The following is a 115,343-nucleotide window of genomic DNA, read 5'->3' on the forward strand; positions in this document are numbered from 1 at the left end:
CCATAAGAAACAACCCGCGAACCCGACACCACCGCAACACCACCGACACCGGCCACACCCACAGCACCAGCCAACAACTCCGGCAACACCACACCCACCACAGACCGCGGACCACGAACCGGAGCCAGGCGAGCGCGTTCGGCGGCGGACAGAAGGTCCACGTCACCGATCAGCAGGTCCGGCTCACTCGTCAGAGCGTCGAGGATCCGCAGCACGCGGCGACCGAGTTGAGCCACGCTCGTAGCGTCGAACAGTTCTGTGGCGTAATCGAAAACGACAGTGGGAGAATTGGACTCGTCGACGGTGACGACGAGGTCCATTGCCGATCCGTCCTGCGGCAAGGCGGATGGACCGAATCGGAGCGCAACCTGCGCAAGGGGGTTGTACGACCCGGTGCTGGGCAGGCCGAGGGCACGAACGACGTCATCGAACGACGCTTCGCTGTGCGCCATCGCGGCATCGAAGTCCGTACTCGACGACTCGACGAAGTCGGAGAACGAGTGCCGACCGTCGGGTCGAGTCCGCAGAACGACGGCGTCGCCGGCAGCAGTGGGCACGGCAATCGACACGTCGTCGGTGTTCGCCAAACGAGACAGCAGCACAGCCAGCACGGACTCGAAGACCACGAACGGGGTCGTGGACCGGTCGGCGGCCAATCGTTCCACAGCGCCCCAGGTAGCGGATCCGACAGCCACCTCATGAGACGCACGAACATGGCCGATACGCGAGGGCCGCGGTCGATCGCAGGGCAGATCGAGCAGATCGGGCGCATCGGCCAGGCGATCGGCCCAGTACGCGGTCTGGGCCGCGACACGGCGACGTCGTTGGCCTTCGCTGGCGCTGTCGGGGTGCACCTCGACAGCGGGAGTATCGGGGCCCGCCGCGATGAAGGCTTCCACCATGTCGACGAAGCTCGAATGGTGTGCGGTGAGGTCGTCGTCGTCGTACCGGTTCGGGTTGGCCCTGAAGTCGACGTATGTCCTTGCCGGAGAACCACTCTGATAGACATTGACCAGAAGATCCTCGACCGGACCCGACGTCACGATGTTGAATTCGCCGACGATCGACCCGAGCTCGATCTGCTGGTGGAACAGCATCATGTTGACCATCGGGCCGGCGAGCTGCTTGTCACTGCCGGATGCCGCGAGTTCCCGCCGGATGTCCTCGATGCTGAAGCGCTGGTGCCGCAGCGCACCCATGAGCTCCAACTGCACCTGTTGCACGAGGTCGCCCACGGTGGCGTCCTGGGACACGTGCATCGGAATCGGTGCGACGTTGACGAGCATTCCGCCGGATCGACGCAGCAAGGCAGTGGTGCGCGCCGACACCGGGATGTTGACCAACACGTCTTCTCGCCCGGTCATTCGGGAGAGGTAGCAGCCGAACGCAGCGATGAACACCGCAGCGGCGGTTCCGCCCTTGCTGGTGTCCGATCCTTCGAGTGCGTTGACGACGTCCTCGGGCAGGGCGATGCTGCGCAACTTGCTCGCTGCGATGGTGCGCCCAGGCCGGTTGGACAGAGATGCTCCGTCGTGGATGTCCGCAGCGCGCGAAGTCCAGTATTCCTTGTCGGACTCGAACCGTGACGACGTCCGGTACTCCTGATCGAGCTCGTACAGTCGGCGAAGCTCCGCGGCTTTGTTGGGCGCAGGTTCGACCTGCTCGACTGCTGCGGTGTAGAGGGCGGCGGTGCGATTGACGAGCGTCATGGCACCGTAGCCGTCCAGGGCGACGTGGTGGATCTTGCTGTACCAGAGGTTGCGCTCGTCCTCGACCTGGATGATCCAGCTCTCGACGAGTGGGTCGTTCTCCATGTCGACCGGCTGTACGTAGTTCTCGTCGATCCAGCGCAGGGCCGAGGTCATGGGATCGTCTTCGTCGCGCAGGTCCAGATAGTGCACGGACTGGTCGATGGAGTGATCGACCATCTGCACCGGTTCGCCGTCGACCTGCGTCAGGCGGAGGTAGGCGGACTGGAATTCGTGTCCGGCCTGCGCCGACGCTTCCTGCAGCACTGCTATGTCGAGGCTGCCTCGCAGATCTACGTACTGGGCGATGCAGACCGGTACATCAGGTGCGAGTTGTTGCGCGAACCACATGCCTCGCTGTGCAGAGGACAGCGGGAAGCCGCTCTCGAATCCGGAGCCGGACGGAGGTGTCTGTGACCCACCGGTCGTCGTAGCGCGCATTCACTTGCCCTTGGGCGACACGGTAGCGGCGGCGATTGCCGACGTCGGGTCGATCGACCCGGAGCTTTCGGTTCGGCTCGGACTGTCGAGCCGCGTCGGCCTCTGCGCGCGATTGGGCAATTCTGGCTTCCGTTCTGGTCTGCATCGGTGTCGGTTCGACACACGTTCGGTGGTGAAAGAGTTCTGTATCGATTCGTCGCGCTCGGCCGAGCGGATTGAAACGGGGAGTCAGCCGGGTTTCACCGCAGAGAACAAACTGTGAGATCGGAGAACCGGCGGCTACCGACAGTCGATTGCATCGTCGTGTGCAACACGAACTCCCCCTCCCGCCAGGCGTATGGCACGCTCGAAATGCTCACGTCGACAGTGCGCTACTGCATCGACGCCGATACCGTCGGCCATCCGCTGAAGTCACACCCGAATTCGGCATCGAACACCTCCAGCGGCCTTCAAAGATACAACATCGGTGAGATTCCTTTGTGCGGTAGTCATAAAAATCATCGACCATCATCTCCAGCCTGTTACAGAAGTGACCACCAGTGCCACTCGAACGTGCCCTATTCGGTCGAACGAATGACGTTGCGCGGCGTTCGCCACAACACCGCGGGATCTGCATCGGACTCCGGGATACGTAAAAGCCGGAATTTGCAGACTCACCGACGGTTTTCGGCAGAAGAGCGCCGTCCGGCCAGAACCGTCGCGCCGAGCGCGACGACTGCGGCCAGACACAACACCAGTTCCGATCCGCTGCCGAGCCTGGTGGCGACGGTGAGCGATTGGCGTAGGACCACACTGGAAACCAGTACATCAGCGGTGAAGAGCGGCGTCTGCTGTAGGACACCGCCGTCCGGTGCCACGATCGCGCTGACGCCACTGGTGGCGGCCACCACGACCGTTCTCCCGTGCTCGACGGCGCGCACTCTGGACATCGCAAGTTGTTGGTAGGTCATTTCGGTGTCGCCGAAGGTGGCGTTGTTGGTGGGGATGGCAATGAACTCGGCACCCGAGCGGACCGATTCCTCGAGCGCACGATCGAATGCGACCTCATAGCACGTCGCTATTCCCGCGGCTATTCCTGCGGCGTTCACCACTCCGTTTCCCGACCCCGGGACGAAATAACCCGCTCGGTCGGCATATTCCGAAAACAAACGAAAAAAGCTTCGGAATGGCAAGTATTCGCCGAACGGTTGAATTATCTTCTTGTCGTGCCGCTCACCCGGCCCATCCGTACCGTTCCACGCAATAACCGAATTCGTGTTCGTGCCATCGGCATTGACCAGAACCGTACCGACGAGGATCGGGGCTCCGACAGCCACGGACGCCTGTGTGATGAGAGTCGCAGCGTCGGCGTTTCTCAACGGATCGATATCGGACGCGTTCTCGGGCCACACCACGAGATCCGGCGCGGGCTGCCGACCTGCATCGACGTCGGCGGCCAGCGCCATCGTCTCGCTGACGTGATTGTCCAGTACAGCGCGACGCTGGGCATTGAAATCGAGACCGAGCCGCGGAACGCTGCCCTGTACGGCTGCGATCGTCACCGTCCGTTCGTCACCCTCCGGAGCGTCGTTGCTGTGCAGAGTCGGCAGCACGGCCAGCGCCACGATCGATGCGACTGTCGTTGCAGCGACCGGTCCGACGACGGAACGCATTCCGTTCCGTCGGGAGCCCAGCAGCAGTAGTGCAGCCATGCCGGTTCCGGTCAGTGCCACACCGAAACCGAGCAACGGTGCACCACCGATGCTCGCCAGGGGCAACAACCAGCCCTCGGGCTGACCGAAAGCCAATCTGCCCCACGGAAAGCCACCGAAGGGAACACTGGATCGCAGCCATTCGGTCAGACTCCAGGCCAATGCCATCGACAACGGCCACCAGGCAGTTCGTGCTGCCAGCACACCGAGAGTGCCGAACAAGCCGACGAAGACGGACTCGGCGGCAGCGAGCGCCAGCCACGGCATCGGACCGACGTAGACACCGATCCACGGCAGCAGCGGAACGAAGAACCCGAGACCGGCGGCGAAGCCGTACCCGAACCCGGCTTTGAGCGACACCGATCGTCGCCCACCGAAGCCGGTCAGGACTGCGGCCAGCATCGCGATGCCCACTGGTGCCAGGAACCACAGGGTTCGCGGAGGAAAGCTGGCGAAGATCAGGCCACCGCCGGCGACGGACAGCGCGGTGGACACCGCTGCCCGGCGCAACCTCTCCCCCGACGAGCGCTCCGTCACAGCGGTCGGAACCGACTCACTTCTCATGGATGACCTGTCCACGATGCACCGTCATCGAGCACTGGGGGCTCGCGGACGTCACGTCGAGACTCGGCAACGGCGACACACCCGCTCGCGGATCCGTCGACCAGCGTTGCACGCTGTCCTTGGGAGCTCGTACAACGAGTTCGTCGACCTCCCACACCGCGAAGGACGCGGGCGCTCCCGGCACCAACGTGCCGGCCAACCCGTCTCGGACTCCGCCCGCGCGCCACGCTCCGCGGGTCGCGGCCGAGAAGGCAGCCCGAGGCGAGATGGCACTGCCAGGCGTGTGATGGTTGACCGCGGCTCTGACCGTCGCCCACGGATCGAGACGGGTGACCGGCGCATCCGATCCCAGTGCGAGCGACACCCCCGCCGATGCCAGGCGGGCGAACGGATGGAGCGCCGAAGCACGCTCGGTGCCGAGCCTCGCTGCATACAGTCCGTCCGAACCGCCCCACAATGCGTCGAACCTCGGTTGCATGCTGGCTATGACACCCCACGAGGCCAACCGGTCGGCCTGTTCGGGTGCCACCATGGCCAGGTGTTCGAGCCGATGGCCGCAGGCGGCTACGGCAGGAGTTCCCAGCCGAGCCACCACCTGCTCGAAGGCGGCGACAGCGGCCGAGACAGCCGCGTCACCGATGACGTGAAAACCCGCCTGCACTCCGGCCGTGGTGCAGGCCGAGATGTGTGCTGCGATCGCATCGACGTCCTCGTACGGTTCGCCCGATCCGGTGCCGTCCGCGTACGGCGACGACAACCATGCGGTCCGTGATCCGAGCGAGCCGTCGACGAAGATGTCTCCGGCCAGCCCGTGGGCACCGGTGTCGTCCAGCAGTTGCCGTGCCTGCTCGGCCGTCTCTACCAGTTCGCCCCAGTAGCCGCGAACCTCCACTCCGTGTTCGGTGGCCAACAGTTCACGGAAGTCGTCGAGACCCGACACGATCGGACCAGCGCATTCGTGGACTGCGACGATTCCCTGCGCCGCAGCAACGTCGAGCGCAGCAGTTCGAGCCCGGTCCCGAGTGTCGGCTGTCATCATCGACCGTGCCGTCAGACGTGCGAGGTGATGTGCGGCGGCGGTAAGTGGAGACTGCTCCGAAAAACCTGCGGTGGATTCGATACCGGACGCGGCGATGCGCAAGGGCGTCGAGACGGCGGCCGAATGCGAATCGATGCGAGTGAGGTACACCGGGCGCCCGGGCGCTGCCGCATCGAGGTCGGCAGTCGACGGTGCGCGTTGTTCGGGCCACCCGGATTCGTCCCAACCGTGTCCCCAGACCAGGGCGTCCGAGGACGACGAAGCATGCTCGGCGAGCGCCCGCACGCAGTGTTCGAGCGACGTGCAGCCGGACAGATCGAGACCGATCAGAGCAAGACCCAGATCGGTGACGTGCACGTGAGTATCGACGAACGCCGGTGCCACGAAGGACCCGGCCAGGTCGGTGATGCGGACTCCTGGGTGGAGCGCTCGACCGGTTCGATCCTCACCGATCCAACTGACGATTCCATCGGTCACGGCCATGGCGGTGGCGTCGGAAGCTGTCGGACTGTAGATCCGTCCGCCGCAGAACAATTCGGTGGTCACGAACGACCAGTCTGCCCCTACCGGTGTGGCTTCCGGAAATCCCCGGCAGCGGAATCGAACCCGTCGGCCTCGATCACCTGTCCTTCGAGGATCGGCGCAGAACCGGAGGCATTCGGTGCTCGAGTGCTGTCGTCGACGCGATCGTCGAGGATCTCACCGTCGATGACGGTAGGTCGCATGCGCCGCGTCGCGGTCGCAACCTGCGGCAACCAACGTGCGGCGGCCCACATCACCGCTGGGCGTAGTAGCCACCTGGTCGGCGGAATCAGCAACAGCAATCCGACAACCGTGGTCACCAGACCCGGAACGAACATCGCGACCGACCCTGCGGCGAACAGAGCGCCGTCGGCAACAGCGCCGCCGGCCGACCGCTCGCCTCGCGATGCTCGCTGCAACCCGTCCAGCACCCGTCTGCCCTGCGACCGCACCAGCAGTGACCCGATCAGGGATCCGCCGATCAACAGCACGACGGTCCAGAGCACACCGATCGCGCTTCCCACGGCGACCAGCGCTGCGACCTCGACCACGACATAGAGTACGAACAGAGCGAGCATGACGGTCCTTTCTTCGCTTCACCGGTACAACGCGCGGGAAGTCCGAAACGCTCCCGAGGTGCCCGGTTTGCTGGAAATTCTCTAGGAACCCGGTCGCACGAGACCCGTCTCGTAGGCCAGAACCACGGCCTGGACTCTGTCGCGGACACCCAGCTTCGTCAGGATTCGGCCGATATGGGTCTTGATCGTCGCCTCGGACAGATGCAGGACTGCGGCGATCTCGGCATTGGACAGCCCCGTTGCCAAGTGCACCAGGACCTCGCGTTCACGCCCGGTGAGGGCATCGAGTACCGACGCATCGGCGATCGATTCGGACTGGGCGACGAACCGCGAGAGCAAACGTTTGGTGACCTTGGGCGAGACGACGGCATCGCCTGCGGCCACGCTGCGGATCGCGGAGATCAAATCCTCCGGGGGCGTGTCCTTGAGCAGGAATCCGCTGGCACCCGCCCGAAGCGCACCGAGGACGTTGTCGTCGAGGTCGAACGTCGTCATCACCAGCACGCGTGCTTCGGAGCCGGATTCGGTGATGGTGCGGGTGGCGGCGACCCCATCGATGCCGGGCATACGAATGTCCATCAACACCACCGTCGGGGCCAGCCTGGTCACGGCCTCGACAGCAGCTGCGCCGTCGGATGCCTCCCCCACCACCGCGATGTCGTCCTGTGCCTCGAGCACCATGTTCAAACCCATACGCATGAGTTCCTGGTCGTCGACGACGACAACGGTGATGGGCACGGACTCAACCTAGTACTCAGTCGATCGGCAGCGTTGCCCGCACGAGCCAATTGCCGTGTGGGGTGCGGCCTGCGGACAGGGTGCCGTTCAATACGGCGACCCGCTCACGCATACCGAGCAATCCGTGTCCGCCGCCTGCCGTCGACGACGGTTCGCTACCGGTTCCGTTGTCGGATATCTCGACGGTGACCGCCTCGTCCTCGCGAACGACCTTCACGATGGCGCGTGGGGCGTGGCCGGCGTGGCGCAGAACGTTGGTCAACGATTCCTGTACCAGACGGTGCACGCCCAGGCTGATCGCCGGACTGATGTCGTCGAGGTTCCCGGTCTGTTCGATCTCGACGTTCAATCCGGCTCGCCCCATCATCTCGACGACCCGAGCGAGGCCCGCGGTGCCGTACTGGGGCATGTCGTCCGAGTCGGGTGACGTCCGCAGCAACGCGACGGTCCTTCGCAACTCGGACAGCGCGAGTCGACCGGTCGCCGAGATGTTGGCGACCGCCTGCTCCGCGCGTTCGGGGTTTCGCCTGATCGCGTACGAGGCGCCGTCGGCCTGGACGACCATGACGCTCACGCCGTGAGCGATGACGTCGTGCAGTTCTCGCGCGATGCGCGTGCGCTCCATGATCACCGCCTCTTCGGCGCGGCGGTCTCTGTCGTACTCGGCCACGACGAGTCGAGCCTGAGTCGCTTCGTCGTAGGCCCGGCGGGCCCCGAGAAATTCCGCCGCAACCCACGACAATGCGTACATCAGCGCGCTGAACAGCAGTGTCGTGAACAACGGTTGGTCGAACAGAAACAGATTCGCGGCGGTGTACGCAGCCAGGGTGACGGCATAGACGCCGCCCTGTGCTCGACCGACGTACGCGACCAGCGTGTAGAGCATGATCGGCAGGGCCAGCGCGGCCGGATGACCGTTGTACGCGTCGCCTGCCATACTGCCTGCGATGTCGGAGGCAGTGGTCGTGACGAGAGTCACGGCCGCGATCGAGCGGGGCAGACGCCGACGCCACGCGACGGGAAGCGTCAGCACCACCGAGAACACCAGAAACAACGGTCCGTTCAGACCGTCGGACGAGCTGACGAACACCAGTATGTCGACGAGAAACAGCCCGACTGCCAGGAGAGCATCGGCCACGAAGGGCTGCCCACGTAGCCACAGACTGAATCGACGCATGTGATTGAGTTTGCCGTATGACTGCTGCCGACTGGGGACTGCTGTTGGTCGCTGCCACCGCAGCCGGTTGGGTCGATGCAGTGGTGGGCGGAGGCGGCCTGATCCTGTTGCCGGCAATCCTCCTCGTCGCACCGCAACTGACTCAGCAGGCAGCGCTGGCGACCAACAAGGCAACCGCGGTGTTCGGTACCGTCGCCGCCGTCGTCACTTTTGCGCGGAAGGTGACGCTGAATTGGACGGTGCTGGTGCCGGCCGGTGTGCTCGCGGCCGTGACCTCCGCGCTCGGCGCTGCCGCGGTGTCGTTGATCGACCGCGAGCTGTTCATCCCTATCATCATGGTCGTTCTCGTCGGCGTGGCAATACTGGTGACGTGCCGCCCGACCATCGGTCGAACCGCGGCACCGTCGCCGCCGACCCATCGCAGAGTGCTGATCGTCATCGGTCTGGCCGCCGCCGGAATCGGCTTCTACGACGGTATCCTCGGGCCCGGCACCGGAACGTTCCTCATCATCGTCTTCGCCACGATGCTCGGCACCGAGTTCGTGCGCAGTGCCGCGATGGCCAAGGTGATCAACGTGGGATCCAACGTCGGTGCTCTCGCCTTCTTCGCGGTCACCGGCAGCGTCTACTGGCAACTGGGCGCGGCCATGGCGGTGTGCAACGTCTTCGGTGCCGTCCTCGGGTCGCGGACTGCGGTCGCTCGCGGTGCCGGATTCGTGAGAATCGTCCTGCTCGTCGTGGTCGTGGGGATGGTCGTTCGGCTCGGGTGGCAGCAATTCGGCTAGCGTCAGCAGTCGTGACGAGACAATCGAATCGGTCGGTCGACGCAGACTTCCTGGCTCTACCCTTGCGTGCCCTCGCGGATGCCGCGCTGAGCACGGCACGGTCGGCAGGTGCGACACATGCCGACGTTCGGGTGCAGCGCTCGACGACTCAGTCGATCTCGCTGCGCGACGGCTCCGTTCAATCCGTCATCGATGCCGGTGAGATCGGCCTCGCCGTGCGGGTGGTGGTCGACGGCACCTGGGGTTTCGCCTCGCACGCAGAACTCGGCACCGAGGCCGCCGCAGCCACGGCCCGGAGTGCAATCGAGGTGGCGACGGCCCTCAGATCGCTCAACCGCGAGCACGTAGAACTCGCTGCCGAGCCGGTGTACTCGGATGCAACGTGGGTGTCCGAGTACGAGATCGACCCGTTCGCGGTACCCACCACCGAGAAGGTGGCGCTGCTGGCGGAGTATTCGTCTCGGCTGGCCGCGTCGGACGGGGTCGACCACGTCACCGCCTCGGTGCTGCAGGTCAAGGAACAGTCGTTCTACGCAGATCTGGCCGGCAGCAGCATCGTGCAGCAGCGAGTGCGACTCCATCCGCAGTTCGAGGCCACCACGGTGGATCGATCCGCCGGTGCGTTCGAGACCATGCGCACGCTCGCGCCACCCGTCGGACGGGGCTGGGAATATCTGGGTGAGCACAGCACGTGGGACTGGGCCGAGGAGCTGGCCCGGATTCCCGAATGGTTGGCCGAGAAGGTGAAGGCACCGACCGTCGTGGCGGGACCCACCGATCTGGTCATCGATCCCAGCAATCTGTGGCTCACCATTCACGAGTCGATCGGGCACGCAACGGAATACGATCGGGCCATCGGGTACGAGGCCGCCTACGCCGGTACCTCGTTCGCGACCCCTGATCAGTTGGGAACATTGCGCTACGGATCGCCCATCATGCACGTCACCGCCGATCGGACCGAGATCAACGGCCTGGCCAGTATCGGCTGGGACGACGACGGAGTGGCGTCGCAGAGATGGGACCTGGTGCGCGACGGGACACTCGTCGGTTACCAACTCGATCGAGTGTTCGCACCGAAACTCGGGCTCGAGCGATCCAACGGGTGTTCGTACGCAGATTCTCCGCATCACGTTCCGATCCAGCGGATGGCGAACGTGTCGCTGCAGGCCGACCCCGACACCGATCGGTCCACCGCCGACGTCATCGGCGAGGTGGAGGACGGCATCTACGTCGTCGGAGACAAAAGCTGGTCCATCGACATGCAGCGCTACAACTTCCAGTTCACCGGGCAACGCTTCTACCGCATCCGCAACGGCGTGCTCGACGGCCAGGTGCGCGACGTTGCGTACCAGGCGACCACCACCGAATTCTGGGGCTCTCTGGCACTGCTCGGCGGAGCGTCCACCTGGCGACTGGGCGGTGCATTCAATTGCGGTAAGGCCCAACCCGGACAGGTGGCCGCGGTCAGCCACGGCTGTCCGGTCGCGCTCTTTCGTGGAGTCAACGTCCTGAACACCCGATCGGAGGCAGGTCGATGATCGCCGCGCAGCTCGTGATCGAACGTGCACTCGCCTGCGCGAGTGTCGACGACACCATCGTGATCGTCACCGACTCCAGCGACGCAACTTTGCGGTGGGCCGGAAACTCGATGACCACCAACGGAATCGCGACCTCCCGGCGATGGGAGGTGGTCTCCATCGTGCGAGACTCGACCGTTCGAGTCGGTACCGTGTCGTCGACGAGTGTCGATCCGGACGACATTGCGGCCGTGGTTCGGGCGAGCGAAGCGGCAGCGCGGTCGGCAGAGCCTGCCGAGGACGCGATGCCGCTGCTGACCCCGGATTCGGTCGTTGCTGCCTCCGGCTCGGAGGACTGGGACCGCAGTGCGACGCACACGTCGATCGACGTGTTCGGCTCGCTGGCAACGGAATTGAACGTCGGCTTCGATGGCGATGACGCGCTGTACGGGTTCGCTCAGCACACCGTCGACAACGTCTGGCTCGGAACCTCGACCGGTGTTCGTCGTACGTTCACTCAACCCACAGGTTCGGTCGAGATCAACGGCAAGCGGTCCGGGGCGAGCGCGTGGGTGGGCACCGGAACCACCGACTTCCAGGACGTCTCTGCCGCAACCATGTTGGCCGAGCTGTCCACTCGACTCGGCTGGGCCCGGAACACCATCGAACTGCCCGCCGGTCGCTACGAGACACTGCTGCCACCGTCGGCCGTGGCCGACCTCATGATCTACCTGATGTGGACCATGGAAGGCCGCGGGGCGCAAGAGGGACGCACCGCACTCTCGCGGGCAGGGGGAACACGCGTCGGCGAGAAGCTCACCGAACTGCCGCTGACGCTGTACTCCGATCCTCGCGAATCCGGACTCGAGCACGTGCCGTTCGTGGTGGCCGGGTCGTCGAGTGATTCGGTATCGGTGTTCGACAACGGCATGGACATCGAGCGCGTCGACTGGGTGCGCGACGGTTCGGTGGCGGCCCTGTCCTACCCGCGATCAGCAGCGCAGAAATTCGGCGCACCCGTTGCGGTCCCGGGAGACAACCTCGTCATGACCGGCGGCACCGACACCCGGCTGGACGACATGGTCGCGGCAACCGAGCGCGGTCTGCTGCTGACCACACTCTGGTACATCCGAGAGGTCGATCCGACCTCGCTGCTGCTCACCGGCCTGACCAGAGACGGTGTCTACGCCATCGAGGACGGTCGAATCATCGGCGCAGTCAACAACTTCCGGTTCAACGAAAGCCCCCTGGACCTGCTGCGACGCGTTACCGAGGCGGGAAACACCGAGGCGACACTGCCGCGCGAGTGGAAGGACTGGTTCACCCGCACAGCAATGCCGCCGCTACGCATCCCGGACTTTCACATGTCGTCGGTCAGCGCTGCTCAGTAGCGCTCTACTTGTCGGGGCCGGAGAGCTCGAGTGCGATGTTGTCGGGGTCGCGGAACTCCAGGATGGACAGTCCGGGTCCTGCGTCCTTGATGCCCTCGTGCGCGATGCCCAACTCGTCGAGTGTCTTCACTGCGTCCTCGAGCGCGGCGCGGGTGTCCACCGTGAAGCTCAGGTGATCGAGCCCGCAGCGGTCCTCGGCGAACGTGTCGTCGCTCTTTGCGACCGGCCGCAGACCCAGCAGGCCGCCGCCGAACTTGTAGATGACGCCGCCGAAGAGGAACCAGAGGGCCTCCTTGGTCTCTTCGTCCGCGTCGGGATCCCAGGCGTACGCGACGTCGAAGCCGAACACCGAATCGTAGAACGACCGGGACCGGTCGATGTCGCTGACGGTGAGGCGAACATGGTTGTAATCGGTCACTGCAATAGGCACGTGATGCTCCATTCCGGCAGCAGGGGAAGCTACCTCATGAAGCATTCGGAACTGCGCATACGAGTGATGGTGCCGACTTCGCCTCAGGCGGCGGTGATCGCCAGCCCGACGGAGCCGCTCTTGCCCCGGCGCAGCACACTCCCCTTGACGGTGAGCCAGCCGAGAATGCCGTACTTCGACGCGATCGCTGCACGGGCCTTCTCCGTCTCGGCCGCGTCGAGTATCTCGGCCCGCGCCTCGACCGCGTCTCCCTTGGGGTTACCGCGCATGTCGCACGGCGCCAGGGTGACTGCGGAATTGCGCCGAATTCGTTTGACCTTCCATGAATCGGCCACCGTCCACACCAGCAGCCGATTCCCGTCGAGTGCACCCCACAGCGGGGTCGGCACCCCGGTGCCGTCCTTCTTGAACGTCGTCAGCAGTACGTACTTGCCCTTGGCAATGTCTTCGAAGGTGGCAGCCATACCGCTCAGAGTACGTCGCTACTCCCCTTCGAGCTCGCCCTCGGTTTCCAGATACACCTGACGCAAGCCGTCGAGAACCTGCTGGTCCGGCTCGGCCCACATCTTTCGCTCCGCCGCTTCGAGTAGCCGCTCCGCGATACCGTGCAGCGCCCACGGATTGGACTGCTGCATGAACTTCTTGTTCTGCTCGTCGAGCACGTACGTCTCGGCCAGCTTTTCGTACATCCAGTCCTGCACCACGTCGGTCGTCGCGTCGTAGCCGAACAGGTAGTCCACGGTCGCCGCCATCTCGAACGCGCCCTTGTAACCGTGCCTGCGCATCGCTTCGAGCCACCGCGGGTTGACGACCCTGGCGCGGAAGACCCTGGCCGTCTCTTCCGAGAGCGTGCGTGTGCGAACCGATTCCGGCCGCGTGCTGTCACCGATGTACGCCTCGGGCGACTTTCCGGTCAACGCACGCACGGTTGCGACCATGCCGCCGTGGTACTGGAAGTAGTCGTCGGAGTCGGCGATGTCGTGCTCACGCGTATCGGTGTTCTTGGCGGCGACGGCAATGCGCTTGTAGGCGGTGCGCATGTCGTCCGAGGCCGGAACGCCGTCGAGACCGCGGCCGTACGCGAAGCCGCCCCAGGTGGTGTAGACCTGCGCCAGGTCGTCGTCGCTGCGCCAGGTCTTGCTGTCGATCAGCTGGAGCAACCCGGCGCCGTACGTGCCCGGCTTCGAGCCGAAAATGCGTGTGGTGGAACGCCGTTCGTCACCGTGCTCGGCGAGATCGGCCTGCGCATGCGCTCGCACGTAGTTCCGATCGGCCGGCTCGTCCAATGCGGCGACCATACGGACCGCATCGTCGAGCAACGCGAGCACGTGGGGGAACGCGTCGCGGAAGAATCCACTGATGCGGACCGTCACGTCGATGCGGGGTCGATCGAGCTCCGCGAGGTCGATCACCTGGAGCCGCGTCACCCGGCGCGACGCCTCGTCCCACACCGGCGAGACTCCCAGCAGGGCGAACACCTCTGCGATGTCGTCGCCGGAGGTCCGCATGGCCGACGTGCCCCACACCGACAGCCCGACGGATTTCGGCCATTCGCCGTGATCCTGGCGGTAGCGAGCGAGCAAGGACTCCGCCATCGCCTGCCCGGTCTCCCACGCCAACTTCGACGGCACGGCCTTCGGATCGACGGAATAGAAGTTGCGACCCGTGGGCAACACGTTGATGAGTCCGCGCAACGGTGAACCACTCGGCCCTGCCTCGATGAAACCTCCGTCGAGCGCGTGCAGTACCTGAGCGATCTCGCGCGAAGTCCCGCGCAGACGCGGGACGACCTCGGCTGCGGCGAACTCGAGAATCTGCGCAACCACTGCGCCGTGCTCGCCCGCCACTCGTGTGGCCGCGGCGGGATCCCACTGCGTTGCCTGCATCGCCGCGACCAATCCGTGGGCGACGGCCTCGATGCTGTCGACGCGGGTGCGATCCTCGTCGCCGTCCTCGCTGAGCCCCAGTGCTTCTCGCAGTCCGGGAACCGTCTGCTCCCCGCCCCACATCTGCCGGGCCCGCAGCATTGCGAGAACCAGTTCGACCTCGGCGTCTCCGACCGGTTCCTGCCCCAGGATGTGCAGTCCGTCGCGGATCTGCACGTCCTTGATCTCGCACAGCCACCCGTCGACGTTGAGCAACATGTCGTCGAACACTTCCTCGTCGGGGCGCTCCTCCAGTCCGAGGTCCTTGTGCATCTGCGCAGCCGTCATGAGGGTCCAGATCTGCTGCCGGATCGCGGGCAGCTTGGCCGGATCGAGCGTCGAGATGTTCGCGTGCTCGTCGAGCAATTGCTCGAGCCGCGAGATGTCGCCGTAGCTCTCGGCGCGCGCCATCGGCGGAATCAGGTGATCGACGAGAGTGGCGTGCGCCCGCCGCTTGGCCTGCGTGCCTTCGCCCGGATCGTTGACGAGGAAGGGATAGATGAGCGGCAGATCGCCCAAGGCCGCATCGGTTCCGCAGGAAGCGGACATCCCGAGCGTCTTGCCGGGCAGCCATTCGAGATTGCCGTGCTTGCCCAGGTGCACCATTGCGTCTGCACCGAACCCGCCGTCGGCCTGCGTGGCCGAGATCCACCGATACGCCGCCAGATAGTGATGGCTCGGTGGCAGGTCCGGGTCGTGATAGATCGCAACCGGCTTTTCGCCGAACCCGCGCGGCGGTTGGACCATGATCACCACATTGCCGAATTGCATGGCAGCGATGACGATTTCACCGGCCGGATCGGCAGATCGATCGACATAGAGATCGCCGGGTGCCGGGCCCCAATGCTCGATCACGCCGTCACGCAGATCCGCGGGAAGCTGCTCGAACCACCGGCCGTACTGCGCCGCCGAGATGCGAATGGGGTTGCCCTCGAGCTGGGCGTCGGTGAGCCAGTTCGGATCCTGGCCGCCGCGGGCGATCAGCGCGTGGATGAGCGCGTCGCCGTCGCGCGCAGCCAGACCGGGCACCGAATCCGGGCCCTCGATCGGTCCGAGGTCGTAGCCGGCGGTGCGCATGTCCGACATCAGCGCGATCGCGCTGGCCGGGGTGTCGAGGCCGACGGCGTTGCCTATTCGCGCATGCTTGGTGGGGTACGCCGAGAACATCAGGGCGATGCGGCGATCGGCTGCCGGAATGTGCCGCAGCCGCGCGTGCCGGACGGCGATGCCTGCGACCCGGGCGGCTCGTTCGTGATCGGGGACGTACGTGGTCAAACCGTCGTCGTCGATTTCCTTGAACGAGAACGGGACCGTGATGAGGCGGCCGTCGAACTCCGGCACGGCAACCTGCGTGGCCACGTCCAGTGGGGACAGTCCGTCGTCGTTCTCGGCCCACGTCGCGCGCGAACTCGTCAGGCACAGACCCTGCAGGATCGGTACGTCGAGCGCAGCCAGCTCGGCAACGTTCCAGGCCTCGTCGTCGCCGCCCGCCGACGCCCCGGCCGGTTTGGTTCCTCCCGCCGCGAGAACGGTCACGATCAGGGCGTCCGCCGATTTCAGGGTGTCGAGGAGGTCGGGCTCCGCGGTACGCAGCGAGGCGCAGTAGATCGGAAGCGCGGTGGCCCCGGCGTTCTCCACCGCGGCGGCGAGGGCATCGATGTACGTCGTGTTTCCGGCCAGGTGCTGGGCGCGGTAATACAGGATCGCCACCGTCGGACCGGCGGAGTGCGGAGTGGAGTGGCGCTCGAGGTGGCCCCACGTCGGTAGGTGCCGCGGCGCGTCGAAACCGTTCCCGGTCAGCAACACGGTGTCGGAGAGAAAGTTGTACAGCTGACGGAGGTTGTCGGATCCGCCCTCGGCCAAATAGTTGTGCGCCTGCGCGGCAACGTTGGCAGGCACGGTCGAGATCTCCATCAGGTCCGCGTCGGGTGCCTGTTCGCCGCCCAGTACGACGACCGGCAGTCCGGTGGCGAGGACGGCGTCGATCCCCGACTCCCACGAGCGCCGCGATCCCAGGATGCGCACGATGATCAATTCGGCCGATTCGGCCATCGCCGGAATGTCCTCGGCGAGCAGGCGCGAGGGATTGCCCCAGGCGAAGTCTGCTCCGCTGGCACGGGCGCTGAGCAGATCGGTGTCCGACGTGGACAGCAACAAGAACACGGGTAACGCCCTCCTCGGGGGTTTCGCGCCCCTGATGATCGGTATAACTTCTCTTCGGTTCGTCGGTGAGAGGGTCTGACTTCTGCCCCGTCCCGAAGGACCGAGGGCCATCACAGTGGCGCGACCGTACCGGATTCTCGCCGGTTTCCTCTCGGCCGGAGCCGTGGATATCGAATGCTACCGGGGCGAGCGTGGAATCGGGCCACCCGTTGCGCTTGTAGCCTGGTGACCATGAGTTCGCCAGAGAGGTCGGTGCCCGACGGCTGCCCAGGAGCGTTGACGACCCACCTGGCCGCAGACGGGCCGCTGGCGCGAATCCGGCTGCCCGGCGGCGTCGTGTCACCGGGCCAGATGCAGGTGCTGGCGCAGGCCGCAGCCGAGCTGGGCGACGGCACGTTGGAGCTGACCTCGCGGGGCAATATTCAGGTGCGCGCGGTGTCGGACCCGGACGGCTTCGCGAGCAGGTTGGCCGACGCAGGGTTGCTCCCGTCATCGACTCACGAGCGGGTGCGCAACATCCTCGCCTCTCCCCTGTCGGGCCGGTTGGGAGGTCTCACCGATGTGCGCGCGCTGGTCGGTGCATTGGACGAGGGCCTGTGTGCGCGACCCGATCTGGCGGACCTGCCGGGGAGGACACTGTTCGCACTCGACGACGGCCGAGGCGACCTGTGCGGACTCGAACCGGATTTCGGTGCCTACGCCCAGTCCGACGGGTCGTTCGCGGTGCTGTTGGCGGGCCGGGACAGCGGCGTTCGCGTGGACCGAGACAGTGTCGTGTCCACGCTGTTGAACTGCGCGGGTGCTTTCGTCGAACTGCGGCAGTCCCAGTGGCGGCTGGCCGAATTGGACGACGGGCCGGCCCGGATCGTGGACTGTCTCGGGCTCTCGGCCGGCCCTGTCCTGCCGATGCCCGCACCTGTGGAGGTGCCACCGATCGGATGGCTCGACCAGGACGACGGACTGGTGGCGCTGGCTGCGGGATTGGCCAACGGCGTTCTCGGGGCGCGGCTCGCCGAGTTCCTCGCGGCCATCGACCGCCCGCTGATCATGACCCCGTGGCGCTCGCTGATCGTCTGCGACGTGGACGAGGAACCGGCCGAACAGGTCGTCCGCGTGCTCGCCCCGATGGGACTGATCTTCGACGCGGCGTCGCCGTGGATTCGGGTGAGCGCCTGCACCGGATCTCCGGGATGCGAGAAGTCGTTGGCCGACGTGCGAGCAGACCTCTCCGCGGCAGTCGATGCCCGGATGACTCCGCGCGACGAACGGCAACATTGGTCCGGGTGCGAACGGCGTTGCGGACGACCCAAGGGCGAGGTGACCGACGTCATCGCGACGGGAATCGGCTACCGCGTGTCCTGAGTGGGTGCCTCGGCCCGAGGGACGACCGGCTGTCTGCTGAGGGGTCCCTCTCCCCTATCGTGATCGGCATGCACGACTACGTCCGCGACGGCGCGGAGATCTACCGACAATCGTTCGCGACCATCCGCGCCGAAGCAGATCTGTCTCGGTTCGCGCCGGATGTCGCACAGGTCGTCGTGCGCATGATCCACGCGGTCGGAGAGATCGATCTGACCGAGACGATCGGGTACACCCCCACGGTCGTGACCTCCGCTCGCGCGGCACTGAACTCGGGAGCGCCTATTCTGTGCGACGCAAACATGGTGGCCACCGGCATCACTCGTCGGCGTCTTCCGGCCGACAACGAGGTGCTGTGCACCCTGTCCGATCCTCGGGTACCGGATTTGGCTCGGAGTATGGGAACCACGAGAACCGCTGCCGCGCTGGAGTTGTGGGGCGACAAGCTCGGCGGTGCCGTCGTCGCCATCGGAAACGCGCCGACCGCACTGTTCCACCTGATGGAGATGCTCGCGGCCGGAGCCCCGAAACCCGCAGCCATCGTCGGCGGGCCGGTCGGATTCATCGGCGCAGCGGAGTCGAAGGAGGATCTGATCGCAGCCGACCTCGGCGTCGAGTATCTGGTTGTTCGAGGCAGGCGTGGTGGCAGCCCCATCACCGTCGCCGCGGTCAATGCCATTGCGAGCGAACAAGAATGACCAGCACCGGAAAGCTGTGGGGAGTCGGCGTCGGTCCCGGTGATCCGGAGTTGTTGACCGTCAAGGCCGCTCGTGTGATCGCCGAGGCCGACGTGATCGCCTTCCACAGTGCGCAGCACGGCCGCAGTATCTCCCGCGGTCTGGCGGCCGGATACATGCGCGACGGACAGCTGGAAGAACACCTGGTTTATCCGGTGACCACCGAGACCACCGCGCATCCGGGTGGGTATCAGGGCGCAATCGACGAGTTCTACGAATCCGCCGCCGCACGGCTGGCCGCCCATCTCGACGCAGGACGCTCCGTAGCGCTTCTCGCAGAAGGTGATCCGCTGTTCTACAGCTCCTACATGCACATGCACAAGCGGTTGGCCGATCGTTTCGAGGTCGAGATCGTCCCCGGCGTGACGTCGGTCAGTGCCGCCTCGGCGGCGCTGGCAACTCCGCTCGTGGAGCGAGACGAGGTGTTCACCGTGCTCCCCGGCACGCTGCCCGCAGACGAACTGACGCGCCGACTGCGCGCCACCGACGCGGCCGTCATCATGAAACTGGGCCGGACCTACCCGACTGTGCTCGAGGCCCTCGAGCGTTCCGGCCGGCTGGGTGAGGCGCGCTACGTGGAACGGGCCAGCACGCCCCGGCAGCGAGTACTCGACGCCGTGGACGCCGACAACGTGCCGTACTTCTCGATGATCGTGGTGCCGAGCCCGTCCAACCGAGCCGAAACACCCACCGACACCGGCGAAGTGGTCGTCGTCGGCCTCGGTCCCGGCGACGACGCATGGACGACCGACGAGGTACGCGCCGAACTGGCCGCCGCCACCGATCTGGTCGGTTACGTCACCTACATCGACCGGGTACCGCCGAGGCCCGGGCAGATTCGGCACGCGAGTGACAACAAGGTCGAGTCCGAACGAGCCGCGTTCGCCCTCGACCTCGCCAAGCAGGGTCGCCGAGTGGCCGTGGTGTCCTCGGGCGATCCCGGGGTGTTCGCTATGGCCACCGCCGTCATCGAAGTGGCGGCCGAGCAGCAGTGGAACTCGGTACCGGTACGGGTGGTGCCCGGAATGACGGCCGCCAACGCCGTCGCCAGTCGAGTGGGCGCACCGCTGGGACACGACTACGCCGTCGTTTCCCTCTCCGACCGCCTCAAGCCCTGGGACGTCGTCGCAGCGCGGCTCTCGGCGGTCGCCGGAGCCGACATGGCGATCGCGATCTACAACCCGGCGTCGAAGTCGCGAACCTGGCAGGTTGCGGCCATGAAAGAGATTCTGCTCGAGCATCGTTCGCCCCAGACCCCCGTGGTCATCGGACGCGCAGTGGGCAGCGAGCAGGAATCCGTTCGCACCGTGTCGCTCGGCGAACTCGACCCGGGATCGATCGACATGCGGTGCCTGCTCATCATCGGATCATCGATGACGACGGTGGTCGACACGGGCAGCGGGCCGAAGGTGTTCACCTCCCGCCGGTACCCGTCAGAGACCAGCGCGTAGCCGATTCGTCAACCAGTCCACGGCGGCGGCGACGTCGAACACCATCGGTGCCGAGCCGGTTCGCGCAGGACGGTCGACCACGATCACCGGAATCGATGCCACCCGGGCGGCATCGAGCTTGGCTCGGGTCATGTCGCCGCCACTGTTCTTGGTGATCAACAGGTCGACTCGGTTGTCCGCGAGCATCATCGACTCGTGGTCGACGTCGAACGGCCCACGGCTCAGGTGCAACGTCATGTGCGGCGGCTCGGGACCGGTCGGAGGGTCGATCGCCCTGACCAGAAACCACGAGTGATCGACACTCGCGAAATGGTGAACGCCCTGCCTGCCGGTTGTCAGGAACACCCTGCTACCAGTGGGGATCGCCGACGACGCGTCGGGCAACGACGCAACGGAGGTCCATCGATCACCCTCGCCGGGGGTCCACGGTGGCCGCGTCAGCACCAGGAGCGCGACCGACGACGCTCGAGTGGCCTGCTCGGCGTGTGCTCCGATGGTGGAGGCGAACGGGTGTGTCGCGTCGACCACCACGTCGATCGAGTTGTCTCGCAGCCACACTGCCAGGGCATCCGGCCCCCCGAAGCCGCCGATTCGCGTCTGCCCGACGGGCAGTATCGGCTCGGCGACCCGTCCGGCCAGCGAGGTGATCGTCTCGATCCCCTGCACCGTGTCCAAAGTCGCTGCGAGTACCCGCGACTCCGTCGTACCACCGAGAATCAGGACTCTCACCGTTTGACCGCGCTCCATTGCGTGACCGGGAGCTGCGGTCTCCACGTCGTGAACGCACCCAGCGGTTCACCGCGATAGATCTGGAACCTGCGGAGCTCGCCGCCGTACTTCGCCGCTGCGGTCAGCAGCAACGAATCCGATTCGGCGGTCACCGAATTCGCGACCACTCGTCCGCCGGTGCGCACCGCGCCCCAGCATGCCTCGAGCATGTCGGCACCGGTCAACCCACCACCGATGAACACCGCATCCGGTGCAGCGTCCGCGACCGCAGCGAAACTCTCCGGGGCACCGCCGTGCACCACGAGGCCTGGAACTCCCAGGTTCAGTGCATTTCTCTCGATCTGCTCACGGCGCGCCTGCGAATTCTCGAAGGTCACGGCGCGACAGGATCCGTCGGTCCGCAACCATTCGATGGCAATGGTTCCCGACCCGCCGCCGATGTCCCACAACAGCTCTCCGGGTGCCGGTGCCAATGCGCTGAGCGTGAGCGCTCGAACCTCCCGCTTGGTCATCTGACCGTCTCCGGTGTAGGCAGAATCGGCCAGGCCGGGAATGCGGGTGTGGCGGGGCGCGTCGGGATCTCGGACACAGTGCAGCGCAACGACATTGAGTGGATCGACGCCCTCGAACGTCGACTCTCGCGCAATCCCGCCGACGACCCGCTCGGCCGGTCCGCCGAGCTGCTCCAGGACCGTCATCTCGGTCGCTCCGAAACCGTTGGCGGACAGCGTCACCGCGATCTCACCCGGCGTGCTGGCGCCCTGGCTCAACACCAGTATCCGACGACCGTCGGCCAACTCGGGCAACACCGTCTCGGCCGGGCTGTTCACCAGCGACACCGTCGTGGTGTGGTGCAGCGCCCAGCCCAACCGCGCACACGCCAACGACACCGAGGACGGGGCCGGGAGCACCCGCAAGCGGTCGGCGCCGAACTCCCGCGCCAGGCTCACCCCGATGCCGTGGAACATAGGATCCCCGCTGGCCAGCACGCACACGCGAGAACCTGCGCAGGCGTCGATCATCGGCCGCAGATTCGGCAGCAACGGACTGGGCCACGTCCTGGTCTCGGTGCAGTGCTCCCGCACCCCCGCGACCTGACGGGCGGAACCCAACACCACGTCTGCGTGCTCGATGGCCGTGCGGGAAGTGAGGGGCAGTCCGTCCCAGCCGTCCGCACCGATTCCGACGACCACGATCGGACTGGGCACGGGTGCACCCATCAGCGCGGCATCCTGCGCCAGAGCCATTGCGGCAGTAGACGCATGGCGAAGAAGACCGGGCGCAGAGTGCCGGGAATCCAGACGCTGGCCCGACGCGTGCGCAGCGCCGCGACAACACCGTCGGCAACCTGATCCGGCGTACTCGACATGGGCGCGGGTGTCATCCCCTCGGTCATGGAACCGATGACGAATCCGGGACGAACGAGCAGGAGATGCACCCCGCTGCCGTGCAGTGAGTCGCTCAGTCCGCTGGCGAACCCGTCGAGACCGGCCTTCGCGGATCCGTACACGTAGTTGGCGCGTCGCACTCGAACACCCGCGACCGACGAGAACACGACCAGGTCGCCGCTCCCCTGTGCTCGGAGAAGCTTCGAGGCGTGTGTCAGCACAGAAACCTGAGCCAGGAAGTCGGTGGTGATGACGTCGAGAGCGTGCCGCGCGTCGTCCTCGGCACGCGCTTGATCCCCGAGGATCCCGAACGCCAGCACCACGATCCCGATCGGACCGTATCGCTCGGCAACCCGGTTCAGAAGCTCGGCGTGAGTGTCCATCGCGTTCGCGTCGAACTCGACGGTGTGGACGGCGTCCGCGCCTGCCTGCTGCACTCGCCGTTGCTGGTCATCGAGGGCGGTGCTGCGCCGAGCTGCCAGTACGACGGTTCGCCCCGCGGCGAGCCGGGTAGCGACCTCGAGTCCGATCTCGCTGCGCCCGCCCAACAGCAACAGCGTGCCGGCCGCGGGTTCTGCTCGTCTGCTCACGCCGACCAGTCTTGCCGATGAAATCGCATTCACTACAGTCGGGGCATGGCCGCCACCCCCGCAGACGCGACTGCCCTCGCCGACGACGCATTCGAATTCCTTGCCGAGCGACACCTGGCCACTCTGACGACGCTGCGACCCGACGGAACCCCGCACGTCGTCGCCGTCGGCTTCACCTACGATGCCGAAGCCCGGTGTGCTCGGGTCATCACCAACGACGTGTCGCAGAAGGCCATCAACGCCGGCCGCGGTGGCTATGCCGCAGTGACACAGATCGACGGTGCCCGCTGGCTGACGTTGGAGGGTCCGGCGTCGGTCCGAAGTGATCGTGACGCGGTCGTCGATGCGGAGAACCGGTATGCGCAGCGCTACCGCGTACCCAGGGAGAACCCCACCCGGGTCGTCATCGAGATCCAGGTGCAGCGGGTACTGGGTAGCCGTTCGCTGCTCAACCGCTAGCGGGCCACCTACTCCAGCCTCACGGCCAGGGTAGAACGGTGAGGTTCGGCCATTCGGTCGTCCACCGGGCAGCCTTGGCCTCGTACACATGCTGCATCGGCACGCGCGGATTGGGCCGCACGATTCCCGCGAACAGATCCTCGAAACCGTGTGGCGCGTATACGACTTCTCTCCCGCCGTCACCGGTGGTCATGCCGAAACAGCACGTGGTGGAGACGAAGTGGTCGATCGCATCCTCGGTGCTGTGGAACGGTGCGATACGACTCCCGAAGTGCTGCTCGTACCAGAGATGTACGCGGGCTTCGTTACGCACTTCGACGTCGACCCCGAGGTCCCCGAACAGCGAGGCCGCAGTCTTGATCACCTCGTTCTCGGCGTCGTAGGACAGATCGGAGTCGTCGAAGTAGAAGAAGTCGTAGTCCCGGATTCCCGTACGAAGGTCCCGACCGGCCAGGTGGTTCCACACCGTCTGGAAGAGGCCACCCGCAGTCAGATACCAACCGGGGAGCCCGAGCTGCGGTGCGCGTCGAAGTATCTCGTCGACAGCAGGATTGGATCGAACGACCGAGACGAACTCGGTCTCGCCCGGTGGCGTCACACCGGCAGGACGGCCAGACCGTGCGGCCGGAGGTTGACCGACTCGCACCCGTCTGCGGTGACCACGACGATGTCCTCGATGCGTGCACCCCACTGTCCGCGGAAGTAGATCCCCGGCTCGATGCTGAACGCCATCCCTTCGGTGAGCGTGATGTCGTTCCCCGCAACGATGTACGGCTCCTCGTGCACCGACAGGCCGATCCCGTGCCCGGTGCGGTGCAGGAACGCCTCGCCCAGGCCGGCGTCGATCAGGACGTCGCGGGCGGCCGCATCGATGGACTGCGCCGTGACACCGGGCACCACCGCATCGACAGCTGCCTGCTGGGCCCGCTCGAGTACCGCGTACTGCTCGGCGATCTCCGCCTGCGGCTCGCCGAGACTGTAGGTGCGGGTCGAGTCGGAGTTGTATCCCGGTGCGACGGGTCCCCCGATGTCGATCACCACGATGTCGCCCGCCTCGACGACTCGATCGGATACCTCGTGATGCGGATCGGCTCCGTGCGGCCCGGATCCGACGATGATGAATTCCGGCGCTGTGTGACCTTCCTCGACGATCGCGGCGGCGATATCCGCCGCTATCTGCGCTTCCGTGCGGCCGACTCGAAGCCATTCACCCATCCGGGCGTGCACACGGTCGATGGCGTGCCCGGCGCGCCGTAGCGCATCGATCTCGGCCTCGTCCTTGACCATCCGAAGTTCGCGCAGCACGTCCGTGGCCAGCACAGGCATCGTTCCGAAGACACCGGCCAGCGGCACGAAATGCAGGGCGGGCATTGCGTCGGCAACGGCCGTTGCCGTCCCGCTCGGCACCGCCGCGGCCACCAGGGCGTACGGATCCACACCGTCGACCCAGTCGACGAGCGTCAGAGACAGCTCGTGCGCCGCGGAATCGCCCAGTGCCGCGAGTTCGAGCCGCGGAACCACGACCGTGGGGGTACTGCCGTCGGCCGGAACGACCAGGGCGATGAGCCGCTCGAACGAGCTGGCTTTCGAGCCGATCAGATACTGCAGATCCGGGCCCGGGGTGATCAACAGGGCATCCAAGCCTGCATCCGACGTCAGGCGAGCCGCGCGGGCGAGCCGAGACGCGTAGACATCGCTGGAGAAACGTGAGGAACTGACCGAAGAATCGACACTCATCCCACCAGGCTAGTGCCGTTTGGCAAGATGAGCCTCATGACCACTCCCGGAACGTCGCCGTTGCTCCTCCTCGACGGGGCGAGCCTGTGGTTCAGGGCCTACTACGCACTGCCCGAGTCGATTACGGCCCCCGATGGTCGACCGGTCAATGCCGTCCGCGGTTTCCTCGACATGATCTCGGCGTTGATCGCGCGGACCGAACCCGGCCGACTTGCGGTGTGCCTCGATCTCGATTGGCGCCCACAGTTTCGCGTCGACCTCGTGCCCTCCTACAAAGCGCACCGGGTGGCCGAGGCCGCGCCGGAGGTCGCCGAGAGCGAAGAGGTGCCGGAGACGCTGACACCACAGGTGGACATGATCATGGATGTGCTCGCCGCGTTGGGGATCGCGACCGCAGGCGCAGACGGGCTGGAGGCCGACGACGTGCTGGGAACCCTGGCCGCGCGTGAGCGTCGGGACCCCGTTGTCGTGGTCAGCGGAGACAGAGACCTGCTTCAGGTTGCCGCCGACGAACCGAACGAGGTGCGCGTGTTGTACGTGGGACGTGGGCTGGCGAAAGCCGAATTATTCGATCCTGCATTGGTTTCCGAACGCTACGGCGTTCCGCTTCATCGAGCAGGCGAGGCGTATGCGGAACTGGCTCTGCTGCGAGGCGATGCATCCGACGGACTGCCAGGCGTGAAAGGGATCGGGGAGAAGACGGCGTCGACGCTGATGCTGCAGTACGAATCCGTCGCTGCGCTGCGTGCTGCGGCGCTCGACCCGTCGTCGGACATGGCCAAGGGAATTCGGGCGAAGCTGGCCAACGCGAGCGACTACCTGGATGCGGCACTTCCCGTCGTGCGAGTCGTGACCGACGCCGATGTCGTGCTGTCGAAGTCCGACGAGATCCCGGCCGAACCTGTCGATGTCGACGCGTTGAACGCGCTCGCCGAGGGCCTCGGTATCGAGAATGCCGTGGCCCGCCTCGTCGCTGCGATGGCGGCCACGGCGTCGACGAACTGATCGGGTGACCGAATCGGGCCTATTCGGGTAGGGAGACCTCGTAGTTGGCGTCGTCGTCGAGGAAGGTCAACGTCACAGTCTTGAACGCACCGTCGACAGTCAGGGTGCACTCGACGCTGGTGTCGGCCTCGACCTCGATGTTCTGAGGGCAGGACACTCCGGATACGTCGGACGCACCGTACGACTCGGTCACGACCGTGCGGATTCCCTCCTCCGCCGCCGCAGTGTCGAGGGTGGTGGTACGGCCGAAAGCGACGTACGACACCACCGCGATCACCGCGACAACCGCCACGACGGCACCCGCGATGATCAAGGGCTTCTTCGACCGGGGCCCGGTCTGCCCGGGACCCTGCTGATTGGGGTACGGCTGATTCGGATACTGCTGATGGGGATACGGCTGGTTCGAGTACTGCTGATTGGGATTCCACGGCTGCTGTGGTTGCTGGCCGTAGGGACCCGGCCCGTATTGCCCACCACCGAATTGCTGTGGTGCGTAAGGATTCTGATACGCCGCATCGCCCGATGCAGGCGCGCCGGCACCGGGGTAGGGAGCGCCGTACTGCTGACCGGCGGGGTATTGCGCGGTGGGGTTCTGTCCCTGGGGGTAGCTGCCCTGTGCATTCGGGGCCGAGGGGTACTGCCCCTGCGGATAGCCGGCAGGTGGGTACTGACCTTGGGGGTACTGGCCCTGAGGGTACTGCCCCTCCGGATATTGCCCCTGCGGGTACTGCCCCTGTGGGTACTGGCCGCCGGGCTGTTGCGGGCTCTGCCCGTAGCTCTGACCGGGTTCGCCGTACGGCGTGGCCTGCGGCTGTCCGTACTGACCCCACGCCGACGGCGTCGGAGTCTGTGACTCGGCGGAAGGAGCAGGCTGCGTGTCCGGTGTGTCTTTCGCGGCACCGTCCTGCCGGTCGGGATTGCGCGACCAGCTGTTGTCGGGGTCGGTCGGACCGTGTGGGCCGCTCATCTCGCCTCCACCTGAAATTCGGATTCGTCGGGGGAACAGTAACCCGCCCGTACGACTCTCCGCTGTACCGACCCGGCAGTCCGATTCGGTGCTGTCATGCGGCATCGACGGCGACCACGCCGCGACGCAGGGCCGCGACGGCGCGCGCTGCCGTTCGCGACAGCTCCGGCTCGGGGGCCGCCAGCCGAACCTGATCCAACAGGTCGATGACCTGCCGACACCAGCGCACGAAGTCGCCACCCGAGAGTGCCTTGCCGTTGTCCCCTGCCGTGACGAGAGCGTCGACCAACGAATGGTTGGACGCCCACTTGTAGATCGCCTTGACGAAGCCCATGTCGGGCTCTCGCGTCGGCGGCAGCTTGTGGCGCACCTCGTCGGCCCGTAGGTCGTGCCATACCCGAACGGTTTCGGTCAATGCATGTCGAATCGGACCCGTCGGACCGTGCGGGGTGATGTCTCCCTCCGACCTCGACTCGTAGACCACCGCCGAGACCACCGCCGCCAGCTCTGCGGGTGAGAGGCCTTGCCACAGGCCGCCACGCAAGCATTCGGCGACCAACAGATCGGACTCGGAATAGATCCGACTGAGCCTGGCACCGTATTCGGTCACCTTCGGATCCTTGCCTTCGCTCACGTAGCCGCGGTCGGCGAGCAACGCCAGGATGCGGTCGAACGTGCGGGCGAGAGAGTTCGTGGTGGCCGATACCTTCTGACGCATGGTTTCGGTCTCGCGTGCCAGCCGGTTGTACCGCTCACCGGTGCGGCCGAGCTCGTCGCGATCGGGACGAGCGTGCACCGGATGCGATCGGATGGCGCGGCGCAGGGTGGCCAGTTCTTTGTCGTCCGCTGCGGTCGACTTGCGTCGGATTCGGTCCGACGGCTGAGAGATTCCGCGAGTGGACAGTGCGGCCGCCAGATCACGTCGAGTTTTCGCGGTGCGATGGTCCACGAAACGCGGAAGGCGCATTGTCCCCAGAGACGTTGCGGGCGATGGGAAATCCGCTGCCGAAAGACGGCCCGCCCACTTGTCCTCCGTCAGTACGAGTGGGCGCGGATCAGCCCGGTCGTCGTCCGGCTCCAACACCACCGCGAGGCCACTGCGGCGACCTGTCGGCACGGAGATCACGTCGCCGCGGCGCAGGGCACGCAGCGAGTCGACGGCCTTGTCCCGCCGGTCGGACCTGTTCTGGCGTTCGAGGGTCTTCTCGCGATCCTTCAGTCGTTCGCGCAGCCGCGCATACTCGAAGTACTCGCCATCGGGGCCGCCGAGGCGTGCACCGAGTGCCTCCAACGTCTGCATGTTCTTCTCGATGCCGCGGACCATCCCGACGACGGAGCGGTCGGCCTGGAACTGTGCGAAGGACCGTTCCAGCAGCAGACGCGAATCGGCCGCACCGAATTGTTCGATCAGGTTGATCGACATGTTGTACGCAGGGGCGAACGAACTTCGCAGTGGGAACGTGCGGGTCGACGCCAGCCCGGCAACCTCGGTCGGTTCGGTTCCCGGCTGCCAGAGCACGACGGCGTGTCCTTCGACGTCGATGCCGCGGCGGCCGGCCCGGCCGGTCAGCTGGGTGTACTCCCCCGGCGTCAGTTCCGCGTGTGTCTCACCGTTGAACTTGACGAGCTTCTCCAGCACGACGGTTCGGGCCGGCATGTTGATTCCGAGAGCCAGTGTCTCGGTGGCGAACACCGCCCTGACCAGACCTTTGACGAACAGTTCCTCCACGGTGTGCCGGAAGACCGGCAGCATCCCGGCGTGGTGGGCAGCGAACCCGCGCTCGAGTGCATCGCGCCACTCCCAGAAGCCCAGGACTTCCAGGTCCTCGCGCGGCAGCTCGGACGTGTGTTTCTCGACGATGTACCGAATTTCCTCGGCCTGCTCGGGCGTCGTCAACACCAGACGCGAGCGCATGCACTGGGTCAGCGCGCCGTCGCAGCCGGCACGGCTGAAGATGAACGTGATCGCCGGGAGCAGACCCTCTTCGTCGAGCTTGGCGATCACATCGGGTCGGGCCAGTGGTCTGTTGTTCGCGCTGCTGCCCTGGCCGCCACCGCGACCTCCGCCACCCGAACGACCGCCGCGGCCCCTGCTGTGTGGCGCGTGCCAGCGGTCCATCGAGTCGAGGGACTGACGTTGCTTGACGTGTCGGACGAGCTCACGGTCGACGACGATCTTCTGACTGCCGTCGCCCGACTGGGCCCGGGTGTCGAACAGATCGAACAACCGACGGCCCACCATGATGTGCTGCGAGAGGGGTACCGGACGGTTCTCGTCCACCACGACCGAGGTGTCACCGCGAACCGTGCTCATCCAGGCACCGAATTCCTCGGCGTTGCTGACCGTTGCCGACAGGCTGACCAATCGAACGTCGTCGGACAGGTGCAGGATCACTTCCTCCCACACCGCCCCTCGGAAACGGTCGGCGAGGTAGTGCACCTCGTCCATGACGACGTGCGAGAGCCCCCGCAGTGCGTCCGAGGAGGCGTAGAGCATGTTGCGCAGCACTTCGGTCGTCATGATGACGATGGGGGCATCGGGGTTGATCGACGAATCGCCGGTCAGCAGCCCGACGGTGTCTCGCCCGTATCTGGCGGTCAGCTCGGCGAACTTCTGATTGCTCAGCGCTTTGATCGGGGTGGTGTAGAAGCACTTGCGTCCGGCGGCGAGGGCCAGGTGCACGGCGAACTCGCCGATCACCGTCTTGCCTGCGCCGGTGGGAGCACAGACCAGAACACCGTGACCGTTCTCCAGGGCTGTGCACGCGTCCACCTGGAACCGGTCGAGTGGGAAGCCGAGCTCGGCCGAGAAACGTTGCAGCTGGGTGGGTCGGGGGCTCGTCCCCGTATCGACAACCGTCTCGGTCATGCGATCGACCAGACCGTTCGCCGGAGGTCAGATCGTGTCGTCGTACTGCGCTCGCGTTCGGGTCGCGGTACCGAGGCCACTGGACGGTGGTGTCGGAGCGACAGCATCCGGTGACTCGATCGAACCTGCGCCGTCGATGCGCGTTGCTTCGTCATCTGACACATCACCCCATTCGTCTCTTCTCTTGCGCAACTTACGCTTGTCGTGAATCCGCGCAATCTGCACTGCCATCTCGAAGAGCACAGTCAATGCCAACGCCAACGCCAGCATCGAGAACGGGTCCTGCCCCGGAGTTGCGATGGCCGCGAAGACGAACAGCCCGAAGATGAGACCGCGACGCCATGCCTTGAGTCGCTCGTAGGTGAGTACGCCGACGACATTCAGAGCGACGACAAGCAACGGAATCTCGAAGCTGACACCGAAGATGATGAGCAGGTTGATCAGGAATCCGAAGTACTGATCGCCGCTCAACGCCGTGATCTGAACGTTGTCGCCGATCGAGAGCAGGAAGTGCAGTCCCTTGGCCACCACGAAGTACGCCAGGACGGCTCCGGCGACGAACAACGCTGCGGCCCCGGTCACGAACGACACGGCGTATCGGCGTTCGTTGGTGTACAGGCCCGGAGTGATGAAGGCCCAGATCTGATAGAGCCAGATGGGGCAGGCCATGACGACGCCCGCGGTGAACGCGACCTTGAACCGCAACAGGAATTGATCGAACGGGCCGGTGGCCAGCAGTCGACACTGATCGTCGTTGCTCAGGTTCGCGCGCAGGCTCGGATCGAGCGTGCAGTACGGGCCCCGCAGGAGGTCGCCGAGGCTCTCGATGCCCAGGATCGTGTGCGAATACCAGAAGAACCCGAAGGCGGTCGTCACCGCGACCGCGACCAACGACCACAGGAGCCGTGTTCGCAACTCGTACAGATGATCGACCAACGACATCGTGCCGTCGGGATTGACTCGGCGCTTGCTACGCCGCGGATCGAACGGAATGCGCATGGTGTTCTACGGTCAGCCTTCTTCGGTCGGACGGCGGCGGAGAGCCGTCACCGACAGCAGTGAACCTTCGGTGCCACCTGGCACCGAAGGTGTGCTGAGCGGCCGTGCGCTCAGGCAGACTTGGCGTCGTGCTGGGTCTCGGTGTTCGGCTGCACGACAGGCGCAGGCGAGGGCAGCTGCGCGGGAGCAGTCGGCTGCTGTGCCGTCGCAGTGTCGGCGTCCGACTTGCCGTCGTTCTGCATCTCCTTCACCTCGCTCTTGAAGATGCGCAACGACCGGCCGAGTCCGCGAGCAGCCTCGGGCAGCTTCTTGGAACCGAACAGAATGATGACGACCACCGCAACGATGGCCCAGTGCCAGGGACTGGTGAATCCCATGCGAACCTCCTACAGATCAGATGAATCGAGCGTACCCGACCGCGGGTACCGCCTCCGGCAGCGGCGGCCGTGGGTTTGCCCCGCGTTCATCTGGCGACGGTGCCGTCTGCGCCGGTGGCGTCGAGCTCGGCGTACGCATCCAGGGCCGAACGCGCTCGGTCGCGGACGGAGTTCACCAAGGATTCAGGTGCCAGTACCGTGACGCCGCCGCCGAAGCCCAACGTCAACCGAGTCATCCACTGCAGCGTCGCGAACCGCATCGTGACCACGATCGACCCGTCCGCATCCGCAGCAACCTGTGTCATCGGGTAGTAGTCGAGGATCCAGGTGAAGGCAGGCGACACCTTCAGCCGCGCCTGCGACAGCGAGGGATCGTCGTTGAAGATCTCGAAGGCGTCCTCGTCCTGCACCGATTCCGGCGGCGCGGCCGGTTCGTCGAGTTCGGTGGCCGAGTCGATGCGGTCGAATCGGAACAGTCGAACTCCCTCGGCGCTTCGGCACCACGCCTGCACATAGCTGTGGTCGTCGACGACCACCGTCCTGATCGGGTCGACGGTTCGCTCGGTGACGACATCCCGCGACGCGGAGTAGTAGGTCAGTTCCAACGCGTGCCGGTGACGCAGGGCAGATCGGACGGTACTCGACACCGGGCCCTCCTCCGCACCGGCTCCGTCGTGATCGGACGAGAGTGGCACGTTGGCCGCCGCCGAGCCTGCTGCAGTCTCGATCTTCGCGATCGCTCGCTGAGCGGCGGACGGGTCGACCATGCCGGGCATCGACGTCAGCGATCGAAGCGCAACCAACAAAGCCGTCGCCTCGGTCGATGTCAGGCGTAGCGGTCGATCGATCCCGGCCGAGAACGTCACGTCGATGCTCTCCTCGGAGAACGACAGATCGATCAGATCACCCGGGCCGTAGCCGGGCAGACCGCACATCCAGAGCTGATTGAGATCGGCCATCAGCGTCGCCGTCGACACCCCCAGCTCCCGCGCGGCCTCCTCGGCGCTCAACCCGGGATTCGCCATGAAGAACGGCACCATGTTGAGCAACCTGGCCAGCCGAACCGACAGTCGCGCGCTCATCGCTCGTTCTCCACGTCGGCCGCCGTCTGCAGGGTCGAGATCACGTCTGCGCGCAGCTCGGCGGGTTCGAGTACCACCGCATCCGCTCCGTGACCTGCGATCAACCGCGAGATCCAATCCCAGGACCGCACGGGAACCTCGACGACAGTGCCGCTGCGGGTACCGAGGCTCTGCACGCCGACCACCGTTCCCATCCTGCGCAATTCCAGCGCCCTTCCGTCGTGCAGCCATACCTGGGCCGTGCCCGATACCGAGGACGTACCCGCGACTCGACGGACGATGTCCTGCAGATCGACGCCGTCGGGCCTGCGGACGCTCTGCGGGGTGCCGAACGCCTTGACCTCGTCGCCGATTCGGGAGAGGCGAAACGTGCGGGTGTCGTTGCGGTCCACGTCGTGTCCCACCAGATACCAGCGACCGCGAAACGTCACGACACCCCAGGGCTGGACGGTTCTGGTGGTGAACGGCTCGGTCAACGACGGGCGGTGTTGGAACCGCACCGACTTGCCGTCGTCGATCGCGGCCAGCAAAGCACCCAGCGCAGGTTCGGAGCCCCGAGTGCGTGCGGGAACCGCGGTCACCGACGCGGCCGACTCGTTCTGGTCGACCTGAATTCCCGCGGCTCGGAGTTTGAGCAACGCACTCTGTGCCGCGGAGGTGAGCTCGGGCGATTCCCACAGCTTGACGGCGACCGCGACGGCGGCCGATTCCTCGCTGGTGAGGTCGATGTCGGGCAGTTCGTAGGCATCGCGGTTGATGCGATAGCCCTCGACGCCACCGAACCGCGTCGCGGTACCGGTCTCCAACGGGACACCGAGGTCACGCAGTTCGTTCTTGTCCCGCTCGAACATTCTGCTGAACGCGTCGTGGCTGGTGGAGTCGTCGTATCCGGCAACGCTCTCGCGGATCCACTCCGCGGTGAGGAACTGACGTGTCGACAGCAGACAGATGACCAGATTCATCAGGCGTTCGACTTTGGTGGTGGCCACGACAGTCGAGCCTAGTTGCTCGTGGGTGGCCGCAGCGGTAACGACCCGACTGCGTCCGGCACTACATCGACGCGATCAGCCTCTCCACTCGCTCGTCGACCGAGCGGAACGGGTCCTTGCACAGGACGGTTCGCTGAGCCTGGTCGTTGAGCTTGAGGTGCACCCAGTCCACCGTGAAGTCGCGACCTGCTTCCTGGGCGGCCGTGATGAACTCTCCGCGCAGCTTGGCTCGGGTGGTCTGCGGCGGCAGATCCACGGCCTCGTCGATCTGCTCGTCCTCGGTGACACGCTTGGCCAACCCCTTGCGCTGCAACAGGTCGAACACTCCACGGCCGCGCTTGATGTCGTGGTAAGCCAGGTCCAACTGAGCAATCTTGGGGTCGGAGAGCTCCATCGAGTACCGGTCCTGGTAGCGCTGGAACAGCTTGCGCTTGATCACCCAGTCGATCTCGGTGTCCACCTTCGCGAAATCCTGTGTCTCGATGGCGTCTAGAGTTCGTCCCCACAGATCGACGACCTGTTCCACCTGAGTGTTCGGCTCGCGCGTCTTGAGGTGCTCGACGGCTCGTGCGTAGTACTCGCGCTGAATGTCGAGGGCGCTGGCCTGTCGTCCCCCGGCCAGTCGAACGGGACGCCGTCCGGTGAGATCGTGACTGACCTCGCGGATGGCGCGAATCGGATTGTCCAATGCGAAATCTCGGAAGGACACACCCGCCTCGATCATTTCGAGAACGAGGGCTGCCGTTCCTACCTTGAGCATCGTCGACGTCTCGGCCATGTTCGAGTCGCCCACGATGACGTGCAGGCGTCGGTACTTCTCGGCGTCGGCGTGCGGCTCGTCGCGAGTGTTGATGATCGGCCGCGAACGAGTGGTGGCCGAGGAGACGCCCTCCCAGATGTGCTCGGCGCGCTGCGACAGGCAGAACGTCGCAGCCTTCGGCGTCTGGAGTACCTTGCCTGCGCCACAGATCAACTGGCGCGTGACCAGGAACGGCAGCAGAACGTCCGAGATTCGGGAGAACTCACCGGCACGCTGGACGAGGAAGTTCTCGTGGCAGCCGTAGGAGTTTCCCGCCGAGTCGGTGTTGTTCTTGAACAGATAGATATCGCCCCCGATGCCCTCTTCTGCCAGGCGCTGCTCGGCGTCTATGAGCAGGTCTTCCAATACCCGCTCGCCGGCGCGGTCGTGGGTGACCAACTGCAACAGACTGTCGCACTCGGCGGTGGCGTACTCGGGGTGCGAGCCGACGTCGAGGTACAGGCGGGCACCGTTGCGAAGGAACACATTCGAGCTGCGACCCCACGAGACGACTCGGCGAAACAGATAGCGAGCCACTTCGTCCGGACTCAGCCGTCGATGTCCGTGGAAAGTACATGTGACACCGAACTCTGTCTCGATGCCCATAATTCGTCGCTGCACACTTCGACACTACAACGCAACCCTCGAAACGATGTGTCGGAGCGCCCCGATGTCGTCCGTCCGTGAGGATGCCGTCGCACGTGCCTAGGCTGGGCCCCATGACTTCCACGCGCACATCGATCTCGACGACCGTTCACGCGTGGGATCTGTCTCTGGTCGCACGAAGTGCTGCTCTGCGGCAGAGCAGAGCGGATGGCGGCCTGCGCACGTTGAGTAATGCCGCCGACCACGGTCGTCTGTGGCTCGGCGCGGCCGCGCTTCTCGTGGCTGCAGGTGGCCCGGCCCGACGCGGCGGGGTTCGGGGTCTCGTGGCGCTGGCGGGTGCGAGCTCGGTGGCGAACGGCCTGCTCAAACCGCTGTTCCCGCGGACGCGACCAGATTCCGAGTCGGTTCCCGTCCTGCGCCAGGTCCTGGCTCCGCCGGTGTCGTCGTCGTTTCCCTCCGGGCATTCGGCGTCGGCGGCTGCGTTCGTCACGGCGGTGGCGATCGAATCCCCGGTGGCGGGCGCGCTGCTGGCACCCGTCGCGGCCGCGGTGTGTTACTCCCGGGTCCACGTCGGGGTGCATTGGCCGACAGACGTCATCGCCGGTGCCGCTCTCGGCTCGGCCATCGCGTTCTCCACCCGTCGCTGGTGGGCCGTGCGGTCGGAAAAGCCCGCCGATCTGGGCTCCCCGGCCGAGGTCGAGCCACTGCACGGCGGCCGGGGGCTGCTGGTGCTGGTCAATCCGGGTTCGGGCGACGATTCGGAAGCGGTGCCCGATGCGATCCGTCGAGCACTTCCGAACGCCGATCTGTTCGTGCCCGATCCGGATCAGGACTTCAACGAGCAACTGGAGCAGCGGATCCGAAGCACGTCTCCGCGCGCCCTCGGTGTCTGCGGTGGTGACGGCACGGTGGTCAGTGTTGCCGCGTCGGCGGTGCGGAACGGCTTGCCGCTCGCAGCATTTCCGGGCGGCACCCTCAACCACTTCGCTCGCGACACCGGGCTGACCGTCGTGGAAGACACTGCTGCTGCCGTCGAAGCGGGCACCGCCGAACTGGTGGACATCGCCGAGGTGTCCGTCGACGGCCGCAGTGTGTCGTTCGTCAACACCGCCACATTCGGTGGCTACCCCGACTCGGTGCGGCTGCGTCAGAAGCTGCAGCGCCGAATCGGCAAATGGCCGGCCGCCGCGATCGCGATGACGAGGGTCCTGGCTGCTGCCGAACCGCTGAACATCCGGCTCGACGGCACCAGGCACTCGGTCTGGATGCTGTTCGTCGGCAACGGTAACTACGTACCGGAAGACCAAGTCCCCATGTCTCGCAGTAGCATTCACACCGGAACGCTCGATGTTCGGTTTCTGCCGTCGGAGCCGAAGGCATCCAGGACCAGACTGCTGTGGGCAACGTTGACCGGCACCCTCGGCTCGTCGCCCGCCTACGTCCGTCGAGCGGTGAAGAAGCTGACCGTCGAGGTGGATGGCGCTCCCGTTGCGCTCGCGGCCGACGGCGAGGTGGTGGGCGACGGAACAGAATTCGAGTTCAGCAGTGACAAGAACGGCCTCGCGCTCTACCGGAAGCGGTAGAGCGCGAGGCACGTCACGAGCGTCGGGGTCCTGTTACGAGGACGATTCCCCGTCGGTGTCGGTCGCTGCCTCCACCGACGCTTCCGGAGCCGGCAACATTTCTTCCAGCGCGGCTCCGGCGATGCGCCGGAACGCTCGTCGCGGCCGCCCCTGGTCGAGTACGGCGACTTCGAGCGCCGATACTTCGAGAACCTTCTTCTCCGGCTCGCCGCCCGCAGGAGGCGGCGTCACCGGGCCTGCCGTGAGTGCGTCGACCGCAACGCGTACCGCGTCCGCCAGATCGAGGCCGGAACGGTACGTGTCCTTCAGCGCAGCCACGATCGGCTCGGTAGTCCCGCCCATGACGACGAAATCCTGCTCGTCGACGATGGATCCGTCGTAGGTGATGCGGTACAGCTGCGTCGAGATCGGCTCGTCCTGATGCGACACCTCCGCGACACAGATCTCGACCTCGTAGGGCTTGAGCTGCTCGGTGAAGATCGTGCCGAGTGCCTGGGCATACGTCTTGGCGAGCGAACGTCCGGTCACGTCACGCCGATCGTAGGTGTACCCTTTGATGTCGGCGTGCTGAATGCCGGCCTTGCGCAGGTTCTCGAACTCGTTGTACTTGCCCACGGCCGCGAAGCCGATCCGGTCATAGAGTTCGCTGACCTTGTGCAACGCCGTCGAGCGGTTCTCGGCCACGAACAGGACCCCGTCCGCATACGTCAGCACGATGACGCTGCGGCCTCGCCCGATTCCCTTGCGCGCCAATTCCGAACGATCACGCATGATCTGTTCGGCAGATGCGTAGTACGGCATCGTCATGGTGCGCTACCCCCTTCGCTCACTTGCTGGCCGGCCCGGGTGTGGTGCTCGGCACCACCGGTGTGCGCGGCACTCTCGGTTCGTTCGGCGAGAACGGACCGCGCCGCTGCCGAAATCCGGTCGTGCGCAACATCGTCCGCGCCGATGCTGGTGATCGCGACGGCCGTCGGGTAGATCCCTCGGGTGACGTCGGGTCCGCCGGTGGCCGAGTCGTCGTCGGCTGCGTCGTACAGCGACTCCACCGCCGCCCGAATCGCCTCGTCCTCCGACATCCCTGGGCGATAGAGCTTCTTGAGCGCGGATTTGGCGAACAGAGATCCCGACCCCACCGCGTGGTAGCCCGAACGCTCCTCGTAGCGTCCGCCGACCACGTCGTAGGACACGATGCGTCCGGCACGATCGGGGTCCGAGATGTCGATGTCGAATCCGACCAGCAACGGGACGGCGGCAAGTCCTTGCATCGCGGCACCGAGATTGCTCCGCACCATCGACGAGAGCTTGTTGGACTTACCGTTGAAGGTGAGCGGAACCCCTTCGATCTTCTCGTAGTGCTCGAGCTCGACGGCGAAGAGCCGAACGAGTTCGATCGCGATGCCTGCAGTCCCGGCGATGCCCGCGGCGGAGTACTCGTCGGTGACGTAGACCTTCTGCATATCGCGGTTGGCGATCAGATTGCCCTGGGTGGCACGGCGGTCCCCCGCGATCAGAACACCGCCCGCGTAGGTCAGGGCGACGATCGTCGTCCCGTGCGGAGCGATGCCGGACTTGTCGGTGGTGCCGTTGGCGGTGTGCGACGCCAGATCCGCCGCGATCCCGCTCTCGGGCAACAGATGGGGGGCGTGTCGACGAAGGTAGTCGGAGAACGACGAGCTGCTCGACCCGAGTGGGATCGTCATTCCGTCGCCGGCCGACCGTGGGTCCGAACGATCCACCGTCACTGGCCGCCCTTCTGAACGTAGGCGCGGACGAAGTCCTCGGCGTTCTCCTCCAGCACGTCGTCGATCTCGTCGAGAAGGTCGTCGGTCTCCTCGGCCAGCTTCTCGCGCCGTTCCTGACCACCGGCTCCGGTATCGCCTGGAACCTCATCGTCGTCGCCGCCGCCAGAGCGCCGTGTCTGCTCCTGAGCCATAGTCGCCGACCTCCTCCGTGTATCGAGAAAACAGATCTACTGCACTCTCACCGATCGATTCGAGGTGCACCGTCGTGGATGTGCAAGTGCAACCGAACGTTCCGCCGAAAGTGCACGGACCTTTACCCTACCGACAGACCGACTCCGCCGGTTGGCAAGACACCGCGAATAGTCGACCCTTGTCGCCTGGGGCGTCAGTTGGTGAGCTGATCGACGAGTTCTGCGGCGCTGTCGACCGACTCGAGCAGTGCACCGACATGCGATTTGGTACCTCGGAGCGGCTCGAGGGTCGGAATGCGAACGAGGGAGTCACCGCCGAGATCGAAGATGACCGAGTCCCAGCTCGCAGCAGCGATGTCGGCCCCGAACTTGCGTAGACACTCGCCACGGAAGTAGGCCCTCGTATCCTCCGGCGGCGTGCCGACGGCATCGAGTACCTGCTGCTCGGTGACCAATCGATCCATCGACCCTCGGGCAACCAGCCGGTTGTACAGGCCCTTGTCCAGGCGAACATCGGAGTACTGCAGGTCCACCAGATGCAGCCTCGGCGCCGACCAGCCGAGCCCCTCCCGCTGGCGGAAACCCTCGAGCAGCCGCAGTTTCGCGGGCCAGTCCAACAGATGCGCGCATTCCATCGGGTCGCGTTCGAGGAGGTCGAGGACCATCGCCCACTTGTCGAGCACGTCCAGTGCTCGCGCATCGTCACTGCCCTCGGCAGCGACGAACTTCGCAACGCGCTGGTGGTAGATCCGCTGCAGCGCAAGCCCGGTCAGTTCGCGGCCGTCCGCCAGAGCGACGGCCTTGCGCAGCGTCGGATCGTGGCTGATCTGATGAACAGCGGTCACCGGCCTGGCCAGCTGCAGATCCGACAGGTCGACCCCGGCCTCGATGATGTCGAGTACGAGCGCTGTGGTGCCCACCTTCAGATAGGTGGACATCTCGGCGAGATTGGCGTCGCCGATGATGCAATGCAGGCGGCGATACTTGTCGGCGTCCGCGTGCGGTTCGTCGCGCGTGTTGATGATGCCGCGTTTGAGGGTGGTCTCGAGCCCCACCTCCACCTCGATGTAATCCGCCCGCTGCGAGAGCTGGAAGCCGGCCTCGTCGCCCGACTGACCGATTCCGACGCGTCCCGAACCGGTGATGACCTGCCTGGAGGCGAAGAACGGCGACAGACCGGCGATGACCGCCGAGAACGGCGTCTCGCGCGACATCAAGTAGTTCTCGTGCGTGCCGTACGACGCACCCTTGCCGTCGACGTTGTTCTTGTACAGCTGCAGGCGCGGCGCCCCCGGGACGCTCGACGCGTGCCGTGCAGCCGCTTCCATCACGCGCTCGCCTGCTTTGTCCCAGATGACTGCGTCCAGGGGATCACGGACCTCCGGAGCCGAGTACTCGGGGTGAGCGTGGTCGACGTAGAGGCGGGCCCCGTTGGTGAGAATCATGTTGGCCGCACCGATTTCGTCGGCGTCGATGACCGGAGCCGGGCCGCTGAAGCGCCCGAGGTCGAAGCCGCGGGCGTCGCGTAGCGGAGATTCGACCTCGTAGTCCCAGCGCGTGCGCTTGGCCCGCGGCACCCCTGCTGCTGCCGCGTAGGCCAACACTGCCTGGGTCGACGTCAGGATCGGGTTTGCGGTGGGTTCGGTAGGCGACGAAATTCCGTACTCGACCTCGATACCGATGATGCGCTGCATCAGTCGAGCCTAGACGGAGTGCACAGACGAATCGGGGCGCGCCCTGTGCGGACGCGCCCCGAAACCGGTCTGTGCGGGATCTACAGGTACTGGCCGGTGTTGGCCTCGGTGTCGATTGCCCGGCTTGCGCTGGCGTTCTTGCCGGTGACCAGCGTGCGGATGTAGACGATCCGCTCGCCCTTCTTGCCGGAGATTCGAGCCCAGTCGTCCGGGTTCGTGGTGTTCGGCAGATCCTCGTTCTCCGCGAACTCGTCGACGATGGAGTCGAACAGGTGTTGAATGCGCAGACCGGCATTGCCGGTTTCGAGTACCGACTTGATGGCGTACTTCTTGGCGCGGTCGACGATGTTCTGGATCATGGCACCGGAGTTGAAGTCCTTGAAGTACAGAACTTCCTTGTCTCCGTTGGCATATGTCACCTCGAGGAAGCGGTTGTCGTCGCTCTCCGCGTACATGCGCTCGACGACGCGGTCGATCATCCCTCGGATGCAGGCAGCACGGTCGCCGCCGAACTCCGCCACATCGTCGGCATTGACCGGAAGCGAGTCGGTCAGGTACTTGGAGAAGATGTCCTGAGCCGATTCGGCGTCGGGTCGCTCGATCTTGATCTTCACGTCCAGGCGACCGGGCCGCAGGATCGCGGGATCGATCATGTCCTCACGGTTGGAGGCACCGATCACGATGACGTTCTCGAGGCCCTCCACGCCGTCGATCTCGGCGAGCAGCTGCGGCACGACCGTCGTCTCGACGTCGGACGAGACGCCCGAACCACGGGTGCGGAAGATCGAGTCCATCTCGTCGAAGAACACGATGACCGGGGTGCCCTCGGACGCCTTCTCCCGTGCGCGCTGGAAGATCATACGAATGTGACGCTCGGTCTCACCGACGAACTTGTTGAGCAGTTCGGGGCCCTTGATGTTGAGGAAGAACGACTTGGCTTCCTTGGCGTCCTGTCCGCGGGCCTCGGCGATCTTCTTGGCCAACGAATTGGCAACCGCCTTGGCGATCAACGTCTTTCCGCAGCCGGGAGGTCCGTAGAGCAGAACACCCTTCGGTGGCCGCAGGGAGTACTCGCGGAACAGATCCTTGTGCAGGAACGGAAGTTCGACGGCGTCACGGATCTGCTCGATCTGTCGACCGAGACCGCCGATGTCCTCGTATCCGACGTCCGGGACCTCTTCGAGGACGAGATCCTCCACCTCGGCCTTGGGGACTCGCTCGAAGGCGTAGCCGGCCTTGGTATCGACGAGCAGTGAGTCACCGGGTCGCAGTTTGCGCGACGGTTCGTCCGGATCGATGGGGCCCTCGTCGTTGACCATGTCGATCAACGGCTTGGCCAACCAGACGACGCGCTCCTCGTCGGCGTGACCGACGACGAGTGCTCGCGATCCATCGCCCAGAAGCTCGCGCAGAGTGCTGATCTCGCCGACCTGGTCGAAGGTGCAGGCCTCGACGATGGTCAACGCCTCGTTCAGGCGCACCGTCTGTCCCGGTGCCAACGAATCGGCCTCGATGTTGGGCGAGCACGTCAGGCGCATCTTGCGGCCGGAGGTGAACACATCGACGGTGCCGTCGTCGAAGACGCTCAGCAGAACGCCGTAGCCGCTCGGTGGCTGGCCGAGGCGGTCGACTTCCTCGCGGAGTGCGATGAGCTGCTGCCTGGCCTCCTTGAGGGTGTCCATCAACTTCGCATTGCGCAGCGACAGTGAGTCCACGCGACCTTCGAGTTCGCGTACCTGCTCGGGGGACTCCCCCAGTTGACGACGCAGTGAAGCAGCTTCGGCTCGCACGGCGTCCAGTTCGGCTCTGGCCGCGGCCACATCCGGATTGTCTGTTGAGCTCATGAGCGACTCCTCCCAGTGACGATCTTTCAACGCTACCGGCACCGGCCCGAAAGTGCGGACCGACACCACGAACGCTGTCCGCAACCGCCCGATTCGATGGCCCCGAAGACCCCTCCAGTTCATGTTAGCCTCACCTGACAAAGCGATCGACGGACGATGGATTCAGGGGCTGCACCAGTGAAGATGCGCATTTTTTCGGTAGGTCTCGCACTCGCGGCAGCGGCGGTGTCGGTAGGCGGGTGCAGCTCGGGCAACGAGTCCGATCACAATTCGACGTCGACCGCCGAGAGCAGCGACCCGGCAACCGATGCGCCTGCCGTCGCAGTACCGACATCCGGTGAACTCGAAGCATCTCTGCTGCAACTGGTTGCCCCCGACGTCGACGCGGCGACGAAGGCCGGCAGCGTGGAGAACGGGCAGGCGCGCTTGACGAACCTCGAAACGATGACGGGGGCCCTGGCGAACTACGGCGCGATCACCTTCGAGGTCGGCGAACCGACTGTCGAGGGCGAGACGTCCACCGCGGACGTCGCGATCGCCACTCCTCGGGGGACGGCAGCTCCGTCTCCGCAGACCTGGGTACTGATGGACGGCGACTGGAAGCTCTCCGATGCGAGCACCTGCCAGATTCTGGCCATGGGACAGGCTCCCTGCGCCTAGGCCGAGAGGTCAGGAACTTCCGGCGACGCCGCTGATCGTCAGCCCTTGCCGGATCGACGCTGCGGCTTGGGCGTCACGGTGCCCTCGGCGAGGCGTCGAACACTGACGAGGAACGCCGTGTGTCCTTGCATGCGATGCTCGGGCCGAACTGCCAGTCCGACGACGTGCCACCCGCGGACCATCGACTCCCACGAACGGGGTTCGGTCCAGCACTCCTGTGCGCGTAGGGCTTCGACGACCTTGGACAGCTGCGTCACGGTAGCGACGTAGACCAGCAGAACGCCGCCGGGAACGAGAGCCTTCGATACCGCGGGCAATGCATCCCAGGGCGCGAGCATGTCGAGTACGACCCGATCGACCTGCTCACCGGGACGATCGACACCGAACTGATCCACGTCGGCCACCGTCAGGTGCCAGTTGGACGGCCGCTCTCCGAAGAACGTCTCGACGTTCTTGATCGCGTAGTCGGCATGGTCCTGGCGGATCTCGTAGGAGATGACCGTTCCTGCGGTACCGACGGCACGCAGCAGCGAACACGTCAGAGCGCCCGATCCGGCACCGGCCTCCAGTACGCGCGCTCCGGGGAACATGTCGCCCTCGTGCACGATCTGCGCTGCGTCCTTGGGGTAGATGACCTGCGCGCCACGCGGCATCGACAGCACGTAGTCGGTCAGCAGCGGCCGAAGCGCGAGGTAGGGGGTCCCGTTGACGGACGTGACGACGCTGCCCTCGTCGGCACCGAGCAGTTTGTCGTGGGTGATTCCGCCCCGATGTGTGTGGAACTCCTTGCCCGCCTCGAGCACCACTGTGTAGTGACGGCCCTTCCCGTCGGTGAGCTGGACTCGATCACCCACGCGGAACGGTCCGCTCCGGGCGGGGCCGGTCGGTACCGGCTCGATCGGTACGTCGTCGTCGGTCGTCAGAGCGTCGTCGAGTTCGATCTCGTCGACGGACGCGGTGACCACTTCGTCCGCGCTCGGAACCGGGGCGTCGACGATCACGTCGACCTCGGGCCCGTCGGTCGACGCGGACGCGGAATCACCGGAGGACGGATCACCGGAAGACACAGCGGAACCTGCTTTCGTTGCTCTGCTGGGCAGCCGACCTGCTCGGTCCGGACACCCAGTACGACTCGACGTGCCAGACTACGGCCTTGACCGACGATGTCGGACCAACGGCATAGTCTCGCAGTCGTGAGTACTTCCGTCTCGACGCCCATCGACTTGCCGCTACTCGATCTCGGCGACAGTTCGCAGACGCCGCCGTCGATGTCCGGCTCCCGTAGTACACCGGCGTTGTCGCCCTCGCGCGCAGGTGATTTCAAGCAGTGCCCACTGCTCTACCGCTTTCGTGCCGTGGACCGAATTCCCGAGGTTTCCACCGAGGCACAGGTGAAAGGAACTGTGGTGCACGCCGCACTCGAGGCCCTGTACGCGTTGCCTGCCCAGGAACGAGTGCCGGCAACTGCGCGGGGCCTGGTCGATCCTGCGTGGGAGCGGGTGGTCGCAGAGTCACCCGACATCGAATCGTTGGTTCCGGTCGACGAACGACCGGCGTTTCTCGATCGGGCCCGTGCGCTCGTCGCCGGATACTACGAACTCGAGGACCCGACTCATTTCGACCCCGAGTCCTGCGAGCAGCGGGTGGAGATCGATCTGGACGACGGGACACCGCTGCGCGGCTTCATCGACCGGATCGACGTCGCACCCAATGGGATGATCCGCGTCGTCGACTACAAGACCGGCCGGGCACCACGTGAGTTCACCGAATCCAAGGCCCTGTTCCAGATGAAGTTCTATGCCCTGATGGTCATGCGCATGCGCGGAGTTGTTCCTGCGCAACTGAAGTTGATGTATCTGGCGGACAAGCAGGAGCTGACCTACGCCCCCGACGAAGGAGAGTTGCGCAGGTTCGAGCGCATGCTCTCGGCCATCTGGAAAGCGATTCTGGCTGCAGGCGAGACCGGCGATTTCCGCGCCAAGCGGGGTGCGCTGTGCAAGTGGTGCGATCATCAGGCGCTGTGTCCGGAGTTCGGCGGCACTCCCCCGCCGTATCCGGGTTGGCCCCGGGCCGCTGCCGAACAGACGGGAGCCGAGCTGTGACCGTTCCGAACGCCTTCTTCGTACCGGCCGGTGTCGGTAACGAGGGCTACGAAAGAGTCACCGCTACCGAGCACACCGTCAGCCTGTGGGCACCGACGATGCAGCACGGAGCTCCGCCGTCGGCCCTGCTGGTCCGTGCTCTCGAGCGAGTCGACGCCAGGGAGGACACCCGCATCAGCCGCGTGGCGGTCGATATTCTCGGCCCGGTTCCGGTCGGAGACATCGAGATTCGGTCCTGGACCGAGCGCCCCGGTGCCAACATCGAACTGGTCGTCGCAGAGCTCTGGGCGGAAGGAACGTCGGGAACGGCGAGGGCGGTGGCCCGCGGCAGCGCATGGCGTATGCGCACCACGCCGACCGACGACGTCGTACACACCGGCGAACAGACGATGCGACCGGTGAGCGAGGGTATCGACAACACGTTCGGCGAACTCTGGGCATCCGGCTATCTCGATGCGGTCGCCTTCAAGTTTCTCACGGAGTTGGGCGTGCCGGGGCCCGGCCAGGTATGGGCCAGGCCCACACCCGTTCTGGTGCAGGGGGAATCGATGACTCCGCTGGAGCGACTGTTCTCGGTTGCCGATATCGCGAACGGAGTCGGTGCCAAGCTTCCGATCGACGAATGGACGTTCCTGAACACCGACCTGACGGTGCACGTGTTCCGCGTGCCGCAGGGCGACTGGATCGGGGTCTCCGCCGAGACCTCCACCGGGCCGGACGGTATCGCCATGTGTGCGGGCACACTCAGCGACGAACTGGGACCGGTCGGGCGGATCGCTCAGACGGTGTTGGTTCGCCGTCGCTGACGAGCCAGGGTGTCGTCGGAGGTGTCGAATGTCCTACGTCGCCCAGTAGCCGTCTCGGATCTAGAACGCCCGGCAGGACCTGATGTCGGAGGCGAGGATCGCCTTGGCACCCAGCTCGGCGAGCTGATCCATGACGTTGTTGTGCACCTTACGAGAAACCATGGCGCGCACGGCAACCCAATTGTCGTCGACCATCGGGGCGAGGGTCGGCGATTCGATTCCGGGGGTGATCTTCACGGCATCGTCGAGGATCGATTTGGGGCAGTCGTAGTCGAGCATCAGGTACTGCTGCGCGAAAACCACGCCCTGCACGCGGGCGATGAGTTGCTTGCGTGCCGAGTCGGTGCCGGGAGTTCCTGCTCGCTCGATCAACACACCCTCCGAATCGCAGAGCGATTCGCCGAAGGCCACCAGGTTGTTCTGACGCAGCGAGCGTCCCGACTCGACGACGTCCGCGATCGCGTCGGCGACCCCGAGCTGGATGGAAATCTCGACCGCACCGTCGAGGCGAATGACTGTTGCCTCCAGCCCTCTGGCGGCCAGATCCTTACGCACCAGGTTGGGGTAGGACGTCGCGATGCGGAGTCCGTCCAGGTCCTCGGGTGCCCATTCCTTGCCCGCTGGTGCGGCGTAGCGGAAGGTGGACCGGCCGAATCCGAGGGCCAGCCGTTCCTCGACCGCGGCACCCGAATCGAGAGCCAGGTCGCGTCCGGTGATGCCCAGATCCAACTGGCCGGATCCGACGTAGATCGCGATGTCCTTGGGGCGCAGGAAGAAGAACTCGACGCCGTTGGCCGGATCGAGGACCGTCAGGTCCTTCGAGTCGCTTCGGCGTCGATAGCCGGCTTCGCTGAGAATCTCGGCGGCGGACTCGGACAGAGCGCCCTTGTTGGGTACGGCTACGCGCAGCATGGAGTTTTCCTTCATCGGTGAGTTCGTAGGACGGGTGCAGGCCTTGCCTCACAGATGTTTGTAGACGTCCTCGAGCTCGATGCCTCTGCCCACCATCATCACCTGGACCCAGTACAGCAGCTGCGAGATCTCTTCGGCGAGAGCCTCGTCGCTTTCGTGCTCGGCGGCGATCCACACTTCACCGGCTTCTTCGAGGACCTTCTTGCCCTGGAAATGAACTCCCGCGTCCAACGCTGCGACGGTGCCCGAACCCTCTGGTCGGGTCTTCGAGCGGTCGGTGAGCTCGGCGAACAGCGAATCGAAAGTCTTCACGGCTGATTATTCTTTCACGTCGTCGCTCAGGGGTACCAATTCGGTCGAAGTCGGGATGGATCAGCCCGCCCAGGCTCGCCGAACGTCGTCGGCGGTCAGGCCGAGCAGACCGTCGCGAATGGTGTATCCGGGAGCGTCGGCCACCGCGATCTCGGACGGAACCACCAGCACAGGACACCCCGCGGTGTGGGCAGACAACGAGCCGGTGGGCGAATCCTCGACGGCAAGGCAGGACGCAGCACCCAGACCGAGCAGAGCAGCACCGCGCAGGTACGGTGCCGGGTGCGGTTTGCCTGCCTCGACCTCGTCGCCGGTGACCGTGACGTCGAAGTACTCGCGCCCCAGGGTGTCGAGCGCTCGCTCGACCAGGCCCCGCTCGGTGTTGGTGACCAGCCCCGTGGACAGACCCATCTCGCGCACGAGCGCAAGGGCATCCTTGGCGCCGGGTCGCCACGGAATCCCCTCCGCGAACAGATCTCCGACGCGGGCGGTCAGCCATTCGCGACCCCGAGCCAGGTTCTCGTCGGTGGCCTCGATCGAGGCATTGGCCAGCACCTTGCGCAACGCGTCGCGCATCGAGTTGCCGAGAGTGGTCTCGCGGACCTCCGTACTCAACTCGGTACCCAGATCTCGGGAGTACTCACCGATGGCCACGTCCCAGATCTTCTCCGAGTCGAGCAGGGTGCCGTCCATGTCCCACAGGACGCCGTGCAGGTGGGTTCTAGACATTGAAGTACTTGGCCTCCGGGTGATGAAGGACGAACGCATCGGTCGACTGTTCGGGGTGTAGCTGCAGTTCCTCGGAGAGCTTGACGCCGATTCGCTCGGGTTCGAGAAGCGCGGCGAGCTTGATGCGATCCTCGAGATCGGGGCAGGCACCGTAGCCGAACGAGTAACGCGCGCCGCGGTATTCGAGCTTGAAGAAGCCCTCGGCCTCGGTGGGGTCCTCCGAAGCAACGGAATTGCCGTCGGACAGCTTCAGCTCCTCGCGCACCCGGCGATGCCAGTACTCGGCCAAGGCCTCGGTGAGCTGAACGCCGATGCCATGGACCTCGAGGTAGTCGCGGTACGCGTCGGCCGCGAACAGTTCGTTGGCGAAGTCTGCGATGGGCTGGCCCATCGTGACCAGGTTCATCGGCAGTACGTCGACCTGACCGGATTCCCGTGCGGCGGTGCGCGAGCGCACGAAGTCCGCAACACAGAGGAATCGATCACGGTGCTGCCGCGGGAACGTGAATCGGAACCGTTCGGGCGCATCGGGTTCCGGTTCGGTGAGCACCACGACGTCGTCGCCCTCGGACACTGCCGGGAAGTACCCGTACACCAGTGCCGCGTGCGCCAGAATGCCGTCGGTGCTCAGCCGATCCAGCCAATAACGCAGGCGCGGTTTGCCTTCCGACTCCACCAGATCCTCGTACGTGGCACCCTCGCCCTTGCGTGCACCGCGCAGACCCCACTGACCCAGGAACAGAGCCCGCTCGTCGAGCAGCTCCGAGTACTCCGACAGTGACACGCCCTTGACGATGCGCGTGCCCCAGAACGGTGGCACCGGGATGTCGATGTCGGCAGCGACATCGGATCGCTCGGGCACGACCACCGGAGCCTCGGCCGCCTTGCGCTTCTCGGCGATGCGCTTGGACCGCTCGTGCCGTTCCTTGCGCTCGGCCGTCTTCGCCTTCGCGGCGAGCGCCTCGGGGCTGTCCGGAGCCGGACCGCCGCCGCGTTTGGTGGTCATGATGGTGTCCATCAACCGAAGGCCCTCGAAAGCGTCACGCGCATAGTGCACGTCACCCTCGTAGACGTCCTGCAGATCGTTCTCGACATACGACCGCGTCAGCGCCGCTCCGCCCAGCAGCACCGGGAATTGCTCGGCGACGCCCTTGGAGTTGAGCTCGATCAGATTGTCCTTCATGACCACGGTGGACTTCACCAGCAGTCCCGACATGCCGATCACATCGGCGCGCTTGTCGATCGCCGCTTCCAGAATCGTCGAAATCGGTTGCTTGATACCGAGATTGACGACCTCGTAGCCGTTGTTGCTCAGGATGATGTCGACGAGGTTCTTGCCGATGTCGTGGACGTCGCCCTTCACGGTGCCGAGCACGATGCGGCCCTTGCCGTCGTCGTCGGTCGCTTCCATGTGCGGCTCGAGGTACGCCACAGCCGCTTTCATCACCTCGGCGGAGGCGAGCACGAACGGCAGCTGCATCTGACCGGAGCCGAACAGCTCGCCCACGGTCTTCATCCCCGAGAGCAGAGTTTCGTTGATGATCTCCAGCGGTGGCTTCTCGGTCATCGCAGTGTCGAGATCGGCGTCGAGTCCGTTGCGTTCACCGTCGACGATGCGGCGTTCGAGTCGCTCGAACAGTGGCAGGCGGCCGAGTTCCTCGGCGCGGGATTCGCGCGCCGACGCCGCGGAGACTCCCTCGAAGAGCTGCATGAGCTTCTGCAGCGGGTCGTAGCCCTCGCTGCGGCGGTCGTACACCAGATCGAGGGCAGTCTCGCGCTGCTCGTCCGGAATCTTGTTCATCGGCAGGATCTTCGACGCATGCACGATGGCGGTGTCGAGACCGGCCTGTGTGCACTCGTGCAGGAACACCGAGTTCAGTACTTGGCGTGCGGCGGGATTGAGGCCGAACGAGATGTTCGACAGTCCGAGGGTGGTGTGCACCTTCGGGTACTTCTCCTTGAGCTGACGGATCGCCTCGATGGTCTCGATACCGTCGCGGCGCACCTCTTCCTGGCCCGTCGAGATCGGGAACGTGAGGGTGTCGACGATGATGTCTTCGTGGCGCAGGCCCCAGTTCTCGGTGATGTCGGTGATCAACCGATCGGCGACTCGTACCTTCCACTCGGCCGTACGTGCCTGTCCCTCTTCGTCGATGGTCAGAGCGACGACAGCGGCGCCGTGCTCCTTGACCAGTCGCATGATCTTCTGGAACCGAGAATCGGGCCCGTCGCCGTCCTCGTAGTTGACCGAGTTCACCGCGCTGCGCCCACCGAGGTGCTCCAAACCGGCTTCGAGAACAGCAGGTTCGGTGGAGTCGAGCATGATCGGCAGGGTCGACGCCGTCGCCAGGCGGCTGGCCAACGCGGCCATGTCGGCGGCACCGTCGCGGCCTACGTAATCGACGTTGAGGTCGAGCATGTGGGCACCGTCGCGCGTCTGATCCTTGGCGATGTCGAGGCACTTCTCGTAGTCCTCGGCGAGCATCGCGTCGCGGAATGCCTTGGATCCGTTGGAGTTGGTTCGCTCGCCGATCATCAGGATGCTGGCATCCTGCTCGAACGGAACGGCGGTGTAGAGCGAGGAGACACCCGGCTCGGGGGCAGGCCGACGTTCGAGTTTCGTGGCCCCGTGGACCATGTCGGCAACCTGGCGGATGTGGTCGGGTGTGGTGCCGCAGCAGCCGCCGACGAGCGCCAAACCGTACTCGTTGACGAAGCCGCTCAGGGCCTCGGCAAGTTCGGGGGCGGTCAGGGGGTACTCGGCACCCTTGGCACCGAGGGTGGGCAGTCCGGCATTCGGCATCACCGAGACCGGGAGACGCGAATGCTTCGACAGATGGCGCAGGTGCTCGCTCATCTCGGCCGGGCCGGTCGCGCAGTTGAGCCCGATCATGTCGATACCGAGGGGTTCGAGGGCCGTCAGCGCGGCACCGATCTCGCTGCCGACAAGCATCGCGCCCGTCGTCTCGACGGTGACGTGGGTGATGATCGGGATGCGGACACCGAGCTTGTCCATCGCGTGCTGGCTACCGATGATGGCTGCCTTGACCTGGAGCAGATCCTGGCAGGTCTCGACCAGGATGGCGTCGGCACCGCCGTCGATCATGCCGAGGGCGGCCTCGGTGTATGCGTCGCGCAGCCGGGCGAACGGGGCGTGTCCGAGAGTGGGGAGCTTGGTGCCCGGGCCCATCGAGCCCAGCACGTAGCGGCCCATTCCATCGCGGCCGGGGCCCATCTCGTCGGCGGTCTCACGCGCGAGCCGGGTGCCCTTCTCCGCAAGTTCACGGATGCGGTCCTCGATGTCGTAATCGGCGAGGTTGGGCAGATTGCAACCGAAGGTGTTGGTCTCGACGGCGTCGGCACCGGCCGCGAAGTACTCGCGGTGGATCTCCCGCAGGACATCCGGCCTGGTGTCGTTGAGGATTTCGTTGCAACCTTCGAGACCGATGAAGTCGTCGAGTGTCAGCTCTGCGTCCTGGAGCATCGTGCCCATCGCGCCGTCGCCGATGACAACGCGACGTGAAATCGCATCGAGCAGACTGGGCTTGTGTTCAGCGGGCATCACTACAGAGTAGTGGGCACCGAAGTTACGTCGGGTCGTAGGCTGTCGTGGTGAGTCCCCGAAACCTCGATGGCCAGTCCCCGATCGACGACGGTACCGAAAATACGGACATTTCAGGTTCTGGATCGGATGTGCCTCTCGATGCTGCATTGATCGAGGCAGTCCACGACGCTGTGGCCAACGCCACAGACCTCGACGATCTCGACGACGACATTCCCGAGTTGCGGTCCCCCATTCTGGTCGCGGCCTTCGAAGGCTGGAACGACGCAGGCGATGCGGCCAGCGGCGCGGTCGAACATCTCGAGCTGATCTGGGACGCCAGCCCACTGGCCGAATTGGACTCCGAGGACTACTACGACTACCAGGTCAACCGTCCTACTGTCCGTCAGGTGGACGGTGTCACTCGCGAGATCGAGTGGCCGTCGACTCGACTGTCGGTGTGTTCACCTCCCGGCAGCTCGCGCGACGTTGTGCTGCTGCGCGGCATCGAACCGAACATGCGCTGGCGCAGTTTCTGTGACGATCTGCTCGAATTCGTCGAACAGCTCGGCGTCGAGACCGTGGTGATCCTGGGAGCACTGTTGGCCGACACTCCGCACACCAGGCCCGTTCCGGTGACCGGCACCGCCTACAGCACCGAGTCGGCCGAACAGTTCAATCTCGAACAGACCCGCTACGAGGGGCCGACCGGAATCACCGGAGTGCTGCAGGACGAGTGTGTCAAGGCCGGGGTGCCCGCGGTCTCCTTCTGGGCTGCTGTCCCCCACTACGTCTCGCAGCCGCCCAACCCCAAGGCCACCGTGGCTCTGCTGCAGCGGGTCGAGGACGTGCTCGACATCGAGGTACCGCTCGGCGAACTGCCCGCCCAGGCCGAGGAATGGGAAGAGGCGGTGACCGAGATGACGAAGGAAGACGAGGAGATCAGTGAGTACGTCCGCAGCCTCGAGGAGCGCGGCGACGCCGAGGTGGACATGTCCGATGCGATCGCCAAGATCGACGGCGACGCCATCGCGGCCGAGTTCGAGAAGTACCTGAGGCGCCGCGGTCCGGGCAACTTCGGGCTCTGACCGACCGCACACGAGGGACCGGCAGCCGGTGAGGTCTTTCTGATCCCGACGTAACGTCACCGCAGCGGTGGCGTCACCCCGACCCCGCAACCTCGTGGGTATGGCCAGCACACCGCGATTCCTGCACGGCATCTTCTCCTTCACCGGTAACGGTCTGGACAAGCCCGAGCTGATCGATCCCAGCCTGAGCTTCGTCGTCCCCGAGGGTGCGACGGCTCAACCCCTGTACTTTCGCGGCGGAAACTCGAGCGACGAGCTGGTGGTCGTGACCCTGCTGCGCGACGGCAGCCCGATGCGCATGTTCCCGATGGGTGCCAAGAGCGGAGTGAACATCCCGCTGCGGGTGGTCGAGGACGTGGATCCGGACACGGTGCTCGAACTGGTGATCGCCGCCCCTGCCGGTACCAGCGGAGAGGTCGTCGTCGATTTCGGTCTGGTGCTGATCTGATGACCCCGAGCAAGCAGCGACTGCTGGTGGTCGGCAACGGGATGGCCGGTGCCAGGGCAGTCGAGCAGATCCTCGAGCGCGACGGCAGTTCGCTGTTCGAGATCACCATGATCGGCGACGAGCCGTACGGCAACTACAACCGAATCATGCTCTCGCACGTGTTGTCCGGCGAGGCCACCGTCGACGACGAGGATCTGATCCTCAATCCGATGAGCTGGTACAGCGAGAACGCAGTCACGCTGCACGCCGGGGACCGCGCGATCTCACTCGACCGGTTCTCCAAGACCGTCGTCTGCGAGAGCGGTCGGTCCGTCGACTACGACGTACTGATCATCGCCACCGGCAGCAACACGTTCTTCCCGAACATGGACGGTCTGCGCGAGTCCGACGGCAGGCTGGCACGCGGTGTGTTCGGCTTCCGCACCATCGCCGACACCAATGGGATGCTGCAGATGGCGCAATCGCGTGACGACGTCTCGGCCGTCGTCATCGGTGGCGGTCTCCTCGGACTCGAAGCCGCGTACGGCTTGCGCACGCAGGGCCTGGAGGTGAATGTGGTGCACTCCCCCGGTCATCTGATGAATCAGCAGCTCGACGAGCGCGGCGGACGCGTGCTGCGCAAGAAGATCGAGTCACTCGGCGTCGGCGTGCACACCTCCAAGCGGACCACCTCGGTGTTGCGCTCCGAGGACGGCGTCGTCACGGGCGTGGGGTTCAACGACGGCACCTCGCTCGCCGCAGACATGGTCGTGGTGACCGCGGGCATTCGTCCCAGTGTGGACTTCGCCCGCGCGGGCGGGCTGGTGATCGAACGCGGAATCGTCGTCGACGACCAATTGCGTTGCGAGGACGAGGGTTCGATCTATGCCGTCGGTGAATGCTGCCAGCATCGCGGCGAGGTCTACGGCCTGGTCGCGCCGCTGTGGGAGCAGGCCGTCGTGTTGGCCGACGTGCTCACCGGAGCCGATCCCACTGCGGCGTACCACGGTTCGCGCCTGACCACCAAGCTCAAGGTGGCCGGTGTGGACGTCGCCTCGATGGGAATCACCGCCCCCGAACGCGACGACGACGAGTTCGTCCAGTTCTACGAACCACGCAGTGGCACGTACAAGTCGGTGATCGTGCGGGGCAACAAGCTTGTCGGTGCCACCCTGTTGGGCGACATCTCCAAGGCCAATTTCCTGACTCAGGCATTCGACGAGAAAGTGCCGTTGCCCGAGGAGCGCATCAGCATGCTCTTCGACATGGGAACTCCCTCTGCGGCAACGGGAGCCGCCGAGCTGGCCGACGACGTTCAGGTGTGCAACTGCAACGGCGTCACCAAGGGCGCCATCGTGGCCTGCGTGCACGCGGGCGCGAAGAACCTCGGCGACGTGACCGCGAAGACCCGCGCGGGCAAGGGGTGCGGCTCGTGCAAGGGGTTGGTGAAAGACATCATCGCGTGCGCAGCGGGCGGTGCCGTCGAAGCAGACCCCACCGCCGACTGGTACGTCCCCTGCATCCCCATGACCAAGCCGGAATTGATCGACGCCATTCGAGCGCAGGATCTTCGGGCCGTGTCTGCGGTGTTCGCGGCGCTGGCGACCGCCGGAGCCGAGGATGCCGCCGCCAAGATGCCGTTGGCGTCGTTGCTGCGCACGGTGTGGGGCCCGGACTGGGTGGACGAGCGCGGCGCGCTGTTCATCAACGACCGGGTCCACGCCAACATCCAGCGCGACGGCACGTTCTCGGTGGTGCCGCAGATGAAGGGTGGCGTCACCACCCCGGATCAATTGCGCAAGATTGCCGACGTCGCAGACAAGTACCACGTTCCGCTGGTCAAGGTCACCGGCGGGCAGCGTATCGACCTTCTCGGCATCAAGAAAGAGGACCTGCCGAAGGTGTGGGGCGATCTGGACATGCCCTCGGGCTTCGCCTACGGCAAGAGCATGCGCACGGTGAAGACCTGCGTCGGCAGCGACTTCTGTCGCTTCGGCCTCGGCGACTCGACGGCTCTGGGTATCGCCCTCGAAGAGCGGTTCCAGGGCCTGGAGACTCCGGCGAAGTTGAAGCTCGCGGTCGCGGGTTGCCCGCGCAACTGTTCGGAGGCACTGTGCAAGGACTTCGGCGTCGTCTCGGTGGGCGAGAACAAATGGGAGATCTACGTCGGCGGCGCGGCAGGCGCACACATCCGCAAGGGCGATCTACTGGCCACCGTGACCGGGGCCGAGGAGGTTCTGACCGTGGCAGGCAGGTTCATTCAGCACTACCGCGAGAACGCTCAGTGGCTCGAGCGAACGTACGCCTGGGTTCCGCGTGTCGGCCTGGAGGAACTGCAGAGCGTGCTGATCGATGACCGCGACGGCATCGTCGCCGGACTCGACGAGCGAGTGCAGGCATCGGTGGACGGGTACATCGACCCCTGGCAGGACCGCGCGGCGCCCAAGTCGCCCGCCCAGTTCACCCCGTCGCTGCCCCTGCTTCCGCTGCCGCAGGTGCCGGTCCGATGAGCGTGCCGGTGGGGGCCGTGGAGGACCTGACACCCGGCGAGGGACGGGCCTACGTCGTGGACGGCAAGCAGGTTGCGGTGTTCCTGCTCGGCGACGGCTCGGTGCGGGCGATGGACGCCGTGTGCCCGCACAAGGGCGGGCCCCTGGCCGACGGTCAGATCGACGGATCCATCGTCGTGTGTCCGCTGCACCAGTACACCTTCTCGCTCGACGACGGCACCTGCCCCAGCGGCATCGACTCGGTGCGCACCTACCCCGCCGCAGTGGTGGACGGAAAAGTGACCGTGGACCTGTAACCGGCACGGTTGAACGACTGAGGCACCTACCCCCTACCCTGTTCCAGTGAGCGAATCAGGCGAGGACGCGCGACAGGGGGTCGTGAACGCGTTCGTGGAGGAAGATCGTCTCGGTCTGTTCTCGTTCGCCGTTGCCGAGAAGAGATCCGAGTACCTGGCCGTTCTCCGGGCGTTCGACACCGCACGAGCCAATTACGTCGTCCTGCTGCACTCGGGAGACGTGGCCGACCTCATCGCACGCAACCCCGGTCGGCACGACGCACTGACCACCCTCGACATCGCGCCCCTGCTCGACCAGCTTCACGCGTGGGGCCTGCTCGAACGCAGCTACGACGGCACCCGTGCCGCGACGCTCGCCGAGTACCGCAACCGCCACTTCGTCTACCAATTCGGCCAAGCCGGCTACAAGGCCTACCGCGCGGTCGAGGACGTGCTCGGAGCCCGCCTGGACGATGCTTCCCTGTCACGGCTGGTGCTACCCGAACTGCTGGCCGACATGCACGAGCTGGCCGAGGCGAACCGTCAGGCAGACGGCGATCGCATCTACCGCAAGCTCAGCCGACTCGATTCGACGCTGTCGGAGATGGCGACCCGCGCCGCGCACTTCTACCTGGTGCTGGGTGACCTGGTGCGCACCACCGAGATCACGCCGGAGTCGTTCCTGGTACACAAGGACGCCCTGCTCACGCACATGCGCGAGTTCAGCTCGGATCTGACCCGCTACGCCCCGAAGCTGGCCGAGGCGATAGCACTCGTCGAAAGCACCGGCATCGAGGAACTCGTCGACCGGGCCGCGATCAGCGACGAGCGAGTCTTCCTCACCGTGGACGAACGCCGCGCCGACTGGACCGATCGCTGGGCCGGTCTCTCGCACTGGTTCGTCTCGGCCGAGTCCGAACTGAGCGAGTCCGAGCGACTCCGCGAGGGCACGATGAGCGCGATCGCCGCCGTGTTGGCTCTGCTCCGCCGCGTCACCGAAACCCGCAAGGGCGGCGTCAGCCGCGAGAGCCAATTGCGCCATCTGGCCGGATGGTTCGCTGCCGCTCCCACCGAGGACAGCGCACACGCGCTGTTCCACGCCGTGTTCGGCCTCGGCAGACCTCGACACCTGTCGATGGTCCATCCCGACGCCGATATCATCTCGACGTCTCGATCGTGGTGGGAGGCACCGCCGGTCGAGATCTCGCGCACGCTGGCCGAGACCGGACGCACCCCGACCCCAGGCGTTCCGGGGCGGGTGCAACGCAACGACGGGGGAATCCGACGGCTGCGCGAGCAGCAACTCGAGTCGCAGCGATCACGCAGTGCCGCCGCGCAGTCCCTTGCCTCGGCGGGGATCCACGATCGCATTCTGAACGAGCAGGAAACCGAGGTGCTCTTGAGCTTGTTGAATGCCGCATTGACCGCACGAGTGCGCGTGAGCGGGCGCACCTCGGACTCGTCCGGCTCCGACAGTGGCGTGCGCCTGACATTGAGCGACAGCGACCGTTCGACGATCGTGCGGACCACCCGAGGCCGACTGCATCTGGACCGCCTCGCGCTCGACGTCAGTGAGGTCGCACGCCGATGAGGGCCCGCGAAATATCCTCTCTCGCACTCGATTCCTACCAACGGGCCGCCCGAGTGGCGTTGTCGAATCACCTGGTCACCGCGACGTACCCGGATCGGATCGCGCTGCCACTACTGCGCAGGTGGGCCACCGAGTTACGCGAGGACCTGCTCGAACTCTTCGGGTATCGCCTCGAGGTCACCGAGACGACCGCACGACTGTTCCCGGTGCTCGACGGACTCGACGACAGCCAACCCGCCCGAACGTCGACCGACCGAATCTTCGATCGCCGCAGATACGCGTACCTGGCGTTGGCGCTTGCGGCACTCGGCCGGGCCGGCAATCAGATCACGCTGTCCGAACTCGCCGATCACGTTGCGGCCGAGGCGAGTCAGGTGGACGGGGTCGAACTGAAGACCGACCGAGCAAGCGACCGAGACGCGTTCGTCGACGCGATCGGCTGGCTCGCGATCCGCGGCGCCATCGCGTTGGCCGACGGTGACGCGACCGGCTGGGCGAACAACCCGTCCGCAGGCGAAGCGCTCTACGACATCGACCGTCCCGTCGTCGTCGCCATGTTCCGGCCGCCCCGCGCCGTGCAGCACCTGCGGTCGATTCGTGGTCTGCTGGCCGGCTCGGACGCCCCGATCGATCCCGAGGATTCCGATCTCGGACACACCGAGTCCGGGCGTGAGGCAGATCCGAAGGAAACACTGCGTGCGGTACGCCGAGCGTTGGTCGAACAACCGGTCGTCTATCTGGACGATCTCGACCTGGACGGCCGCACCGCCCTGGCGGCGTCGCGCACCGTTGCCGACGTCGAGCTGCTGACCGGCCTCGTTGCCGAGCGTCGCTCCGAGGGGGTGGCCCTCATCGACACCTCGGGACGGCTCTCGGACTTTCGATTCCCCAGCACCGGAACCATTGCCCAGGTCGCATTGCTCATTGCGGGTGAGATCTCGGACCGGGTGATCGATCCCGACGCACCCGCGCTGGCGACCTACCCCCTCCCGGCCGGTGACGCCCTGATCGAGCAGTTGGACAGCGCCATTCCCGACGGCGGGATCTTCGGCGATCTCGCCGAATTCGGGTTCGGTTCCGATGCAACGGCATTCGTGGATACGGAAGAGAAGAAGCTGTATCCGTTGATCGAGGACAGTTGGCTGACAACGGTCGTCGACGATCTCATCGAACGATTCGGTCGTACGTTCGCCGCGCAGTGGCAGACCGACCGAGACGGTCTACGTACGCGAGCGATTGCGCTGCTGCATCGACTTCGACTGATCCACAGCGTGTCCGGCGGCGTGTTGGTGCTGCCGGTGATCGCACGCTACCGCGACGTGATGGTCAGCGTGCGTGATCGAACACCGCAAGATTCGTTGTTCGGCAGCGAACAGACCCCCAGCACCGATCCATCCGAAGTAGAGGCCTGAGTAGATGACCGCACACTCGACACGCTTTCGGCCGACGCGAGCCGGGATCGTCAACCTGTGGGACTACCGCGATCAGGAGTTCTCCTTCGCCGACGGTCGCCTGGTGCTGCGTGGTCCCAACGGATCCGGCAAAACCAAGGCGCTCGAGGTGTTGTTTCCATTTGTCCTCGACGGCCGCATCGAACCGCGCCGGCTCAATCCCTTTGCCGGAGAAGAGCGGACGATGAAGTCCAACCTCCTCTACCGTGGGCAGGAAAGCGCGCACTCCTACGTGTGGATGGAGTTCGGCCGCGGCTCACGCGAAGACCCCGAATCGGTGACGGTCGGCATCGGAATGCGGGCGAGCCGCCACAACGACAAGGTGACCCGCTGGTACTTCGTGGCCGACGGCCGAGTGGGCGTCGACTTCTCGTTGTTGGGTTCCGACGACCGGCCGTTGACGAAGAAGCAGCTCGGCGAACAGCTGGGTACCGACGCGTTGACCGATCGCCCGGTCGACTATCGCGCCGCGATCGACGCCCGTATGTTCGGGCTCGGTGCCCAGCGCTACGACCAGCTGATCAACCTCATTCTGACGTTGCGCCGCCCGCAGTTGGCCAAGAACCTCGACCCCAAGGGGCTCTCGCAGGCGTTGACCGACGGTCTGCGGCCGTTGGACGAGCAGCTCGTTCTCGAGGCAGCGCGCTCCTTCAGCGACATGGAAGAAGTGGGCCGGGCGCTCGAAGGACTGGCGCAGGCCGATCACGCCGCCAAGAACTTCGTCTCGGTGTACTCCAAATATCTTCGGGTGCAAACCCGTTCGGATGTCGAGCAGGTCTCGCGCCGACTCGAGGCGGTGACCCATGCGACCACCGCGCACTTCGCCGCTGCCGCACTGAAGGATCGGCGGCTGCTGGAACGGGCCGCGGCAGAAACCCGTTTCGACGAGGCGGAACGCGCACTGGATCAGGCCGTCGCAGACCGCGAGACCTTGCAGCGCTCGAGCGCCTACGAGGGCAAGCAGCAACTCGACGACCTGGCCGAATCCGCGGCGAAGTTGGAGGTCTCGACGGCCCAGCAGGCCGACCGCGCACGTAAGGCGCAAGCAGAACTGGAACAGCGCACCACCGAGGCGGCTCGGGCCGACTCCGCACTCCGGGACTCCGTTGCCGGGGTGACCCGCGCAGAGGAAGAGCTGCAGACTGCGGCCGAGGACGCGGGCATCGTCTGGACACCGCTGCCGGGCACAGCCCGCAGCGATCAGATCAGCACCGCTCTGCGCGGCCATGCCGAGGAGCGTGACGGCGACGTGCGGGCGGTACGTGAGGCGCTGGGAACCGTCGAGAAGGCGTCGACGGAACGCGCTCGTGCGGAGAAGGCCGCCTCGAAGGCTCGCGAGCTGCTCGAGGCCGCGTCGGCAGCGGTCACCGAGGCCGAGGCGAGCGTGGACGTGGAGAAGGCGCAGTTCGCGTCGGGCCTGCGGGCCTGGTGGTCGACCAATTCGGCGCTGTACTCCTCCGCGGGCATCACCTCCGCCGCGTTCGATGCCCTCGACGCGGCCTTGGCAGGTATCGGCGACGACGACGCCCCGAGCCTGGAATCCGTTCTCGCCGAACAGACCGCAGACGGGGTCGACGCCATTCGCGCCCGGCAGGCTCAGGCGCGGGTCGACGTGACCACCCGCACGGCCGAGCTGAGCACGCTGAACGACGAACTGGCTCTGGTGCGAGCCGAACACGACGACGCTCCGCCGCCGTTCGCCGCGCGGACCGACTCTCGTGCGGACCTGTCGGGAGCGCCGCTGTGGCAACTGGTTCGCTTTGCCGACTCGGTCTCCTCCGCCGACGCTGCCGGGATCGAATCCGCGCTGCAGGCGGCGAATCTTCTCGACGGCTGGCTCCACCCGGTCGCGGACTTCCCCGTCGACGCCAGCTCGGAGCAGTATCTCTCACCGCTACCGAAGGCCGACCGGCCGGCCGGCGCCACCTTGGCATCGGTGCTCGAGCCCGAGCCCGGTACCGCCGTACCCGAATCACGGATCCTCGAACTGCTGAACTCGATTGCACTGCAACCTGATACGAGCACCGCCGCCGACCGTGCGGTCTCGGTAGGCGTCGACGGCCGGTACTGGCAGGGGGTGCAGCAGGGTCGCCACACCAAAACCGACGCGGAGTACATCGGTGCGACGGCGCGGGCGCGTCGGCGAGAGCAACGCATCGCCGAACTCGGCACGGCGATCGACACCGCAACGGCCGCGCTCGAGACCGCGACGGCCGATGAGCGGACTGCGCATGAGTTGGTGCACGCACTGAACGCGGCCGCCAAGCAACTTCCTCGGGTCTCGGCCATCGTCAAGGCGCAACGCGCCGTCACAGCCGCCGCAGGGGCGCTGCGCACCTCGAAGGAGGGGGCCGCAGCGGCGGACCGTGAGTTCGACCTCTCGATCGCAGACCTCTCGGCGAAAGAGAAGCAGCTGCGTACCGTCGCCGTGGCTCATCGCACCCCGCACATCGGCCGTGACATCGATGCCCTCGCCGCGGCGATTCGGCACTTCGAGCATCAGGGTTCGGCGGTGATCCGCAAGCGCAGCGATCACACCCGCGAGGCCGAACGCGCCCGAGAGGCAGCCAACCGGCTCGACGAAGCGAGCGGTCTGGCCGAGGAGCTTGCCGAGGAAGCCGCGATCGCGGACGAAAGCTATCGGCAGCAGGTGCAGCGACTCGAGCTGCTGACCGACAAGCTCGGTGCCACTGCCGAACAGATCGACACCGATCTCGAGAACGCTCGCGAGCGCATCGAGAAGTGTCGCGCGGAGCAACGAGCCGCCCGCAAAGCGGACAAGGAAGCCGGTGAAGCGATCGGGAAGGCCGAGGGAGCGTGCAACACGGCGCTCGAAAGCCTGCGCGGTGCCGTCACCGAAACCCTGAACGATGCCGGGCGGCTCGCGCCGTACGCTCGCAAGGATCTACTGGCCATTCTCGGCGTCCACGAGGCGTATGCGTGGCCGGCCAGCGATTCGGCGTGGCTGAGCGTCGAACAGATCTTGTATCGCGTCCAGCAGGCCGACGGTCCCGACGACGAGGTTCCGGTACTTCCGCCGGTGGTGCGCGCGCTGCATTCGGCGCTCGATGCGGCGACGGCGTCGGTCAAAGTGAGTGACTCGAGCCGAAAGTCGACTCGGACGGCGCTGACGAGCGCGCTGCAGGAGTTCGACTCGCAACTCGCCGCCTCGGGTCAGGACTACCGGCTGCAGTGGGATGCGCCCGACGGTTTGACCGTGGTCCGTGTTCAGGACGAGCAGGGCTATTCGTCGGTCGGTGACTTCGCCGACCGAATCGGTGCGGCGAGGGCCGATCAGGAGTTGCTGCTGACCGAGCAGGAGCGCCGGATTCTCGAAGATGCACTGCTGACCGGTCTGGCGCAGCAGATTCACGAACGCACCGTCGACGCACGCGAGCTGATCGCGCAGATGTCCGCCGAGATGAAGCAGCGCCGCATGTCCTCGGGCAACACGATCGGTGTGCACTGGGTGCTCGCGGACAACCTCGACGACGGGGCCCGTGCGGTGTCCAAGCTGCTCGACCGCGACGCCTCGGCGTTGAACCAGGACGATCTGGCCGCGATGCGCGCCCACTTCGCGTCCGAGATCAGGATCGCTCGCGCGGCCCATCCGGAACGGTCCTATCCCGAGATCCTCTCCACCACACTGGATTACCGCCGCTGGCGCGTGTTCGCCTTCACACTCATCAGCGGCGACGGCAACGAGGATCGCCTCACCGTCGCACGCCACAGTGCGCTCTCGGGCGGTGAGCAGTCGGTCTCGCTGCACCTGCCACTGTTCGCCGCGGCGCACGTGATGCTCTCGTCCGCCGATCCACATTCGCCTCGGTTGCTCGCGCTGGACGAGGCCTTTGCCGGTGTCGACGACAACGGCCGCAGCGAATTGCTCGGTCTGAGTGTGCAATTCGATCTCGATCTGTTCATGACCGGATACGACCTGTGGATCACCTACGGGGACGTCCCCGGCTGCGCCCACTACGACCTTGCACATTCGACAGCCGAGAACACCGTCAGCGCAGCACTTCTGGTGTGGGAGAACGGCGAACTGTTCGCCGAACACGACGGTACCGACCTCGCGGCCGCGCTCGGGTCGCCGTTGACGCGCCGGGTGCCGACCCGAACCGAAGGTGGGCTGGAGTTTGACCGGTAACAGTGAGTGGCGCGACAGCGTCGAATTGGCTGCGCTGCTGGATGCGGCTCGAAAGAAGTTGGAGTCGAACTGGCTTCGCGTCGGCGGCAACATCACCGTCGACTTGAGCGATGCCCCTGAGTTATGGCGTCTGTGCAGCGCGATCTCTCGGTCCAACTCCAGTCTGCATTCTCGGGCGCGCAGCACCAGGCTCGACCTCGAGCGGTTCGACGCGTGGCTGAGCCATCCGCTCAACGGTGGGCTCGGACTGATCGACACCCTCACCCAGCAGGCCCCGCTGCAGGACAAGAAGCGGATCGCAGCCGACAAGGCTCAGGTCCGCGCGGATGCGCTCGACCGGGCCAGGGAGGTTCTCGGCGGCGGTACCGATCGCGAGTGGATCGAGCACTGGATGGCGTCGCTGCTCAATCAGGACGGCACCCTCGGGGGCCGCGTCGCCGTCGAAGCGCTCGCGGTGGCGACACAGGTTCTCGCGCTGCTTCCGGTGGACGGGATGTCTCTCACCGAACTCGCGGAGTTGGCCTGCGGTGACACCAAGGCGCTTTCGGGCGGCGGTGCCCCGAAACTCGTCCTCGACGCGTTGTCGCTGCGCGAGAACGTACCCCGCCCCGTCGATCCGGTCGGCATCAGAGCGCTGTGGGAAACCGCTGGCGTGTCCGTCGATCCGCTGTCCAGCCGAGTGTTGGTGCTCGGCTACCGCGTCGACGAGACCCACACCGTGGCTCGATGGCTGAACGATGCAGCAGACGAGGGCATCCCCTTCCCGGTCACCGTGGACATGCTCACTCGCGGTCCACTCAGCAACACCTCGTCCACGGTGTTCGTCTGCGAGAACGTGGCGGTGCTCGCCGCCGCAGCCCGCACCCTCGGCTCGAACTGCGCGAGCCTGATCTGCACCGACGGCCAGCCCTCCGCAGCGGTGCACCGGCTGCTGGCCTCCCGCGCGCCCGGCACCACGATCGAATGGCGGGCCGACTTCGACTGGGCCGGAGTGCACATGGTGAAACGAGCAGTGGACCGGTACGACGCGTCGCCCTGGCGGATGGACATCGACTCCTACCGGCGCGCACTCGATGCACGGAACTCCGAACCACTGAAGGGGCATCCGACCGACAGTCCGTGGGATCCGGAACTGACTGCTGCCCTTCGCGATTCGGGCCGAGCAGTCATGGAAGAACGACTGATCCCGGATCTGTTGACGGATCTGCGAACCGGAGATTCGACCTAACGCAGCGGCACTCCAAGCAGCGCGTCGACAGCATCGGCGAAGGCACCGGGTGCGCTCGCATCCGATCCGCCGCGCTCGACTGCGAAGCTCGCCCAGGCGTCCAGAGCGTCGAGCGCCTTGGGGGTGTCCAGATCATCGGCAAGATGTTGGCGCAACCGGTTGATCACGTCGTCGGCCGAGGCTGCGCTGTCGAGCGCAGCAGCCCGACGCCACAGCGCGAGTCGGGTGTGCGCGCGTTCGAGGACCTCGTCGGACCACGGCCGATCCTGCCGGTAATGGCCGGCGAGCAGACCGAGTCGTACGGCTGCTGGATCCACATTCTCGGCACGGAGTTTCGAGACGAACACCAGATTGCCGCGGCTCTTGGACATCTTCTCGCCGTCGAGCCCGATCATTCCGGTGTGCACGTAGTGCCGGGCGAAACGCGGATCACCGGTCGCCGCCTCGGCGTGCGCGGCCGAGAATTCGTGGTGCGGGAAGATGAGATCGCTTCCGCCGCCCTGGATGTCGAAGGCGGTACCGATGCGGTTGAGCGCGATGGCAGCGCATTCGATGTGCCACCCGGGCCGACCCGGACCCCACGGCGACGGCCACGACGGCTCGCCCGGCCGCACCGCGCGCCAGAGCAACGCATCGAGTGGATCCCGCTTACCGACCCGATCGGGATCGCCCCCGCGTTCGGCGAAGAACGTATCCATCGTGGCGCGGTCGTAACCGGACTCGTAGCCGAACTGCTCGGTCGCATCGGCGCGGAAGTACACATCCGGGTATTCGTCGTCGTCGACGACGTACGCGGCACCGGACGCGACCAGCTTCTCCACCAGTTCGACGACCTCGTCGACGGACTCGACGGCACCGATGTAGTCGCGCGGAGGGAGCACCCGCAAGGCTTCCATGTCGGCGCGGAAGAGTTCGATCTCACGAGCTCCGAGATCGCGCCAGTCCTCGCCGTCGCGGTCGGCGCGCTCGAACAGTGGATCGTCGACATCGGTGACGTTCTGCACGTAGTGCACGTCCGTTCCCGCGTCCAGCCACAACCGGTAGATCAGGTCGAACGTCAGGTACGTCGCCGCGTGCCCGAGGTGGGTGGCGTCGTACGGGGTGATTCCGCAGACGTACATCCGAGCCGTCGAACCTGGGGTCACGGGGCGCACCTGGCGGTCTGCGGTGTCGAACAATCGAAGCGCTGGACCCTGTCCTGGAATTGTCGGAATCTCCGGGCTCGACCAAGAATGCATGCAGCCGAGCCTATCCGAGCCCGATCAGAAGGCGGGCCAGGGTATGGGTCTGCTCGAGCGAGGCTCCGGCATGACGGGGCGGGCGATGAGCTCCTGCGCCCGATCGAGCACCGCGACCGTTTCGGTCAGGGTGATCTTGTCGACCAAACGTGGTGCGGTGACTGCATCGAACGTCTCGACGAACCTGACCACGTCCGTCATCAGTGCGTCGTCCACAGCCTGGCCTGCCCAACCCCACAGCACCGTGCGCAACTTGTTCTCGGCGTGCAGGCAGATTCCGTGGTCGACTCCGTACACGTAGCCGTCGAGGCCTTCGAGTGCGTGCCCACCCTTGCGATCGGCATTGTTGAGGATCACGTCGAGGACCGCCATCCGCTGCAGCCGCGGATCGTCGGCGTGGATGAGTGCGATTTCCTCGCCCTCGCCGTCGTACGCCTGAAGTACCGGAATCCATCCCGCCGGCACGAGATCGGGACGGCAGATGTCGACGAGGTCGACGCGTCCCTCGGCGCGCTCCTCCGGCGTGTCGATCCACTTCTGCACCATGCCGGGACCGAACGGCCCGTCGCGCAGCACCGTCGGCGGAATGACACCCCAACCGAGCGCCTCGGAGATCTCGTACGACGCCACTTCGCGGCCCGCGAGAGTGCCGTCCGGGAAATCCCAGAGCGGCACCTCCCCACGAACGGGTTTGTAGACGCACCGCACTGCCGAGTCGCCCTCGCCCGCCTCGCACACCAATGTGGCGTTGCTGGCGGACACCACACGACCGACGACGGTCAGGTCGCCGGTCTCCATGGTTTCGCGGCCCTCGAACGGCGGCAGTTCGACGGTCAAGATTCGTCGGCCTCGGTCACCGGTCCGAACGTCGCACCGCGGCGGTAGCCGTTGGTTCGGATGCAGACGTGTCCCTCGGGCGCCAGTGGTTGTCCACACAGTGGGCACGGTGCACGGCCCGCCGCGATGACGCGTTCGGACCGCACCGCGAACTCGCGGGCCTGTACCGGAGTGAGGAACACGCGGACGGCATCCGGGCCCTCGTCGGTGTCGTCGAGAACGACGGATTCGTCCACCTCGACCTCGCTGACGGCGAGAAGTTCCACCACGACGGCGTTGGCGTCGGCATCCCAGCCGAGCCCCATCGTCCCGACGCGGAACTCGGTGTCGATCGGAGTCAGCAACGGACTGGTGTCGACCTGGTCGGTCTCCTCGGCCGGAACGTCGGCTCCGAAGCGGCGGTGCACTTCTTCCAGGAGCAGCCCCATCCTGTCGGCGAGTACCTGGACCTGCTGCTTCTCCAAGGCGACCGACACCACTCGGGCGTCGTGCACCGCCTGAAGGAAGAACGTTCGGTCGCCCGGTTCCCCAACGGTCCCGGCAACGAAACGATCAGGGGTGCGAAAAACGTGTATGGCGCGCGGCATTGCACCTCCTAACGACTCGAACAGCTCCGCGAAGCACTTTCCGGAACTTTCATTATCGACCACAGATCGACCATGGTCGGTATTGCTTGCCCTCCAGCCTGCCACCGATCGGGGTGTCGGCGCCGAATCGGCGCTCTAGCTGCCTGCCCCACCACCGACGACCGCGTCGGAAGAGTCCGCGTTACCCGATTCCGGCGTGCTGGGCTCCTCGGCTTTCGGGACGAACGCACTCAGATCGGACCCGGTGTCGTTGGTCCGCAGTACGAAAGGCCGCGTCGAGGTGTAGCGCACGACACTGATCGATGCTGGGTCGGCGACGATGCGCTGGAAGGAATCGAGGTGGGCACCCATCGCATCCGAGAGCACCGACTTGATGACGTCACCGTGCGAGCACGCCACCCACAACACGTCGCGGCCGTGGTGCGCGGCCAACCGGGCGTCGTGCTCGCGCACGGCCTGTACCGCGCGTTGCTGAACCGTCGCCAAGCCCTCGCCTTCCGGAAAAACCGCAGCCGACGGATGCTGCTGAACGACCTTCCACAGCGGCTCGGCCAGCAGCTCCTTGATCGTCCGGCCGGTCCACTGCCCGTAGTCGACCTCCACCAACCGATCCTCGACCACCGGCGAGAGCCCCAGCTTGGCAGCCAACGGCTCGACCGTCTGCTCGCACCGCAGCAACGGCGAGCGCACGATCTCGGACACGGGAAGCTCGCCGAGGCGATCCGCCACCGCCTGCGCCTGCTCACGCCCACGATCATCGAGCTCGACTCCCGCGCTCCGCCCCGCGAGCGTGCCCGCGGTGTTCGACGTCGAGCGGCCGTGCCGAAGCAAGATGACTGTCATTGCAACGAGCCTAATGAGGACGAACCTACGTTGCAGATACGACCCCACCGGCCAGCAGACCGAGCACCACGACGCCCAGCACGATGCGGTATCCGACGAACCAGTACAGCGAGTGGTTCGCGACGAACTTCAGCAGCCAGGCGATCGAGGCGTAGCCGAGCCCGAAGGCGATGATCGTGGCCACCAACAGCTGCGGACCCGATGCGGCCAGGCCCGAGCCGACCGGCTCGAAGGCGTCGGGCAGCGAGAAGAGGCCGGAGGCGGTGACCGCCGGGATAGCGAGCAGGAACGAGAAGCGAACCGCTGCCTCGCGTTCGAGCCCGAGGAACAGGCCTGCGCTGGTCGTCGCCCCGGAACGGGACACTCCGGGGATCAGCGCGAGACACTGCGCCAGACCCATGACGATGCCGTCCCGGGTGGTCAGCTTCTCGATCGGGCGTTCTTTGCGACCCACCTTCTCCGCGATCGCGATGACGACGGCGAACGCGATCAGCATGAAAGCGATGAGGTAGAGGTTTCGCGCACCGGTGCGGATCTGGTCCTTGAACAGCAGGCCTAGGACGCCGATGGGGATGGTGGCAATGATCACGTACCACCCCATGCGGTAATCGAGTCCGCGTTCTTCCTTCTTCTTCAGGCCGACGAACCACGCCTTGACGATTCTGACGATGTCTCGCCAGAAGAACAGCAGCACAGCGGCTTCGGTGCCGAGCTGGGTCACCGCAGTGAACGAGGCACCGGCGTCCTCGTTCCAGAACACACTGGACACGATGCGCAGGTGCCCGGACGAGGAGATCGGTAGGAATTCGGTCAAGCCCTGCACTGCACCGAGGATGATCGCCTGCAGCCACGTCATGTCGATCATGCTGCGTCACCCTTCGAGATCGGTGTCGATGAACTGTTCACTACCGATGCGCGGCCGACGGCCTGCCCCCTGAATTCGCGATTCACGGGCACGACCGTACCCGGCGCGGCACCTGCGCACCGAGCGGCGCGGCGCACTACTGTGCACTGGCGGCAGTGCAGTTCGACAGCGACGATCACACGTAAAGGGACATTCGGCACATATGAAGCAGAGATCGGTCGGTACCAGCGGACTCCGAGTCTCCAGACTCGGCCTCGGCACCCTCGGATGGGGTAGCGGAACCGACGGTGACGACGCGGCAGCACAGTTGTCGGCGTTCGCCGAGGCCGGCGGCACGCTCGTCGACACGTCTCCGGCGTACGGGGACGGACGCGCGCAACGTGTGCTCGCCGAGTTGCTCGACGACGTCGTCCCCCGGCACGAACTGGTGATCAGCAGCGCAGCGGGACTGAGTTCTCGCTACGGCCGCTATCACGTCGACTGCTCCCGCCGCGGCCTGCTCGGCCAACTCGATGCCACTCTGCGCGAGCTCGGGACCGACTACCTCGACCTCTGGCAGGTGGCGGCCTGGGACCCGATGACCCCGGTCGACGAGGTCGCCGCGACGCTCGACTACGCCGTGACCAGCGGACGGGTCCGCTACACCGGTGCCCGTGGATACCTCGGCTGGCAACTCGCGACGGCGGCAGGCGCGGCCGGTACCGGACACATCGTGGCCACTCAGGCCGAGTATTCGCTGCTCGCGCGCGGAATCGAGGACGAGCTGGTTCCGGCCGCGCACCACCACGGCATCGGCATCCTCGCCGCGGTACCCCTGGCAGGCGGCGTCCTGACGGGCAAGTACCGCAACGGCGTACCCGCTGACTCCCGTGGGGCCGACGAACTGCACGCCGAGGCCGTGCACGCGTACCTGACCGATTCCGCTGTGGGCGTCGTCGACGCGGCCGTCACCGCGGCCGACGGGCTCGCCACTTCTCCCCTGGTGGTTGCACTCGCATGGGCGCGGGACCGACCCGGAGTGAGCAGCGCCATCGTGGGAGCGCGGGACCTCGCGCAACTGATGGGCGCATTGATGGCCGAGGAACTCGAGCTGCCGCCCGCGATCGCATCGGCGCTGGACGACGTCAGCGCCTGAAGACCCGCCAACATCGGACAGGCTAACCTTCCGTTGTGACCGTCAACCGTCTCGCCGCCGTGCTCCTCGTCGCCGGACTTCTGGTCGCCTGCTCGGCGAACACCCCCGCCGCAGAATTGCCGGGCTCCATCGGCCCACGGACCGCCGTCGTCGACGACCCGGACCCGGAGCCCGTCACGGCCGATCCAGCGGTGGTACTCCCCGTCACCGTGACCGGGTTCGACGGCGTCGCCGTGACGGTGACGGACAACACCCGCATCGTCGCTGCCGACCAGTACGGCACGCTCGCCGAGACCGTCTTCGCGCTTGGCCTCGGCGACAACCTCGTCGGTCGGGACACCTCTGCCACATTTCCTGCGGCCGAGGACGTGCCCGATGTCACCCCGACCGGCCATTCCCTGAGCGCCGAGGGAATTCTGGCGCTGTCGCCGACCGTCGTGCTGACCGACACCAGCATCGGTCCACGCGCTGTGCAGGATCAGATCCGAGCCGCGGGCATTCCCGTCGTGTACTTCGACCCCACGCGGACTCTGGCCGGCGTCGCAACCCAGATCGAGGCCGTGGCAGCCGCCCTTGGGGTGCCCGACGCCGGTGCCGCCCTCGCCGAACGAACGAACACCGAGATTTCGGCTGCGTCGAACGACACTCCAGGCTCCACCGAACCGCTGAAGATCGCGTTTCTGTACATGCGCGGGCCGGCAATCAAGATGCTCGCCGGGCCAAGCTCGGGAGCTGACGCACTGATCGAGGCTCTCGGTGCCAGGGATGCCGGTGTCGAATCGGGTCTGACCGAGCAATTCGTGCCGGTCACCAGCGAAGCCTTGATCGCCGCAGCACCCGACGTCATTCTGATGATGACCAAGGGCCTCGAATCGATCGGCGGAATCGAGGGTCTCGAGCAGATCCCCGGAATCGCCCAGACCCCCGCAGGCCGAGAACGCCGGGTGGTGGACATGGACGACGGGACCATCCTCAGTTTCGGCCCGAACACGGGAAAGGTGTTGGGCGCGCTGTCGACGGCCGTGTACGACCCGGCGTCATGACGGAACGGACACTCGCCGAACCACGTACGGGCCGAGGAAAGGTTCTTGCCACATTCGGAGCCCTGGGCGCGGCGCTGGTGGGCCTGGCATTGATCTCGGCCGTCGTGGGGCAGGTTCCGACGACTCCGCTGGAAGTACTGGGCAGCCTCACGCATCGGGTGGGACTCGACATCGGACCGATGCCCGCCCATCCCAGCGGTGAGGTGACGCTGTGGCAGGTCCGATTCCCGCGGCTGACGCTGGCTGTCGTCGTCGGCGCGTGCCTGGGCTGCGCGGGTGCGCTGCTCCAGGGGGTGTTCGCCAATCCACTGGCCGAGCCGGGTGTCGTCGGGGTCTCCTCTGGTGCCGCCGTCGGAGCCAGCTCGGTCATCGTGCTCGGTGGCAGCTTCGCCGGAGTCTGGAGTGTGGCGTTCGCTGCATTCGTCGGCGGGCTGGTCACCACGATCGCCGTGTATTTCCTCGCTCGTAACGCAGGTCGCACCGAAGTGGTGACGCTCATCCTCACGGGCGTTGCGGTCAATGCCTTCGCCGGCGGCATCATCGCGTTCTTCACCTTCGTCGCCAGTCCCGCCGCCCGCGATCAGATCGTGTTCTGGCAGCTGGGGTCGCTCGCGGGCGCAACCTGGCAGTCGGTGGCCGTGGTCGGCCCGCTCGCACTGCTCGGAATCGGTGCCTCCATGGCGATCGCCCGCAGACTCGACCTGCTTGCGCTCGGAGAGAACGTGGCACGCCATCTGGGCGTGAACGTGGAACGACTCAGGCAGTTCGCCATCGTCGTCGTCGCCCTGCTCGTCGCGTCCGGGGTCGCCTTCACCGGAATCATCCTGTTCGTGGGTCTGGTGGTTCCGCACGCCATGCGGATGGTGCTCGGTCCCGCCCATCGACTCCTCATTCCGGCCAGCGCCCTCGCCGGGGGCGTCGTGCTGGTCGCTGCCGATCTCGTCACGCGGACCCTCGTTGCGAACGTCGACCTACCGCTCGGCATGGTGACTTCGCTGGCAGGTGCGCCGTTCTTCTTCTGGCTGCTCCGCCGTACCCGTGCTCGCCAGGGCGGCTGGGCGTGACGAGACGCATCGGCGCCGCGCGCCGCGACATCCCGGCCGCCCCCGAACCGGGTTCGAGCACCCTCGTTGCCCGCGGAGTCTCCGCACGGCGCGGGGACGCGACGGTGTTGTCCGATATCCACCTCGACGTGGTGGCCGGCGAGATACTGGCGTTGGTGGGCCCCAACGGCGCGGGCAAATCGACGCTGCTGTCGGTCCTGGCGGGAGATACCGAGCCCAGTGCCGGATCGGTTCTGCTGGGCGACGAGCCGCTGACCCGTATCCGCACGGTGGACCTGGCCAGGCGCCGCGCTGTGCTCCCTCAACAACACAGCGTCGGGTTCGCGTTCACGGCCGGCCAGATCGTCCGGATGGGTCGAGCCCCCTGGGTCGGCACGTCGGAGGCACGCAACGACGACGACCGCGTCGCCGCAGCCATGTCCGCCTGTGATGTATCGGAGTTCTCGCGTCGACCGTTCGCGTCACTCTCGGGAGGTGAGCAGGCCCGGGTCGCGTTGGCGCGCGTCATAGCGCAGGACACCGCAACGATCATGCTGGACGAACCCACCGCCGCACTCGACGTGGGACATCAGGAGTCGGTGATGGCCGTGGTGCGCTCACTCGCCGAACAGGGCCGCGCCGTGGTCGTCGTGCTGCACGATCTCGGACTCGCAGCGGCGTACGCCGACCGCGTCGCGATCCTGGATTCGGGACGATCGATTGCTGCCGGTCCGCCGCGGGAGGTGCTCACCGCCGAGCGGTTGGGCCGGGTCTACCGGCACCCCGTCGATGTGTTCGATCATCCCGAGACGGGCGAACAGCTGGTGGTTCCCCACCGCGTCAGAAACCCTCCAGCACGGAATTGACCCGACCGAAGAAGGCACGCACCGCCGTGGTGTCTCGCTGTGACGCATCGGACAGCTGCTGCGCGTGTGCGACCGCATCACGCACCACGCCGACAATGCTGCGTTCGTCGGTCAGATCGACTTCGGTGACCGAATGCTCGGCGACCGCCTCGACCTCGGACCGGTCCGGTACGGGAGACCGCACATCGGCTCGGTATATCTCCACGTACAGGGTGCTTCTGTGCACGCGAAACGCGAACGCACGGCCGTCATCGGTCCGCCCGAAGCCGTTCGCATGCGTTCCCGCGTTCACTTCCTCGACGACGAAGTGTGTTTCCTCGGATCCCACGTCCACTCCCATGTCGTGCATTCACCTCGGGCGATCACGCTACCGCTTCCTCGGACGCGGCCGGACGACAACAGATCCGGCGCGGTCGATTTCGCCGAGATCGCCGCACGCTGGTACAGATGTGGCAGCGCCTCCACAGGCAGCATCTTCTCGAGGAAGTAGGTTCGGCCTCATGCGAACACCGTCGGCTCGTTCGATTCGCGCGGCAGTCGCGTCCGCGCTCGCCGTCGTCACAGTCCTGTCGGTCGGCGGGTGTTCCAGCGACGACGAGAACGCGGACGACATCTCCGTCGAACCCCGACCGCCTGCCGAGTCCCCCGAGGCGACCGTGACCCCCGCCGGAACCGTCAGCGCGTTCGCCCCGGTGGACGCCCTCACCTTCGACCCCGTCACCCGCACCCTGGTGGCGCTGACCGACGCATCGACAACCGTGACTCTCGTCCGCGACGAAGCCACGGCCGAGGCCCGTGTGGTCGACCTGGGCTCGACGGGAGCGCAACTCGTCGCCGGGCGGGACTCGACAGTGCTCGTTCCGATGGACGGTGCCGTCGCGAGGATCGGCGTGGCGGACGGTCGCCGCACCGATATGACCGTCGACGCCGACGCGCTGTCCGCAGCAGACCTGCCCGACGGCACGACGGCCGTCGGCGACGACAGCGGAACGGTCCGCGTGCTCGATACGAACGGCCAGGTCACCGCCACGGTCTCCGGCGGCAGCCTGACCTCGGCCGACGCACTGGCCAGTACACCGAAAGGCGTCTCGGTCCTCGACCGTCGACAGACATCGGTGACCGATCTGAACCTGGACGACGGCACCCTCGGCGTGGCCCTGCGTGCGGGCGAAGGTGCCGCGGAGATGACCAGCGACGAATTCGGCCGTCTACTGGTCACCGACTCGACCGGAACCGAGCTGCTCGTATTCACCTCGCACGATCTGCTGATGCGGCAACGCTTTCCGGTCGGCGCACAGCCGTGGGCGATCACCTACGATGAGCAGTCCGGTATCGCATGGGTGACGTTGCCGGCCCTCAACGAGGTGGTCGGGTACACACTCGACACCGGAATTCCTGTCGAAGCCGAGCGGTTGGCCACAGTGCAGCAGCCCAATTCGGTGGCCGTCGACGCCGACACCGGCGACCTGTACGTGGGATCGGCAACCGGTGACGGCCTGCAGCGCATCCCCGCTGCGGGTCGTTGAGCTGGGGTTCTGCCACAACGACTCTGGTGACGAAGGAGACACGTGAGCACACACGACAGTTCGACTCCTGGTCGAGCGAAGATGCCCGTCGGATGGGAAGTGTCGCCTTCCGACGACTGGGAATACGTGCCGCTGAGGTTGCCCCCTGACGTGACCAGGGTGACCGCGTCGATGCGGCTGGCGATTCAAGCCGAGTTCGGCGGCTGGGAACTGTCGCGGGTTCGCCTCTACACCGACGGCAGCAGACGCGTGCTGCTCAAGCGCAAGAAGACCGCGCATCACATCCCGGAGCCCGGAATCTGAGCCCGACGGCAGTACTGTTCCACCGCAGGATGTTGGACCGAGCCGGATCGATCGGAAAGAAGAACGTGGGAGACCGTCTGTACCGCGCCTTGCTGCGCTTGATGTTCCTCGTGCCACCGGAGAAGATTCACCACCTCGCATTCGGGGTGCTCCGCGCCGTGGCCGTCGCGCCACCGCTGCGTTTTCTGGCCGAGAAGGCGTTCGTGGTCGATGATCCGCGACTGCGCTCGACGGTGTTCGGCGTCGACTTTCCCGCTCCCCTCGGTCTTGCGGCCGGCTTCGACAAGAATGCAGACGGCATCGACGCCTGGGAGCCCATCGGATTCGGTTTCGCCGAGATCGGCACGGTGACGGCGCAGAGCCAGCCCGGTAACCCCACGCCTCGACTGTTCCGGTTGCCTCTCGACCGCGCCATCGTCAACCGCATGGGCTTCAACAATCACGGTGCCGAACACGCTGCGGACCGATTGCGCGGCCGGCGCACGCGCATCCCGATCGGTGCCAACATCGGCAAGACCAAGATCGTGGAGCCGGCCGACGCTGCGGCGGATTACACGGCCAGCGCGCGGCTTCTGGGCCCGTTGGCGGACTTCGTGGTCGTCAACGTGAGCTCCCCCAACACTCCGGGTCTGCGTGACCTTCAGGCCGTCGAATCGCTGCGGCCGATCCTGGTGGCGGTTCAGTCGGTTGTCACAGTGCCGGTATTGGTCAAGATCGCCCCCGACCTCTCCGACGAGGACATCGACGCGGTGGCCGACCTGGCCGTCGAACTCGGCCTCGACGGCATCGTGGCCACCAATACGACGATCTCGCGCGCGGACCTGCGCAGCGATGCGGAACTGGTTGCCGGAATGGGAGCTGGAGGCCTGTCGGGAGCTCCGCTGGCAGAGCGATCGCTGGAGGTGCTGCGGCGTCTCTACCGCCGAGTGGGCACCCAGCTGACGTTGATTTCCGTCGGGGGAATCGAGACCGAGGCGCAAGCTTGGGAGCGAATCACTGCGGGAGCTTCTCTGGTGCAGGGCTATACGGGGTTCATCTACGGCGGCCCGCTGTGGATCAAGGGCATTCACCGGGGACTGGCTGCTCGGCTCGAGAAACACGGGTTCGCCACGATCGCCGAGGCGGTGGGCTCGGCGAACAGGCCCTGAACCGTCGGGTGTCGAAACGAATCTTCCGACACCCGACGATCGAGCTCAGGCCTCGTAGATGCCGGTGAGGACCGCACGACCGATGGCGTGCGAGAACAGATTGAAGCCGAGGTAGGCCGGGGTGGCCGTCTCGTCGACTTCCAGTCGCTCGACGTCCACCGCGTGAACGGCGATGAAGTACCGGTGCGGTCCGTGACCTGCGGGCGGGGCTGCACCGATGTAGCGGAACAGACCGGCGTCGTTCTTCAGTGTCACCGCGGTGCTGGGAACTCCGGTTCCGCCGTCGTCGCCGGCTCCCGATACCAGCGACGTCGTTCCGACAGGGATGTTGGCCACTGCCCAGTGCCAGAAGCCGGATGCCGTCGGCGCGTCGGGGTCGTAGACGGTGACGGCGAAACTCTTGGTGCCCTCGGGGAATCCGGACCAGGACAGCTGCGGGGAGTTGTCGTGTCCACCGGCTCCCATGATTCCGCTGACCTGCTGGTCCTTCAGGGTCTTGCCGTCCTCGACATCCTCGGACGTCAACTCGAAGGTCGGGAGGTCCGGAAGCGAGTCGTATGGGTTGTACGCCACGATGGTTCCTTTCGTATCAGCTGTGCAGCAAGAAGTGTTCGAGTACCTGTGTACCGAACTCCAACGACTCCACGGGTACTCGTTCGTCGATGCCGTGAAACAACGCGGCGAAATCGAGTTCCGGCGGAAGCTTCAGTGGAGCGAACCCGAAGCAGCGAATGCCGATGCGCGCGAACGCTTTTGCGTCGGTGCCGCCGGACAGCATGTACGGCACGGTACGGCCGTTGGGGTCGTGCGCGAGGACGGCGTCGTTCATCGCATCGACGAGATCCCCGTCGAACGTCGTCTCGTACGGTTCGAGCTTCGTGATCCACTCGCGTTCGACATTCGGGCCGATCAACTCGTCGACCTCCTTCTCGAATGCCGCCTGCCGTCCGGGCAGCACGCGGCAATCCACCACGGCAGTCGCGGTCTGCGGAATCACGTTGGCCTTGTAGCCGGCCGAGAGCATCGTGGGGTTCGCCGTGTCGCGCAGGGTTGCGCCGACGATGCGGGCGATGCTGCCGAGTTTGAGCAGGGTGCCGTCGATGTCCGGTGACGTCGGATCGAAATCGAGACCCGATTCCTCCGAGACCGCCTGCAGAAACTGCGAGACCGATTCGGTGAGCACCAGCGGGAAGGTGTGATTGCCCAGTTTGGCCACTGCCTCGGCCAGGTACGTCACGGCGTTGTCGTCGTGCAGGAACGATCCGTGCCCGGCCCGAGCCTTCGCGGTCAGCCGCATCCACGCCAGGCTCTTCTCGGCGGTTTCCACCATGTACAGCCGCTTCTCGGTGCCGTCCGGGCGAGCGACGGTGAGCGAGAACCCGCCGACCTCGCCGACCGCCTCGGTGACACCCTCGAAGAGATCGGGTCGATTGTCGACCAGCCAGTGCGATCCGTACTTGCCACCCGCTTCCTCGTCGGCCAGGAACGCGAACAGGATGTCGCGAGGTGGCACGGTTCCGGTGGACTTGAACTGCCGGGCCAGCGAGAGGGCCATGCCGACCATGTCCTTCATGTCCACGGCACCGCGGCCCCACACGTACCCGTCCTCGACGGCTCCGGAGAACGGATGCACGCTCCAGTCGGCAGGTTCCGCAGGCACGACGTCCAGGTGTCCGTGGACCAGCAGCGCGCCGCGCGAGGAGTCCGCTCCGCGCAGCCACGCGAACACGTTGCCGCGTCCGGGGGCACCGGACTCGACGTACTCCGTCTCGTACCCCACCTCCTCGAGCTTGCTCGCCACCCACTCGGCACATTCCTTCTCGCCGACCGTGGTGTCGAGCTCACCCGTGTTCGAGGTGTCGAACCGGATGAGGGAACTGACGAGATCCACGACTTCGTCGAGGGCAACGGTGGCGTCGACATCGGTTGTGTTTCCGGGATTGCTCACATCGTTGGGCACACGTCGTTCCTACCACCAGAATCCACTCCGGGCACCATGAGAAACGGCCCCGAGCATGAACTGACGTGGGGATTTGGGTTATCGGGAACCCGTCGGATAATCTTACGCAGCACACAGCGGCCGGCTGTGAAAGCAACAAAAGAATATGCGACAGCGGTCGCACTTGTCCGAGTGGCGGAATGGCAGACGCGCTAGCTTGAGGTGCTAGTGTCCTATTAACGGACGTGGGGGTTCAAGTCCCCCCTCGGACACCGTCTGAAAGATACAGACAGACAAAGATTTTCACAGATCTGAGTTGAGACAGACGAAACGGACCCTGATTCTTCGGAATCGGGGTCTTTTTCGTTCTGCACTCGCTCTTTCGGCTCGACCGGGCCGACGCTAGGAGACTGACGATGGACGCGATCGACCCCACCGATCTCGAGACGTGCCTGCGCGTGCTGCAGCAGGCCGCAGAGCTGGACAAGAACCATCCGGATTCGATCGCCGTGCAGCGCGCGTCCGGTGCCATGTTCAAAGATCTCAAGCGTGCTCGACGCGTCGCGGCGCGCAACGCCGTCAACGCGGCCGACCGTGCCGTCGTCGCCGCCACCGCAACAGGATCCCCGGACCGGATCGACGACGAGACCGCAGGCCTCTCCCTCACCTCCCGCGCCGAGGGAGACATCGCAGGCACGCTGATCAAGGCCCGCCCCTGCTACATCTGCAAGCAGCGGTACACCCACGTCGACTCGTTCTATCACCAGCTGTGCCCCGAGTGTGCGACGCTCAATCGCGGCAAGCGCAACGCTCGCACCGACCTGTCCGGTCGGCGGGCGCTGCTGACCGGTGGGCGCGCGAAGATCGGCATGTACATCGCACTTCGACTGCTCCGCGACGGTGCTCACACCACGATCACCACTCGCTTCCCCAACGATGCCGTACGTCGCTTCGCCGCGATGGACGACAGCGATCAGTGGCTGCACCGTCTGCGCGTCGTCGGTATCGATCTTCGCGATCCGGCTCAGGTTGTGGCCCTTGCCGATTCCGTCGCGGCCGAGGGACCTCTGGACATCCTGATCAACAACGCCGCACAGACCGTCAAGCGCTCCCCCGGTTCCTACAGCGCACTGGCCGATGCGGAAGCCGAACCGCTGCCCGCGGCCTTGACCGAGGGCGCAGGGCCGGAGCGCATCACGTTCGGCAAGACCAGCGATGCGCACCCCGCCTCGCTGGCGAGTTCGTTGCCCGCCACCGCGATCGGCGGCAGACCGGCCGCTGCCCTGAGCGCCGACGACGTGGCCTCGCTGGCGATGGTCGCCGGCTCAGTGACGGCCGAGAGGATCGAGAGCGGTCTCGCCATCGATGCCGGGGGTCTGGTACCAGATCTCGCCGAGACCAACAGCTGGATCCACACCGTCGAGCAGGTCGACCCGGTGGAACTGCTCGAGGTCCAGCTCTGCAATTCCGTCGCACCCTTCATCCTGGTCTCACGGCTACGTACCGCGATGGAGGCCTCGGAGGCACGACGCAAGTACGTCGTGAACGTCTCGGCCATGGAGGGCCAATTCGGCCGCGCCTACAAGGGGCCGGGGCATCCCCACACCAACATGGCCAAGGCCGCGCTGAACATGCTGACGCGCACCAGCGCGAAGGAGATGCTCGAGAGCGGAATCCTGATGACCGCCGTCGACACCGGCTGGATCACCGACGAACGACCGCACCCCACCAAGATGCGGCTCGCCGACGAAGGTTTCCACGCTCCACTCGACCTGGTGGACGGTGCCGCCCGGGTGTACGACCCGATCGTGCAGGGAGAGCTCGGAAACGATCTGTACGGCTCCTTCCTCAAGGACTACCAGCCGTCGCCCTGGTGATTTTCGCGTGCGTCCCCCTCGGTGAACGCGGACTGCGATACTCGTAACTCGAAGTCGTTGCGCGTGAGCGAACGGCCCTTCTTCACGCACCGATAGGCGGTCACCATGGGCGAGGACGTCGAGCGCCGTAAGTTCACCAGGCAGGACCGGCACGAGTTCCGCCAGAAGGTCCAGGACTGTCTCGATGCCCTGGCGGTCATGTTGGCCGACGAGACCTTCCACGTCGGTGAACCCCAGATCGGCATGGAAATCGAGCTCAATCTCGTCGACGACGACATGGAGCCGTCCATGGCCAACGCGGCGGTGCTCGACGCCATCGCCGACCCCGACTATCAAACCGAGCTCGGCCAGTTCAACATCGAGATCAACGTCGACCCTCGGCCACTGCGCGGTGCCTCGATCGCCGAGTTGGAGACGGACCTGCGCAGATCGCTGAATGCAGCGGACGAACGCGCCCGCACCTCGGGTAGTCGTCTCGCCATGATCGGCATGCTCCCGACTCTGGACGAGGAGCACTTCGAGCACCGGTGGCTCTCGGCGAATCCGCGCTACGACCTCCTCAACCAACAGATCTTCGCCGCTCGCGGCGAGGACATCGAACTGAAGATCGGCGGAGTTCGGCTGCCCGGTGCCGCTGCGGCCGAGGACCTCGACATCGTGACCGACACGATCCTGCCCGAGGCGGCCTGCACGTCGGTTCAGCTGCACCTCCAGGTGGCTCCGGACGAGTTCGCGTCGTATTGGAATGCAGCGCAAGCACTTTCGGGCGTACAGGTGGCACTCGCCGCGAACTCGCCGTTCTTCGCCGGTCGCGCGCTGTGGCACGAGACCCGTATTCCGTTGTTCGAGCAGGCCACCGACACCAGGCCGCAGGAGCTCAAGAATCAGGGAGTCAGACCACGGGTGTGGTTCGGCGAACGCTGGATCACCTCGATCTTCGATCTGTTCGAGGAGAATTCGCGCTACTTCCCTGCGTTGCTTCCCGTCTGCAGCGAGGAGGACCCCAAGGCTGCGCTGGCCGAGGGCAAGACACCGTCGCTGTCCGAACTGCGCATGCACAACGGAACCGTCTACCGGTGGAACCGGCCGATCTACGATCGGTCCGGCGACGGCCACCACATCAGGCTCGAGAATCGTGTACTCCCGGCCGGTCCGTCGGTGGTCGACACTCTCGCCGACGCGGCGTTCTACTACGGAACCGTCCGCGCACTGGCCGATGCAGACCGCCCGCTGTGGTCCCAGATGTCGTTCGACGCCGCCGAGGAGAACGTGCACTCTGCGGCCCGCGGCGGGTTCGATTCGATGCTCTATTGGCCCGAGGTGGGCTGGGTGAGTCCGCAGGAACTGGTGTTGCGTCGGCTGCTGCCACTGGCCGACGCCGGGCTGGCCGCCTACGGCGTGGACGCGACGGTCCGCGACCGCTATCTCGGGGTGATCGAAGCGCGGTGCCTGGCCAAGCAGTCCGGCTCGGTGTGGCAGCGCAACGCCGTCGTCGCCCGCGAACGCGCCGGTGAGAAGCGCGATAGAGCGCTTGCGGGAATGCTCGGTGATTACGTCACCCTCATGAATGCCGGAGAACCCGTGCACACCTGGACGAACTGACGGCGCGTCGACTCGCCGGGGTGACCCGCGTTAGTGTCGCTGGTATGAACTCGCCTGCATCCGACTCCCCCGATCGCACTCACGACATCGTCGTCTACGGCGTCACCGGCTTCGTCGGGAAATTGACGGCGAAATACCTCGCCGAGCACGCACCGGCCGACACCCGGATCGCTCTCGCAGGGCGCTCGACGTCCAAGGTGGAAGCCGCCAGGAAGGAACTGGGCTCCAGAGCTCAGCGGTGGCCCGTTCTCGAGGCCGACGCCACAGACGTCGCGTCGCTGCAGGCCATGGCCCGATCGACCCGAGTCGTCATCACCACGGTCGGTCCGTACGCCAAGTACGGCTTGGAACTGGCAACGGCATGCGCAGAGGCCGGGACGGATTACGTCGACCTCACGGGCGAGGTCCTGTTTGCCCGCGAGAGTATCGATACCAACCACGAGATCGCTCAGCGCACCGGGGCCCGCATCGTCCATTCGTGCGGCTTCGACTCCATCCCGTCCGACATCGGCGTACACGCCCTGTACGAGGCCGTCACGGCCGACAACGCGGGCGAGCTCACCGACACGACCCTGGTGGTCACGTCGATGTCCGGTGGGGTCAGCGGCGGCACCATCGACTCGCTTCGTGGGCAGATCGAGGCGATGAAGAAGGACAAGCGGGCCCGACGCATCGCCGCTCGGCCCTACTCGCTCAGTCCCGATCGCGGCCTCGAGCCGCAACTCGGCCGTCAGCTCGACACCGTGCTGATCGACGGCAAGAAGATCGACCCCAGCCTGCGTGGCTGGAAAGCCCCCTTCGTGATGGCCTCGTACAACACCCGAGTCGTGCGGCGTACCAACGCACTTCGCGACTGGGCGTACGGAAAGCAGTTCCGCTACAGCGAGGTGATGAGTGTCGGTTCGTCGTTCGCCAGCCCCGTCCTTGCCGGTGCACTGTCTGCGGGGCTGTTCGTCGGCGTGTCCGCGATGACTGTTCTTCCGGCCAAGGTGCTCGACCGCATTCTGCCCAAGCCGGGCACCGGCCCCAGTGAAAAAGCCCGAGAGAAGGGACATTTCACGGTCGACCTGTACACCCTCACAACCTCCGGCGCGCGCTACCGGGCGCGGGTCAAGGCTTCGGGCGACCCCGGCTACAAGGCCACCGCAGTGATGCTGGCGGAGTCGGCACTCGCGCTCGTGCACGGCGGCGACGCCTTGCCGAAGGCCAGCGGAGTTCTCACGCCCGCCACTGCGATCGGCGACGTCCTCGTGGACCGTCTCAATGCTGCCGGAATGGAGATCTGGGCCAAGCGAAACTGATCGACGGCGGCCGTTACGACCGCGGGGAGGCCGAGGAGACCTCGGAGTAGAGCTCCTTGGCTTCCTCGGTCGAGTCGACCTGTGGCGGTGAGCCTTCCAGAGGCTGAGTGGCCGACTCGCGCAGAAATCCGACGGCGACGAGGCCGACGAGACCGCTCACGACGAGGTAGTACGCAGGGATCATTGGGCTACCTGTTGCGCTGACCAACGCGGAGGTGACCAGAGGCGTGGTCCCTCCGAATATCGATACCGACAGATTGAACCCGATCGAGAGCGCCGCGTAGCGAATCCGGGTGGGAAATAGGGCCGGTAGGGTCGATGCGCTCGGTGCCGCGAAACACGCCAGAACGAGGCCGAGTAGCAGGCACGCGATCAGCGGCCCCATCCACCCGCTGCTGCGCAGCAACAAGAAGCAGGGTACGGCGAGAACGATCTGCCCGACGGCACCGAAGACGAACACCGGTTTGCGTCCGATTCGGTCGGTGAGCCTGCCGACGGCGACGATGACGCTCACCACGACGACCATCGCCGACAGGACGAGCAAGTCCGCACTGAGCTGACTGCGGCCGACGACTTCGGTGAAGTACGTGGGTAGATACGACGTCACCATGTAGTTGGTCACGTTGTACAGCAACACGATTCCCATGCAGATCAACAGCGCCCGCCAATGATCGGTGAAGATTTTTCCGATCGACCTGCGACCGCTCTCCTGCGCCTTGACCTTGTTGTCGTGTTCGTCGAGTTGTTTGCGGAACGCGGGCGTGTCTTCCAGCTTGAGTCGCAGGTACAGCCCGATCAGACCCATCGGACCTGCGACGAAGAACGGTATGCGCCAGCCCCATTCGACCATGGTGGCGTCGCCCAACACCGCGTTGAGGATCGTCACCAGGCCCGAGCCCATGGCGTAGCCGACGAAGGTACCGAAGTCGAGCCAGCTACCGAGAAACCCGCGACGCTTGTCCGGGGAGTACTCGGCGATGAACGTGGTGGCACCGCCGTACTCGCCGCCGGTCGAGAATCCTTGGACCAAGCGTGCGACGAGAAGAAGAATCGGTGCCCAGATACCGATGGTCGCGTAACTGGGGATGAGGCCGACGGCAAGCGTGCCGATCGCCATCATGATCATGGTAGCGGCCAACACCTTCTGCCGCCCGATTCGGTCCCCGAGCGGTCCGAAGAACAGACCTCCGAGCGGACGAACGACGAACGCTGCCGCGAACGTGGCGAACGTCGAGATGAGCTGCACCGCCGGGGTTGCGTCGGGGTAGAACACCTTGCCCAGAGTCGCGGCCAGGTAGCCGTACACACCGAAGTCGAACCACTCCATCGTGTTGCCGAGCGCAGCTGCCGAGACGGCACGCTTGAGCATCGGCTGATCGACCACAGTGATGCTCTCCTCCGAGAGCGCCGGCTTCGTGCGCATTCGTTTCGAGGACGCGTCGCGTCGAAGATGCTGGACGTGGCGGCGTCCCCACGTGGCCTGTTCTCGGCTGGATTCGAGACTGGGCGATGATGTCATTCGTTCAACGTTAGCCAGGCGAATGATCGGTTTTCAAACGACATCGGTGCAGATCGATGCACACACCTCCACGAATGCCCAGGTGAACAGGTGCGACGACGAATGTGCCACACCGCCTTGGCAATCGAGGCATTCCAGTCGATTCGGACAGCTGCTTCCGCGGCGGATTGTCACCGGACGGCTGGGTACTGGCACGATGGACCCGTGCCGAACCACAACTACGGACTCACGCTGAACTGGACGGGCAACCGCGGCGCCGGTACCACCGGTGCCGCAGCCTACGACCGCGATCACATCGTCTCGGCACCAGGGAAACCCGACCTCCACGCGAGCTCCGATCCGAGCTTTCGCGGCAATCCCGAACGCTGGAATCCCGAGGAGATGCTCGTCGCCTCGCTGTCCAGTTGCCACATGCTGTGGTACCTCGGGCTCGCCGCTGCATCGGGAGTGGTCGTCACCGACTACACCGACTCCCCCACCGGAGTGATGACCGAGCAATCCGACGGTTCGGGTCAGTTCGTCGAGGTCACCCTGGCTCCGGTCGTGACCGTCGTGGACCCGTCGATGGTGCCGCGCGCCGAGAAACTGCACGCGTCCGCGTCGTCGAAGTGCTTCATCGCGCGATCGGTCTACTTCCCGGTGCGGCACACCCCGACGACGGAGGTGGCGTCGTGACTGTCCCCTTGATCGTCGACGTGGACACCGGAATCGACGATTCTCTTGCCTTGCTGTATCTGCTGGCCAGCGAGGATGCCGAGATACTCGGCATCGCATCCACCGCGGGCAATGTTCCGGTGAACCAGGTGGCCGCGAACAATCTCGCCTGGCTGGACCTGTGCCGCGCGGGCGATGTCGAGGTCTCGCTCGGTGCGCAGGTGCCGCTCGTGGCACCGCTGATGACCACCGAGGACACCCACGGGCCGCAGGGCATCGGGTACGCGGAGCTTCCGGTGTCGTCGCGGCCGCTCTCCGACCGCGACGCCACCACGATGTGGGTGGAGCTGGTTCGTTCCCGTCCGGGCGAGATCACCGGGCTCGTGACCGGTCCGCTGACCAATCTCGCGCTGGCAATTCGCCGCGACCCCGAGCTACCTCGACTGCTGAAGCGACTGGTGTTGATGGGCGGAGCCTTTCAACACCAGGGCAACACGACACCGACCAGCGAATGGAACATCGCCGTGGACCCCGAGGCAGCCGCAGAAGTGTTCGCGGCCTTCTCCGGACTATCGCCGGAACAGCACCCCATCGTCTGCGCGCTCGACATCACCGAGACCATCGAGATGACCCCCGAACACATCCGTCGTTTGGCCGCGCGAGCGGAAAGCCTTCCATCCGAGGTGATCTCGCCCGACGACGCACCGGGTGTTCGATCGATCGCGTCGAACCCGATCGTGCGGCATTTCTCCGACGCGGTGCGGTTCTACATGGAATTCCATAGCGATCACGATCAGGGATTCCTGGCACACATGCACGATCCCTTCGCGGCAGCTGTCGCGTTGGATACCGATATCGCCACCTACCGTCATGCGACCGTCGACGTCGAACTGCTCGGAACCCTCACGCGGGGAACGACCGTCGCGGACTGGCGCGGCATGTGGGGCAAGGCCCCCAACGCCGCGATCGCCACGCACACCGATCCGGAGGCATTCTTCGACCGGCTGATCGAACGGGTCGGAGCGCTCGCCGCCCGGCTCTACCCCGCGACGCCGGCAGCCCAAGCAGATTCAGGAATCGAACGCGTCGAGTAGTTTCTGAGCGGCGAGCGCGGCGGTCAGCGAACCGTCGCGCACACGAGCTTCGACGTCGCCGCGAATGGCCTTGACGGATGGATTCTGCGCCAGCCTGCGCAGCAGTTGATCGTTGACCATGGTCCACGTCCAATCGACCTGCTGCTTGCGACGCTTCTCTGCGAATTCGCCTGCGTCGCTGAGTACTTGCTGGTGCCGAAGGACGGTGTCCCAGTACTCGTCGAGTCCGGTGCCCTCGATGGCACTCATCGTCAACACCGGGGGCTTCCAGATCGCGTCGTGCGGGTAGATCAGCCGCAGTGCTCCCGCCAACTCCCGCGCTGCGTTCTTCGCGTCGGTCGCGTGCTTGCCGTCGGCCTTGTTGACTGCGACCAGATCTGCGAGCTCGAGAACGCCCTTCTTGATGCCCTGCAACTGATCTCCGGTCCGCGCCAGCGTGAGGAACGTGAAACAGTCCACCATGTTCGCGACCGTCACCTCGGACTGCCCGACGCCCACCGTCTCCACCAGAATGACGTCGAAGCCTGCTGCTTCGAGCAAGACGATGGTCTCTCGCGTCGCACGTGCGACTCCGCCCAGAGTTCCCGACGTCGGAGACGGCCGGATGTACGCGTTCTTCTGCACCGCCAGACGCGACATCCGGGTCTTGTCTCCCAGGATGGAACCACCGGTACGCGTCGACGACGGATCGACCGCAAGCACCGCGACTCGGTGCCCCTTCTCGATCAACCGCATCCCCAGCGCGTCGATGAACGTCGACTTGCCGACGCCCGGCACTCCGGTGATGCCGACCCGATGGGAGCCGCCTGCATCGGGCAACACCCGAAGGAGCAACTGCTGCGCCAGATCGCGATGATCCGAGCGGGTGGACTCGACCAGGGTGATGGCACGCGCCAGCCCGGATCGTTCGTTCGCTCGGACCGACTCGGCCACCGCATCGATGTCGATGACGCGGCCTTTGTTCGGAGAGTTCATATTCAGGCGTTGGCCTCGCGCGGTGCATGCCCGAGCGCAACGGACAGCTTCTCCACCAGGCCGATCGCCGCGTCGGCGATGACGGTGCCCGGAGGGAAGATCGCCGCGGCACCCGCCGCGTAGAGCTCGTCGAAATCGCCGGGCGGGATGACGCCACCGACGACGATCATGATGTCCTCGCGCCCGACGTCGGCCAAGGCCTGCCGCAAGGCGGGCACCAGCGTCAGATGGCCTGCCGCCAGCGACGACACTCCCACGACGTGCACGTCGTTGTCGGCGGCCTGGCGGGCCACCTCCTCAGGGGTCTGGAACAGCGGGCCGACGTCGACGTCGAAGCCGATGTCCGCGAACGCCGTTGCGATGACCTTCTGGCCTCGGTCGTGCCCGTCCTGCCCCATCTTGCACACCAGGACACGAGGCCGACGGCCCTCGTCCTCGGCGAACTGCTCGACCAACGTGGTGGCGCGGGTGATGTTCTCGGATTTGCCTGCCTCGTCGCGGTACACACCACTGATTGTCCGGATTTCGGCCTGATGGCGCCCGTAGACCTTCTCGAGTGCATCGGAGATCTCGCCGACGGTGGCCATCTTGCGCGCCGCGTCGATGGCCAGAGCCAGTAGGTTGTTCTCCATCCCCGGCTGATCCGAGGCTGCAGCTCTGGTCAGGTTGGCAAGCGCGGCCTCGACCTCGGCGGTGTCCCGCTCGGCCCGCAGTCGTTCGAGCTTCTCGATCTGCTCACGCCGAACCTTGGAGTTCTCGACCTTGAGCACCTCGATGGTGTCGGGCTCGTCGGGCACGTACTTGTTGACGCCCACCAGGGGCTGACGGCCGGAGTCGATGCGCGCTTGGGTGCGGGCCGCCGCCTCCTCGATGCGCAGCTTGGGAATGCCCTCGCCGATGGCCTGAGCCATACCCCCTGCTTCTTCGACCTCGGCGATGTGTGCGCGAGCTCGATTCGCGAGCTGATGGGTGAGCCACTCGACGTAGTGCGAGCCGCCCCACGGGTCGATCGGTCGAACGGTGTTCGATTCCTGAGCGATGAGCAGCTGAGTGTTTCGAGCGATGCGCGCCGAGAAGTCCGTCGGCAGAGCAAGTGCCTCGTCCAGGGCGTTGGTGTGCAACGACTGGGTGTGGCCCTGGGTGGCCGCCATCGCCTCCACACAGGTACGCGCGACGTTGTTGAACACGTCCTGTGCCGTCAGGGACCAACCCGACGTCTGCGAATGAGTGCGCAGGGAACGGGATTTGGCGCTCGTGGGCTCGAATTGCTGGACGAGCTCGGCCCACAGCAGGCGTCCGGCCCGCAGCTTGGCGACCTCCATGAAGAAGTTCATTCCGATGGCCCAGAAGAACGACAGACGCGGCGCGAACGTGTCGATGTCCATGCCCGCATCCAGACCGGCCCGGATGTACTCGACACCGTCCGCGAGGGTGTAGGCAAGCTCGAGATCGGCTGTGGCACCGGCCTCTTGGATGTGGTAGCCGGAGATGGAGATCGAGTTGTACTTGGGCATCTTTTCGCTGGTGTACGCGAAGATGTCCGAGATGATGCGCATCGACGGCTTCGGTGGATAGATGTAGGTGTTGCGCACCATGAACTCTTTGAGAATGTCGTTCTGAATGGTGCCGGCGAGTTTCTCCGGCCCGACGCCCTGCTCCTCGGCGGCCGCGACGTACAGCGCCAGGATCGGCAGCACCGCACCGTTCATGGTCATCGAGACCGAGACGCTGCCCAGGTCGATGCCGTCGAACAGTTGCCGCATGTCGTAGATGGAATCGATGGCGACTCCGGCCATTCCGACGTCGCCCTGCACGCGCGGATGATCGGAGTCGTACCCGCGGTGAGTGGCCAGGTCGAACGCAACCGACAGGCCTTTCTGGCCGGCCGCGAGGTTCCGGCGATAGAAGGCGTTGGACTCGGCTGCGGTGGAGAAGCCGGCGTACTGGCGGATCGTCCACGGCTGATTGACGTACATCGTGGGGTACGGCCCGCGGAGGAACGGCGGGGCACCCGGGTAGCTGTGCAGCGGGTAGCCCTCGGCCTCGGCGGCCGCGCGATCGGCCTCGGTGAACACCGGCTTGACGTCGATGCCCTCCGGGGTGGACCACACCACCTGCTCGGGGGTGTAGAAGTTGGCCTTCGCACCCTGCTGCACATGGGCGGCGACGTCCTCGGCCGACGGCGGCGTCGGCGTCGGCTCGTCGGGATCGACCAGGGGCACGTCGGCGAAACTGCCGATGGTGTGTGAGGTTCGGTTCTCGTCGGTCGTCACTTCGAGGCTCCCAGGGTGTCGAGAAGTTCGGTCAGCACGGCGACGGCGTCGACCTTCGCGGTGAGGAATCCATCGGGACGCGAGGTTCCCTCGATGCCGGCGAAGATCTTCTCGGGGCCGGCGAGCAGAACCTGCGTGACGCCTGCGGCCCGGAGCGCGTCCACGGCAGTGGCGGCCTCGTCGGCGTATCGCTTGTCGGTGCCGCACACGACGGCTATCCGAGCTCCGGACGTCTCGACCGATCCGGCGATACCGTCGACGGTCAGCGGGCCGGGATTGACGGCCTCGATTCCGCCCGACGCCAACAGGTTCGACGCGAACGTCGTTCGGACGTTGTGTTCGGCGACGCTGCCCAGCGGGACCAGTAGCACTGCGGGGCGAGAATCGTGCTCGGCCAGAAAGGCATCCGAACGGTCTCGCAGCGTCTCGAATGCCCGTCCGTACCGATACACCGTTGCCGGGCCCTGCTGCGCGGTTTGTTCGGGGCTCAGTGCAGCCTCGGCCAGGTTGGGAAATTCGTTGACGCCGGTCAGCGGGGTCAGTCGGTGCGCGACGTCGGAATCGCGTTCGGCGCGGGTCTTCTCGATCGCGGCCACGAGCGAACCGTCGTCGACGGCGGCCCGGAATCCGCCCGACGCTTCGATGGTCTGGAAGAACTCCCAGGCCTTCGCGGCGACCGCCGACGTCAGCTCCTCGATGTACCAGGACCCGGCACCGGGATCCAGAACCCGCCCGAGATGCGCTTCTTCGAGCAGCAACAGCTGGGTGTTCCTGGCGATGCGGGCCGCGAACGTCTTCGACACGCCGGCTGCGCCGCCGCCCAGTGCCGCGTCGAACGGCAGCACGGTCACCGAGTCGGCACCGCCCACTCCCGCACCGAACGACGCCAGGGTGGTCCGGAGCATGTTCACCCATGGATCCCGCTGCGACATCATCGCTTCCGAGGTCACCGCATGCTGAGGAGCATCACCGGCGTCGGGCGCCCCGCACACCTGCGCGATCCGCGCCCACAGCGTGCGAGCGGCCCTGAACTTCGCGATGGTCTGGAACTGATCGTCGGTGGCGGCGAACCGGAACTCGATCTGTCGGAGCGCATCCGAGATGTCGATACCGGCGTCGGTCATGGACCGGAGGTACTCGAGGCCTGCGGCGATCGCCGCGCCGATCTCCTGCGCGTCACCGCCACCGAGATTGTGGAACACGGTGCCCTCGACCGTGATCGTACGAACCGTCTCGGCGCGGCCGATCGACTCGCGAACCAACTCGAGCGCCTCGGCCAACTCGATCGACTCGGCTGCGCCCAACCCCGCTGTGAGTGTGGACACGCCGAGCCGGACATCGACCGCGGCGCGATCGTCGATATCGGCCGAATCGAGCACCCCGAACACCGCGGTGGCCGCTGCGCGAACATCCGCGCGCGCATCGAGCGTGAGCGGTGCGAGCTCGAGAAACACCCCACGCAGTACCTCCGGCAGAGCAGTCGGATCGACGCCACCGCCGCCGACCGTCAACCACAGGGCACTGGTGCCGTTGGAGAGGGAATCGAGTATCTGGGTATTGAGCGTCGACGCGTCATCGGCTGCATCACCGAGCGAGCCGTGGCGGGTGCACACCTTCCAACCGGCGTTGACGTCGCGATGCGGGTCGCGGCCCCGCAGGTAGGGAAACTGCCCGGGCAGCGGACCTTCCGGTCGCTCGTCGAACGCGGTGTACAACGGGGACACCGTGATGTCGTCGTACGTCGTGGAATCGAGAAGATGCTCGGCATCGGCGGGCAGATCGGCCACCTCGACCCGACGGGATTTGGCCAGAACACCGGCCACTGCCTTCTGCCAGGCCGCATGAGCGCTGCGTGCGGCATCTTCGTGCGACGCGATGGACACGTGTGCTGCTCCCTCGGTTCGGCGGGTAGTCCTGCACCCGACTTGAAGTGATGCTAACCCCAGCTCCTTGCAGGCTATCGTGAGGATCACCTCACGTTCGGTCGTGCGGCTCGGCCCTCCGACTCGGTGAAACCGAGTCTGTCACCTCGCGCCGGTACGCTGACCTCTCGTGACCCGGCACCTGCGCGACCTCCGACTGATCGCGCTGTTGGCGGTGATCGTCGTGTTCGCTCTGGTGGCCGTGTTCGCGCCCCATCCGAGTGTCGAGCAGATTCGTGATTGGGGCACCTCCGTCGGCCCGGCGTTCCCGCTCGTGTTCTTCTGCGTGCACGCGATCGTGACCGTTGCCCCGGTCCCGAGGACCCTGTTCACGCTCAGTGCAGGAGTGCTGTTCGGGCCGCTGACCGGTCTGGCGGTGACGATCGGAGCCTCGACGGTCAGCGCGATTCTGGCCCTGCTGCTGGTTCGCGCGATCGGTCGGGATGCTGTGGCAGCGCGGATGTCGCATTCGGCCCTCGATTCGATCGACGACAGCCTGCGCCGACGCGGTTGGCTGGCTGTCGGCTCCCTGCGCCTGATCGCCCCGGTGCCGTTCTCGCTGGTGAACTACGCCTGCGGCGTGTCGGCGGTTCGTCCCGGTCCGTTCACCCTCGCCACCGCCGTCGGAATGCTGCCCGGCACCCTCGGAATCGTCGTGATCGGCGGAGCGATCGGAGGCGAGACGCATCCAGCACTGTTGGTTCTGTCTGCGGTCTGCATCGCCGTCGGTCTGAGCGGTTTGGTGGTGGATTGGCGTCTGTCGCGTAGCGCGCGATCCGCGCCCGTATCCGTGAGCGGGCCGACAACGTCGGAACCTTGACTACCAGGAATCAAGTTATGAAGCTTGACTACGTCAAATCAATGTTCTAGCCTTGTCTCATGTTCGTGCTGACCGTGGATCAACGCCGCAGCCGACGCGATATCGATCGCGTACCCGACCTGCTCGAGCACTATCGCGCACACCAGCTGGTTCGCCCCTTCGATCGCACCGCAGGCGACGAAGTACAAGCCGTCTGCGAGGACGCAGCCACCGTGGTCTCGATAGCTCTCGAACTGGTCGCCACCCCGCACTGGAGCGTGGGAATCGGTATCGGGTCCGTGGAACTCCCGCTACCGGAAACAACGCGGGCAGGTCGCGGACCGGCGTTCGAAGCCGCCCGAGATGCTGTGACCAGAGCCAAGAATGCCCCTGCCGCACTCGCGGTCAGCGGCCCCGAATCCGCGGCCGCCGAGGATGCGGAGACCGCTTCGACCCTGGTTGCCCTCCTCGTCAATCGACGATCGGACCAGGGGCGAGAAGCAGTTGCACTGATGGAGCGCGGGCTGACGCAGACCGAGGCCGCCGAACAATTGAAGATCAGCAAACAAGCGATGTCACAACGACTCTCGGTCGCGGGCTGGCACATCGAGAGCGCAGGCCGCACCCTGGCCACCCGACTGCTCGAGACAGCCGACGGAACAGGAAGCCACCGGTCATGATCGTCGCCACCCTCGTCCTGCTCGCACTGTCTGCAGTTGCCGCTACCGTCCCCACCGCAGACGGCGTCCGCCGGTGGCTGCCCACCGCGGTCGCGTCGAGCCTGCTCGCCGCAGCCGCAATCCTGGCAACCATGGCCGGGCCGGCCTACGGTCTCGGGCATGCCGTCGGAGTCGTCCTCAGCGTTGTCGCTGCAGCCGCGGGAGGGACGGCATCGGTACCGACGGTGTTCCGAGTCGCACGACGACGTAGCGACTCCACCGGAGGTGATCCGGTAGAGCCGCTACGTGGTGGATTGACGATCGGCGTTCTCGAACGCGTGGCCGTTGCAGTGTCGATCCTCGCCGGCTGGCCGGAAGGCATCGCCGTCGTACTGGCAGTCAAGGGACTTGCGCGTTATCCCGAACTGCGCGAATCACATGCCTCCGAACAATTCATCATCGGAACCTTCGCCAGCGTCCTGTGGGCGCTCGCCGCAGCCGGAGTAGGCACCGCGCTGATCACGTGATCAGCGCTGTTCCGGCTCTGCCTCCGGTGACGCCGACAGGGCACCGACGTCGAAACCCTTCGATAGCTCGGGTGCGGACGCCAACGACGTGTCGACCGGCTTGCGCGCCACCGCTTCTGCAGCCTTGACCGCCTCGGCGACCGCCGGATCCGTCTTGGTCTCGAACCACTCGGCAACCTCGTCCGAGTCGTCCTCCGGCTTGGGCTCGTTGCCGGCCGATTCGTTGGGCTCGTACCGGAACACACCGTCCTCGCCGGGCGCACCGAGTGTCTTGGCGAAGCCCTTGAGCGCATCGCCGAAATCGCTCGGAATCATCCACACCTTGTTCGCATCGCCCTGCGCCATCTGCGGCAGCGTCTGCATGTACTGGTAGGCCAGCAACTCCGGTGTCGGCTTACCGGCCTTGATGGCACCGAACACCTTCTCGATGGCCTTGGCCTGGCCCTGAGCTTCGAGGTACTTCGCAGCTCGATCACCCTGTGCCCGCAGGATGCGCGACTGCCGCTCACCCTCGGCGGTGAGAATGGATGCCTGCTTGCCACCCTCGGCTGCAAGAATTCGACTCTGCTTGTCGCCCTCGGCCGTCTTGATCGCCGATTCACGATGACCTTCGGCGGTGAGGATGGTCGCTCGCTTCTCGCGATCGGCCTTCATCTGCTTCTCCATCGACTCCTGGATGGAGGGCGGCGGATCGATGCTCTTGAGCTCGACTCGGGCCACGCGCAGGCCCCAGCGTCCGGTCGCCTCGTCCAGCACGATGCGAAGTTGTCCGTTGATCGAGTCGCGCGAGGTGAGGGTCTCTTCCAACGTCATTCCGCCGACGACGTTACGCAGAGTGGTGGTGGTCAGCTGCTCGACGCCGACGATGTAGTTGTTGATCTCGTACACGGCCGATTGCGGGTTGGTCACCTGAAAGTAGACGACGGTGTCGATGGACACGGTCAGGTTGTCCTTGGTGATCACCGGCTGCGGCGGAAACGACACGACCCGCTCACGCAGGTCGACCTTGGCGCGGATGCGGTCGACGAACGGCACGAGGAACGTGAGCTGTCCGGACACGGTGCGGGTGTAGCGGCCGAGTCGCTCGATGACGGCAGCTTCGGCCTGCGGGACGATCGAGATGGACTTGGCCATCAACACCGCGACGAACGCGACGATGACGGCCAGTGCGATAAGTGCTTCCACTGGCTACGGTCCCTTCCATACGACGGCGGTAGCGCCGTCTATTTCCATCACGGTCACGGTGGTACCCGGGGCATAGACCTCGGTCTCGTCGAGTGGGCGAGCGGTCCACACCTCCCCACCGAGCTTGATCTGGCCTTGGTGGGCAGTGATCTGTTCCAGCACGACCGCATTCTTACCGGTCAGCGCGGCCATCCCCATCGGCGTATCGGGCGGAGTCGCGAAGCGGCGTAACAAAATCGGGCGCAAACCGAGCACCAACGCCAACGACAGGACGCCGAAGACGATCGCATCGGCCCACACCGGGAAATCGGTCAGAGCCGAGACGCCTGCGGTGCCGAGCGCGCCGCCGGCGATCATCAGAAGAAAGAAGTCGCCCGTCAGTGCCTCGGCACCGGCGAGTACCACTGCCGCTATGAGCCAAATGATCGCTGCCACAGCCTCCATCCAAGCACGAATCGGACAATTGCCGGTGCGTTGCTGGACACAGCCCTACTCGGTCACGAAGTCGACCAATTGTTCGACGGCCCCGATCAGTGGTGCTTCGAGATCACGGAAGCTCGACACCGACGAATACACCCGACGCCACCCCTCTCGCGGACTCCCCCACCCCAGCTCTCGACAGATTCCGGTCTTCCAGTCCTCACCCCGCGGAATCGTCGGCCAGGCATCGATACCGACAGCAGCAGGCTTGACCGCTTCCCAGACGTCGATGAACGGATGACCGGTGACGAGCACGTGCTCGCCGAGCGACCTCGTCAACTTCGACTCCTTGGACCCGGTCACCAGATGGTCCACCAGGACGCCGACGCGACGGCCGGGTCCGGGACCGAAATCCGCCAACCGTTCCCCGAGATTGTCCAGACCCTCCAGATGCTCGACGACCACGCCCTCCACCCGAAGGTCGTGTCCCCACACGCTTTCCACCAGGGCCGCGTCGTGCACACCCTCGACCCAGATGCGGCTGGCGCGTGCCGTTCGGGCACGTAGGCCCTCGACTTTGGTCGAACCGGAGGCGGACCGCGTCTGTTGCGGCACCGCAGGGGCAGGCTTGGGCCGAACGAGGGTGACCCGACGCCCGTCGATCAGGAATGCTGCCTCGCGCAGAGCGAACAGCCGCGTCGTCCGGGCACCGTCCTCGAGTCGGACGAAGTCTCCGTCGTAGGTGCGCTCGAAGCCGACCACCGCACCGCAATAGCCGGTTCCGGCGTCTTCGACCACCAGTCCGCGTTCGGCCGGAACTTCCGGTGCCGGAACCTTGCGCATGCGACTGTGCCCTTTGAGAATGTCTCCGCCGTACATGTCGTTCACGGCGGTCAACGCTAGCGACACCGGCGTCCCGAGCACGGTTCGCCACGCCGACCTATGCTCGTGAGTCGTGTGTTCTTCGAGTGCAAGTCTTGCCCTGTGGGCCAGTTCCTGGCTGGCCGGTGCCAGCTCACCGGACGACGTCATCGACGCCTTGTCCGAGTGGGCACCGATGCATCTCGTGGGTGCGGGTGATGCGGAGGCGGCAACCGTTTTCGGGCTGCAACATCCCGGCTACGACGAGGGAATCGCGGGCTTGCTGCACGCGATCAGGGCGGCCGCAACGGCGTCCACGCCCGCCATCGGGGACGATCGGGTCAAGCTGGTTCTGCCTGCCCCCGGTGCGGTGAGTGGCCTCCCCGCCGGCACCGACTTCTCGCGAGCTGCCCTCGACGCCGGTCAGGCGGTGGTGATCGGAACCTCGGGCAACGCCGGAATCGGATTGGTACCCGTCGTGGAGGGACCGGACGTGCTGCGCTGGACCGTGTATTCGATCGTCGTCCCCGAACACGGTCATCGGGATCAGGGGTTGGGCGAGGCAGAGTACGAGATGCGGGAAGCCGTGCGGGGCGCGGCGGACGCTCTCGCGCAGATGCAGTCGCTGCCCACCCGAACCCTCGACGTCGATCCGCGCACCCGTATCGCCGCTTTGATCGCCGACGCGGCACGGCATCGCTACCCGGCTGAGATGTCCGACAGGGCGTTCCGCGTCCTCGAATCCGCGGATCGGGTCGCCGCCATTCTGACGGTCGCAGCGGGATCGGCTCCGACGGAGGCACCGACCGCGTCCGCAACCGCAGCACGTGAAGAACTTGTTCGACCGCTCTGGGCTGCAGTGCGTACCGCGCGCACCATCGCTGTCGCGACCAGCATCGAAGCAGCTATGCATTCTGCCTGACACCCTGCGGAGAAGCAGGGTGTCAGGCAGCCACGCTCACGACGTGGCAGCCGCAGGCCTGGAGGGGCGGGTGAGCTGCTCACAGCAGCCGACGGCGCAGCGACTTCCGTCCAATGTCGACCCGTAGCCGGGCACGTTGCCGAGTCCGCGGCATCGGCCACCGACTCGGTATTCGTCGACGAGTTCCCGAATCATCTGCGGGAAACGCGCGTCGGATCCCGGGGTGCCTGCGCGGGCGAAGGCCATTCCGAGTTCGCGGGCCTTCTCCTCCGCCTCGGTGTCGAGATCCCACACGACCTCGAGATGGTCGGACACGAATCCGATCGGACACACGATCACGGCGTCGACGGACTTCGCCGACAGCGCTTCGAGATGATCACAGATGTCGGGGTCCAGCCACGGAACCTGAGGCGGTCCGGAACGGGACTGCCACACCAGGTCGTAGTCGTCGACACCCGACGCAGCGGCCACGAGCCTCGATGCCTCGGCCACCTGACGGCTGTAGAGATTCCCGCCATCCGCGGGCGGGCCGGCATTGGCGTCGGCGGCCGACGGAATCGAGTGGGCCGTGAACACCAGACGCGCACCGGCTCGGTGCTGTTCCGGCAGTGAGGCTCGCGCTGATGCGACCGCGTCGCTGAACGTGTCGACCATCAACGGGTGGTCGTAGTACTGCCGGATCTTGAGCAGATGCGGTGCATCGTCCCCGACCGCGGCGCGGGCTCGGGCGATGTCCTCGTGGTACTGCCTGCATCCGGAGTACCCGCCCCACGCGGAGGTGGGAAAGACCAGTGCGTTCCTGATGCCGTCCGACGCCATCGTCGCGACGGTGTCCTCGATCATCGGATGCCAGTTGCGGTTTCCGAAATAGATCGGCAAATCCACTCCGGCGGAATCGAATTCAGCACGAAGCGCATCGATGATGTCTCGGTTGAGCCGGTTGATCGGAGAGACGCCTCCGAAGTGCATGTAGTGCTCGACAACGGCGTCCAGACGCTCGGGCGGCACTCCGCGCCCACGAGTGACGTTCTCCAGGAACGGGCGTACGTCGGCGGGCTGTTCCGGTCCGCCGAACGAGAGCACCAACAATGCGTCGAAGTCTCCAGGGGTGGTCATGTTTTCCATTGTGCCCCCGCCGCCGACCGGCCCCGGCGGGGGTCCGGTCGGCGAACGAAACATGTCGGTGGGCGCACGTGTGGTTCCGCCCACCGCGGTGTCACATGTTCTCGGGCAGGTACGTGTTGTGGCTGGCTCCGCCATCGACGTACACGATGGATCCGGTGGTGCCGGGCAGCCAATCGGAGAGCAAGGCGACGATGGACTTGGCGACCACGGTGGGGTCGTTGACATCCCAACCGATGGGAGCGGCACCGTCCCAGTACACGTTCAGCTGGTCCATCTTGGCCGCGTCACCGGTAGCCGTACCCGCAATTGCCTTGGCGGCAAGGGTTCTGATCGGTCCTGCCGCGACGAGATTGGAGCGAATTCGCTTGGCCGCGCCCACTTCCCGAGCGACGTAGCGGTTGACCGATTCGAGTGCAGCCTTGGCGACACCCATCCAGTTGTAGTACGGCATCGACGTGCGGGGATCGAAGTCCATTCCGACGATGGAGCCACCCTCGTTCATGACCGGCAGAACAGCGCGAGCCAGCGACGCATAGCTCCACGCGGAGATCTCGAACGCCCTCGCAGCATCGGGGCCGGGGCCGTCGAGGAACGGCTTGGCGTCCGGACCCATCAGGGTGCGGGGCGCGAAGGCAATCGAGTGCAGGACCCCGTCGATGCCCTCGGGCGCCACTTCGCGTACGCGGTCGGCCAGCGCTGCCAGATGCTCCTCGTTGGTGGCGTCGAGCTCGATCGCCGGCGGCACCTCCTTGGGCAGACGCTGTGCGATGCGATCGATGAGTCGAAGCCGATCGAACCCGGTGATGATCACCTTGGCACCCTGCTCCTGCGCCATGGCAGCGGCGTGGAATGCGATGGAGGCATCGGTGATGATGCCGGTGATGAGAATGGTCTTGCCTTCGAGCAATCCGCCCATAGTGCTGTGTTCCTTAATTCGGAGGTGTGCGTCTATCGAAATCGTTGTGCGAGTAGGCCTTCAGTGCCCCATGCCCATGCCACCGTCGACCGGGATGACAGCACCGGACACGTACGACGAGTCCGGGCCGGCGAGGAAGCTCACCACTGCTGCGACGTCCTCGGGCTGACCGAGGCGCTGAAGCGGGATGTATTCCTTTGCCTTGCCGCGCAGATCGTCCGAGAGTTCTGCAGTCATGTCGGTTTCGATGAACCCCGGGGACACGACGTTCGCCGTGATGGATCGCGAACCCAGTTCCCTCGTGATCGATCGAGCCATTCCGATGACGCCTGCCTTGGACGCCGCGTAGTTGATCTGGCCCGGTCCGCCGGCCATGGCCACGACCGAACTCAGGAAGATCATCCGGCCCCAGCGCGCGCGCAGCATGGCGCGGTTGGCGCGCTTGGCAACTCGGAACGCTCCGGTCAGGTTGGCATCGATGACGCGCTGGAACTGATCCTCGGTCATTCGCATGAGCAACGTGTCGTCGGTGATTCCCGCATTCGCCACCAGAACCTCGACGGGCCCCTGCTTCTCCTCGACCTCCTTGAAGGCTGCGTCGACCGAGGCGGAATCTGTGACGTCGCAGACGACCCCGAACAATCCGTCGGGGGCCCCGGATCCGCGGTGGGTGACGGCCACCTTGTGTCCGTCGGCGGCGAGCCGCTGGGCGATGGCGAGACCGATACCTCGGTTGCCTCCGGTGACGAGTACCGATCGCGCGATGAAGTCAGGTGTGGACATGCCTAGCAACCTATCTGTTCGTCATGGAATGAGAAAGCAAAACTTACTGGTGAGTAAGAACAACGATCACGGCAGACGTTGCCGCATCACCAACGCCGAACCGAGCCCGGCAGAGATACACAGGACACCGAGGATCAACCAGGGACGCGACGCGTCGCCGCGGGTGATCTCGAATCCGATCTGCTCTTCGAGGGTGTCGTAGACGTCTCTGAGGTCCTCGAGGGACGACGCGGTGAAGAAGCTACCGCCCGAGAGGTCTGCGATCTCACGCAGCGACGGATCGTCGACCGGTACCGGGACTCGTTCGACGCCTGCCTCGTCCTCGATTTCCACCGAGCCGTAGCTGGTGCCGAACGAAATCGTGGAGATCGGCACGTTCTTGTCCTTGGCGGCACGCGCGGCGGTGTACCCACCGCGTGGGTCGTCGAGGTTCTGGGGAACGGTCTGCTTGCCGTCCGAGAGCAGCACGATGCGCGCAGGAGGTGCCGCATCGCCGCCACCGAGAATCGCTCCGAGAGTGTCGATCGACTGGAGCGAGGTGAAGATCGCCTCACCGGTGGCCGTTCGTTCACTGAGCTGCAACTTGTCGATGGCGGACTTGGTGGCCTCGCGATTGGCGGTGGGAGACACCAGGACCGACGCCGTGCCGGCAAAGGCGACCAATCCGAGATTGATCCCGGGTGTCAAACCGTCGGCGAAGGATTTCGCTGCATCCTGTGCGGCCGCCAAGCGAGTCGGCTCGACGTCGGTGGCCTCCATGGAGAGCGACACGTCGATCACGAGCATGACGGTCGCCCGATTCCGTGGCACGCGCTGGTCGTCCGTCGGACCGGCCAACGCGACGGTCAGAAACATCAGACCGACCAGCACGAGGGCCGTCGGCACATGCCGCAGCCGATTGGGCCGATCGGGCGCAACGGACTCGAGCAGCTCCATGTTGGAGAACCGCAGCACGTGCTTCTGCTTGCGCCGCTGAATCCACACGTAGCCGACCGTCAGCGCGATGACGACGAGGAGAAAGCCCAGCCACCAGGGCGAAGCGAAATCGGTCAGGCTCATCGCGCCGCCCGAGCGGTGTTGGTGAACCCGGACCCGATGGTGTGCCTGCGTGCGGTCACGAACCGTACGACGTCGGCAATCCAGTCGCCGTCGGTGCGCAGCGTCAGGCGTGGTGCTCCGCACCGTCGTAGCGCCTTCTCCACGTCGTCGCGGTGTGCTGCTGCAGCGCGCGCGAAGTCGGCACGCAGCCGCGGCGTCGTGCTGAATTCACGGGTACGGCCGGATTCGGGATCGTGCAGCACGACGTCACCGACGTCGGGTAGCTCCAGATCACGCTGATCGAGCACCTCGACGGCCAACACGTCGTGCCGCGCCGAGATTGCCCGGAGCGAGCGCTCCCAGTCGATCGGACCGAGAAAATCGCTGATCACCACGGCCATCCCGCGGCGGCGTTCGGGCCGTCGCAGTGCTTCGATGGCAGCGCGCAGGTCCCCGCGCACCCCGTCGGCCGCAGCCGGTGTCGTGGCGATGGCTCGGAGCATCGACTGGGTGTGCACGCGGCCGCCCCGTGCCGGGATCCGGGTTGTATCGGAACCGGTGGCCACCACCGCACCGATTCGGTTTCCGCCGCCACCGGACAGATGCGTGATCGCAGCCGAGGCCGCGACCGCTAGATCCCGCTTCTCGCACCCGGTGGTGCCGAAATCGAGGCTCGCGGACAGGTCGACCACGAGCCAGGTCTCCAGCTCGCGGTCGGCCACGGACTGCCGTACGTGCGGATGCGTCGTGCGTGCGGTGACCGACCAGTCCATCTGACGGACGTCGTCGCCCGGTTGATATTCCCTGGCGTCACCCGGTTCCGATCCGGGACCGGGGATCAATCCGAGATGGTCGCCGTGCAGTACCCCGTCCAGCCGTCTGCGTACCGTCAGTTCGAGGGTCCGCAGCGCCGCAGCCAACTTGGGGTCGCGAAGCTCACCCGATCGAAACGACGGCGGCCGAGAAACGACGGGTCGGCGTGTGGTCTCGGGAGCGGTGTCGGATCCGCTCACTGCCCCGGCGTACCGATCGCCGGGCCGTCACCCGACGGCTTCTGCAGAGATGGTGCCGGTTGGCCGTACTGGCCACCCTGCGGGTGCTGAGGCGCGGGCTGCTGAGGAGTAGGGGCCTGTCCTCGGCCGGGGTACTGGCCGGCAGCGGGGAACTGCCCTTGCGGCGGATACTGCCCCTGCGGCTGACGTCCGTCGACGTGCGGACCTTCCGAGCCGGCTCCGTTGCTCTGCGGCACCGGGACCGCCTGCGGTGATACCTGTGGCAACCCGACGGTCTGCAGAACCCGGGAGATGACCGTTTCGGGAGTCACCTCGTCGGCCAGAGCGTCGTAGGACAACACCAGACGGTGCCGGAGGACGTCGGGGATGACCTCGAGGACGTCCTGCGGAACGACATAATCGCGACCCCGGAGCAGAGCAAGCGCCCTGGACGCCGCGATGATTCCGAGCGTGGCACGCGGTGACGCGCCGTACGCGATCCAGCTGGCCACGTCGTCCATACCGAACTGCTCCGGCGTTCGCGTAGCGGAGATGACTCGCACCACGTAGTCGACTAGAGCGTGGTGCACGAACACCGAGCTGGCCAGATTCTGCAGCCGAACCAGCTCGACCGGGTCGAGGATCTGCTTGGGCTCGGGCGCCTTGATACCCATGCGGTAGACGATCTCGCGTTCTTCTTCGATCGTGGGGTAGTCGACGACGATCTTGAACAGGAATCGGTCGCGCTGAGCTTCGGGTAGGGGGTAGACACCCTCGTTCTCGATGGGGTTCTGCGTGGCCATCACGAGAAACGGATCGGGCATCGGGAACGTCTTGCCACCGATGGTCACGTGTCGTTCTGCCATGACCTCGAGCAGTGCGGACTGGACTTTCGCCGGCGCTCGGTTTATCTCGTCGGCCAGAACGAAGTTGGCCACGACCGGTCCGAGTTCGGTGTCGAACTCCTCCCGGCCCTGACGATAGATCCTGGTTCCGACGAGGTCGGTCGGAACGAGATCAGGGGTGAACTGAACTCGCGAGAAAGAGCCGCCCACGACCCTCGCGAAGGTCTCGACTGCAAGGGTCTTGGCCACGCCGGGCACACCTTCGAGCAAGACGTGTCCGCGTGCGAGCAACCCCACCAGAATGCGCTCGACGAGACGGTCCTGTCCGACTATCACGCGCTTGACCTCGTACACGGCCTTCTCGAGAAGCTGGACGTCCTCGGCGAGGGCCGGACTGTCCACCCGCTTCGGCTCCCCACTCGGTGGATTCGGATTCGGAGACTCGACTGCCGTCGACCCCTCGTCGTTCGAAATCCGGCCGTCACGTGATGTCACCAAGAATTCACCGCTTTCAGTCGATCGTCGTCGGGCACGTTTCATACCGCCGCAATCAACTATTCCAGGTGATCTGCGTGCGTGCCGAAAGGCGCCCCCGCCGCGCGCGCCGGAGTGGAGCCTGCGGAACGACGCAGTGGCTCCGGAGTGGAGCCTGCGGAACGACGCAATGGCTCCGGAGTGGAGCCTGCGGAACGACGCAGTAGCTCCGGAGTGGAGCCTGGAGAGGTACCGCAGGAGTGCTCGGGAGTCAGGACACCATGCGTACGGCGTAGGGGGTCATACCGCTGTATCGCACGTCGGATACCTTGACCACCGAACCGGACTGGGGCGCTTCGAGCATCTTGCCGTCGCCGAGGTAGAGCGCGACGTGTTGGCTGGCGTTGGGTCCGTAGAAGATCATGTCGCCACGCTTCATCTCCGAGGACGGCACCTGCTTGCCCGCTGTGTATTGGTAGCCGGTGTAGTGCGGCAACGAGATTCCCAGGCCTGCGAACGCGTAGATCATCAATCCCGAGCAGTCGAAGCCGACCTTGTTGTAGTCGCCGTAGCTGTCTGCGACTCCGCCGTCCCTGATGCCCTTCGTCGGTCCGTTCTCGTCTCCGCCACCCCACGAGTACGGCACGCCGAGTTGGCTCATTCCGCGGTCGATCGCCAATTCGACGGCGGCGCTTCCGGTGACCGACGGCGTCGTGGACGTCTTCGGTTTCGTGGGCGTCTTCGGTGTGGTGGGCGTCTTCGGTGTCGTGGGTGTGGTTGTGGTTGTGGTGGAACTGTCCGAATCGGTCGACGTGCTGGAATCGTCGTCCACGTCGACGTGCGAGCGCTGCCCCTCTGCAATGGCCGCCGCGCGCTGTTGCGCCGCCAGGTTGGCCGACACTCGGGCAGCTGCCTGCACAGCAGCTTCCTTGGCTGCGGCGGTGGCGGCGGCGATGGCGGCATCCTCGGCCGCCTTCTGCGCCTCCCAGTCGCCGTACGCCGCACGCTGGTCCTGCAGACCTGCGACGTTGCTGCGGGCGGCATCGAGTTCGGTCTGCGCCGAATCACGCTGGGATTCGATCGTGGCCTTGCGGTCGGCCTCTGCCTGCAGCGCGGCCTGCGCCTCGGCGATCGCCTGCTCGGCCTCGGCCTTCTTTGCCTCGGCTTCCGACGCTGCCGCGTCGGCCTGCTGCTTGGACTCACGCGCCGCCGAGTCGCGGTTCGCCTGCTCGGTACGGGCGCGCTGCAAGCCGTCCAGTACTGCATTCTGGCTGTTGGACAGAACCTTCAGGACCTGGGCGCGGTCCAGGACGTCGTCCGGTCCGCTCGATCCAAGAAACGACGCCATCGAGGCGACGCCCGAGCCCTGGGTGTAGCTCGATTTGGCGAATTCGTCGAACTTGCGCTGAGCTGCCTGAATCTGCGTGCCGGCATCGGCGAGCGCCTGCTGGGCTGCTCCCACGACGGCTGCGGCAACGTCCGCGGCGTCCCGTGCGTTCTGCTGATCGACCAGGGCTTTGTTGACGCCTTCTCGCTTCACGGCGACCTCGTCGTCGAGCTGTGCGAGTTGTTGGTTGGCGGACGCGATCGCGTCGATCAGCTGACCGACCTGCCCCAGACGGGAGTCGACTGCACTTCCGGCAGCGGCGATGTCGGTGTCGGACGGATTGGGGGGAGGCGGAGGTACCGCGGCGGCGACTCCGGGCATGGTCGCCGTCAGCGCGAGAACGAGACCGGCACCTGCCAGCACGAATCGGGTACGGACGAGCGCTCTGCGGCGCGTGCCGCGAACTGGACGTCGGCTCACAAATGTCTCCCTCGGGTCCGGCATTCACTCCGGTCCCGAAGGACAGTCGTGCCGCCGAGGTGCTCTCCGTCCTCCACCCCGATCGCAGGTGACGGTGAGCATGTTCGCCGGGCGGGAAAGTGGCGCGCAGCGACACGACAGGTGCGAACCACGTCAGTCACACCCGAAGCAGTGGCCTCCCGAGTTCCCCACGGATGACACCTGCCTTCTGCGACACTCCTTCCCCAGCAGTGCCAATGGCACCGTACGACACTTCGCACACTAAAGAAACTCCAGTCACAAATGACACATTTGTAATTCCACCAGGCACAATGCCGTGAACTCGGTGTTTGCCGAAAACAATTTTTCGGACTTTTTCCGAACCGACATCCGACGGCGCAGTGCCCCGTCTGCGTCGGTCGGTCGAATGACGAATCCGCGCGTGACGTCAGCGCTCGACGGGCTGTGCATCGTGCGGGGCGGCAGTGGCCGACCGCGCACGATATCGACGCACCTTCACGGCGGCTGTCAGTGCTGCCACCGCGGCGACGATCACGACCAGTCCGCCCGTCAGCAAGCCCCAGGGAGTCTGGTCCTCGACGAGGATGTCGACGAAGTTGTCCGCGGCAACGACGTGGTCGCCGGTGTAGGTCCGGTCCTGCCCGGCCTCGAGGGTCACCCGACTGATCGAGTCGCTGAACGTACCCACCTGCCCGGGGCTCAGTACGAGAACAGTGCCGCCCTCGCGTGCTCCGACCGCTGTCGCGAGATCACGCAGCTGCGAGTCGTGGCGAGGTTCGGTCGGCACGATCACGATGCTCAGATCGATACCGTTGTCCTCGGCACGAGCAACGGCTGCGGACAACCCGGCTTCCTCGTCGGCGGGGGCGCTGACGCCGGACTCGCGGACCGTGGCGACGATGCTGTCGACGTCCAGACCTGCCGGGATATCGGTGGCAAGTGGGGATACGGCGTGAATCGGCTCAGGCATCTCTCGTCCAGTCGGTAGGAACCAGTCGCGTCGAACCCTACGTCACGCCGCTCTCGATTCCGGGGAGGGCCGGACGCCCGATGCCGCAACTGAGGCCGCCCTTCATTGCGTCGCACGAAGCACTACGTGAGGATTGTGACGTGGGTCGTTCTCTCGGCATCCCTGGCGAAACGGACCCGCACGTTTTCACAGGACAAGCGTACTGTTAGACTTCCATCGAGACACTGGCCGAGCGTCCGCAGGCAATCTGCACACCGGATGTCATGCCGCGACGCACGGACAGGGCCTCGCTTCAACCGTCGACACAGCCCCGTCGGCGGTGTGCCTCATAGACGAGTGGAGCTGAAGTGACCGCAAGTAATAACTCATTCGGTGCAAAGGGCACCCTCGAAGTCGGAGAGAACTCGTACGAGATCTTCCGGTTGTCGGCCTTGCCCGGTGCCGAGAAACTGCCCTATGCGCTGAAGGTCCTCGCGGAGAACCTCCTTCGCACCGAGGACGGTGCCAACATCACCGCCGACCACATTCGCTCGATCGCGTCGTGGGACCCCGCGGCCGACCCGAGTGTCGAAATTCAGTTCACCCCTGCACGCGTCATCATGCAGGACTTCACCGGCGTTCCGTGCATCGTCGACCTCGCCACGATGCGTGAAGCCGTCACCACCCTGGGCGGCGACCCCAACAAGGTCAACCCCCTCTCCCCCGCCGACATGGTCATCGACCACTCGGTCATCCTCGACGTCTTCGGCCGCGCCGACGCTCTCGAGCGCAACGTCGACCTCGAGTACGAGCGCAACGGTGAGCGCTACCAGTTCCTGCGTTGGGGACAGGGCGCGTTCGACGACTTCAAGGTCGTCCCCCCGGGCATGGGCATCGTGCACCAGGTCAACATCGAGTACCTCGCACCGACGATCATGACCCGCAAGGGCCAGGCCTACCCCGACACCTGTGTCGGCACCGACTCGCACACCACGATGGTCAACGGCCTCGGTGTGTTGGGCTGGGGCGTCGGCGGCATCGAAGCGGAAGCTGCCATGCTCGGCCAGCCCGTCTCGATGCTCATCCCCCGCGTCGTCGGCTTCAAGCTCTCCGGTGAGATCCAGCCCGGCGTCACCGCGACCGACGTGGTGCTGACCGCAACCGAGATGCTGCGCAAGCACGGCGTCGTCGGCAAGTTCGTCGAGTTCTACGGCGAGGGTGTGGCCGAGGTTCCCCTCGCGAACCGCGCCACCCTGGGCAACATGAGCCCCGAGTTCGGTTCCACCGCAGCGATCTTCCCGATCGACGAGGAAACCATCAACTACCTGCGCCTCACCGGCCGCAGCGACGAGCAGCTCGCGCTCGTCGAGGCGTACGCCAAGGAACAGGGCATGTGGCACGACCCGAAGAACGAGGCCGTGTACTCCGAGTACATCGAGCTCGACCTCAACACGGTCGTCCCGTCCATCGCAGGACCGAAGCGTCCGCAGGACCGAATCCTGTTGTCCGAGTCCAAGGTCGCGTTCCGCAAGGACATCCACAACTACGTCGAGGAGAACCACCCGAAGCACGAGGGTGACAGCAAGCTCGACGAGGCCCTCGACGAATCGTTCCCGGCAAGCGACTCCGCTTCGCTGAGCTTCGCCGAAGAGGATTCCGTCGACGTTCGTTCTGCCGCATACGGTTCCGAGGGTCGTCCGAGCAAACCGATCCGGGTCACCACCGACGAGGCAGGCGAGTTCGTCCTCGATCACGGTGCCGTCGTGGTTGCAGGCATCACCTCTTGCACCAACACCTCGAACCCGTCGGTGATGCTCGGCGCAGCACTGCTCGCCCGCAACGCCGTCGAGAAGGGCCTGTCCACCAAGCCCTGGGTCAAGACCAACATGGCCCCCGGCTCGCAGGTCGTCACCGACTACTACGAGAAGGCCGGCCTCTGGCCGTACCTCGAGAAGCTCGGCTACTACCTCGGTGGTTACGGCTGCACCACGTGCATCGGTAACACCGGCCCGTTGCTGGAGCCGATCTCGAAGGCGATCAACGACAACGACCTCTCGGTCACCGCAGTGCTGTCGGGCAACCGCAACTTCGAGGGTCGCATCTCCCCCGACGTCAAGATGAACTACCTGGCCTCACCGCCGCTGGTCATCGCATACGGCCTCGCAGGCACGATGGACTTCGACTTCGAGACCGACCCACTCGGCGAGGATCACGAGGGCAACCCCGTGTTCCTGAAGGACATCTGGCCGTCCTCGCAGGAGATCGAAGACACCATCAAGTCCTCGATCAGCCGGGACATGTTCAGCAAGTCCTACGAGACCATCTTCGCCGGCGACAGCCGCTGGCAGAACCTGTCGACCCCCGAGGGCGACACGTTCGAGTGGGATCCCAAGTCGACCTACGTGCGTAAGCCTCCGTACTTCGACGGCATGACGATGGACCCGGCTCCTGTCGAGGACATCACGGGTGCACGCGTGTTGGCTCTGTTGGGCGATTCGGTCACCACCGACCACATCAGCCCGGCAGGTCCGATCAAGGCAGGCACGCCTGCCGCGCAGTACCTCGATTCGCACGGTGTCGAGCGCAAGGACTACAACTCGCTCGGTTCGCGTCGTGGTAACCACGAGGTGATGATCCGCGGAACGTTCGCGAACATTCGCCTCAAGAACCAGCTCCTCGACGACGTCTCGGGCGGCTACACCCGCGACTTCACGCAGGACGGCGGACCGCAGTCCTTCATCTACGACGCGTCGCAGAACTACCAGAAGGCCGGCATCCCGCTGGTCGTGCTGGGTGGCAAGGAGTACGGCAGTGGCTCCTCGCGCGACTGGGCGGCCAAGGGCACCTCGCTCCTGGGCGTCAAGGCCGTCATCACCGAGTCGTTCGAGCGCATCCACCGCTCCAACCTCATCGGCATGGGCGTCGTTCCGCTGCAGTTCCCGGCCGGTGAGAGCGCGTCGTCGCTCAAGCTCGACGGCACCGAGACCTTCGACATCGTCGGCGTCGCGAAGCTGAACGAGGGCACCACCCCGAAGACGATGACCGTAATCGCCACCAAGGAAGACGGCACCAAGGTCGAATTCGAGGCCGTGGTTCGCATCGACACCCCCGGTGAAGCGGACTACTACCGCAACGGCGGCATCCTGCAGTACGTGCTGCGCAACATGATCAGAGGCTGAGTGCGCGTCGTCTGACGTACGCCTCGAACGGCGATGGGCCCGGAACCGAGAACGTGTTTCCGGGCCCATCGCCGTATCGGTCGAGGCCCTCATCGAAAGTAGGAAACCCACACGTGCCCAAGGTCAGCGAAGACCACCTGGCGGCCCGCCGTAGCGAGATTCTCGACGGCGCGCGCAGGTGCTTCGGCGAGTTCGGCTACGAAGGTGCGACGGTGCGACGTCTCGAAGAGGCCACCGGCCTGTCGCGCGGAGCCATATTCCATCACTTCAAGGACAAGGACGGCCTCTTCCTGGCGCTGGCACAGGAAGACGCTCGACGCATGGCCGAGGTTGCGGCCACTCAGGGTCTGGTGCAGGTGATGCGAGACATGCTGGCGCAACCCGAGCAATTCGAATGGCTCGGCACCCGACTCGAGATCACCCGACGACTGCGCACCGACGCGGACTTCCGGAGCAGCTGGGCCGAACGGTCGGCAGAGCTGACCGACGCGACACTCGGGCGACTCGAGCGTCAGAAGACCGCAGGAAGACTGCGTGACGATGTGCCCAACGACGTCCTGGCCGACTACCTGGATCTGGTACTGGACGGCCTGGTGGCGCGCATCGCGTCCGGCCACGGCAGATCCAACCTCGCAGCGATCCTCGATCTCGTCGAGGAATCCGTCCGGCGGCAGGACTGACCCCGGCCGTTCACGCCAGCTGAATCAGTTCCAGGTATTCCTGCGACCAGTGGTCCTCGGTACCGTCGGGGAGGAGAATGACCCGTTCCGGTGAAAGCGCTTCGGCGGCACCGGGATCGTGGGTCACCAGTACGACGGCTCCCTTGTAGCTGCGGAGCGCATCGAGGACCTGCTCGCGTGAAATCGGGTCGAGGTTGTTGGTCGGCTCGTCGAGCAGAAGAACGTTCGCGGCGGAAGACACCAACCCGGCGAGTGCCAGGCGGGTCTTCTCACCGCCGGACAGTGTTCCCGCAGGCTGGTCGAGCTGGGGGCCGGTGAACATGAAGGCACCGAGGAGAGACCGTAGTTCCTGCTCGCCGGTGTCGGGTGCAGCGTGACGGATGTTCTCCCAGACCGACGCAAGGTCGTCGAGGGTGTCGTGTTCCTGTGCGAAGTACCCGACGCGCATGCCGTGGCCGGGCTCGATCTCTCCGGTATCGGCCTTCTCGGTGCCGGCCAGAATGCGCAGCAGCGTCGTCTTGCCTGCACCGTTGAGCCCGAGTACCACCACGCGGCTGCCTCGGTCGATGGCGAGGTCCACGCCGGCGAAGATCTCCAGCGATCCGTACATCTTGGTCAGGTTCTTCGCCATCAGCGGCGTCTTGCCGCACGGTGCGGGCTCAGGGAAGCGGATGTGCGCCACCTTGTCGGACACGCGTTCCGCGTCGAGGTTGGCCATCAGCTTGTCCGCGCGCTTTGCCATGTTCTGTGCTGCAACGGCTTTCGTCGCCTTGGCACCCATCTTGGCGGCCTGCACGCGCAGCGCCCCCGCCTTCTTCTCCGCGTTGGCGCGTTCGCGGCGGCGGCGTTGCTCGTCGGTGGCGCGGGCGTCGAGGTACTTCTTCCAGTTCATGTTGTAGATGTCGGCCTCGCCGCGCACCGCGTCCAGGAACCACACCCTGTTCACCACGTCTCCGAGCAGTTCGACATCGTGACTGATCACGATGAGTCCCCCCTCGTGGTTCTGCAGGAAACCCCGCAGCCAGGTGATGGAATCGGCGTCGAGGTGGTTGGTGGGCTCGTCGAGCAGCAACGTGGTGTTCGAGCGTCCACCACTGCCGTCGGACGCGGCGAACAGAATGCGAGCCAGTTCGACGCGCCGGCGCTGGCCACCGGAGAGAGTCCGCAGCGGTTGACCGAGGATGCGGTCCGCCAGGCCGAGACTGTTGCAGATGCGCGCAGCCTCGCTCTCTGCTTCGTAGCCGCCGAGCGAGGCGAAACGCTCTTCGAGTTCGCCGTACTTGCGGACGGCCTTGTCGAGCAGGGCCTCGTCGGCCACCTCGGCCATCAGGGCCTGCTGCTTCTCCATCTTGTGCAGGAGCGTGTCGAGACCCCGGGCCGAGAGCACTCGGTCCTTGGCCAGCACGTCGAGATCGCCCTCTTTGGGATCCTGCGGTAGGTAGCCGAGCTCTCCGGTACGCACGACCTCGCCCGCGTACGGCTCGCCTTCTCCTGCCAGAATGCGCAGAGTGGTGGTCTTGCCGGCACCGTTACGACCGACCAATCCGATGCGGTCGCCTGCCTGTACGCGGAGCGCAGGCCCCTCGGTGGACAGAAGGGTCCGCACACCGGCACGAACTTCCAGGTCGGTGGCGGTGATCACGCGTGAGCTCCTAGCGATTGCAGAACAACATCGTTGCCCGTCGACCGACGAGCAAACCTCAGGTGCGCCGAAGTACGGCACAGCAAACCCCCATTTTAGCTCAGCATTCACGTGGCCCCACCCAGGAACGACGGTGACACCGGTAACGTCTGACCGATGACCGACGCCTCCGAAACAGTCAGCCCTCCCAGCGCGCCGATCCCCGATCTCACCGGGCGCACCGCTCTCGTCACCGGCGCCAGCCGAGGCATCGGCAAGGCCATCGCCGCCGAACTGCTCGCTCGCGGCGCAAACGTCGCCATCACCGCACGCAAGCGCGAACCTCTCGTTGCCGCGGCCGCAGAGCTCGGCGATTCCGTGCTCGCGATCGACGGTAATGCGGGCGATCCGGAGCACCGACGCAATGCGGTGGCGAGCACGGTGGAGACCTTCGGTTCGCTGGACATCCTGGTCAACAACACCGGCATCAATCCCGTCTACGGCTCGCTGATGGATGCCGACCTGGCGGGCGTGAGCAAGATCTTCGACACGAACGTGGTGGGTACCCTCGGCTTCGTTCAGCAGGCGTTCCATGCCTGGATGGGCGAGCACGGCGGCGCGGTCGTCAACATCGCGAGCGTGGCAGGCATTCGCTCCACCGGCGTGATCGCCGCGTACGGCGCATCCAAGGCCGCCCTGATCCGCCTCACCGAAGAGCTCGCCTGGCAGCTCGGTCCGAGGATTCGCGTCAATGCCGTGGCACCGGGGGTGGTGAAGACCAAATTCGCCGAGGCGCTCGTCGCCAACGGAGAAGACGCGGCAGCGGCCGGCTACCCGATGAAGCGTCTCGGAAACCCGGAGGACGTTGCGGCCCTGGTGGCCTTCCTGGTGTCGGACGCCTCTTCCTGGATCACCGGCGAGACCGTGCGCGTGGACGGTGGTTTGCTCGCCACCGGCGGAATGTGAACGATTTCTCGGCCGACGTCACGGTGGTCGGACTCGGTCCCGCGGGACGGTCGGTGGCCCACCGATGCGCCGAGGCCGGCCTGGACGTGGTCGTCGTCGATCCGCATCCGTCGCGTACGTGGACACCGACGTATTCCGCCTGGGCCGACGAGTTGCCGTCGTGGTTGCCCGAGACCGCCGTCGCCTCGGTCGCGCAGAAGCCTGCGGTATGGACCGATCGTCATCGAATCATCGACCGGACGTACTGCGTGCTGGACACACCTGCCCTGCAGGCGACCCTGTCTCTGGACCGCGTGCGAGTGCTGGCGGGGACGGCCGTCGACGTCACCGGATCTCGCGTGACGACGTCCGACGGCACCGTCGTCGATGCTCGGCACGTCGTCGACGCCCGCGGCACGCTCGACTCGCGCGACCTTGCACAGCAGACGGCGTACGGCATCGTCGTCGAACGGCACCGCGCCGAATCGATCCTCGAAGGATCCGACGCCTGGTTCATGGACTGGCGCACCGACAACGGCGCTCGGCCCGGCGAAGCACCGAGTTTTCTGTACGCCGTTGCGCTCGACGAAGATCGGATTCTGCTCGAAGAGACCTGTCTGGTCGGCCGACCCCCGCTGGAACTCGCAGTGCTTCGATCACGGCTGCACCACCGTCTGGCCCACCGGGATCTGGAACCGACCGGCCACGAGGACATCGAGCGAGTGCGCTTCTCGGTCGAACCGCCGCCTCGGTCACGACTGCACACCGGGCGAAGCGGTCCGGTGTTGTTCGGCTCTCGCTCGAATCTGATGCATCCCGCCACGGGGTACAGCGTCGCGGCGTCGCTCGCATCGGCAGATCACCTCGTCGAGAGGTTCAGTGGCGGCGATCGATCACGCCTCGCCCGCCCGATACATGTCTGGACGGTCCAGAAGCTTCGCAATCTCGGCCTTCGGACAGCGCTCAGTCTCGACCCGGAGCTGGTTCCTCAGTTCTTCTCCAGCTTCTTCTCGCTCCCGGTCGAACTGCAGCGCTCGTACCTGTCCGGCCACGACGACGCCGTCGGGACGATGACGGCGATGCTCAAGATGTTCCCGACACTCCCGTCCTCGGCCAGGCTCGCGATCGCGCGCACGATGATGCGGACTCCGGGCCGCGGCTGAGTTTCTTCCCATCGGTCGACACGCGGGCGCCCGGTCGGCGATCATGGACAGATGCGCAGCATTTGGAAGGGCTCGATCGCCTTCGGACTGGTCAATGTTCCGGTGAAGGTCTACTCGGCCACCGAGCAGCACGACATCCGATTCCATCAGGTGCACGCGAAGGACGGCGGTCGGATCAAGTACGACCGGATCTGCCAAGAATGCGGCAAGTCGGTGCAGTTCGCCGACATCGACAAGGCCTACGACTCCCCCGACGGCGAACGCGTGATTCTCACCGACGAGGACTTCGACAAGCTGCCGGCGGCGGAGAAGCACGAGATCCCGGTACTGGAATTCGTGCCGACCGAGCAGATCGATCCGATCCTCTACGACAAGAGCTACTTCCTCGAGCCGGATTCAGCGTCACCGAAGGCCTATGTGCTGCTGCGCGAAACCCTGGAAGAAACCGAGCGCACTGCGCTGGTTCACTTCACTCTGCGGCAGAAAACCCGGCTGGCTGCGCTGCGCGTGCGCGACGACATCCTGGTGATCCAGACATTGCTGTGGCCGGACGAGGTCAGGGCCGCAGAATTCCCGTCGCTCGACGATGCGCCCTCCGCGCGTCCCCAGGAAGTGAAAATGGCGACGTCCCTGGTGGAAAGCATGTCCTCGGAATTCGATCCCACCGAGTACACCGACGACTACCAGACCGAGCTTCGGAAGCTGATCGACGAGACGCTGGCCAACGGGGGCGAGAAGGTCGTCCACACCGAGTCGAAGAAGGACGATGACGGCGAGGACGCCGAGGTCGTCGATCTGGTGGCCGCGCTGCAGCGCAGCGTCGAGGCTGCCGGTAAGAACGCCAAAGCAGGATCCACCGCGTCCACGCCTGCCAAGAAAGCGCCGGCGAAGAAGACCGCTGCCAAAAAGGCCCCGGCCAAGAAGACAGCGGCCAAGAAGTCGACCTCCACGAAGTCCGCCGACTCCAAGGCCGACGAAGCCAAAGGTGCGTAGGAGGCCGACTCGGCCGCAGGTCAGACGGTGAAGCCGAGGGCCCTGAGCTGCTCGCGACCGTCGTCGGTGATCTTGTCCGGGCCCCACGGCGGCATCCAGACCCAGTTGATCTTCAGGTCGGCAGCCAGTCCGCTGCGTACGAGTGCGCCCCTGGCCTGGTCCTCGATGACGTCGGTCAGCGGACATGCCGCAGAGGTGAGCGTCATGTCGACCGTGACGATGTCGTCCTCGCCCATCTTGATGTCGTACACCAGTCCCAGGTCGACGACGTTGATGCCCAGCTCGGGGTCGACGACGTCGCGCATCGCCTCTTCGAGGTCCTCGAGCACCTTGATCTCGTCTGCGGTGAGTTCCACCGGCGTCGCGGTCACAGCCGGTGTGGTCTCTGTTGCTTCGGTCATGATTGCTGTCCTCCGGAAAGTGCCGTCTGGGCGGTCCCGCCCGTCGTAGCTGTCGTATCTGCGTCCACTACTTGAACAACCGCATCCTTGAAAGCCATCCAGCCCAGCAATGCGCACTTCACGCGAGCCGGGTACTTGGCGACTCCGACGAACGCGATTCCGTCACCGATGACGTCCTCGTCACCCTCGACGGTACCTCTGCTGCCGACCATGTCGCTGAACGCGTCCACCGTCTTCAGCGCATCGTCGACGCTCAGTCCGACGACCTGGTCGGTGAGCACCGATGTCGCTGCCTGACTGATCGAGCAGCCCTGGCCGTCGTACGAGACGTCAGCGACGGTGCCGTTCTCGATGTGCACGCGCAGGGTGACCTCGTCGCCGCAGGTGGGGTTGACGTGGTGTACCTCCGCGCCGAACGGCTCGCGCAGTCCGCGGCCGTGCGGGTGCTTGTAGTGATCGAGAATCACTTCCTGATACATCTGTTCCATGCGCATCTACTGCTGACCTCCCCCGCCGACGTCGGTGGTGCCGAAGAACGACTGTGCGCGGCGAATTGCTCGCGCGAGCACCTGCACTTCCTCGACCGTGTTGTACAGCGCGAACGAGGCGCGCGCGGTCGCGGCGACGCCGAACCGACGATGCAGGGGCCACGCGCAGTGATGCCCGACGCGAATGGCGACGCCCTCGTCGTCCAGAATCTGTCCGAGGTCGTGGGCGTGGATACCGTCGACGACGAACGACACAGCCGATCCGCGGTCGACATTCTCGGTCGGGCCGATCACCCGGACCCCGTCGATCTTCGCGAACTCGGCGAGAGTTGCTGCGACCAAGGCCTTTTCGTGCGCGGCGATAACGTCGATGCCGATGTTCTCCAGGTATCGCACAGCGGCACCGAGTCCTACCACCTGCGAGGTCATGGGCACGCCGGCCTCGAACCGCTGTGGCGGCGCGGCGAACGTCGTCTTCTCCATGGTGACGGTCTCGATCATCGAACCACCGGTGATGAACGGCGGCATCGATTCGAGGAGTGCGGACTTGGCGTAGAGCACGCCCACACCCGAGGGGCCGAGCATCTTGTGCCCGGAGAATGCGGCGTAGTCGACGTCGAGGCCACGGAAGTCGACCTTCATGTGCGGCACCGACTGGCACGCGTCGAGGACGACCAATGCTCCCACCGACCTGGCTCGACGAACCAACTCCTCGACCGGAGCCACCGCACCGGTCACGTTGGACTGATGCGTGAACGCGAGAACCTTGACGGCGGACGACAGTTCGAGCGAGTCGAGATCGATCCGTCCGTCGTCGGTCACGCCGTACCAACGCAGGGTGGCACCGGTCCGAGCTGCAAGCTCCTGCCACGGCACCAGATTGGCGTGATGCTCGAGCTCGGTGACGACGATCTCGTCGCCGGGACCGAGATGGCGATCGAATCGCTGATCCGCAAGAACGTAGGTCACGAGGTTCAGCGACTCGGTCGCGTTCTTGGTGAACACGATCTCGTCGACGTCGGCCCCGACGAACGACGCGATGGCCGCCCTGGCACCCTCGTACGCGTCGGTGGCCTCCTCGGCCAGCTGATGCGCCCCACGGTGGACCGCAGCGTTGCATGTGGTCAGAAATTCGCGCTCGGCGTCGAGTACCTGAACCGGCCGCTGCGAGGTTGCACCGGAATCGAGGTACACCAACGGCTTTCCGTCGCGAACGGTGCGCGAGAGAATGGGGAAATCGCGGCGAACCGTGGCGACATCGAACGATGCCGCCACCGCCACAGCTGCCGG

Annotated in this window: 99 protein-coding genes and 1 tRNA gene (1 of these 100 running past the window's edge); 42 read left to right on the plus strand and 58 right to left on the minus strand. The window is 65.7% G+C overall.

All coding sequences use genetic code 11. The features are described from left to right. The 6 genes from MTX35_RS00005 to MTX35_RS00030 all read right to left on the minus strand — a co-directional run. Positions 1 to 2,189: condensation domain-containing protein (locus MTX35_RS00005; protein ID WP_243593016.1), on the minus strand; the 2,189-nt coding region annotated here is incomplete at its 3' end. A gap of 653 nt (positions 2,190 to 2,842) precedes the next feature. Then, complete coding sequence (gene lnt, locus MTX35_RS00010) at positions 2,843 to 4,444, minus strand: apolipoprotein N-acyltransferase (protein WP_243593017.1); 1,602 nt, start codon at positions 4,442 to 4,444, stop codon at positions 2,843 to 2,845. Then, positions 4,434 to 6,029, minus strand: coding sequence for an amidohydrolase (locus tag MTX35_RS00015; RefSeq protein WP_243593018.1), 1,596 nt, complete (start codon positions 6,027 to 6,029; stop codon positions 4,434 to 4,436). The genes lnt and MTX35_RS00015 overlap by 11 nt, the downstream gene beginning before the upstream one ends. Positions 6,030 to 6,046: 17 nt before the next feature. Then, positions 6,047 to 6,583 (minus strand): FxsA family protein, encoded by a 537-nt coding sequence (locus MTX35_RS00020; protein ID WP_243593019.1) that lies wholly within the window; start codon positions 6,581 to 6,583, stop codon positions 6,047 to 6,049. Between the two features lie 81 nt (positions 6,584 to 6,664). Continuing rightward, the gene (locus MTX35_RS00025) at positions 6,665 to 7,321 is read right to left on the minus strand and encodes a response regulator transcription factor (protein WP_243593020.1); all 657 of its coding nucleotides are present in this window, start codon (positions 7,319 to 7,321) and stop codon (positions 6,665 to 6,667) included. Positions 7,322 to 7,337: 16 nt separating this feature from the next. Continuing rightward, positions 7,338 to 8,498 (minus strand): sensor histidine kinase, encoded by a 1,161-nt coding sequence (locus tag MTX35_RS00030; RefSeq protein WP_243593021.1) that lies wholly within the window; start codon positions 8,496 to 8,498, stop codon positions 7,338 to 7,340. 17 nt (positions 8,499 to 8,515) lie between these two features. Here MTX35_RS00030 and MTX35_RS00035 point away from each other — a divergent pair, with 17 nt between their 5' ends. From MTX35_RS00035 to MTX35_RS00045, 3 genes are read left to right on the plus strand one after another with little or no spacing between them, the layout of a single operon-like run. Next, positions 8,516 to 9,283 (plus strand): TSUP family transporter, encoded by a 768-nt coding sequence (locus MTX35_RS00035; protein WP_243593022.1) that lies wholly within the window; start codon positions 8,516 to 8,518, stop codon positions 9,281 to 9,283. An 11-nt stretch (positions 9,284 to 9,294) separates the two neighbouring features. Continuing rightward, positions 9,295 to 10,821, plus strand: a complete 1,527-nt coding sequence (locus MTX35_RS00040) for a TldD/PmbA family protein (RefSeq protein WP_243593023.1) — start codon at positions 9,295 to 9,297, stop codon at positions 10,819 to 10,821. Then, a complete protein-coding gene (locus tag MTX35_RS00045; RefSeq protein WP_243593024.1) occupies positions 10,818 to 12,191 on the plus strand; it encodes a metallopeptidase TldD-related protein in 1,374 nt (457 codons plus the stop codon). The genes MTX35_RS00040 and MTX35_RS00045 overlap by 4 nt, the downstream gene beginning before the upstream one ends. Before the next feature lie 4 nt (positions 12,192 to 12,195). On the opposite strand, the gene MTX35_RS00050 is transcribed toward MTX35_RS00045, so the two are convergent. The 3 genes from MTX35_RS00050 to cobN form a co-directional block, all read right to left on the minus strand. After that, entirely contained in the window at positions 12,196 to 12,621 is a 426-nt protein-coding gene (locus MTX35_RS00050; RefSeq protein ID WP_243593025.1) for a VOC family protein, read from the minus strand. A gap of 83 nt (positions 12,622 to 12,704) precedes the next feature. Then, complete coding sequence (locus MTX35_RS00055; RefSeq protein ID WP_243593026.1) at positions 12,705 to 13,085, minus strand: PPOX class F420-dependent oxidoreductase; 381 nt, start codon at positions 13,083 to 13,085, stop codon at positions 12,705 to 12,707. Positions 13,086 to 13,103: 18 nt separating this feature from the next. Further along, positions 13,104 to 16,709 carry a cobaltochelatase subunit CobN gene (gene cobN / locus MTX35_RS00060; protein ID WP_243593027.1) on the minus strand — a complete coding sequence of 1,202 codons (3,606 nt, stop codon included), beginning with the start codon at positions 16,707 to 16,709 and terminating at the stop codon, positions 13,104 to 13,106. A gap of 231 nt (positions 16,710 to 16,940) precedes the next feature. Here cobN and cobG point away from each other — a divergent pair, with 231 nt between their 5' ends. The 3 genes from cobG to cobJ all read left to right on the plus strand — a co-directional run bounded on the left by cobG (position 16,941) and on the right by cobJ (position 20,256). Beyond that, complete coding sequence (gene cobG / locus MTX35_RS00065; RefSeq protein ID WP_243593028.1) at positions 16,941 to 18,071, plus strand: precorrin-3B synthase; 1,131 nt, start codon at positions 16,941 to 16,943, stop codon at positions 18,069 to 18,071. A 68-nt stretch (positions 18,072 to 18,139) separates the two neighbouring features. Beyond that, the gene (locus tag MTX35_RS00070; protein WP_243593029.1) at positions 18,140 to 18,766 is read left to right on the plus strand and encodes a precorrin-8X methylmutase; all 627 of its coding nucleotides are present in this window, start codon (positions 18,140 to 18,142) and stop codon (positions 18,764 to 18,766) included. Continuing rightward, positions 18,763 to 20,256 carry a precorrin-3B C(17)-methyltransferase gene (gene cobJ / locus MTX35_RS00075; RefSeq protein WP_243593030.1) on the plus strand — a complete coding sequence of 498 codons (1,494 nt, stop codon included), beginning with the start codon at positions 18,763 to 18,765 and terminating at the stop codon, positions 20,254 to 20,256. The genes MTX35_RS00070 and cobJ overlap by 4 nt, the downstream gene beginning before the upstream one ends. Here the strand turns inward: cobJ and MTX35_RS00080 are convergent. Genes MTX35_RS00080 through MTX35_RS00090 form a run of 3 tightly spaced genes read right to left on the minus strand, consistent with a single transcriptional unit; the run spans position 20,239 to position 22,963 of the window. Continuing rightward, complete coding sequence (locus MTX35_RS00080; protein ID WP_374230203.1) at positions 20,239 to 21,003, minus strand: cobalt-precorrin-6A reductase; 765 nt, start codon at positions 21,001 to 21,003, stop codon at positions 20,239 to 20,241. The two genes, cobJ and MTX35_RS00080, sit on opposite strands and share 18 nt — an antisense overlap. Then, a complete protein-coding gene (cbiE, locus tag MTX35_RS00085) occupies positions 20,982 to 22,232 on the minus strand; it encodes a precorrin-6y C5,15-methyltransferase (decarboxylating) subunit CbiE (RefSeq protein ID WP_243593032.1) in 1,251 nt (416 codons plus the stop codon). The genes MTX35_RS00080 and cbiE overlap by 22 nt, the downstream gene beginning before the upstream one ends. Further along, the gene (locus MTX35_RS00090; RefSeq protein WP_243593033.1) at positions 22,205 to 22,963 is read right to left on the minus strand and encodes an SDR family NAD(P)-dependent oxidoreductase; all 759 of its coding nucleotides are present in this window, start codon (positions 22,961 to 22,963) and stop codon (positions 22,205 to 22,207) included. The genes cbiE and MTX35_RS00090 overlap by 28 nt, the downstream gene beginning before the upstream one ends. Before the next feature lie 45 nt (positions 22,964 to 23,008). Here MTX35_RS00090 and MTX35_RS00095 point away from each other — a divergent pair, with 45 nt between their 5' ends. Next, on the plus strand, positions 23,009 to 23,422 hold the full coding sequence (locus MTX35_RS00095) for a TIGR03618 family F420-dependent PPOX class oxidoreductase (RefSeq protein WP_243593034.1): 414 nt from the start codon (positions 23,009 to 23,011) through the stop codon (positions 23,420 to 23,422). A gap of 19 nt (positions 23,423 to 23,441) precedes the next feature. On the opposite strand, the gene MTX35_RS00100 is transcribed toward MTX35_RS00095, so the two are convergent. Then, on the minus strand, positions 23,442 to 24,020 hold the full coding sequence (locus MTX35_RS00100; protein WP_243593035.1) for a nucleotidyltransferase family protein: 579 nt from the start codon (positions 24,018 to 24,020) through the stop codon (positions 23,442 to 23,444). Continuing rightward, entirely contained in the window at positions 24,017 to 25,159 is a 1,143-nt protein-coding gene (locus MTX35_RS00105; protein WP_243593036.1) for a Xaa-Pro peptidase family protein, read from the minus strand. Before MTX35_RS00105 ends, MTX35_RS00100 begins: the two co-directional genes overlap by 4 nt. A 27-nt stretch (positions 25,160 to 25,186) precedes the next feature. On the opposite strand from MTX35_RS00105, the gene MTX35_RS00110 reads away from it, so the two are divergent. After that, entirely contained in the window at positions 25,187 to 26,164 is a 978-nt protein-coding gene (locus tag MTX35_RS00110; RefSeq protein ID WP_243593037.1) for a 5'-3' exonuclease, read from the plus strand. A gap of 19 nt (positions 26,165 to 26,183) precedes the next feature. On the opposite strand, the gene MTX35_RS00115 is transcribed toward MTX35_RS00110, so the two are convergent. The 7 genes from MTX35_RS00115 to pafA form a co-directional block, all read right to left on the minus strand. Further along, positions 26,184 to 27,131, minus strand: coding sequence for a DUF4333 domain-containing protein (locus MTX35_RS00115; protein ID WP_243593038.1), 948 nt, complete (start codon positions 27,129 to 27,131; stop codon positions 26,184 to 26,186). 94 nt (positions 27,132 to 27,225) lie between these two features. Then, positions 27,226 to 30,000, minus strand: coding sequence for an RNA helicase (locus MTX35_RS00120; protein ID WP_243593039.1), 2,775 nt, complete (start codon positions 29,998 to 30,000; stop codon positions 27,226 to 27,228). Positions 30,001 to 30,027: 27 nt separating this feature from the next. Continuing rightward, positions 30,028 to 30,999 (minus strand): twin-arginine translocase subunit TatC, encoded by a 972-nt coding sequence (gene tatC, locus MTX35_RS00125; RefSeq protein WP_243593040.1) that lies wholly within the window; start codon positions 30,997 to 30,999, stop codon positions 30,028 to 30,030. A 110-nt stretch (positions 31,000 to 31,109) separates the two neighbouring features. Next, the gene (gene tatA / locus MTX35_RS00130) at positions 31,110 to 31,376 is read right to left on the minus strand and encodes a Sec-independent protein translocase subunit TatA (RefSeq protein WP_032398077.1); all 267 of its coding nucleotides are present in this window, start codon (positions 31,374 to 31,376) and stop codon (positions 31,110 to 31,112) included. An 86-nt stretch (positions 31,377 to 31,462) separates the two neighbouring features. Continuing rightward, positions 31,463 to 32,458 (minus strand): YafY family protein, encoded by a 996-nt coding sequence (locus MTX35_RS00135; RefSeq protein ID WP_243593041.1) that lies wholly within the window; start codon positions 32,456 to 32,458, stop codon positions 31,463 to 31,465. Further along, the gene (locus MTX35_RS00140; protein WP_243593042.1) at positions 32,455 to 33,447 is read right to left on the minus strand and encodes a YafY family protein; all 993 of its coding nucleotides are present in this window, start codon (positions 33,445 to 33,447) and stop codon (positions 32,455 to 32,457) included. The genes MTX35_RS00135 and MTX35_RS00140 overlap by 4 nt, the downstream gene beginning before the upstream one ends. Before the next feature lie 61 nt (positions 33,448 to 33,508). Continuing rightward, positions 33,509 to 34,867 (minus strand): Pup--protein ligase, encoded by a 1,359-nt coding sequence (pafA, locus tag MTX35_RS00145; RefSeq protein WP_170944814.1) that lies wholly within the window; start codon positions 34,865 to 34,867, stop codon positions 33,509 to 33,511. A 98-nt stretch (positions 34,868 to 34,965) separates the two neighbouring features. On the opposite strand from pafA, the gene MTX35_RS00150 reads away from it, so the two are divergent. Further along, positions 34,966 to 36,435: a phosphatase PAP2 family protein gene (locus MTX35_RS00150; RefSeq protein ID WP_243593043.1), complete on the plus strand. Its 1,470-nt coding sequence runs from the start codon at positions 34,966 to 34,968 to the stop codon at positions 36,433 to 36,435. A 33-nt stretch (positions 36,436 to 36,468) separates the two neighbouring features. On the opposite strand, the gene prcA is transcribed toward MTX35_RS00150, so the two are convergent. From prcA to arc, 5 genes are all read right to left on the minus strand, one after another. Then, positions 36,469 to 37,242, minus strand: coding sequence for a proteasome subunit alpha (gene prcA / locus MTX35_RS00155; RefSeq protein ID WP_243593044.1), 774 nt, complete (start codon positions 37,240 to 37,242; stop codon positions 36,469 to 36,471). After that, the gene (prcB, locus tag MTX35_RS00160) at positions 37,239 to 38,180 is read right to left on the minus strand and encodes a proteasome subunit beta (protein ID WP_374230204.1); all 942 of its coding nucleotides are present in this window, start codon (positions 38,178 to 38,180) and stop codon (positions 37,239 to 37,241) included. The genes prcA and prcB overlap by 4 nt, the downstream gene beginning before the upstream one ends. Continuing rightward, positions 38,177 to 38,371: a ubiquitin-like protein Pup gene (locus MTX35_RS00165; protein WP_008716348.1), complete on the minus strand. Its 195-nt coding sequence runs from the start codon at positions 38,369 to 38,371 to the stop codon at positions 38,177 to 38,179. The genes prcB and MTX35_RS00165 overlap by 4 nt, the downstream gene beginning before the upstream one ends. Positions 38,372 to 38,565: 194 nt before the next feature. Further along, positions 38,566 to 40,065 (minus strand): depupylase/deamidase Dop, encoded by a 1,500-nt coding sequence (gene dop, locus MTX35_RS00170; RefSeq protein WP_032398070.1) that lies wholly within the window; start codon positions 40,063 to 40,065, stop codon positions 38,566 to 38,568. Between the two features lie 80 nt (positions 40,066 to 40,145). After that, entirely contained in the window at positions 40,146 to 41,909 is a 1,764-nt protein-coding gene (gene arc, locus MTX35_RS00175) for a proteasome ATPase (protein WP_243593046.1), read from the minus strand. 183 nt (positions 41,910 to 42,092) lie between these two features. On the opposite strand from arc, the gene MTX35_RS00180 reads away from it, so the two are divergent. Then, positions 42,093 to 42,569 (plus strand): hypothetical protein, encoded by a 477-nt coding sequence (locus MTX35_RS00180; protein ID WP_243593579.1) that lies wholly within the window; start codon positions 42,093 to 42,095, stop codon positions 42,567 to 42,569. Between the two features lie 38 nt (positions 42,570 to 42,607). Here the strand turns inward: MTX35_RS00180 and MTX35_RS00185 are convergent, their stop codons facing one another. Continuing rightward, complete coding sequence (locus tag MTX35_RS00185; protein ID WP_243593580.1) at positions 42,608 to 43,468, minus strand: tRNA (adenine-N1)-methyltransferase; 861 nt, start codon at positions 43,466 to 43,468, stop codon at positions 42,608 to 42,610. 369 nt (positions 43,469 to 43,837) lie between these two features. On the opposite strand from MTX35_RS00185, the gene MTX35_RS00190 reads away from it, so the two are divergent. Beyond that, the gene (locus MTX35_RS00190; RefSeq protein WP_243593581.1) at positions 43,838 to 44,671 is read left to right on the plus strand and encodes a RecB family exonuclease; all 834 of its coding nucleotides are present in this window, start codon (positions 43,838 to 43,840) and stop codon (positions 44,669 to 44,671) included. After that, positions 44,668 to 45,477 carry a thioesterase family protein gene (locus MTX35_RS00195; RefSeq protein WP_243593047.1) on the plus strand — a complete coding sequence of 270 codons (810 nt, stop codon included), beginning with the start codon at positions 44,668 to 44,670 and terminating at the stop codon, positions 45,475 to 45,477. Before MTX35_RS00190 ends, MTX35_RS00195 begins: the two co-directional genes overlap by 4 nt. 60 nt (positions 45,478 to 45,537) lie before the next feature. Here MTX35_RS00195 and hisG read toward each other — a convergent pair whose 3' ends face one another. From hisG to metH, 4 genes are read right to left on the minus strand one after another with little or no spacing between them, the layout of a single operon-like run. Further along, complete coding sequence (hisG, locus tag MTX35_RS00200) at positions 45,538 to 46,389, minus strand: ATP phosphoribosyltransferase (protein WP_243593582.1); 852 nt, start codon at positions 46,387 to 46,389, stop codon at positions 45,538 to 45,540. A gap of 48 nt (positions 46,390 to 46,437) precedes the next feature. Further along, complete coding sequence (locus MTX35_RS00205; protein WP_243593048.1) at positions 46,438 to 46,701, minus strand: phosphoribosyl-ATP diphosphatase; 264 nt, start codon at positions 46,699 to 46,701, stop codon at positions 46,438 to 46,440. A gap of 60 nt (positions 46,702 to 46,761) precedes the next feature. Next, positions 46,762 to 47,430, minus strand: coding sequence for an HAD family phosphatase (locus tag MTX35_RS00210; protein WP_243593049.1), 669 nt, complete (start codon positions 47,428 to 47,430; stop codon positions 46,762 to 46,764). After that, complete coding sequence (gene metH, locus MTX35_RS00215; protein WP_243593050.1) at positions 47,423 to 50,992, minus strand: methionine synthase; 3,570 nt, start codon at positions 50,990 to 50,992, stop codon at positions 47,423 to 47,425. The genes MTX35_RS00210 and metH overlap by 8 nt, the downstream gene beginning before the upstream one ends. Before the next feature lie 173 nt (positions 50,993 to 51,165). Here metH and MTX35_RS00220 point away from each other — a divergent pair, with 173 nt between their 5' ends. The 8 genes from MTX35_RS00220 (at position 51,166) to MTX35_RS00255 (ending at position 63,691) form a co-directional block, all read left to right on the plus strand. After that, positions 51,166 to 52,059, plus strand: a complete 894-nt coding sequence (locus MTX35_RS00220; protein ID WP_243593583.1) for a PAC2 family protein — start codon at positions 51,166 to 51,168, stop codon at positions 52,057 to 52,059. A 100-nt stretch (positions 52,060 to 52,159) separates the two neighbouring features. Beyond that, positions 52,160 to 52,507 (plus strand): molybdopterin oxidoreductase, encoded by a 348-nt coding sequence (locus tag MTX35_RS00225; RefSeq protein WP_094629987.1) that lies wholly within the window; start codon positions 52,160 to 52,162, stop codon positions 52,505 to 52,507. Further along, positions 52,507 to 54,996, plus strand: coding sequence for a nitrite reductase large subunit NirB (nirB, locus tag MTX35_RS00230; protein ID WP_243593051.1), 2,490 nt, complete (start codon positions 52,507 to 52,509; stop codon positions 54,994 to 54,996). The genes MTX35_RS00225 and nirB overlap by 1 nt, the downstream gene beginning before the upstream one ends. Then, entirely contained in the window at positions 54,993 to 55,292 is a 300-nt protein-coding gene (locus MTX35_RS00235) for a Rieske 2Fe-2S domain-containing protein (RefSeq protein ID WP_243593052.1), read from the plus strand. Before nirB ends, MTX35_RS00235 begins: the two co-directional genes overlap by 4 nt. Before the next feature lie 94 nt (positions 55,293 to 55,386). Then, entirely contained in the window at positions 55,387 to 56,862 is a 1,476-nt protein-coding gene (locus tag MTX35_RS00240) for a TIGR02677 family protein (RefSeq protein WP_374230223.1), read from the plus strand. Then, the gene (locus MTX35_RS00245) at positions 56,859 to 58,274 is read left to right on the plus strand and encodes a DUF2398 family protein (RefSeq protein WP_243593054.1); all 1,416 of its coding nucleotides are present in this window, start codon (positions 56,859 to 56,861) and stop codon (positions 58,272 to 58,274) included. Before MTX35_RS00240 ends, MTX35_RS00245 begins: the two co-directional genes overlap by 4 nt. Before the next feature lie 4 nt (positions 58,275 to 58,278). Then, positions 58,279 to 62,463, plus strand: coding sequence for a TIGR02680 family protein (locus MTX35_RS00250; protein ID WP_243593055.1), 4,185 nt, complete (start codon positions 58,279 to 58,281; stop codon positions 62,461 to 62,463). Next, positions 62,453 to 63,691 (plus strand): DUF2399 domain-containing protein, encoded by a 1,239-nt coding sequence (locus MTX35_RS00255; RefSeq protein ID WP_243593056.1) that lies wholly within the window; start codon positions 62,453 to 62,455, stop codon positions 63,689 to 63,691. Before MTX35_RS00250 ends, MTX35_RS00255 begins: the two co-directional genes overlap by 11 nt. Here MTX35_RS00255 and mshC read toward each other — a convergent pair. From mshC to MTX35_RS00280, 5 genes are all read right to left on the minus strand, one after another. Then, positions 63,688 to 64,929, minus strand: a complete 1,242-nt coding sequence (mshC, locus tag MTX35_RS00260) for a cysteine--1-D-myo-inosityl 2-amino-2-deoxy-alpha-D-glucopyranoside ligase (protein ID WP_243593057.1) — start codon at positions 64,927 to 64,929, stop codon at positions 63,688 to 63,690. The two genes, MTX35_RS00255 and mshC, sit on opposite strands and share 4 nt — an antisense overlap. 24 nt (positions 64,930 to 64,953) lie before the next feature. Continuing rightward, positions 64,954 to 65,727 carry an SCO1664 family protein gene (locus tag MTX35_RS00265; RefSeq protein ID WP_243593584.1) on the minus strand — a complete coding sequence of 258 codons (774 nt, stop codon included), beginning with the start codon at positions 65,725 to 65,727 and terminating at the stop codon, positions 64,954 to 64,956. Positions 65,728 to 65,762: 35 nt separating this feature from the next. Then, positions 65,763 to 66,353 carry a DUF3090 domain-containing protein gene (locus tag MTX35_RS00270; RefSeq protein WP_243593058.1) on the minus strand — a complete coding sequence of 197 codons (591 nt, stop codon included), beginning with the start codon at positions 66,351 to 66,353 and terminating at the stop codon, positions 65,763 to 65,765. A gap of 135 nt (positions 66,354 to 66,488) precedes the next feature. Continuing rightward, entirely contained in the window at positions 66,489 to 67,196 is a 708-nt protein-coding gene (locus MTX35_RS00275) for a histidine phosphatase family protein (RefSeq protein ID WP_243593059.1), read from the minus strand. A gap of 25 nt (positions 67,197 to 67,221) precedes the next feature. Further along, positions 67,222 to 68,052 carry an undecaprenyl-diphosphate phosphatase gene (locus MTX35_RS00280; RefSeq protein ID WP_374230224.1) on the minus strand — a complete coding sequence of 277 codons (831 nt, stop codon included), beginning with the start codon at positions 68,050 to 68,052 and terminating at the stop codon, positions 67,222 to 67,224. Positions 68,053 to 68,263: 211 nt separating this feature from the next. Between MTX35_RS00280 and MTX35_RS00285 the strand changes: the two genes are divergently transcribed. The 4 genes from MTX35_RS00285 (at position 68,264) to MTX35_RS00300 (ending at position 72,148) form a co-directional block, all read left to right on the plus strand. Then, positions 68,264 to 69,196, plus strand: coding sequence for an aldo/keto reductase (locus MTX35_RS00285; RefSeq protein ID WP_243593061.1), 933 nt, complete (start codon positions 68,264 to 68,266; stop codon positions 69,194 to 69,196). A gap of 80 nt (positions 69,197 to 69,276) precedes the next feature. Continuing rightward, positions 69,277 to 70,239: an ABC transporter substrate-binding protein gene (locus MTX35_RS00290; RefSeq protein WP_279395548.1), complete on the plus strand. Its 963-nt coding sequence runs from the start codon at positions 69,277 to 69,279 to the stop codon at positions 70,237 to 70,239. Then, entirely contained in the window at positions 70,236 to 71,303 is a 1,068-nt protein-coding gene (locus MTX35_RS00295; RefSeq protein ID WP_243593063.1) for an iron ABC transporter permease, read from the plus strand. Before MTX35_RS00290 ends, MTX35_RS00295 begins: the two co-directional genes overlap by 4 nt. Beyond that, the gene (locus MTX35_RS00300; RefSeq protein ID WP_243593585.1) at positions 71,294 to 72,148 is read left to right on the plus strand and encodes a heme ABC transporter ATP-binding protein; all 855 of its coding nucleotides are present in this window, start codon (positions 71,294 to 71,296) and stop codon (positions 72,146 to 72,148) included. The genes MTX35_RS00295 and MTX35_RS00300 overlap by 10 nt, the downstream gene beginning before the upstream one ends. Here MTX35_RS00300 and MTX35_RS00305 read toward each other — a convergent pair. Then, positions 72,123 to 72,488, minus strand: coding sequence for a hypothetical protein (locus MTX35_RS00305; protein ID WP_243593064.1), 366 nt, complete (start codon positions 72,486 to 72,488; stop codon positions 72,123 to 72,125). The two genes, MTX35_RS00300 and MTX35_RS00305, sit on opposite strands and share 26 nt — an antisense overlap. 160 nt (positions 72,489 to 72,648) lie before the next feature. Between MTX35_RS00305 and MTX35_RS00310 the strand changes: the two genes are divergently transcribed. The 3 genes from MTX35_RS00310 (at position 72,649) to MTX35_RS00320 (ending at position 75,125) form a co-directional block, all read left to right on the plus strand. After that, on the plus strand, positions 72,649 to 73,674 hold the full coding sequence (locus MTX35_RS00310) for a YncE family protein (RefSeq protein WP_243593065.1): 1,026 nt from the start codon (positions 72,649 to 72,651) through the stop codon (positions 73,672 to 73,674). Positions 73,675 to 73,755: 81 nt separating this feature from the next. Further along, positions 73,756 to 73,977 (plus strand): DUF5703 family protein, encoded by a 222-nt coding sequence (locus MTX35_RS00315; protein ID WP_032377864.1) that lies wholly within the window; start codon positions 73,756 to 73,758, stop codon positions 73,975 to 73,977. 77 nt (positions 73,978 to 74,054) lie between these two features. Continuing rightward, positions 74,055 to 75,125, plus strand: a complete 1,071-nt coding sequence (locus MTX35_RS00320) for a quinone-dependent dihydroorotate dehydrogenase (RefSeq protein ID WP_243593586.1) — start codon at positions 74,055 to 74,057, stop codon at positions 75,123 to 75,125. Between the two features lie 45 nt (positions 75,126 to 75,170). Here the strand turns inward: MTX35_RS00320 and MTX35_RS00325 are convergent, their stop codons facing one another. Together MTX35_RS00325 and MTX35_RS00330 are read right to left on the minus strand one after the other, a co-directional pair. After that, complete coding sequence (locus MTX35_RS00325) at positions 75,171 to 75,698, minus strand: YbhB/YbcL family Raf kinase inhibitor-like protein (protein WP_243593066.1); 528 nt, start codon at positions 75,696 to 75,698, stop codon at positions 75,171 to 75,173. A 16-nt stretch (positions 75,699 to 75,714) separates the two neighbouring features. After that, positions 75,715 to 77,073, minus strand: a complete 1,359-nt coding sequence (locus MTX35_RS00330) for a M20/M25/M40 family metallo-hydrolase (RefSeq protein ID WP_243593587.1) — start codon at positions 77,071 to 77,073, stop codon at positions 75,715 to 75,717. A 177-nt stretch (positions 77,074 to 77,250) separates the two neighbouring features. On the opposite strand from MTX35_RS00330, the gene MTX35_RS00335 reads away from it, so the two are divergent. From MTX35_RS00335 to MTX35_RS00350, 4 genes are all read left to right on the plus strand, one after another. Then, a tRNA-Leu gene (locus tag MTX35_RS00335) sits at positions 77,251 to 77,336 on the plus strand. 144 nt (positions 77,337 to 77,480) lie between these two features. After that, positions 77,481 to 78,941 (plus strand): SDR family NAD(P)-dependent oxidoreductase, encoded by a 1,461-nt coding sequence (locus MTX35_RS00340; protein ID WP_243593067.1) that lies wholly within the window; start codon positions 77,481 to 77,483, stop codon positions 78,939 to 78,941. A gap of 105 nt (positions 78,942 to 79,046) precedes the next feature. Beyond that, positions 79,047 to 80,543, plus strand: a complete 1,497-nt coding sequence (locus MTX35_RS00345) for a glutamate-cysteine ligase family protein (protein WP_037189336.1) — start codon at positions 79,047 to 79,049, stop codon at positions 80,541 to 80,543. 44 nt (positions 80,544 to 80,587) lie between these two features. After that, positions 80,588 to 81,844 (plus strand): trans-acting enoyl reductase family protein, encoded by a 1,257-nt coding sequence (locus MTX35_RS00350; protein WP_243593068.1) that lies wholly within the window; start codon positions 80,588 to 80,590, stop codon positions 81,842 to 81,844. A gap of 13 nt (positions 81,845 to 81,857) precedes the next feature. On the opposite strand, the gene proP is transcribed toward MTX35_RS00350, so the two are convergent. Further along, entirely contained in the window at positions 81,858 to 83,363 is a 1,506-nt protein-coding gene (gene proP / locus MTX35_RS00355; RefSeq protein WP_243593069.1) for a glycine betaine/L-proline transporter ProP, read from the minus strand. Positions 83,364 to 83,567: 204 nt separating this feature from the next. Here proP and MTX35_RS00360 point away from each other — a divergent pair, with 204 nt between their 5' ends. Together MTX35_RS00360 and MTX35_RS00365 are read left to right on the plus strand one after the other, a co-directional pair. After that, positions 83,568 to 84,038: an OsmC family protein gene (locus tag MTX35_RS00360; RefSeq protein WP_243593070.1), complete on the plus strand. Its 471-nt coding sequence runs from the start codon at positions 83,568 to 83,570 to the stop codon at positions 84,036 to 84,038. Beyond that, positions 84,035 to 85,111, plus strand: a complete 1,077-nt coding sequence (locus MTX35_RS00365) for a nucleoside hydrolase (RefSeq protein WP_243593071.1) — start codon at positions 84,035 to 84,037, stop codon at positions 85,109 to 85,111. The genes MTX35_RS00360 and MTX35_RS00365 overlap by 4 nt, the downstream gene beginning before the upstream one ends. Here the strand turns inward: MTX35_RS00365 and meaB are convergent. Genes meaB through MTX35_RS00380 form a run of 3 tightly spaced genes read right to left on the minus strand, consistent with a single transcriptional unit; the run spans position 85,088 to position 90,242 of the window. Continuing rightward, on the minus strand, positions 85,088 to 86,086 hold the full coding sequence (gene meaB, locus MTX35_RS00370) for a methylmalonyl Co-A mutase-associated GTPase MeaB (RefSeq protein WP_243593072.1): 999 nt from the start codon (positions 86,084 to 86,086) through the stop codon (positions 85,088 to 85,090). The two genes, MTX35_RS00365 and meaB, sit on opposite strands and share 24 nt — an antisense overlap. Positions 86,087 to 86,088: 2 nt before the next feature. Continuing rightward, positions 86,089 to 88,359, minus strand: coding sequence for a methylmalonyl-CoA mutase (scpA, locus tag MTX35_RS00375; RefSeq protein WP_243593073.1), 2,271 nt, complete (start codon positions 88,357 to 88,359; stop codon positions 86,089 to 86,091). Next, positions 88,356 to 90,242 (minus strand): methylmalonyl-CoA mutase family protein, encoded by a 1,887-nt coding sequence (locus MTX35_RS00380; RefSeq protein ID WP_243593074.1) that lies wholly within the window; start codon positions 90,240 to 90,242, stop codon positions 88,356 to 88,358. Before MTX35_RS00380 ends, scpA begins: the two co-directional genes overlap by 4 nt. A gap of 169 nt (positions 90,243 to 90,411) precedes the next feature. Between MTX35_RS00380 and MTX35_RS00385 the strand changes: the two genes are divergently transcribed. Genes MTX35_RS00385 through MTX35_RS00395 form a run of 3 tightly spaced genes read left to right on the plus strand, consistent with a single transcriptional unit; the run spans position 90,412 to position 92,266 of the window. Next, positions 90,412 to 91,101 carry a TVP38/TMEM64 family protein gene (locus MTX35_RS00385; protein ID WP_243593075.1) on the plus strand — a complete coding sequence of 230 codons (690 nt, stop codon included), beginning with the start codon at positions 90,412 to 90,414 and terminating at the stop codon, positions 91,099 to 91,101. Positions 91,102 to 91,160: 59 nt separating this feature from the next. Further along, positions 91,161 to 91,760 carry a SatD family protein gene (locus MTX35_RS00390; RefSeq protein WP_243593076.1) on the plus strand — a complete coding sequence of 200 codons (600 nt, stop codon included), beginning with the start codon at positions 91,161 to 91,163 and terminating at the stop codon, positions 91,758 to 91,760. Next, positions 91,757 to 92,266, plus strand: coding sequence for a hypothetical protein (locus tag MTX35_RS00395; RefSeq protein WP_243593077.1), 510 nt, complete (start codon positions 91,757 to 91,759; stop codon positions 92,264 to 92,266). The genes MTX35_RS00390 and MTX35_RS00395 overlap by 4 nt, the downstream gene beginning before the upstream one ends. Here the strand turns inward: MTX35_RS00395 and MTX35_RS00400 are convergent, their stop codons facing one another. From MTX35_RS00400 to MTX35_RS00410, 3 genes are read right to left on the minus strand one after another with little or no spacing between them, the layout of a single operon-like run. Then, on the minus strand, positions 92,267 to 93,451 hold the full coding sequence (locus MTX35_RS00400; RefSeq protein ID WP_243593078.1) for an SPFH domain-containing protein: 1,185 nt from the start codon (positions 93,449 to 93,451) through the stop codon (positions 92,267 to 92,269). Between the two features lie 3 nt (positions 93,452 to 93,454). Further along, positions 93,455 to 93,886 (minus strand): NfeD family protein, encoded by a 432-nt coding sequence (locus MTX35_RS00405; protein WP_243593079.1) that lies wholly within the window; start codon positions 93,884 to 93,886, stop codon positions 93,455 to 93,457. Positions 93,887 to 93,940: 54 nt separating this feature from the next. Next, positions 93,941 to 94,750, minus strand: coding sequence for a DUF3097 domain-containing protein (locus MTX35_RS00410; RefSeq protein WP_243593588.1), 810 nt, complete (start codon positions 94,748 to 94,750; stop codon positions 93,941 to 93,943). Positions 94,751 to 94,826: 76 nt separating this feature from the next. Between MTX35_RS00410 and MTX35_RS00415 the strand changes: the two genes are divergently transcribed. After that, the gene (locus tag MTX35_RS00415) at positions 94,827 to 95,654 is read left to right on the plus strand and encodes a hypothetical protein (protein ID WP_243593080.1); all 828 of its coding nucleotides are present in this window, start codon (positions 94,827 to 94,829) and stop codon (positions 95,652 to 95,654) included. A gap of 36 nt (positions 95,655 to 95,690) precedes the next feature. On the opposite strand, the gene MTX35_RS00420 is transcribed toward MTX35_RS00415, so the two are convergent. The 8 genes from MTX35_RS00420 to MTX35_RS00455 form a co-directional block, all read right to left on the minus strand. After that, entirely contained in the window at positions 95,691 to 96,770 is a 1,080-nt protein-coding gene (locus MTX35_RS00420) for a ferrochelatase (protein WP_243593081.1), read from the minus strand. 100 nt (positions 96,771 to 96,870) lie between these two features. Further along, a complete protein-coding gene (gene inhA, locus MTX35_RS00425) occupies positions 96,871 to 97,695 on the minus strand; it encodes an NADH-dependent enoyl-ACP reductase InhA (RefSeq protein WP_032377850.1) in 825 nt (274 codons plus the stop codon). A 60-nt stretch (positions 97,696 to 97,755) separates the two neighbouring features. Beyond that, positions 97,756 to 98,478, minus strand: coding sequence for a 3-oxoacyl-ACP reductase FabG1 (fabG1, locus tag MTX35_RS00430; protein WP_243593082.1), 723 nt, complete (start codon positions 98,476 to 98,478; stop codon positions 97,756 to 97,758). A 66-nt stretch (positions 98,479 to 98,544) separates the two neighbouring features. Then, positions 98,545 to 99,537 (minus strand): VWA domain-containing protein, encoded by a 993-nt coding sequence (locus MTX35_RS00435; protein WP_243593083.1) that lies wholly within the window; start codon positions 99,535 to 99,537, stop codon positions 98,545 to 98,547. Beyond that, positions 99,534 to 100,529, minus strand: a complete 996-nt coding sequence (locus MTX35_RS00440) for a DUF58 domain-containing protein (RefSeq protein ID WP_243593084.1) — start codon at positions 100,527 to 100,529, stop codon at positions 99,534 to 99,536. The genes MTX35_RS00435 and MTX35_RS00440 overlap by 4 nt, the downstream gene beginning before the upstream one ends. Next, positions 100,526 to 101,848, minus strand: coding sequence for an AAA family ATPase (locus MTX35_RS00445; protein WP_374230205.1), 1,323 nt, complete (start codon positions 101,846 to 101,848; stop codon positions 100,526 to 100,528). The genes MTX35_RS00440 and MTX35_RS00445 overlap by 4 nt, the downstream gene beginning before the upstream one ends. Before the next feature lie 250 nt (positions 101,849 to 102,098). Continuing rightward, entirely contained in the window at positions 102,099 to 103,658 is a 1,560-nt protein-coding gene (locus tag MTX35_RS00450; protein WP_374230206.1) for an NlpC/P60 family protein, read from the minus strand. Between the two features lie 403 nt (positions 103,659 to 104,061). After that, on the minus strand, positions 104,062 to 104,604 hold the full coding sequence (locus tag MTX35_RS00455; protein ID WP_243593086.1) for a DUF6676 family protein: 543 nt from the start codon (positions 104,602 to 104,604) through the stop codon (positions 104,062 to 104,064). Between the two features lie 347 nt (positions 104,605 to 104,951). Here MTX35_RS00455 and MTX35_RS00460 point away from each other — a divergent pair, with 347 nt between their 5' ends. Further along, complete coding sequence (locus MTX35_RS00460; RefSeq protein WP_243593087.1) at positions 104,952 to 107,762, plus strand: aconitate hydratase; 2,811 nt, start codon at positions 104,952 to 104,954, stop codon at positions 107,760 to 107,762. A gap of 113 nt (positions 107,763 to 107,875) precedes the next feature. Beyond that, positions 107,876 to 108,442, plus strand: a complete 567-nt coding sequence (locus tag MTX35_RS00465) for a TetR/AcrR family transcriptional regulator (RefSeq protein ID WP_243593088.1) — start codon at positions 107,876 to 107,878, stop codon at positions 108,440 to 108,442. A 10-nt stretch (positions 108,443 to 108,452) separates the two neighbouring features. Here the strand turns inward: MTX35_RS00465 and MTX35_RS00470 are convergent, their stop codons facing one another. Next, positions 108,453 to 110,084 (minus strand): ABC-F family ATP-binding cassette domain-containing protein, encoded by a 1,632-nt coding sequence (locus MTX35_RS00470; protein ID WP_243593089.1) that lies wholly within the window; start codon positions 110,082 to 110,084, stop codon positions 108,453 to 108,455. A gap of 156 nt (positions 110,085 to 110,240) precedes the next feature. Between MTX35_RS00470 and MTX35_RS00475 the strand changes: the two genes are divergently transcribed. Genes MTX35_RS00475 through MTX35_RS00485 form a run of 3 tightly spaced genes read left to right on the plus strand, consistent with a single transcriptional unit; the run spans position 110,241 to position 113,164 of the window. Continuing rightward, complete coding sequence (locus MTX35_RS00475; protein WP_243593090.1) at positions 110,241 to 111,029, plus strand: SDR family oxidoreductase; 789 nt, start codon at positions 110,241 to 110,243, stop codon at positions 111,027 to 111,029. Continuing rightward, positions 111,026 to 112,171 carry a lycopene cyclase family protein gene (locus MTX35_RS00480; protein ID WP_243593091.1) on the plus strand — a complete coding sequence of 382 codons (1,146 nt, stop codon included), beginning with the start codon at positions 111,026 to 111,028 and terminating at the stop codon, positions 112,169 to 112,171. The genes MTX35_RS00475 and MTX35_RS00480 overlap by 4 nt, the downstream gene beginning before the upstream one ends. Before the next feature lie 51 nt (positions 112,172 to 112,222). After that, positions 112,223 to 113,164, plus strand: a complete 942-nt coding sequence (locus MTX35_RS00485) for a Ku protein (protein ID WP_243593092.1) — start codon at positions 112,223 to 112,225, stop codon at positions 113,162 to 113,164. Between the two features lie 20 nt (positions 113,165 to 113,184). Here MTX35_RS00485 and MTX35_RS00490 read toward each other — a convergent pair whose 3' ends face one another. The 3 genes in view from MTX35_RS00490 to MTX35_RS00500 are tightly spaced (each overlapping or abutting the next) and all read right to left on the minus strand, a layout consistent with a single transcriptional unit that may run on beyond the window. Further along, a complete protein-coding gene (locus MTX35_RS00490) occupies positions 113,185 to 113,565 on the minus strand; it encodes a metal-sulfur cluster assembly factor (protein WP_243593093.1) in 381 nt (126 codons plus the stop codon). Continuing rightward, positions 113,562 to 114,059, minus strand: coding sequence for a Fe-S cluster assembly sulfur transfer protein SufU (sufU, locus tag MTX35_RS00495; RefSeq protein WP_243593094.1), 498 nt, complete (start codon positions 114,057 to 114,059; stop codon positions 113,562 to 113,564). The genes MTX35_RS00490 and sufU overlap by 4 nt, the downstream gene beginning before the upstream one ends. Continuing rightward, positions 114,060 to 115,343: the 3' portion of a cysteine desulfurase gene (locus MTX35_RS00500; protein ID WP_243593095.1), read on the minus strand. It continues 9 nt past the right edge of the window; 1,284 of the gene's 1,293 nt are visible here — the last part of the coding sequence; its start codon lies beyond the right edge, outside the window; it ends in the stop codon at positions 114,060 to 114,062.

It is taken from the genome of Rhodococcus sp. ARC_M12, assembly GCF_022810385.1.
Taxonomy (GTDB): Bacteria; Actinomycetota; Actinomycetes; order Mycobacteriales; family Mycobacteriaceae; genus Rhodococcoides; species Rhodococcoides navarretei.

Coding starts and splice junctions, on each gene's coding strand:
- lnt (WP_243593017.1), bottom strand. CDS start 4,444: ATGAGAAGTGAGTCGGTTCCGACCGCTGTGACGGAGCGCTCGTCGGGG.
- MTX35_RS00020 (WP_243593019.1), bottom strand. CDS start 6,583: ATGCTCGCTCTGTTCGTACTCTATGTCGTGGTCGAGGTCGCAGCGCTG.
- MTX35_RS00030 (WP_243593021.1), bottom strand. CDS start 8,498: ATGCGTCGATTCAGTCTGTGGCTACGTGGGCAGCCCTTCGTGGCCGAT.
- MTX35_RS00035 (WP_243593022.1), top strand. CDS start 8,516: ATGACTGCTGCCGACTGGGGACTGCTGTTGGTCGCTGCCACCGCAGCC.
- MTX35_RS00045 (WP_243593024.1), top strand. CDS start 10,818: ATGATCGCCGCGCAGCTCGTGATCGAACGTGCACTCGCCTGCGCGAGT.
- MTX35_RS00055 (WP_243593026.1), bottom strand. CDS start 13,085: ATGGCTGCCACCTTCGAAGACATTGCCAAGGGCAAGTACGTACTGCTG.
- cobG (WP_243593028.1), top strand. CDS start 16,941: ATGAGTTCGCCAGAGAGGTCGGTGCCCGACGGCTGCCCAGGAGCGTTG.
- MTX35_RS00070 (WP_243593029.1), top strand. CDS start 18,140: ATGCACGACTACGTCCGCGACGGCGCGGAGATCTACCGACAATCGTTC.
- cobJ (WP_243593030.1), top strand. CDS start 18,763: ATGACCAGCACCGGAAAGCTGTGGGGAGTCGGCGTCGGTCCCGGTGAT.
- MTX35_RS00080 (WP_374230203.1), bottom strand. CDS start 21,003: ATGGAGCGCGGTCAAACGGTGAGAGTCCTGATTCTCGGTGGTACGACG.
- cbiE (WP_243593032.1), bottom strand. CDS start 22,232: ATGGCTCTGGCGCAGGATGCCGCGCTGATGGGTGCACCCGTGCCCAGT.
- MTX35_RS00095 (WP_243593034.1), top strand. CDS start 23,009: ATGGCCGCCACCCCCGCAGACGCGACTGCCCTCGCCGACGACGCATTC.
- MTX35_RS00105 (WP_243593036.1), bottom strand. CDS start 25,159: ATGAGTGTCGATTCTTCGGTCAGTTCCTCACGTTTCTCCAGCGATGTC.
- MTX35_RS00110 (WP_243593037.1), top strand. CDS start 25,187: ATGAGCCTCATGACCACTCCCGGAACGTCGCCGTTGCTCCTCCTCGAC.
- MTX35_RS00115 (WP_243593038.1), bottom strand. CDS start 27,131: ATGAGCGGCCCACACGGTCCGACCGACCCCGACAACAGCTGGTCGCGC.
- MTX35_RS00120 (WP_243593039.1), bottom strand. CDS start 30,000: ATGACCGAGACGGTTGTCGATACGGGGACGAGCCCCCGACCCACCCAG.
- tatC (WP_243593040.1), bottom strand. CDS start 30,999: ATGCGCATTCCGTTCGATCCGCGGCGTAGCAAGCGCCGAGTCAATCCC.
- tatA (WP_032398077.1), bottom strand. CDS start 31,376: ATGGGATTCACCAGTCCCTGGCACTGGGCCATCGTTGCGGTGGTCGTC.
- MTX35_RS00135 (WP_243593041.1), bottom strand. CDS start 32,458: ATGAGCGCGCGACTGTCGGTTCGGCTGGCCAGGTTGCTCAACATGGTG.
- MTX35_RS00150 (WP_243593043.1), top strand. CDS start 34,966: ATGACTTCCACGCGCACATCGATCTCGACGACCGTTCACGCGTGGGAT.
- prcA (WP_243593044.1), bottom strand. CDS start 37,242: ATGACGATGCCGTACTACGCATCTGCCGAACAGATCATGCGTGATCGT.
- MTX35_RS00165 (WP_008716348.1), bottom strand. CDS start 38,371: ATGGCTCAGGAGCAGACACGGCGCTCTGGCGGCGGCGACGACGATGAG.
- dop (WP_032398070.1), bottom strand. CDS start 40,065: ATGCAGCGCATCATCGGTATCGAGGTCGAGTACGGAATTTCGTCGCCT.
- arc (WP_243593046.1), bottom strand. CDS start 41,909: ATGAGCTCAACAGACAATCCGGATGTGGCCGCGGCCAGAGCCGAACTG.
- MTX35_RS00180 (WP_243593579.1), top strand. CDS start 42,093: ATGCGCATTTTTTCGGTAGGTCTCGCACTCGCGGCAGCGGCGGTGTCG.
- MTX35_RS00190 (WP_243593581.1), top strand. CDS start 43,838: ATGTCCGGCTCCCGTAGTACACCGGCGTTGTCGCCCTCGCGCGCAGGT.
- hisG (WP_243593582.1), bottom strand. CDS start 46,389: ATGCTGCGCGTAGCCGTACCCAACAAGGGCGCTCTGTCCGAGTCCGCC.
- MTX35_RS00210 (WP_243593049.1), bottom strand. CDS start 47,430: ATGTCTAGAACCCACCTGCACGGCGTCCTGTGGGACATGGACGGCACC.
- metH (WP_243593050.1), bottom strand. CDS start 50,992: ATGCCCGCTGAACACAAGCCCAGTCTGCTCGATGCGATTTCACGTCGC.
- MTX35_RS00225 (WP_094629987.1), top strand. CDS start 52,160: ATGGCCAGCACACCGCGATTCCTGCACGGCATCTTCTCCTTCACCGGT.
- nirB (WP_243593051.1), top strand. CDS start 52,507: ATGACCCCGAGCAAGCAGCGACTGCTGGTGGTCGGCAACGGGATGGCC.
- MTX35_RS00235 (WP_243593052.1), top strand. CDS start 54,993: ATGAGCGTGCCGGTGGGGGCCGTGGAGGACCTGACACCCGGCGAGGGA.
- MTX35_RS00245 (WP_243593054.1), top strand. CDS start 56,859: ATGAGGGCCCGCGAAATATCCTCTCTCGCACTCGATTCCTACCAACGG.
- MTX35_RS00250 (WP_243593055.1), top strand. CDS start 58,279: ATGACCGCACACTCGACACGCTTTCGGCCGACGCGAGCCGGGATCGTC.
- mshC (WP_243593057.1), bottom strand. CDS start 64,929: ATGCATTCTTGGTCGAGCCCGGAGATTCCGACAATTCCAGGACAGGGT.
- MTX35_RS00265 (WP_243593584.1), bottom strand. CDS start 65,727: ATGGAGACCGGCGACCTGACCGTCGTCGGTCGTGTGGTGTCCGCCAGC.
- MTX35_RS00270 (WP_243593058.1), bottom strand. CDS start 66,353: ATGCCGCGCGCCATACACGTTTTTCGCACCCCTGATCGTTTCGTTGCC.
- MTX35_RS00275 (WP_243593059.1), bottom strand. CDS start 67,196: ATGACAGTCATCTTGCTTCGGCACGGCCGCTCGACGTCGAACACCGCG.
- MTX35_RS00280 (WP_374230224.1), bottom strand. CDS start 68,052: ATGACGTGGCTGCAGGCGATCATCCTCGGTGCAGTGCAGGGCTTGACC.
- MTX35_RS00285 (WP_243593061.1), top strand. CDS start 68,264: ATGAAGCAGAGATCGGTCGGTACCAGCGGACTCCGAGTCTCCAGACTC.
- MTX35_RS00295 (WP_243593063.1), top strand. CDS start 70,236: ATGACGGAACGGACACTCGCCGAACCACGTACGGGCCGAGGAAAGGTT.
- MTX35_RS00305 (WP_243593064.1), bottom strand. CDS start 72,488: ATGGGAGTGGACGTGGGATCCGAGGAAACACACTTCGTCGTCGAGGAA.
- MTX35_RS00310 (WP_243593065.1), top strand. CDS start 72,649: ATGCGAACACCGTCGGCTCGTTCGATTCGCGCGGCAGTCGCGTCCGCG.
- MTX35_RS00315 (WP_032377864.1), top strand. CDS start 73,756: ATGCCCGTCGGATGGGAAGTGTCGCCTTCCGACGACTGGGAATACGTG.
- MTX35_RS00340 (WP_243593067.1), top strand. CDS start 77,481: ATGGACGCGATCGACCCCACCGATCTCGAGACGTGCCTGCGCGTGCTG.
- MTX35_RS00345 (WP_037189336.1), top strand. CDS start 79,047: ATGGGCGAGGACGTCGAGCGCCGTAAGTTCACCAGGCAGGACCGGCAC.
- MTX35_RS00350 (WP_243593068.1), top strand. CDS start 80,588: ATGAACTCGCCTGCATCCGACTCCCCCGATCGCACTCACGACATCGTC.
- proP (WP_243593069.1), bottom strand. CDS start 83,363: ATGACATCATCGCCCAGTCTCGAATCCAGCCGAGAACAGGCCACGTGG.
- meaB (WP_243593072.1), bottom strand. CDS start 86,086: ATGAACTCTCCGAACAAAGGCCGCGTCATCGACATCGATGCGGTGGCC.
- MTX35_RS00390 (WP_243593076.1), top strand. CDS start 91,161: ATGTTCGTGCTGACCGTGGATCAACGCCGCAGCCGACGCGATATCGAT.
- MTX35_RS00395 (WP_243593077.1), top strand. CDS start 91,757: ATGATCGTCGCCACCCTCGTCCTGCTCGCACTGTCTGCAGTTGCCGCT.
- MTX35_RS00410 (WP_243593588.1), bottom strand. CDS start 94,750: ATGTACGGCGGAGACATTCTCAAAGGGCACAGTCGCATGCGCAAGGTT.
- MTX35_RS00420 (WP_243593081.1), bottom strand. CDS start 96,770: ATGACCACCCCTGGAGACTTCGACGCATTGTTGGTGCTCTCGTTCGGC.
- inhA (WP_032377850.1), bottom strand. CDS start 97,695: ATGGGCGGATTGCTCGAAGGCAAGACCATTCTCATCACCGGCATCATC.
- fabG1 (WP_243593082.1), bottom strand. CDS start 98,478: ATGTCCACACCTGACTTCATCGCGCGATCGGTACTCGTCACCGGAGGC.
- MTX35_RS00435 (WP_243593083.1), bottom strand. CDS start 99,537: ATGAGCCTGACCGATTTCGCTTCGCCCTGGTGGCTGGGCTTTCTCCTC.
- MTX35_RS00450 (WP_374230206.1), bottom strand. CDS start 103,658: ATGCCGGACCCGAGGGAGACATTTGTGAGCCGACGTCCAGTTCGCGGC.
- MTX35_RS00455 (WP_243593086.1), bottom strand. CDS start 104,604: ATGCCTGAGCCGATTCACGCCGTATCCCCACTTGCCACCGATATCCCG.
- MTX35_RS00475 (WP_243593090.1), top strand. CDS start 110,241: ATGACCGACGCCTCCGAAACAGTCAGCCCTCCCAGCGCGCCGATCCCC.
- MTX35_RS00485 (WP_243593092.1), top strand. CDS start 112,223: ATGCGCAGCATTTGGAAGGGCTCGATCGCCTTCGGACTGGTCAATGTT.
- MTX35_RS00490 (WP_243593093.1), bottom strand. CDS start 113,565: ATGACCGAAGCAACAGAGACCACACCGGCTGTGACCGCGACGCCGGTG.
- sufU (WP_243593094.1), bottom strand. CDS start 114,059: ATGCGCATGGAACAGATGTATCAGGAAGTGATTCTCGATCACTACAAG.